Here is a 113,211-nt window from a genome sequence, read left to right as displayed (position 1 = left end):
ACCCACAGCGTGTCGGAGGTGGAGCTCGCCGACGTGCGGGGATTCCTCGAGAAGCAGCTCGAAGAGCTCCGTTCCGATTCCGCCGGCTGAGCCGCGGGTCAGTCCCCTCCGCCGCCTCCGCCACCGTCGGAGCCGCCGCCCTCGGATCCGCCGTCGGATGAGCCCCGGCCGCCGTCGCCTGCCGTGTCGCCGGCCGGGCGCCCGTCCACGGCGGCCGCTCCGCCGGCGGCGCTGTCGGGCCGGGCGTCCCCCTTGGCTCCGCTCCGTCCCGCGCCGCTGAGCGCCACCGCCAGGGCGATGCCGAACGCCAGCCCGAGGCCGACGCCGAGGGCGATGTTGCCGAGCGCCACGCCGAGCGAGGTGCCGACACCGATCCCCAGGGCGATGCCGGCGCCCCAGGCCGCCGCGTTGGGCCCGTCGGGTGCCTTCTGTTGCGTCATGCATCGACGCTATGAGGCCGGCCCGTCTCGCCGACTCCCCCACGCGACGGAGATCCAGGCCCTCGCACGAAGCACTGGTCACGCTCAGGACGGTCCGCTATGGTGGCTGACGGCCTTTGTCCCCTCGGTGAGGAACTCCCTTGAAGCTGATCGACGCGTCCGCGCTGTAATCGCGCTGCCCCGTCGACTCGACGCGCCGGCGCATCTGATTCCGCGCTGCACGTCGATCCCCCGCTTCTCACCCGGCCTCGCCATGCCCGGGCGGCTCGCGGTCCTCGGTGTCAGCGCACGACTGACACAGGAGACCTCATGCCCGCACACACCCTCACCCCCGCCGTCGTCCTCGACCGGCTCTCGTTCGCGTGGCCCGATGGCACCGCCGCCCTCAGCGACGTCAGCGGCTCGTTCGGCTCGGGCCGCACCGGCCTCGTCGGCCGCAACGGCTCCGGCAAATCGACGCTGCTGCGGCTCATCGCCGGAGAGCTCGAGCCCGGCGGCGGACACGTCGCACGCACAGCGGATGCCGCGTACCTGCCGCAGCGCCTGACGCTCGACGTCGACCGGCCCGTGGCCGATCTGCTCGGCGTCGGCGAGACGCTCCGCGCACTGCGCGCGATCGAGTCCGGTGACGCCGACCCGCGTCACTTCGACGCGGTCGGTTCGGACTGGGACGTCGAGGCGCGCGCCCATGCCGCCCTCGCCGAGGCCGGCCTCGCGCCCGACATGCTCGACCGCAGCGTCGGCCAGCTGTCGGGCGGAGAGGCAGTGCTCACCGCGATCGCCGGCATCCGGCTGCGCGGCGCGCCGATCGCGCTGCTCGACGAGCCCACCAACAACCTCGACCGGCAGGCACGCGCGCGCCTGCACGACATGGTGCGGTCCTGGCGCGGGGCGCTGGTCGTGGTCAGCCACGACACCGCGCTCCTGGAGCTCATGGACGACACCGCCGAGCTGTACGCGAACGAGCTGTCGGTCTTCGGCGGCCCGTACTCCGAGTGGCGCGCGTGGCTCGACGCCGAGCAGGGCGCCGCCCGCGACGCCGAGCGCACGGCCCGGCAGGCCGTGAAGCGCGAGAAGCGTCAGCGCATCGAGGCCGAGACGACGATCGCGCGGCGGGCCGCGATGGGCCGGAAGGCGCAGCTCGAGAAGCGCGTGCCGCCGATCGTGGCCGGCAACCTCAAGCGCGCGGCCCAGGTCTCGGCCGGCAAGCTGCGCGGCGAGAAGTCCGATCGCGAGGCATCCGCCCGCGAGGCCCTCGATGCCGCCGAGCGCCGCGTGCGCGACGACGACATCGTGAAGATCGACCTGCCCGACCCGGGCGTGCCCGCGGGCCGTCGCATCGCCACGCTGGGCGACGAGGAGCACTCGTGGATCATCCAGGGCCCCGAGCGGGTCGCGCTGATCGGCCCGAACGGCGCCGGCAAGACGACGCTGCTGGAGAAGCTGGTCGGTGTCGGCCTGCGGAACTCCACGGATTCGGGCGGGCTCGGGCACGCCGCCGCGGAGTCGGGCGAATCGACGCCGGATCCGTGGAGTTCCGCACACGCCGAACTGCACACCGACCGCGTCGGCTACCTGCCGCAGCGCGTCGACGGGCTCAACGACGCCGGGTCGGTGCTCGACAACGTGGCGCCGGCGGCGCCGAGCGTCACGATGGTCGAGCTGCGCAACCGGCTCGCCCGGTTCCTCATCCGGGGTGCGGCGGTCGAGCGGCCGGTGGCGACCCTGTCGGGCGGCGAGCGGTTCCGCGTCGCGCTCGCCCGGCTGATGCTCGCCGACCCGCCCCCGCAGCTGCTCGTGTTCGACGAGCCGACGAACAACCTCGACCTCGACACGGTCGACCAGCTCGTCGCCGCCCTCGCCGCCTACCGCGGCGCGGTCCTCGTGGTGAGCCATGACGACACGTTCCTCGAGCGCATCGGCGTGACGCTCACCCTCGAGCTCGACCGCGACGGGCGGCTGACCGAGCGGTGAGCCCCGGGCCGCGGCATCCGTCCTCATGAGAGGAGAGCGGATGCCGCGGGCCGGCGCCCGTTCGAAGCCGGGGGTCTGCACCCGTGCGGCCGCGCCTCGCGCGGGCGAGGATGGTGCCATGAACGCACTCGTCAGACCTCAGCAGGGCCGTTGGATCGCAGGCGTCTGCGCGGCCGTGGCCAACCGGTTCGGGTGGAACGTCACGCTCGTCCGCATTCTCACCGTGGCGGCCGTCCTCTTCTTCGGCCTCTCGCTCTGGATCTACGTCCTGCTCTGGCTCCTGGTGCCGTCCGAGCGCTGACCCCCTGGCGCGGGCCGGCGCCCCGGACCATGATGAACGCATGCATCGCCTGGTCCGTCCCCGGAAGGGGCGCATGATCGCCGGAGTCTGCCAGGGGGTCGCCGACCGCTTCGGCTGCAGCGTGGTGCCGATCCGGGTGCTGACGGTGGGTGCGACCGTCTTCTTCGGCGTGTCGATCCTGCTCTACCTGCTCCTGTGGATCCTCATCCCCGACGAGCGCTGAATCGCGGGTCAGGGGTTCTTCGGGGTCTTGGTGCGCCCGGGCGCGCTGCCGCTGTTGCCGGGCGCGGGCTCGGCCTCGTCCGCGGCAGCAGGCGGCGGCTCGACGGCAGTCGGCTCGGGCGCGGGCGCCGGGTCGACGACCGTCTCAGCCTCGGCCTCGGGCTCGGGAACCGTGTCGGCCGGCTCCTCCGCGACCTTGAGCACCGTGGGCGAGGGGGTCGGCGTCGGGGTGACGCGCGGCGCGGGGCGCTCCTCCGCCGCGGGAGCGGGCTGCGGCAGCAGCGGCGGCCGGTCGGCGGAGGCCGCGAAGATCGAGGTGACGACGACCACGAGCGAGAGGGCGAGCCCACCGCAGAGGGCGCCCAGGCCGAAGGTGCGCGCACGTCGCGAGCGCGACCAGGAGCGCGCGGCTGACACGGGATCCGTGCGGCGCGTGAGGGGCGTCGGAGCGTCCCACGCGCTCGACGGCGTCGACTCCATGACGGTCCTCGGCGTTGACGGCATGCGGGGGGCCCACCGAGCATACGCGACGCGTCGGCCGAGGCCCAGCCTGGCCCGATGTCGGCGATCGCGACGAAGATGGAGGGATGGGCGACGTCCTGGAGCGGTTCGGTCCTGCCACGCAGGAGTGGTTCCGCGGCGCCTTCCCCGCCCCGACCGAGGCCCAGAAAGGTGCATGGCAGGCCATCTCGGCCGGCAAGCATGCCCTCGTCGTCGCACCGACCGGATCGGGCAAGACGCTGTCGGCCTTCCTGTGGGCGATCGACCGGGTGTTCCACGACAAGGCGGCTGCCGCGGCATCCGCTCCCCCTCCCGACGGCCGGAAGAAGAAACGGGATGCCGCGGCCCCCGCGACGCGCATCCTCTACATCTCACCGCTCAAGGCCCTGGGCGTCGACGTCGAGCGCAATCTGCGTTCGCCGCTGGTGGGCATCGGGCAGTCGGCGCGACGGCTCGGTCTGACCGTTCCCGACGTCGGCGTCGGGGTGCGCTCGGGCGACACCCCCGCCGCCGACCGGCGCAAGCTGGTGCAGGCGCCGCCCGACATCCTCATCACGACCCCCGAGTCGCTGTACCTCATGCTGACGAGCCGCGCGGGCGAGACGCTGCGCGACGTGCACACCGTCATCGTCGACGAGGTGCACGCCGTCGCCGCCACCAAGCGCGGGGCGCACCTGGCGGTGAGCCTCGAGCGCCTCGATGCGCTCCGCCGCTCGTTCGCGCCCGAGGCGCCGGCCGCCCAGCGCATCGGGCTGTCGGCCACCGTCCGTCCGATCGACGAGGTGGCGCGGTTCCTCGGCGGCGCAGAACCGGTGGAGATCGTCGCCCCGCGGGCGAGCAAGGCGTTCGACATGAAGGTCGTCGTGCCGATCGGCGACATGCTCAACCCGCCGCCCGCGCCGAGCGCGTATCAGTCCGATCCCGCCGCGTGGAGCGGGACGGATGCCTCGGCCCCGGCATCCGGCGGCACCGACGAGTCCGGCGAGCCCGTCGACGAGGACTGGTTCAACGACGGTTCCGCCGGCCGCGGGTCCCGCGCCACGGGCGGCGGCGAGACCGAGATCACCGGCTCGGTGTGGCCGCACGTCGAGGAGGCGATCGTCGATCGCATCCTGCAGCAGCGGTCGACGATCGTGTTCTGCAACTCGCGACGCCTCGCGGAGCGTCTCACCGGCCGGCTCAACGAGATCTACTCCGAGCGCCTCGGACTGGACCTGCCGGACGCGAGCGTGCCGGCGGCGATGATGGCCCAGGCGGGAGCAACCGCGGGTGCCGACCCCGTGCTCGCGAAAGCGCATCACGGCTCGGTGTCGAAGGAGCAGCGTGCGCAGGTCGAGGAGGAGCTGAAGTCGGGCGCGCTGCGCTGCGTGGTGGCCACGAGCAGCCTCGAGCTCGGCATCGACATGGGCGCCGTCGACCTCGTGATCCAGGTCGAGGCGCCGCCCAGCGCCGCTTCAGGGCTGCAGCGCATCGGCCGCGCCGGGCACCAGGTCGGCGAGGTCAGCCGGGCGGCGCTGTTCCCCAAGCACCGGGGCGACGTGCTGCACACCGCCATCGTCACGGAGCGGATGCTGGCAGGCCAGATCGAGGCCATCGCCATCCCGCAGAACCCGCTCGACATCCTCGCCCAGCAGACGGTCGCCGCCGCGGCGGTCGGTCCGGTCGACGTGGAGGGCTGGTACGAGACGCTCAAGCGCAGCGCGCCGTTCCGCTCGCTGCCCCGATCGGCCTACGAGGCCACCCTCGACCTCATCGCCGGCAGGTTCCCCTCCGACGAGTTCGCGGAACTCCGGCCCCGCGTCGTGTGGGACCGCGACCTCGGGGTGCTCACGGGACGCCCGGGCGCGCAGCACATCGCCGTGACGAGCGGCGGAACGATCCCCGACCGCGGCCTGTTCGGCGTCTTCATCGCGGGGGAATCGCAGAACGCCCGCGTCGGCGAGCTCGACGAGGAGATGGTCTACGAGTCGCGCGTCAACGACGTCTTCACGCTCGGCACCACGAGCTGGCGCATCGTGGAGATCACGCACGACCGCGTGAACGTCGTGCCGGCGTTCGGACAGCCGGGCAAGGTGCCGTTCTGGCACGGCGACGGCATCGGGCGGCCGGCCGAACTGGGCGAGGCGCTCGGCAGGTTCTCGCGCGAGGTGTCGACGGCGAAGCCCGACAAGGCCGAGGCGCGGCTGCGCGAGGCCGGCCTCGACGACTACGCGCAGGACAACCTGCTCGCCTACCTGGCCGAGCAGCGCGAGGCCACCGGCACGCTTCCCACCGACCGTCAGCTCACCGTCGAACGCGGTCGCGACGAGGTCGGCGACTGGCGCGTCATCCTCCACTCCCCCTACGGCATGCAGGTGCACGCGCCGTGGGCGCTGGCGGTCAACGCCCGCATCCGCGAACGGCTGGGCGTCGACGGCTCGGCGGTCGCGAGCGACGACGGCATCATCGCCCGCATCCCCGACGCGACGGCGGAGCCGCCGGGCGCCGACCTCTTCGTCTTCGACCCCGACGAGCTCGACCAGATCGTGACCGAGGAAGTCGGCGGCTCGGCGCTGTTCGCCTCGCGGTTCCGCGAGTGCGCGGCGCGCGCCCTGCTGATGCCCCGCCGCAACCCCGGCAAGCGCACGCCGCTGTGGCAGCAGCGGCAGCGCTCGGCGCAGCTGCTCGAGGTCGCCAAGCGCTACCCGACGTTCCCGATCATCCTCGAGACGCTGCGCGAGGTGCTGCAGGACGTCTACGACGTGCCGTCGCTGCTGCGACTGATGCGGGGTATCGGCGAGCGCCGCATCCGGCTCATCGAGACCGAGCCGCCGCAGCCGTCGCCGTTCGCCCGAGACCTGCTGTTCGGCTATGTCGGCGCGTTCATGTACGAGGGCGACTCCCCGCTCGCGGAGCGTCGCGCGGCGGCGCTCTCGGTCGACCCCGCGCTGCTGTCGGAGCTGCTCGGCAAGGTCGAGATGCGCGAGCTCCTCGACCCCGAGGTCATCGCGCAGTTCGAGCGCGAAGCGCAGCGCCTCGACCCCGAGCGTCGCGCGCGCGGTCTCGAAGGGGTGGCCGATCTCCTGCGACTGCTCGGCCCGCTCGACGCCGCCGAGGTCGCGGTGCGTCTCGGGGCCGACCCCGGCTCCGACGGCGTCGGGGGCGCCCACGCGACGGAGGCGGCGGCATCCGCTCTCCTGGACGCCCTGGTCACGACGCGCCGGGCCATCCCGGTCACGATCGCCGGGGTCGCCCGCATCGCCGCCATCGAAGACGCCGGTCGCCTGCGCGACGCCCTGGGCGTGCCGCTGCCGGTGGGCATCCCCACCGCATTCCTCGAGCCGGTCGCCGACCCGCTCGGCGACCTGCTGGCCCGCCATGCCCGCACCCACGGACCTTTCCGGGCGGATGCCGCGGCCGACCGCCTCGGCATCGGCGTCGCCGTCGCGCGCCACACCCTGCAGCGGCTCGAGTCGCAGGGGCGTGTGACGAGCGGGTTCTTCCTGCCCGACACGTCGACGGCGCCGGGCAGCGACGGCGGCCGCGGCGACGAGGCGGAGTGGTGCGACACCGAGGTGCTGCGACGGCTGCGGATGCGCTCGCTCGCCGCGATCCGCGGGAGCGTCGAGCCGGTTCCGCAGCACGCGTACGCGCGGTTCCTGCCGGTGTGGCAGCACGTCAGCCGACCGCTCGAGGGGATCGACGGCGTCGCCGCGGTGGTCGAGCAGCTCGCGGGCGTGCCGATCCCGGCGAGCGCGTGGGAGTCCCTCGTGCTGCCGTCGCGGGTCGCCGACTACAGCCCCGGCATGCTCGACGAGCTGACCGCGACGGGCGAGGTCGTCTGGTCGGGGCACGGCAGCCTGCCCGGGCGTGACGGCTGGATCGCGCTGCACCCCGCCGACGCCGTCCCGCTGACGCTCGCACTGCCCGACGAGGCCGACGAGCCCGCGCCGGGCTCGCTCGATGCGCAGCTGCTCGCCGCACTCGGCGGCGGGGGCGCGTACTTCGCGGCCCAGCTGCGACAGGCCACCGGCGCCGAGAACGAGCAGTCGGTGGTCGAGGCGCTCTGGCGCCTCACGTGGGCGGGCCGCGTCACGAACGACACCTTCGCCCCGGTGCGCTCGCTCGTGTCGGGCGGCTCGCAGGCGCATCGGGTCAGTCGCCGCACACCCCGCGCCCGGCTGTATCGCGGCGCGGCGGTGCGCGCGGTCGCGGCGTCGGTGCCGGCGCGACCGCCGGCCATCGGCGGACGCTGGTCGCTGCTGCCTGCGGCCGAGGCCGATGCCGCGCTGCGCGCGACCGCCACCGCGAGCCTGCTGCTGGATCGGTACGGCGTCGTGACCCGCGGCGCGGTGCAGTCCGAGGGCGTGCCCGGCGGCTTCGCGCAGACATACCGGGTGCTCGCCGGCTTCGAAGAGGCCGGGCACTGCCGCCGGGGCTACGTGATCGAGAAGCTCGGCGCCGCGCAGTTCGCCGCTTCGGCGACCGTCGACCGCCTGCGCGAGTTCGCAGGACTCGCCGACCCTCCGCCGCTCCGGGCGGTGACCCTCGCCGCGACCGACCCCGCCAACCCCTACGGCGCCGCGCTCGCGTGGCCGGCCCTGGTGGGAGTCGGGCACCGGCCGGGACGCAAGGCCGGGGCGCTCGTCGTGCTCGTCGACGGCGCCCTCGCGCTCTACCTCGAGCGCGGCGGCAAGTCGGCGCTCGCCTTCACCGGCGACGAGGCAGTCCTCGCGGCCGCGACGAAAGGGCTCGCGACGACGGCGCGCTCGCGACGGCTCGACACCCTGACGATCGAGCAGGTGAACGGGGCGTTCGTCTACGGCACCGGGGTGGGCGGGGCCCTGCGGGATGCCGGCTTCGTCGAGTCGCCGCGCGGCCTCACGCTGCGCCGGCTCACCGCGGGCGACACCCTCCGGCAGGCGCAGGGAGCTGGTTCCGGGACGCCGGGACCGGACGGCCGCGAGGGCGCCCGTGCCTGAGGACCGGGCGGCCACGGGCAGCGACGGGCGGAGCCCGCGGGCGTCCGTGCTCGAGGATCCGGAGGACGCACGTGCCTGAGGGCGACACCGTCTTCCGCGCGGCGCGGCGCCTGAACGCCGCGCTCGCAGGCGCGACGGTCACGCGCTTCGAGCTGCGCGTGCCGCAGGCCGCGACCATCGACCTACGGGGCGAGGTCGTGCACGACGTCGTGTCGCGCGGCAAGCACCTGCTGCACCGCATCGGCACCTGGACGCTCCACACCCACCTGAAGATGGAGGGCGAGTGGCACGTCTACCGCCGCGGCGAGCGCTGGCGCGCCCCGGCGTTCCGCGCCCGCGCCGTGATCGGGGCGACGGCGCCTGACGGCACCGAGTGGGAGACGGTCGGGTTCGACCTGGCCGACATCAAGGTGGTCCCCACCGCCGACGAGGACGACCTGGTCGGCTATCTCGGGCCCGATCCGCTCTCGTCCGACTGGGATGCCGCCGAGGCCGCACGGCGCCTGTCACTCGACTCGCGCCCCGTGCACGTGGCGCTGCAGGACCAGCGCAACATCGCCGGCTTCGGCAACGAGTACGTCAACGAGATCCTGTTCGTCCGGGGCGTGCTGCCCACGACGCCCGCAACCGAGACGGATGCCGCAGCCATCGTCGATCTCGGAGCCCGGATGATCAACGCCAACCGCGATCGCTCCGGCCGCACGTTCACCGGCGACGCGCGCCCGGGGCGCTCGACGTGGGTCTATCGCCGCGAGAATCGCCCATGCCGGCGCTGCGGGTCGCTGATCCGCGGCGGCACCCTGGGTGCCGATCCGACCCGCGAGCGGATCGTGTTCTGGTGCCCGACCTGCCAGGGGTGAGCGGCGGCAGAGCACGCTTTCATCACGATGCCCGGCGGACGGAATGTCGGTCCGGCGCACAGCCGACCCCTGCGTGCCGGCGTGCCTGAGCGGAAACGCCGCGGTTTCCTCGCCGTTACACAGCGCCGGACGATCTGTCGCACCGGCGGGCCCCGGCACCCCGGATCGTCCGGTTCGGACTCGGGCGCGTTGCAGGGCACCACGACGCCATATTGAATACCTCACACCCGATAGGCGGCGCAGCGTTGCGCCGCCGGCGATCACGAGGAACCTCACGAGGTGACGATGTCCACAGGCATGGCGACCGCAGCACAAGCGAAGGCGGAGCATGTTCCCACCGGCAGCGAAGGCGCGCGCGGGGCCGTCGTCCTGTCGGGCATCACGAAGTACTACGGCGAGCAGCCGGCCGTCGACGATCTCTCGCTGGAGATCCAGCCGGGCGAGTTCATCTCGCTGCTCGGCCCCTCGGGCTGCGGCAAGACCACGACCCTGCGCATGATCGCGGGATTCGAGCAGCCGGACGCCGGCGACATCCTCATCTCAGGGCGTCCCGTGCGAGGCGTGCCGCCGTACAAGCGCGACGTGAACACGGTCTTCCAGGCGTACGCGCTGTTCCCCCACCTCTCGGTGGCCGAGAACGTCGCGTACGGCCTGCAGCAGCGCCGCACGCCGAAGGCGGAAGTCCGCGAGCGGGTGACGCAGGCGCTGGACCTCGTGCAGATGCGCAGCTTCGGCGACCGCAAGCCCACGCAGCTCTCGGGCGGCCAGCAGCAGCGCATCGCGCTGGCCCGCGCGCTCGTCAACCGCCCGGCCGTCCTGCTGCTCGACGAGCCGCTCGGAGCGCTCGACCGGCAGCTGCGCGAAGAGATGCAGCTCGAGCTCAAGCTGCTGCAGTCGCGGCTGGGCATCACGTTCGTCTTCGTCACGCACGACCAGGGTGAAGCTCTCTCGATGAGCGACCGCATCGCCATCATGCGCGCCGGCCGCATCGACCAGCTCGCCGACGCCGACACCGTGTATGCGCGGCCGGCCTCGGCGTACGTGGCCGCCTTCGTCGGGCAGCAGAACTTCTTCCGCGGGCCGACGGCCGAAGCGGGTGCCGCCATCACGTCGCCGCACGCGCTCGTGCGCGGCGCGGCGCCGGTGCTCACCGGGACGAATCTGGGCGAGGCCGCCGTGCGACCCGAGTTCATCCGCATCGAGAAGTCCGGCACCGCCGAGGGCGCTCTTCCCGAGGCGAACGCGGTCCAAGGGGAGCTCATCGGCGTCTCGCACCTCGGCGACACGATGCAGTACCTGGTGCGCCTCGGCCAGGATCAGAGCCTCATCGTGCGCCGGCCCACGCCCGACGCGCCGCCGCTCGCGGTCGGCGACCGCGTCACGTGCACGTGGACCGCGCAGCACGTCCTGCTCTTCCCTGCCGACGACGCCGCCCAGCAGGGCGGATACACCGCACCGCCGACCGCCTGACCTGCCCGACCCGACCCGCCCGAACCCGACGCACCACTCGGTGCCACGGCATCCGCACCCCGGCTGCCGGGCCCGACCGACCCAGGAGTACCCGATGACTCAGCCTCGCAACCCGCTCCGCATCCTCGCCCCGCAGGGCTCGACGCCCGCCATCGTGCGCGAGCTGTCGCGCCGGCGCTTCCTGAGCTTGGCCGCCCTCGCGGGCGGGGCCACCGTGCTCGCGGCGTGCGCACCCGGCGGCAGCGGCTCGCCGGCGCCGCAGGCGACCGGCGGAGAGCTGGAGAGCGACCTCTCGGTGTACACCTGGGGCGATTACGACTCCCCCGACGTGGTCTCGGGCTTCACCTCGGAGGAGGGCACGAAGGTGACGCTCGACTCGTACTCGTCGAACGAGGAGCTCATCGCGAAGCTCATCGCCGCGAAGGGCACCTCCGGGTACGACATCGTCGTCCCGACCGGGGTCTTCATCCCGCAGATGATCGAGAACGGCCTGCTCACGAAGTTCAACAAGGAGCTGCTGCCGAACATGTCGAACATGGATCCGGCGTTCCTCGGCCGTGCGTGGGACCCCTCGAACGACTACTCGGTCTGCAAGGCGTGGGGCACGACCGGCTTCGTCTACGACAAGAACGTCATCACCCGCGAGCTCACCACGTGGGCGGATTTCTTCGACGCGGCCCAGAACGAGGCCAGCGGCAAGACCGCCATGTCGGACGACCCGGCCGGCATCATCGGCGCCTACTTCTGGGCCAACGACATGGACTGGAACACCGAGGACCCCGACGAGCTCGAGGCGTGCCGCGCGTTCCTCGTCGAGCAGATCGCCCCGCACGTCTCGGCCTTCGACTCCTACCCGGGCACCAACGCGATCCCGCAGGGCACGCAGGTGCTCATGCAGTCGTGGAACGGCGACGCGCGTCTGGGCCTCATGGAATCCAGCGAGCCCGAGCGGTGGCAGTGGGTGCTCCCCGGCCCGCAGACCGAGCTGTGGATGGACAACTGGGCGATCGCCGCCGGGGCCCCGCACCCCGAGGCCGCACACGCGTTCATCAACTACTCGATGACGCCCGAGAACCTGGCGCTGAACCTCGACTACATCGGCTACAACGTCGGCGGCAAGGACATGCAGGCGGCGGCCGAGGAAAGCGGCCTCGAGCTCTCGGACATGATCTTCTTCACCCCGGAGCAGCTCGAGACGATGCACGAGCAGGAGCTCAACGACTCGCAGACCACGCGTGTGGAGATCTACAACGAGATGAAGGCCGCCGCCGGTGCGTAGCCGGTCGGCGGGGGCCGCGCTCGCCGTACCGGCGTGGGCGTGGCTCCTGGTCTTCTTCGTCGCACCGGTCGCGATGGTGGTGTGGTTCAGCTTCGGGTACAAGCCCGGCATCTTCGGCACCCACGCCAACGACATCCTCTCGTTCGACCGGTACGTCGAGGCGGTCTCGCCGACCTTCTTCGCGACGTTCGCCAACACCCTCTGGGTGGGCATCATCGGCACGGTGCTGTGCTTCGTCATCGGCGCGCCGGTGGCGTACTGGATGGCCTTCAAGGTCAAGCCCCAGCGTCGCGGGCTGCTGATCGCGCTCGTGCTCGTGCCGTTCTGGACCAATTTCCTCGTCCGAACGATCGGCTGGCAGGTGATCCTCGCGCCCGAGGGCTGGCTGTCGGCGCTGCTGCAGGGCATCGGCGTGCTCGACGGGCCGCTCGAGCTGCTGTACACGCGCACCGCGGTCATCATCGGCGTCGTCTACAACTACCTGCCGCTCATGATCCTGCCGCTGTTCGTCGCGTTCGACCGCGTCGGTCCGGCTCTGCGCGAGGCGTCGAAAGACCTCGGCGCGGGCAAGCTCACGACCTTCTTCCGCGTGACGCTGCCGCTGTCGCAGCCCGGCATCGTCGCGGGCGTGCTGCTGGTGTTCATCCCCCTGATGGGCGACTACATCACCGCGACGGTGCTGGGCGGCGCGAAGGGCAACATGGTCGGTCAGCTCGTCGCGAGCCAGTTCCAGACCGCGCAGAACTGGGCGCTCGGATCCGCGATGGCGGTGCTGCTCATGCTCGTCATCATGCTGACGATCGGAGTCGCCGCGGTGATCCTGTGGGCGGTCGCCCTGCCGTTCCGCTCGCGGAACCGACTCGTGCTCGGGCCTGCACCGGCGACGGCGAAGACGGATGCCGCCCCCGCGGCGATCCTGGAGGTGACGACATGACCGTGCAGACCCTGACCGAGACGCTCCTGCAGGCGCAGGAGCGCGAGGCACGACCCGGAGGTGCGCCCCGCCGGCGCGCGCGGCGCTCGTGGTCGGACGTCGCGTTCGGCGTATGGGGCGTCCTGGTGATGCTCTTCCTGTTCCTGCCGATCATCGTCATCGTCATCTACTCCTTCAACACCGGCCGCCTGCTGGTCTCGTGGGACGGCTTCGGATTCGATGCGTTCGGCACGATCCTCGCCAAGCCCGCCATCCAGAGCGCGGTGCGGGTCTCGCTCATCACCGCACTCATCGCCGCCGTCATCGCGACGGTGCTCGGCACGCTCGCCGGGATCGCGATGGCACGGCATCCGGGCAAGTGGGTGTGGTGGTTCCTGGGGCTTCTGCTGCTGGTCTCCGTCACGCCCGAGATCGTCGACGCCGTGGCGCTGCTGCCCTGGATGGTCTTCCTCGGGCAGGACCTCGGCATCTCCGTCTTCAACGACGGCATCGTGCGCCTGTCGGTCGGCTCGTCGCTGTTCGCGACCGCGGTGGTGTCGTACATCGTGCGCGCACGGCTCGTGGGGCAGGACGCGCACCTGGAAGAGGCATCCGCTGATCTCTATGCGAAGCCCTTCACGACGTTCCGTCGCGTCACGCTGGCGCTGGCGATGCCGGCTGTGCTCGCGGGCTTCCTGCTGGCCTTCACGCTGAGCCTCGACAACACGATCGTGGCGGCCTTCGTGCAGGTCTCGGGCACGACGCCGTGGCCGGTGTACGTGCTGAGCGCCGTGCGGTCGGGGCTGCGTCCCGAGATCGCGGCGGTGTCGACGATCATGCTGCTGCTGACCCTCGTCGCCCTCGCCCTTGTGGCGCTGGTGCTCAAGCGCGCCGGGGACTCCGCGACGCAGATCGCCCGCACGATGACCGGCGGCTGAGGAAGGAACGATGACACACGCCGACCTCGTCTTCACCGGCGGGCCCGTCTTCACGGCGAACACCGTGCGCTCCCAGGCGAGCGCCGTCGCGGTCACCGGCGGCCGCATCGTCGCGGTGGGCGGCGACCGGGTCCGGGAGCTCATCGGCCCGTCGACGGAGGTCGTCGACCTTCACGGCAGGATGCTGCTGCCGGGCTTCCAGGACGCGCACGTGCATCCGGTCTGGGGCGGGCTCGACCTGCTGCGCTGCGACCTCGCCCACCTCGCCACCGCCGCGGAGTACGCCGCGGCGATCGGCCGGTACGTCGCGGAGCATCCGGCCGAGGAGTGGATCCTCGGCGGCGGCTGGCAGATGTCGGCCTTCCCGGGCGGCACGCCGACCGCCGCAGCGCTCGACGCCGTGACCGGCGACCGGCCGGCGTTCTTCCCGAACCGCGACGGGCACGGGGCGTGGGTCAACTCCGCTGCCCTGCGCCTCGCCGGCATCGACCGCGACACGCCCGATCCCGCGGACGGACGCATCGAGCGCGGCGTCGACGGCGCGCCGTCGGGCACGCTTCACGAAGGCGCGATGGCCCTCGTCAATCGCCTGCTGCCCGAGGAGCCGCTCGAGCGCCTGACCGAGGCGCTGCTCCTCGGCCAGCGCTACCTGCACTCCTTCGGCATCACCGCCTGGCAGGACGCCATCGTCGGATCGTACGGGGATGCCGGAGACCCGGGCCCCGCGTATCTCCAGGCGGCTGCGGACGGCACCCTCACCGCGCGCGTCGTCGGTGCGATCTGGTGGGACCGCACCCGCGGCCTGGAGCAGATCCCCTCGATCCTCGACCGCCGCGACCGCTATCGCGGCGGTCGCTTCGCGGCGACTTCGGTGAAGGTCATGCAGGACGGCGTCGCCGAGAACTTCACGGCGTCCATGCTCGAGCCGTACTGCGACGGCCACGGTCACTTCACCGACAACTCCGGCATCTCGTTCGTCGCCCCCGAGGTGCTGAACGAGGCGGTGCCGCTGCTGGACGCCGAGGGCTTCCAGGTCCACTTCCACGCCATCGGCGACCGCGCGGTGCGCGAGTGCCTCGACGCCGTCGAGCACGCCATCGCCCGCAACGGCCGCGCCGACAACCGCCACCACATCGCGCACATCCAGGTGGTGCACCCCGAAGACGTGCCGCGCTTCCGCCGGCTCGGCGTGGCCGCGAACATGCAGTCGCTCTGGGCGACCTACGAACCGCAGATGGTGGAGCTCACGCTGCCGTTCCTCGGCGACCCGCGGAGCGCCTGGCAGTACCCGTTCGGCGACCTGCTGCGCGCCGGCGCCGTGCTCGCGGCGGGGAGCGACTGGTCGGTCTCCACGCCCGACCCGATGGCGGCGATCCATACCGCGGTCAACCGCCGGGCCGCGCCGGGACACGAAGAGGGGGAGTACGACGCGTTCCTGCCCGAGCAGGCGATCGACCTCGCCACCTCGCTCACCGCGTACACGGCGGGCTCGGCGTGGGCGAATCACCTCGACGACGTCACCGGCACGATCGAGGCGGGCAAGCTCGCCGACCTCGTGGTGCTCGACCGCGACCCGTTCGCCGGTCCGGCCGACGAGATCGGCGCCGCACGGGCGCTGCAGACGTTCGTCGAGGGTGAGCGGGTGTACGCCGCGGACGACGCCTGACACGGTTCCGCGCCGGGCTCGGGGCGTTTCGTCTCGCTCGTTCCTCGCTCGCTCAACGACCGGCGTCCGGGGCCGTCGAAAGGCATGAAGCGAGACGAAACGCACCCGGCGCGCTCCTATGCTGTTGCGGTGACCCGACTCCTGCTCCTCATCGACATCCAGCGCGACTACTTCCCGGGTGGGCGGCATCCGCTGGTCGACCCCGATGCCGCGGCCGACGCCGCTGCGCGACTCCTCGCCGCGTTCCGCCGCACCGGTGAGCGGGTCGTGCACGTGCAGCACGTGTGGGATGCGCCGGACGCGGCGTTCTTCGCCCCGAGCACCCCGGGCGTGGAGTTCGACCCGCGCGTCGCGCCCGACGGCGAGGAGCACGTCGTCGTCAAGCACGAGCCCAACGCGTTCCTCGGAACGGGCCTGGAGGCGCTGCTGCGCGCCGCCGACGCGGACGAGATCGTCGTCGCCGGCATGATGTCGAGCATGTGCGTCGACGCCACCGTGCGCGCGGCATCCGATCTCGGCTTCTCGCTCGCGGTCGCGCAGGACGCGTGCGCGGCGCCCGACCTCGCGTACGACGGCCGCACGGTGCCGGGGGCGCAGGTGCACCTGGCGTTCATGGCGGCTCTCGACGGCACCTACGCCCGCGTCGCCGACGTCGACGCCCTGGTCGGCGAGCTCGCTCCGCGCTGACCGGCACGACGGCCCCGACAACCTGTCCGGCGCCGCCGCCAACTTCCGACACCGGCCCTCGTCGCCGCGCACGCCGCCGGGCGAGGATGGGAGCACCAAACGCATCGGAGTTGATAACCGTGGGCACGACCGTCTTCGAACGACAGCGGCCGGCAGCATCCGTCGTCGAGCACTCCCTCGCCGGAGCGGCACACTCGGTCTTCTGGCGCGACGACCTTCCCGAGAGCCTGCTGCCCGATCGCCCGGCGCTCGTCGGCACGCATCGCGCCGACCTCGTAGTCGTGGGCGGCGGCTACACCGGCCTGTGGACGGCGCTGCTCGCCGCCGAACGCGACCCTGACGCGAAGATCGTCGTGCTCGAGGCGCAGCGCGTCGGCTGGGCCGCGTCGGGCCGCAACGGCGGCTTCTGCGAGGCGAGCCTCACGCACGGGCATGAGAACGGCATGTCGCGCTGGCCGAAGGAGATGCCGACGCTCGATCGGCTCGGCCGCGAGAACCTCGATGCGATCGAGGCGTCCGAGGCGACGTACGGCATGGACTTCCAGTTCGAGCGCACTGGCCAGCTCGCGCCGGCGGTCGAACCGCACCAGGTCGAGTGGCTGCAGGAGTGGGCCGCCGAGGGCGAGGAGGGCGTGGTCTATCTGGACCAGGCCGAGGCCCAGGCATCCGTCCACTCCCCCACGTATCTCGCCGCGGTATGGGAGAAGGAAGCGTGCGGCATGGTGCACCCTGCCCGCATGGCCGCCGAACTCGCGCGCGTGTGCGAAGAGCGCGGCGTCGAGATCTTCGAGCGCTCGCACGTGACCGGGCTCGACACCAGCGGCCCCGGAGTGGTCGTGGCGACCCCCGGCGGCCGGGTCGAGGCACGCCGCGCCGCCCTCGGCACCAACGTCTTCCCGTCGCTCCTCAAGCGAAACAAGCTCATGACGGTTCCGGTGTACGACTACGTGCTCATGACCGAACCGCTCAGCGCCGACCAGCTCGCCGCCATCGGCTGGCAGGATCGTCAGGGCATCGGCGATCTGGCGAACCAGTTCCACTACTACCGGATCACGCAGGACAACCGGATCCTGTTCGGCGGCTACGACGCCGTCTACCGGTACGGCCGCCGGGTGAACCCGGCCCACGAGCACCGGCCCGAGACGTGGCAGAAGCTCGCGAGCCACTTCTTCACGACGTTCCCCCAGCTCGAGGGACTGCGCTTCACCCATCAGTGGGCGGGCGCGATCGACACCTCGACGCAGTTCACGGCGTTCTTCGGCACCGCGCGCGACCGCCGCATCGCCTACGCCGCCGGCTTCACCGGGCTCGGCGTCGGCTCGACGCGCTTCGCCGGCGAGGTGATGCTCGACCTGCTCGACGGCGTCTCGAACGAGCGGACCGAGCTCGAGATGGTGCGCAAGCGCCCGCTGCCGTTCCCGCCCGAGCCGGCTGCCGCGATCGGCATCAACGCCACCCGCTGGTCGCTCGACCGCGCCGATCACAACAAGGGCAAGCGCAACCTCCTGCTGAAGACGCTGGACGCGCTGGGCCTCGGGTTCGACTCGTGAACCCGGGAATCGTGACGGATGCCGCGGCCCTCCCTATCGCGCTCGAACCGCTGCCCGCTGAGCAGGTCCTCGAGGGGGCGCCGCGCACGGGATTCGCGGAGCTGTCGGGCGCCATCGGGGTCTGGGAGCACACTCCGGGCACGTCGACCGACGTCGAGGCGGATGAGGTGTTCGTCGTGCTCTCGGGCTCGGCCACGGTGTCGTTCGACGATCCCTCGCTCGAGCAGATCGAGCTTCGCGCAGGGTCGGTGGCCCGCCTGACGGCGGGCATGCGCACGGTGTGGACGGTGCGCGAGACGCTCCGCAAGGTCTACATCGCCGGCTGACCTCCGGGCTTCACCATCCATCACCGCGCCTGCGGCGGAACCAGAGGTCGCACGGTTTCGTGGACCCGCGCCTCGCGCCGCGACAGGGTTTCACCTCTTCGGCCTTCGACCAGTAGACGTTCATCAGCACCTCGCAGTCGCAGAATCCGCCGCCGCTTTCGAGCCGGCTCTCGAGCGCGACGGCCCGCGGCGCGAGCGCGTCGCGATACATGCGCGACAGGCGCAGGGAGCCGTCACAGGGCGCGTCGCGCACGACGCGATCGAGATAGCACGCGAGGCATTCACCGGCCCGCGGGGCGACGATCGCGGCGGCGAGGTCGCGGACGAACGATTCGGCTTGGATGTCGATGGTTGTCTCCATGGCCAGAGCATGGCGACCGCCTCCGACATCGAAGTGCTAGCATTGCCAGCATTGCGGAGGGAGTCGACGTGGGTGCCATCACCGTCCGAAATCTCGACGACGGCGTTCAGCAGCGCCTCCGGGAGCGAGCGGCCGCGCACGGCCGTTCGATGGAGGCAGAAGCACGCGCGATCCTGACGAGCGCGGTGTCGCCCAGCAGCATGATCGTCGACTGGATCGATGCGACGAGCAGCCTCGCCATCGACCTGGAGCTGCCCGAACGCAGCGTCCCCCGCGAGCTCGATCTGTCGTGATCATCCTCGACACGAACGTGCTGTCCGAACCGCTGCGCACTGACCCCGAGATCGCCGTCGTCGCATGGATGAAGACGCAGACGGATGCTGCGGTCACCGCGATCTCCGTCGCCGAACTCCTGGTCGGGGCTCGGCGGCTTCCCGCGGGGGCCCGGCGTGAGCGTCTCATCGCCGCCATCGACTCGATCCTTTCGGGAAGCCGGGTGCTGCCGTTCGACGAACGCGCCGCCCGGAAGTACGCGCGCCTGCAGGAGATCCGGCGGATCGCCGGACGCCCGCTGTCCGTGGAGGACGGGATGATCGCCGCCGTCGCCGCAGCTCACGGTGCCAGCTTGGCGACGCGCAACACGAAGGACTTCGAGGGCCTCGGTATCGACCTCCTCGACCCATGGGAGGCCGTGGACTCCTAGCCCGTCAGCGGCCGGCCGACCTCCGCACCAGCAACGCCAGGTGCAGGGCGGTCTGGGTCTCACCGTCGTCGAGGTCGGCGTTCAGCAGCTCTTCGATGAGGGCGATGCGCTGGTAGAACACCGACCGGGAGAGGTGGGATGCCCCGGCCGCCGCGGTGCGATTGCCCGGGTGGGCGAGCATGGCCTCGAGGACATCGAGGAGGTCGCCCGATCGCGAGAGGTCGTGGGCGATGAGCGGCGCGAGCATGCGTTCACCGTGCTCGAGCACGCGGTGGTCGTCGCGCAGTGCGGTCACGAGCTGCACCAGCGGCCGGTTCTCGACGCGACGCAGGCTGGGTCCCCGCCCGGCGCGGCGACGCCTGCCGCCGGCCAGGTCGACCGCTTCGTGGACCGAGGCGAGGGCGGCGTCGATCCCCTCCGCCGCGCGCCCGACCGAGACGGTGACCCGCTCCACGTCGGCGGCATCGACGAGGGAGCGCACGAATGCCAGCACGGCGGCATCGTCGAACACGGCATCGACCGGGAGCGACACCAGCATCGCGGTCGCCGGCGCCGCGACCCCGACCGGCGCCGAACCCGCCAGCGCGCGGCCGCGCAGGGCGCGGGCCGCGGCATCCGCTCGCTCCGCCGCCACCGGCGCACCCGACACGACCAGGCCATACAGCTTCGCACCCCGCAGCGGCAGGCCGGCGGCCTCGAGCCGCGCGGCGGCGCCGCCGACACCGGCGAACCGGCCGGCGAGCAGCCCGTCGACGAGGCGGCGTCGCCCGATGCGCGCCCACTCGTCGGCGTCGCCGTCGGCGAGGCGTCCGACCGCCAGGGCGATCGCACCCTGCTCGAGCACAGCGGTGCGTCCGGCGGGATGCTCGGGCCCGGGCAGGGCGATCAGGTTGCCCCAGCGGATGCCGCGTGCCTCGACCGGCACGATCAGCCAGTCGTCGCCGCCGGCCGCCATGCCGCGCTCGCGTCGCTGCTCGGACCGGCGGTGCGCGGAGCGGGAACGCAGCTCCCACTCGGTGAAGAGCTCCTCCTCCAGGGCGAGCGGGACCTCGGCGGCGACCACCTCGTAGCCGAGGTTCTCCAGCACGATGGGGGCACCGAGGGTCTGCGCGAGCTGATGCACGATGAAATCCGCCGGGGAACCGCGCAGCACGAGAGCCGTGAAGCGCTCGCGCACCTCGTCACGAGCGCGGAGCGCATCGGTCTGCCCCGTGATGATCCGGCTGTGCACCGCCTCGGTGAGGCTCACGAACTTGACCTCGCGATGCAGCACGACCAGGGCGAGGCCGCGCTGCCGCGCCGCCTCGACGACCACCGCCGGGACGTAGCGGTAGTGCGTGCCCAGCTCGAGCACGAGGCCTGACAATCCGGCGTCGGCCAGTTCGTCGACGAAGCGCCGAAGGTCTGCCGGCTCGGCCGGCCACGACGATCCCGTCGACAGGAGCAGCTCACCCCCGTCGAGGAGACGGGCGACACCCGCACTGTCGGACACGTGCATCCATCGCACCCGCGCGTCGAGCGCGTCGTCTCCCACGAGCACCTCGGGCACGCCGTGGGCGACGGCGTCGAGGGCGATCACCTCGCGCACCGTGGGGAGGGTCTCATCGGCTGTTCGATCTGCCGGACGATCCGTTTGGATCGTCCGATCTTCGCGACGGTCGGGCACCGTGGCCGCCTCTTCTTCTCTGACAGGCTGGGACCCGTCAAGCCTAGAGGATCGCCGCACGATCTGTCCGACACCGAGAGGTTACCCCATGAGCATCACCGAGATCGCCGTCGCCCCCGCGACCTCCGACGCCGAGGTGCGGGTCGTCTCGCACTGGATCGACGGGGCCGAGCGTCCCTCGAACAGCGGCCGGACCGCCCCGGTGCACAATCCCGCCACCGGGGCTGTGACCGCCCGCGTGGCGCTGGCCGATCAGGCCGAGATCGACGAGGCCATCGCGTCGGCGGAGGCCGGGTTCGCGGTGTGGAAGGACTACTCGATCGCGAAGCGGCAGACCGTGCTGTTCAACTTCCGGGAGATCCTGAATGCCCGCAAGCGGGAGCTGGCGGAGATCATCACCGCCGAGCACGGCAAGGTCGTCTCCGACGCGATGGGGGAGATCCTGCGCGGTCAGGAGGTCGTGGAGCTGGCGACCGGGTTCCCGCATCTGATCAAGGGGGCGTTCAGTGAGAACGCGTCGACGGGGATCGATGTGTACTCGCTGAAGCAGCCGCTGGGGGTCGTGGGGGTGATCAGCCCGTTCAACTTCCCGGTGATGGTGCCGTTGTGGTTCGTGCCGATCGCGATCGCCGCCGGCAACGCGGTGATCCTCAAGCCGTCGGAGAAGGACCCGTCGGCGGCGCTGTGGCTCGCGCAGGCGTGGCAGGAAGCGGGCCTGCCGGACGGGGTGTTCACGGTGCTGCAGGGCGACAAGCTGGCCGTGGACGGGCTGCTCACCTCCCCGGTGGTGCAGTCGATCAGCTTCGTCGGGTCCACCCCGATCGCGCAGTACATCTACGAGACCGCCAGCAAGCACGGCAAGCGGGTGCAGGCGCTCGGCGGCGCGAAGAACCACATGCTCGTGCTCCCCGACGCCGACCTGGACCTCGTCGCCGACCAGGCCGTCAACGCCGGGTACGGCGCCGCCGGAGAACGCTGCATGGCCATCAGCGTCGTCCTCGCCGTCGAACCCGTCGCCGACGAGCTCATCGCCAAGATCCAGGACCGCATCGGCAAGCTCAAGATCGGCAACGGGGCGGGCGTCGACGGGGTCGAGCCCGACATGGGGCCGCTGATCACCGACATCCACCGCGACAAGGTCTCCTCCTACGTCGACATCGCCGAGGCCGATGGCGCGACCATCGTCGTCGACGGCCGGAACTACACCGTCCAGGGTCACGAGGACGGGTTCTTCTTCGGCCCCACCCTGATCGACGACATCCCCACCACCTCCCGCGCGTATCAGGAGGAGATCTTCGGACCCGTCCTCTCGGTCGTCCGCGTCGCCTCCTACGACGAGGGGCTGGACCTGATCAACTCCGGTCAGTTCGGCAACGGCACCGCGATCTTCACCAACGACGGCGGCGCTGCCCGCCGGTTCCAGAAAGAGGTGCAGGTCGGCATGATCGGCATCAACGTGCCCATCCCCGTCCCCGTCGCCTACCACTCGTTCGGCGGCTGGAAGCAGTCCCTGTTCGGCGACGCGAAAGCCTACGGCGTCCACGGCTTCGACTTCTTCACCCGCGAGAAGGCCATCACCAGCCGCTGGCTCGACCCCGCCAGCCACGGCGGCATCAACCTCGGCTTCCCCCAGAACAACTGACCCCGACTCCCGGTCGTCGAGCGAGCGACGCGAGACGAAACGGGCTCGGCACCGTCCGGACCCGCGACGCGTTTCGTCTCGCTCGTTCCTCGCTCGCTCAACGACCGACACCCCGACTGGAGCTCCCCATGACCGACACGCTCGCCACTCCCGCCGTTTACACCGACCCGGCCGGCGCCCCGCGCCCGCTCCCCGACCGCGACGCCGACGCGCGCGTGCGCGCCGACGACCGCGGGCACGTTTTCCACTCGTGGAGCGCACAGGCCCTCATCGATCCGCTGCCGGTGGCGGCGGGCGAGGGTTCGACGTTCTGGGACTACGACGGCAACGCCTACCTCGACTTCAGCTCGCAGCTGGTGAACCTCAACCTCGGGCACCAGCATCCCGATCTCGTCGCGGCGATCCAGCGGCAGGCCGGGCGCCTCGCGACGATCCAGCCGTCGATGGCCAACGACGTCCGCGGCGAGCTGGCGCGGCGCATCGCCGAGGTCGCGGGCGACGGCTTCGAGAAGGTGTTCTTCACCAACGGCGGCGCCGACGCGAACGAGAACGCCGTGCGCATGGCGCGCCTCGTCACGGGCCGACGCAAGGTCCTGTCGATGTACCGCAGCTACCACGGCAACACCACGACGGCGATCTCGCTCACGGGCGATCCGCGGCGCTGGCCGAACGAGCCGGGCGACGGCTCGACGGCGAAGTTCTTCGGGCCCTACCCGTACCGCTCGGCGTTCCACTCCTCGAGCATCGAGGAGGAGACCCAGCGCGCCCTCGAGCACCTCGAGCAGACCATCATGCTCGAAGGCGCCTCGACGATCGCGGCGATCATCATCGAGACGATCGTCGGCACGAACGGCGTCCTCGTGCCGCCGCCCGGGTACCTCGCCGGTGTGCGGGCGCTGTGCGACCGGTACGGCATCGTCTACATCGCCGACGAGGTCATGGTGGGCTTCGGCCGCGTGGGCGAGTGGTTCGCGTTCCAGGCGTTCGACGTTCAGCCCGACCTCATCACTTTCGCGAAGGGCGTGAACTCCGGTTATGTGCCTCTCGGCGGCGTGGTCATCTCGGACCGCATCGCCTCGCACTTCGACACCCTCTCGTTCCCCGGCGGCCTCACCTACTCGGGACACCCGCTGGCGTGCGCGGCGGGCGTCGCCACCTTCGAGGTGTTCGAGCGCGACGGCATCCTGGAGCGCGTGCGCGACCTGGGCACGCGTGTCGTCGAGCCCCGGCTGCGCGACATCGCGTCGCGGCATCCATCCGTCGGCGACGTGCGCGGAATGGGCCTCTTCTGGGCGATCGAGCTCGTGAAGGATCGCGAGACGCGCGAGCAGCTCGTGCCGTTCAACGCCGGCGGAGCGGATGCCGCGCCCATCGCGGCCGTCGCGGCCGCCTGCAAGCGCGACGGCGTGTGGCCCTTCACGCACTTCAACCGCGTGCATGTGGCGCCGCCGCTCGTCATCGCCGAGGACGAGCTGCTGCGGGGCCTGGACGTCATCGACCGGGCGCTCGCGGCAGCGGACGAGCACGTCGCACGCTGATCCGGACGCCGGCGGCAATCCACTCTCTAACCCTGTTCCGAACATCTGGCAAGCCCCGTGCATCCAAAGGGTCCGATGCGGGGGAATGAATCTGTGAAGGACGAGGTTATTCCTGTACTCAGCGCCTTCCGGTGCTGCAGGAGGGGACTGTGGGTAAGAACTACATCGACATCGAGAACGACCAGGGCGAGACGCTGCGCTATCGCAAGCACGTGAATGGTCGCGGCCTCATCGCGCATGGCGCGAAGGTGCACCCGAGCGCCGTCGTGGAAGTGGGCGCGTATGTCGAACCGGGTGTGCAGATCGCCGCGGGCGCGCATGTGGGCCGCGGCGTCTGGGTCGAGACGGATGCCGTCATCGGCCCGGATGCCGAGATCGCCCCGCATGCGCACATCGGCCCGCGTGCCGCGATCGGCCCGCGCGCCAAGATCGGGGTGCGGACGCAGATCGGCCACGACGCGCGCGTCGCCGGAGGCTCGCTCATCGGCGACGACGAGACCGTCGGCGACGGGGAGCGCGTCGCGACCGACAGACGAGGTCTCCGGCTCGCCGCCTGATCCGCCCGATCGCTGAGCCGCCTGATCCGCCCGGTCGCTGAGCCGGTCGACCCGCGCGTCGCTCTGCCCCAGGGTGGCGGCGGCATGTCGCCGCCACCGCATAGGCTCTCGGGGTGGTCAGACGCGTCCTCATCGGCCTGCTGCTGCTCGCGATCGCGGGCGCTGCCGTCTGGTGGTTCGCCGGTCGTGGTGACGACGCGGCGCACGATGCCGTGCCTGCTCCCGACACGGCCGTCACCATGCCGGCCATCCCGGCCGGAGCCTTCGAGATGACCGTCGAGAGCGTCCACGACGGCGACACCCTGCGCGCTCGCGTCGCGGTGCCCAACGCCGTCGTCGGCGACCTCGATTCGACCCGCGTCCGCCTGCTGGGGGTCGACACCCCTGAGATCTCACCCTCGCCCGATTGCTGGGGCGAAGAGGCGACGGCGAAGCTCGCGTCGCTGACTCCTCCGGGGTCGACCATCTGGGTCGCGCCCGACGTCGAGGTGCACGATCAGTACGGCCGGACGCTGCTGTACGTCTGGACGCCCGACGGCCGCTTCGTCAACGGCGAGCTCGTCGCACAGGGCGATGCACGCGTCGAGGTCTACTCACCCAACCGCGGCCAGGAGGATCTGCTGCGCTCGCTCGAGTCGGCCGCCGCGGCCGCGTCGGCGGGTCAGTGGGGCGCGTGCGGCTGAGCGGTCACGCGAACAGGAACAGCACGAAGCCGATGAGCGGCAGCGTCCCCTGGATGAGGGCCGGCCGCAGGTACTTCATGCCCGTCGTGAGCAGCACCAGCGCCGCGGCGACCATGGAGCCCAGGCTGAACAGCACGAGGGCGAGTCCGGCCGCGTGCACCGGCGCGGCCTCGGCCCCCGCAAACATGAGCACCAGCCCGATGACCACGCCGATCGCGAGGAACAGGTTGTAGAACCCCTGGTTGTACGCCATCGGCTTCGTGGTGTCGGCGGCGGCCTGGTCGGCCACACCGAAGCGTTTCCAGATCTTCGGCTGCGTCCACTGCACGCTCTCCATCACGAAGATGTACACGTGCAGCAGCGCCGCGAGCGCCGCGAACGCCGTCGCCAGGATCGTCACCATGAGCGAACGATATCGCCCCGGCTACGCTGAACCGTATGGCGAAGGGCGGGTCGCGCGGAAACGCACGGGGGCGGGGCACGCCCGGCAAGCGGCCGGGTCCCGCGGCGAAGGCGAAGCCCGCCGCAGCGCGTCGGCCGCAGCCGTCGCCCGGCCCGTCTCCGACACCACCCGCCGAGCCGGCGATGCCGGCCTCGTTCACGCTGGGCGCGATCGCCGGCGCGACGCCCGGCAAGTGGATCGACACCTGGAACGAGCGGATGCCGCGCACCCCGCTCACGCTGGTGCCGCTGGCCTTCGCCGACGAGCGCCGCGCACTCCTCGACGGCGAGGTCGACGCCGCGATCGTGCGACTTCCCCTCGACCGGGACGGACTGCACGCGATCCCCCTCTACGACGAGCTGCCGGTCGTCGTCTGCGCGAAGGACTCGCACCTGACGGCGGCCGACGAGCTCGCCGCTTCCGACCTCGAGGGCGAGGTGCTCATCGTTCCCGCGGACGACGTGCTCGGCATCCGTTCGAGATCGTTCCCCGGGACCGCGGCGCCACGGTTCGCTCCCCCGGCCGACACGGGCGAGGCGATCGCGACCGTGGCCACAGGGGTGGGGATCGTGGTGGTGCCGATGTCGCTCGCCCGACTGCACCATCGCAAGGACGTCGACTATCGCCCGCTGCGGGATGCACCCGGCTCGACGGTCGCCCTCGCCTGGGTGGCTGACCGCACGACGCCCGCGGTCGACGCGTTCGTGGGCATCGTCCGCGGCCGCACCGCGAACTCGTCGCGCGCCTGACTGCCGCCCGGCGCGCAGCTGCGAGGGGCGCCACCCCAGTCCCCAGACGTGGCACCCCTCGCGGAATCGGCGCTGAAGACCCGCATGCCGAGCTGCGATTCCCCAAGATCGGTCTTCCGCTCGCCTTCGCCCCCCAGGTCCGGGCGGAGCGAGCCGTTCCGGGTAGGAGGAGTCGGCGGCATCCGCTCTGATACACGCGGACGCGAGAAATTCTCAGAAGCCTGCGCCGTGCACCTGGAAGGGGGCGATGATGCCGGTGCGACGGGATGCCTCGGCCAGTGCCACGGACGGCGGAACGCCCCCTGCCAGACCCTCGTGCACCGCGCCCAGCAGCTCGCAGGCGTCGTCGTCGGCCACCACCACCGGCGCGGCGATGACCGACCGGGCTCCCGCGTGCAGCCAGATGCGCGTCATTCCCACCGCCTCCTCGCCCCAGCGGACGGAGGAGCGCCCCACCTCGCATGCGGAGAGGACGACCGTGTCGGGCAGGTGCGGGATGAGATCGATGTCGTAGCCGAAGAGCGTTCCGTCGACCAGCTCGAGCCCCGAGAACATGGGGTTGTCCACGGCGTGACGACCGTGCGCGGCAAGATGCAGCACATCGACCTGGGCGGCCAGGTCTGTGACGGCGGACGCCGTCGCCTGCGCACCGCGGAGCACCTCCCGGTCGTGCCACCGAAGCGACGCCCCCGACACCTCCTCCTCCCCGCGGGGGACGCGCGGACCCACCGCGAATCCGGCTCGGCCCGGCAGCGAGCGGCCGGCTGCCTGCGACGAGACCCAGCGTGTCGCCGATGCCGCGATCGTGAATGCGCGGCCGCGCATCGCGGGGAGCATGGCCCAGGGAACACCGTTCAGCACGCCGGGGACGGTGAGGACGATCCGATCCCGCTCTGCCGCCGCCATCGGCTCGGCGAGCAGCGCGTCCGACAGGTGCGACAGGCGCTCCTCGAGCGCCTGCCCGATGACGTCGACGATCGGTCCGGACCGCACCGTGGCGGCCATGTCGAGATCGGCGCGGAGCCCCCTGAGACGAGTGCGGATCGATTCCCAGGGATGCAGCGGGACGAGCGACACGGCGTCATCGCGAACCACCAGCGCGACGATCACCGACCCCGTGAAGACATAGGCGATGAACGCCGTGTCGGGTGGCAGTGCCCGTCGGAGCGTCTCGAGGCTGATGCGCTCGTCTACATGATCGGCCCGGGTGGACGACCACTGGCGCTCCCGCGCTCGCTCGCGGATCGCGGCCGCTCGGGAGCCCGAGAGCCAGTCGCCCGACGAGTCCTCGAGTCGGAGCAGCCGGAGCTCCGCCAGCTCCTCGGCCATCGCCGGATCAGGAGGTGGGCGCAGCGGTGAGACCTGCTGACTCAGGTGCCGTGCCCGCTCGGACCATTCGAAGACCGTCTCCGCCCGACCGGATTCGACCGCCGACGACATGCCGGCGTAGATCAGCGCGCTCCCGTGCATCATCACCGACGTCTGCAGGTCGATGCTCCCCGAGGTCTGCTGCCAGCGCGAAAGCGCGTCGACGCCGCTTCGCAGGTGCCGCCGAGCCTGCGCGGGACGCCCCCGCATCTGCGCGCGCGCCGCCCGCACCTCGTCCGCGAGCAGCTGCAGCTCGAGGGGCGCTGACGAAGGCAGCCTGACGGAGGGCAGGTCGTCCCTGCCTCGGCGCACCTCGGAGCGCTGCTGGGTGAGGCGGAGGGCGGTCGCGTCCGTGCGGAATCCTGCGGCCTGCAGCTGCGTCACGACCGCGTCGATCTCATCCGCACGCGGCAGCCGGCGTGGCTGTGGCGCATCGCCACCGGAGTACTCGGTACGGCCGCCGCTGAGCAGGGCGCGCATGCGCAGCCCTTCTGCGCGCGCAGCCCAGGTGTCGTGGCCCACCCGGCGGAATCGCCGCGCGGCACCTCCCGCAACCCTGCTCGCGCGCTGCGCCGAGTGCGACAGCAGCGATCGGGCGAGTTCGAACTCGGCTTCTGCCCTCGCCTGCGGCATCCGCTGGCGACCGAAGCTGACGGCGGCCCTCTCGAGCAGCCGCTCGGCGTCGGTGGTCAGCCCGGCGTCCCGCAGGACCTGCGCGCGATCGACATCGCAGATCGCGGTGGTCACCTCCGAGACATCCGTCAGCGCGCGCCGGGCGGCCATCATCTCGCTCAACGCGGGGACGAGATCGCCGCGCAGCAGAGCGATGTACCCCAGGTTGTGCCGGATCTGAGCCTCCTCGACCCGCATGCCGTTGTGCGCGTAGACCGTCATCGCCGCCACAGCGTCATCGCCCGCGAGGTCCAGTCGCCGCCTGCTCATGTTGACCAGGCTGCGCGTCACCAGCATGCGCGCGACGACGACCGAATCGGCGTCCACGGCGCGGATCGCCTCGCTCAGCAGGCGCTGGGCGTCGTCCAGGCGGCCCGATTGCTCCGCGAGGGCCCCCAGCTGCCCGTACAGGACGGCGCGGGTCTCGCCCGAGATGCCGGCGGCATCCAGCGCGTCGCGGCAACGACGCTCAGCACCGCTGAGATCGCCGGTGCGCGCCATGATGTACGCGGACGTGCCCGCGATCCGGGCGAGCAGGTCGACGTCCTGAGTCCTCCTCGCCGCCGTGTCGAGCAGCCGCCGAGCCTCCGCATACCTGCCCCGGTTGGCCGCCTCCACACCGCGGCGATGAAGGATCTCCGCCGTGCTGGTCACCGCCTCAGTCTGGCGGATGAGCGCGTTCCATGTGTAGGCGCACCGGAGGTCAGGGCGCCATGATCCCCTCGTCCAACTCGTCCTTCAGTCCGTCGTGCACCTCGCGCAGTCTCGCTGAACGGGACGCCGCATCGGTCTGCGTCGTTGCGTCCATGAGCCCTTCGGCGATGCCGGCCGCCAGCCGGCCCGCGATGTAGGGCGCTGCGAAGGACGTGCCGCTCCACACCGCGAAACCGCTGGCGAAGTCGTCGGGGTCGAGACCCTCTCGTCGCTGCCCGTTCCGGTCGGCCCGCGAGCCCGCCTGCATCCCGCCTTGGAACTTGGGCGAGGTGCTCACGATCGACACGCCCTGTGTGAAGGTGCCGACCCAGCGTCCGACGTTGCTGAAGAGCGCCACCGAGCCGTTGGGGTTCAGCGCCCCGACGGCGACGTGCGGAGCGGCATCCTTCGGATCCTCGACGTGGAACTCCGCGTCGGGCCAGCCCCACAGCGAGGCCGGGAAGGCGGGACGGGAGGTCGAGTCGTTGCCGGCCGAGCACACGACCGCGCAGCCCAGCTCGCGGATCCGCACCAGCAGCCGGCTCAGCGTCTTGTCGAACTGCTCGTCCGCGGGTGTCTCGTGGTAGTACCCGAGCGAGATGTTCAGCGCATCGACCACGAGCCCGCCCTCGAGCGCCTCGAGGAAGTCCTGAACCGCGTCCAGGAAGTCTCCTTCCAGCACCGTTCCCATGCTGTCGGCGACCCGGATCGGCAGGAGCAGCGCATCCGGGCAGGCCTGGAGGATGACCCCGGCGACGAAAGTGCCGTGGCCCGCCGCACCGTCGAGGAATCCGTCCAGCGGCCCCGCGATGTCGCCCTTGATCTCCGGATCGCTGTCGGCGGAGACGATCCCCAAGGTCGGTGGCTTCTCGAGCATCCTGCCTTCGAACCAGTCGTGTCCGGACCAGCAGCCGGTGTCCATGAACGCGACGACCGGTCGCCTGCCGGGAATCTCACCCTCTCGTCGGGCCGGTGCCGGGCCGACGTAGTCCACGACCTGGCGACCTCCGCTCCCCGGGCGGGCGTAGCTGTCCGGACCGAAGGGGTTCGTGTGCCCGAAAGGGTTCGTGTGCCCGAACGGGTTCGTGTGCCCGAACGGGTTCGTGTGCCCGAACGGGTTGGTGTGACCGAACGGCCCGACCGACATCACATGGTCGAGTCCGACCCCCTTCAGCGTCTCCGGGTCCTTGACGACGGGAACCCGCGGCGAGGCGTCGCGGGTCTCGGCCTGAGTGTCGACGTCCTCACCCGGGTCGAGCACCAGCGCGCGCATCCGCTGCAGCAGCCGCCACGCGTCAACGGGAGGAACGGGCTGGTCATCACGCCCCGGCTGAGGGTTGGGACGGATGCGGACGCGACGCACGATCGGCGCGCGGGGCTGACTGCGGGCGAGCCTGCGCGCGACGCCGGCGGCGACCACCTCGTCGGAGGGGTCCCGATCGATGTCGACCGCCCAGCCGAACTCGCCGGCGGCCCGGTCCAGGTTGCTGCGGATCGCATCCTCGTGGCCCTCATCGGTCAGCAGGAGGTGCCCGGGGGCATACGTGGTCGGATAGGCGGTGTACGGCTCCACCGGCTCCTTGGCGGGGTCCAGCTCCACGCCGCGAGGGCGGAACGCGTCGTAGCGCCTCCGCCAGTCATCGGCACGGCCGGGGGTCACGGGGTTGCTCATCGTGTCTCCTCACACATGCGGAATCCGCGGCCCCCAGGCCGCGGGATCCGTCTTCCTACGTCGTCGTACTGCTTCAGACTTCGAACTGCGGGGTCTGGAAGTCGCGCAGCGCCCCGTCGGCGTCGCGCACCACCAGGCGGAGCCGCGCCACCCCGGGTGCGACCTCCTCGAAGGCGAACCGCCCGTGTTCGCCGGGATCAGTGGCCCACTCGCGGTCGTCCTGCACCAGCCGGATCGCGAGGGCCGCGGCATCCACCCATCCGTCCACGCGCCGGCCGCCGTCCTCGGTGGCGGTGACGTGCAGCAGCACGGTGGTCGTGCCGTCGCTGAACTGCAGCGTCGCGGTGTCGCTCTCGCCGCGCACCGCGGCGAGGCTGCCCTCGACGAGCGTGAGCAGCGCATACTCGCGCGACAGGTCCTCGACCGCGACGGCGGCGACCATCCGGTCCACCAGGTCGGCGGGCACCGGGTCGATCTCCTCCCACATGCGGCGCATTCGTGCGAAGAGCGCGGCGTCGGCCGCGAAGTCCTCAGATTCCATCGTCGTCTTCCCTCTTCCCCGCGCCCCCGAGAGCCGCGCGCAGTTTGGCGAGGCAGCGCTGGCGGGTCGGTCCGATCGATCCGATGGGCATCGCGAGGTCTTCGGCGATGCGGGCATAGTCGGGGCGATCCTCGAACGCGACGATCCGCAGCAGACGCTGGCATCGATCGTTGAGCGTCGCGACCGCACTCCACAGGCGACGATTCTCGTCGTGGTGCGCGGCGGTCTGCTCGGCGGATTCGTGGACCGGAAGGTGCGGTTCGAGCGACTCGGCCTCGGTCGCATCGGCGCGCCGATGCTGCTTGCCGACCCGCCACGCCTCGCGACGGGCGCACATCGAGAGCCATCCCGACACCGCGAGCGGGTCGTTGATGGTCTCGTGACGGCGCACGAGCGTCAGCCACGTCGTCTGCACGACGTCCTGCGCGAGCGCGTGATCGAGACCGTACGACCGGACGACGTGCCACAGCGGCGGCGACATCAGGCGCACGAGCTCGTCCATGGCGCGACTGTCACCGTCACGCCACCGCACGAAGAGCGCTGCGGCGCGCTCCCACCTCGCCGGCTCCGCGGAGTCGACGTCCCCCACCGTCTCGCCGTGCGCCGCCGTCGCGTCGCGCGGGTCCTCTGGCGGCGGGGGCCCATTCTCGGCGCCCATACGCGTCATGACGCCCATTCTGTCCACACCATGCCCGAGCGCGATAGTGCCGTGCTGATACACGCTGGCGAAGAAATCCTGCGACCGGGTCGGTGGGTTTCGCCGGACTCGCCGGGCGTGGTGCCGGACCCTAGACTGCTCGCATGACGACCGCGCCGCTGCTCTATGTCTGCGTGCGCCCGCAGCAGGGCGCGGCCGCCGCGGAGTACGAGTCGTTCCGCACCGCGATGCGGCTCGACGAGGACCGCCTCGCCCGCCATGATCTGGTGCGCGAACCGCTCCCGGCCGACGCGTTCGAGCGGTACGCCGGATTCCTCATCGGCGGCAGCCCGTTCAACACCACCGACCCCGAGTCGACCAAGACCGACACGCAGCGGCGGCTCGAGGCCGATCTCGCCCGCATCGCCGAGCGCACCGCGGCGGGCGACGGCCCGGCCGCACTGTTCACCTGTTACGGCATCGGCATCGCGACCAAGGTGCTCGGCGGGTCGGTGAGCCGGGCATTCCCCGAAGACACCGGTCCGGTGGCCGTCGAGCTGACGGCCGCCGCTGCCGGCGACCCCGTGTTCGGGGGCATCGCCCGTCGCTTCACCGCCCTCACCGCCCATAAGGAGGGCACGGATCGGCTGCCGCCCGGGGCGGTCCTCCTCGCCTCGAATGACGGATGCCCCGTCCAGGCGTACCGCGTGGGCGACCGGCTCTACGCGACCCAGTTCCACCCCGAGCCGACGGCGAAGGCGTTCACCGAGCGCATGGCCGTGTACCGCGACGACGGCTACTTCGAGTCCAGCGACTACGACGCGATCGCAGCGCGCGTGCTCGCGGCATCCGTCACCGAACCGGCCCGGCTGCTGAAGGCCTTCGCCTCGCGCTTCGCCCCGGCCTGAGTCAGGCTTCTGCGTTGCGGACGGCCGACGCCTCGCGGACGACCGTGCCGATGACCGACGCGGCGAGGATCAGAGCCGCCACTCCCAGCGCCGTGAAGCCGATGGCGGCGCTCGACGGCTCACCGGTCAGTCGTCCGACGGCGAGCCAGGAGAGTCCCCACGCCAGCGCGAGGGCGGGCGCCAGGCGCCAGTGGCTCGCCGCCCCGATGCCGAGGCCGATGACCGCCACGGCGACGAGGACGATGACGCCCCATAGGGTCGCCGAGTCCTCCCAGTCGGGGGGTCCGATCACCGTGAGCCAGGCGGTGATGTTGGCGACCGTCGCGAGCGTGACCCAGCCGAGATGCAGGCCGGTGACCCCGTCGACGAGCAGCCGGTCGGCCCAGCCGTCGGCCGGCTCGATGACGGTGCGGTGGAAGGTGACGCCGAGGAGGGCGAGCAGCACGATGATCGCGAGCACCGTGAGCGGCAGCGAGCCGAACTGGGCGGCGACCAGCCACAGCCCGTTCAGGACCATCGTGCCCGCGATGAGCCACCCGAGCACCCGCTGGCGTTCGGTGGAGCGCTGGCGCGGCAGCGCCTGCCACACGGTGTAGGCGAAGAGGCCGACGTAGATGACCGTCCAGATCGAGAATGCGGGGCTGGCCGGCGCGAGGTACGAGCCGTCCTCGTCGAGGGCGCCGTCCTGCAGGTCTTGCACGGGGGTGCCGCCGAAGAGGCCCGTGCCCACCATCGCCGCGACGATCATGAAGCAGAAAGCGCAGATGACCAGGATCTGGCGGATGAGGTCCCGTGCAGCCATGCTCACAACGTAGAGGGCGCCGGCGGCCGCGGTGACGTCATTGACAAGCGCTCCCCGGGCGGATAGGCCGCGGGTGCGGCAGCAGCGGGTGCGCGCCGCTATGCGCCCGCGGGCGGGTCGAGGAGGAGCCCGACCCGCTCCGCGAGGTACGACTCCAGCGGCACGAGCCCGCCGGTGGTGCTCCAGCGGACGAAGAGCGAGCCGTCCGCGAAGACGAGCGGACCGGATGCCTCGGCCGGTCGCGCGCTCGCGGCGCCGGTGTCGTCGGCGGCCGGCGCCGCGGGGTCGAGCACGCGCCACCCGATGTGCACGGTCTCGCCCTCCGCGAAACCGCCCCGTCGCGCCGCGGCCGCAAGTTCGGCGCGACGGCGCTGCGACTCGGCGGTGTAGCCGCGGCGGGCCTGCTGCCGGGCGCGGATGATGTCGCCGGTGGCGAGCACCGCGTCGTCGGTGAGGAGCAGCACACCGAGATGCCATGCCGAGCCTCGCCGCACGATCCGCGGTGCCCGCGCCAGGCCCAGCAGCCGCCGCGGCGCGAGGAGCTCGCCGAGCGCTTCGCGGGGCGCGGCCGCGAGGCGGGCGCGTGCGGCGTCGAACGGGTCGGGAGCGGTCACGCCATGTCGTCCTCGAGCGCGCTGCCCGCACGGACGCGCTCCCCACGCAGCGCCATTCCGAGGAGCGGGAACAGCAGCACCGACAGCATGCCCGCCGCGACCAGCACCGTCTGCTGCGTGGACGAGAGGATCCCCTCGTCGACGCCGATCCCGGTGACCGCGACGATGATCGGCAGCCCGGTGGCGCCCAGGAGCGCGATCGAGAACCGCTCCTTGCGCGACGACCCGACGGGCGCCGCCAGCATCGACGGCAGCCCGCGCACCACGAAGAGGGCCACGAGCACCACTGGGAGCAGCAGGAAGAGCGACGGATCGTCGAGGAGCGCCTGGAGGTTGAAGGTTATGCCGGTGTAGATGAAGAAGACGGGCACCAGGAAGCCGAAGGCGACGCCCTCGATCTTGCTCTCGACGGCCTCGCGGTCGGCCTCGGAGGCGTCGCGCATGATGAGACGCCAGATGATGCCGGCGGCGAACGCGCCGAGGAGCATGTCGAGGTCGAGCACGATGCTGAGCGCGATCAGCGCGCAGAGGATGAGGAAGACGACACGGACGGCGAACTGGCCGGAGGTGTGCAGGGTGGAGCTGACGAACGCGTGCATCGCCCCGCGCGGGAGCTTGAACGCCAGCCAGATCGCGAGCGCGGCAACGGCGGCGAAGGCCACGAGCACCACGGTCGCCACCCCCAGATCCCGCCCGCCGAGGAACAGCGAGATGGCGATCAGGGGCCCGAACTCGCCCACCGCGCCGATCGCGGCGACCGCCTGGCCGAACGGGGTACGCAGCTCACCGGCGTCCCGCAGCATCGGCAGCAGGGTGCCGAGCGCCGTCGAGCAGAGCGCGATGCCGATGACGACCGCGGCCTCGCCCGGAGCAAGGAGGAAGCCTGCGGCGACGCCGGCAGCGAGGCTGATGAGCCAGCCCGCGCTCGCGCGTCTGCCGAGCCGGCCCCGGAACGCCCCGAACTCGATCTCGGTGCCCGCCACGAAGAACAGCATCGCCAGCCCGAAGTCCGCGAGGGTGGAGATGAACGCCGCGGGCGCTGCCCAGCCGAGCACCGCCGGACCGATCAGGATGCCGAGCACCAGCTCGAAGACCACCACCGGGATCCGCACCCAGCGCCCGAGGGCCCGCGCCAGGAGCGGCGCCAGCACGGCCAGCAGCGGGACGAGCAGCAGCGTCACGGGATGAGTCGGTTCCACGCGATCAGACTAGCCATCCCGGCTCACCCGGATGCGACCCCGTCCAGCCACCGCAGCAGCGCGGGAAGGGCGAGGTAGGCCACCGTCCCGTGGTCGGCGAAGGGGATCTCGTGGTAGGTCACGTCGATGCCCAGCGACGACTCGTGCGCGGCGAACTCGGTCGTGTCGCTCGGCACGACGAGTTCGTCGTCGAGACCCTGGGCGAGGAAGAGGGGCGCATCGAACCCGGTCGCCCCCGCGGAGTTCTCGGCGAAGAGCGTGGCCCAGGGCTCGGTCGTCGTGGGATCACGGGTCGTGAAGTCGCCCACGAGCGGCGCGCCGATGCGGTGGAGCGCGGAGATGTTCGACAGCAGGCAGAGCTCGTTCATGCGCGGGACGATCCCCTGCGCCGCGGGGGTGAGGATGCCGTCGAGGCCGGCTTCGGGGTAGACCTCGGCGTACGCGGTGAACGCGTACGACCCGATCGTGACGCCGGAGATGTCGTCGAGGTGGGCGCTCATCAGGCCGGGCAGGTCGGCGGCGGGCGCGGCCGCGGCAACGGCCGCGAGGCTCAGCTCGGGCGCGTACTCGGCCGCCCGCTGGGCGGCGAACAGCACCGCCTGGCCGCCCTGCGAGTGGCCCCACAGCGCCAGGTCGTCGCCGGCGCGCGCTTCGGGCACCCCGCGCGCCGCCCGCGCGGCGTCGAGCACGGCGTTGCCGCCCGTGACGCCGACGAGGTACGAGTCCGTCCCCTCGGTCCCCATCCCGACGTAGTCCGTCGCGACGACCGCGTACCCCCGGTCGAGCAGGAAGCGGAGCCCCTCGATCCCAAGGAACGGGTCGAAGCCGTACGAGGGCGCGCACTCCCGCGCGGCCCCGGTCGTCGGGTGCCCCCACGACAGGATGGTGCGGCCGCCCGGCGGGGCCGGCGTGAGCGGCACGACGAGCACGCCGGTCGACACCGCGGGATCGCCGTGCACATCGGTCGTGCGGTACATGATGCGCCACGCCCGGCTCGCGAGCGGCGCGCCCAGGAGCGGATCGACTTTGACGATCGACCCGGGCTCGCCGTCGAGGCGCCGGCGGGCTGGGCGTAGAACGCGTCGATGCCCGGCCGCTCGAGCGCGTCGCCGATCAGCCGGATCTCCTCCGCGGCGACGACGCCGCCCACCACGGCGAGCGTCGCCGCCACGAAGGCGGTGACGAAGCGCAGTCGGCGGACGCGGCGCGGCGGGGTCCCCATCGGTGCGACCGTACCGCGCCGCGGCCCGCTCATGCGTGAACGGGTGCTGCCCGTTCGCTGGAGGCGCCGTCGTCCGCGGCCGTGTCGGCGGGCTCGAGCTGCTGCGCCGGCGGGGTGAGTTCGGCGCGGGTGCGCCGGTGGCCGATGAGCGCCAGCACCACCCCACCGACCAGCCACGAGCCGAGGATCAGCCACTGCGCCAGGGTCGCGGCATCCGGGAAGTACATCACCGACCGCAGCAGCGTCGCCGACGCGCCCGGCACGAAGAACTGGCCGATCGCACCCCACGGCTCTGGCAGGAACTGCGGGGGCATAGCGGCACCGGCGATGGGATTCGCGATGAACATCGTGATGACGGCGCCGACACCGATGCCCGCCGGCCCCATGACGGCGGCCAGCCCGATGATGAGCGCCGACGTCGCGCTCACCCCGAGCCCGATCACGGCGGCGTTCAGCAGCCAGTCGCCGGTGAGCATGCCGAACCACGTCTGCATCACGAGGGTGATGAGCGCGCCCGCCGCGACACCGAAGACGACGAGACCGACCAGACGCCGCACGACGCCCTGCACCAGCAGGGTGAGCAGGATGCCGCCGAGCATGCCGCCCAGCACGAGCGGGAAGACGGATGCCGCAAGCCCGGCGCCCGAGCTGTCGCCCTCGGCGAGCGGCACCACGTCGGTGACGGTCACGGTCGGGATCTCGGGGGCGGCGCCGCCACCGCCCTCGGGCAGCTGGGGCCGCACGCCCGACTGCAGGGCGCCGACGATCGCGGTGAGCTGCTCGGTGAGCGCCGCCTTCGCGGCGGTGTCGATCTGCGACTGCAGCTGCGCGGCCACGCCGCGCAGCGCCTGGGCGGCGACCGGGCTCGCGGCGCTCGCGACCAGGACCTCCGGCTGCTCGCCGAGGAGGATCGCGCCGTAGAGCTCGCGCGACTCGATCTGCGACACCGCGTCGTCTCGGGAGCCGACCTCGTGCAGGGCGAACGGCGCCGGGTCCTGCTCGGCGAGCTTCGTCTCGACGGCGGAGACGGCATCCGCGGGTCCGGAGATGCCGACGGGCAGATTCTGCGGCTGCGAGGTGGCGGCGGGCCAGACGAACGCCATCACGACGAGGGCGACGATGACCGAGCCGACGAGCCCGAGCAGTGCGGCGACGCCCCACTTGGTCGGGCGGACGATCGCGTCGGAACGCGGTCCGGAACGATGGACGCTCATGGCGACCTCCTAAAGAGAATGGTGGTTCTGTTTGCGAGGATAACAGAATAGGTATTCTCTTTCCATGCCCAAAGTGTCGGATGAGTACCGCGAGGCGCGGCGCGACGAGATCGCCCGCGCCGCCCTCCGATGCCTCGAGCGCAACGGCGTGCGCGACACGTCGATCGCCGACATCGTGGCGGAGTCGGGCCTGTCGACCGGGGCCATCTACTCGCACTTCTCGAACAAGGCCGAGCTCGCGCGGTACATCGTGGGCAGATTCCTGCTGCCCCGCATCGACGCCCTCGAGACCTCCGGTGAGCGCGGCGACGTCGTGACGCCGCGGCAGGCCCTGCGCGGCATGCTCGGAGTCTTCGAGGAGGTCGGCCTGCCGCCGAGCCTCGTGCTGCAGTTCTGGGGCGAGGCGATGGTGGAGCCCGGACTCCACGAGGAGATGCTGCGCACCGCGGGCCGTTTGCGCGCGTCGCTGGCTGCCGCCCTCGGCCCGTGGTCGCTGGAGCAGGCGGCTGACCCCACCGATGCCGAAGGCCTGGCCGCCGGCACCGCCCGCACCGTGGCGGCGCTCGCGCAGGGCTACGTCGCGAACGTCGCCGTCTTCGGCCCGCGCGACATCGACGAGTACCTCGACACCGCGGAAACGGTGCTCGCCGGCTGAGGTTCGCCGGCGGGGTCCCCGCCCGCTCCCTCGCCGACATCGTGGTTTCTCGGCGAACCACCACGTCGTCGGCGCCGAGAGCATGCTCGTTCGCCGAGACCGCACTCACTCGACGGGTCGGGGCGGCGGGGTCCGGCAGGGACCGGTGCGCCCGGGTGTGGCAGGGCCGGGCGGCGAGGCCGAGCACGTCCAGGCTGGCGGGAGCGGCGTGGGCGGTGAGGTCGCGGGTCAGACCTCGCGGGCCCGAGGGTCGGCGTGACCGGGGGCTGCGGCATCCGTCGACGACTCGGCCGAGGTGACGGGGCCGATCTCGCGCACGGCGACCGGTGCGGACTGGCCGGCGCTGCCACCCCGGATCTGGCGGTGCAGTCGCTCCATGCGCGCGTCGAGCTCGGCGGCGGTGTCGGCGGCGTCCTTCAGGCTCGCCAGCAGCTCGTCGGGCACGCGGGTGGCGTACTTGTAGTAGATCTTGTGCTCGAGGCTGGCCCAGAAGTCCATCGCGATGGTGCGGAACTGGACTTCGACGGGCACCTCGATGCGTCCGGTCGACAGGAACACCGGCACCTCGAGGATGGCGTGGAGGCTCTTGTAGCCGTTGGCCTTCGGCGAGGCGATGTAGTCCTTCACCTGGATCAGGCGCACGTCGTCCTGCGCGGTCAGAAGGTCGAAGAGCCGGTAGACGTCGGCGGTGAAGCTGCACGTGATGCGGATGCCCGCGATGTCGGTGATGCTCCGCCGGATGGACGCGAAGTCGGGATCGATGCCCTTGCGCTGCACCTTCTCGACGAGGCTGTCGGGCGACTTCACGCGGCTCGAGACGTGCTCGATCGGGTTGTAGTCGTGGGTGAGGAGGAACTCGTCGCGCAGGATCCCGATCTTGGTCTCGACCTCCTGCAGGCCGAAGCGGTACTCCATCATGAACCGCTGCAGTTCGTCGCGGAGCTCCCGGAGCTCGGTCGGCGAGACCGTGATCTCGCCTTCGTCGGACGCCGTCGCGGGCACCGATGGTGCGGGAGTCGCCATGCGCTTCACGCTATGCGCGCGGCCTACGAGAGTCCTGTGAGAGCGGATGCCGCCCCCCGGGCGCGTCCGCGGGTCGGGGTGGTGCGCCCGCCGCGCGTCGACATTGCATATTCTCGGCGAGAGCGCATGTTCTCGGCGCCGACGACGTGCGTTCTCGGCGAGAACGCACCATCTCGACGGGGGACTGGGGCAGGGCATGCGACCGACCGACCGAGACTGCCATGGGCGGCGGGACGGATGCCGCAGGCCGGGGCGCGTCGGGAGGTCAGAGGTCGTCGAGGGCTCGCTGCGCGCGCTCGGACTCCTTCGCGGCGTCGCGGGCCTTGGCGGCGGCGGCTGAGCGGTCGCGCTCGACGGCGTCGAGCTTGTCGACCGCCGCCTCCTCGTCGGCCTCGAGTGCGGCGAGGTCGCGGCGCAGATCGTCGATGCGCTCGCGGACGTGGTCGACGCGCTCCTGCGCCTTGGCGCGGCGGGCGTCGACGCGCGCGAGCTCGCGCTCGGCCTCGTTCGCGAGCCGCTCCGCCTCGCGCGCCGCCTTCTCCGCGGCCTTGCGCGCGCGGCGGTCGGCGAGGTCGTCGCGCGGCGGCGGCGCGACGACGCCCGGCAGCGAGCCGCCGACCGCGTCGGCGAGCATCTCGGGCTCGATGTCGCCCGCCTCCAGCGGCTTGACGAGCCGGGCGGTGAGCACTGCGGCGGCGGCTGCGGCATCCATCACCGCCGCGTTGATCGTCTTCTCGACATCGTCGCGTGCCGCGGCACTGACGGTGCCGCCCGCCTCTTCGGCAAGGCCGACCGCCTGCTTCGCGAGCGCCGCCACCAGCTGCCGCCGCTGGCGGCCGAGGCGCGCAAGCTCGGCTCCGTCGAGGTCGTCCTGCGCTTCGCGCAGGGCCGCAGAGAGCTCCACCGCGTCGGCGAGCTGACCGCCACCGGCCAGGAGGTTCACCGCCCAGGCCGCGACCGTCGGCTTGCGCAGCGCCTTCAGCCGCTTGGCGAGGGCGCCCCCCGACCTCTCCGCGCGGCGGTTGCGGGCCGCGGTGAACTCCGCCGGCGGCAGGGCGTACAGCTCCGCCGCGATGGCGTCGAGCTGCGCGTCGTCGGCGGCCTCCATCCGCCCATTGTCGCCCACGACCCCCGCCGTTCTCAGGACGCACGCGGCTCTGTCATCGCGGCCGCCGTCGGATGCCGTGGCCACAGGCCGCGGCATCCGGATCGATCCTGCGAACGGCACGCAGGGGCGGCGCAAGCGCCGGGGTGGCGCAGGCGCCGGGGTGGCGCAGGCGCCCGCGCCGCGGGAGACCTCGGTCGTGAGCAGCTCCGCGACGGGGCGCGGTGCGGGTCAGACGATCTCGTAGAACCGCCAGAGCCCGAACTCGGGGATCACGACACGGACGTCGCTCCAGCCGGCGGCGCGCGCGTAGCCGCGGAGCGTCGCGGGCCGCATCACGGTGCCGGTGCCCGCGCTCGGGCGGTGCGCCATGCCGTCGGGGAGGCACACGAACAGGCTGAAGCCGTACAGCAGCCGCTCGAGCTCGTTCGCGTCTTGCGCGAACTCCTCCCCGCTCGCCTCGTCCATGATCACCACCACGCCGCCGTCGCCGACCGCGGCGCGGGCCGCGGCGAGCACCTCGACGGGGTGCGGCATGTCGTGCAGGCACTCGAACGCGAAGACGCCGTCGAAGGGGCCCTGCGCGGCGACGAGTGCGGCGTCCGAGAGCAGGAACTCGACGCGGTCGGCGACGCCGGCGTCGGCGGCGTTGCGCCGCGCCATCTCGACGGAGGCCTCGTCGACGTCGAACCCGACCACGCGCAGCCCGGGGTAGGCCTGCGCGAGCGCGATCGACGACCACCCGCCCCCGGCGCCGAGGTCGGCGATGCGGGCAGCGGGGCGGCGGAGCACCTCGTCGAGGCGCTCCACACCGGCGAAGAGCGCGGGCAACTGGGCGAACCAGGGACGATTCATGTCTGCCTGGGCCTCACGGGCGTGAGCGCCCAACTGCTCCCAGCTCACACCGCCGCCGGCGCGGTAGGCCTCGAGCAGGGCGTCGAGCTGTGCCGACGAGGCCGCGGCCATCCGGGCGAGAGGCTCGAGGTACGAGAGGCTGTCGCGGTCGAGCAGCACTTCGGCCACGCCGTCGGCCAGGCGGAAGCGCCGCGCTTCGGCATCGGTTGCGTCGTCGGCGCGGAGGATGCCGCTCGCCGCCTGCTGTTCGAGCCATTCCCTCGCATAGCGGGCATCGGTCGAGGTGCGCGCGGCCAGCTCGCCGGCCGTGAGGCCGTCGGCCTGCGAAAGCGCGGCGTACCAGCCGAGCTGGGACCCGAGGTGGACGGCCATGAGGTCGAACCAGCCGAGGGCGGCTCCCATCATGCGGTCGGCGAAGGCGGCCGTCGGGTCGAGCCCCGCTGACGCCGCGTGGGCGGCGGAGGCGGGCGCGGCTCCGGCGGTCTGGTCGGTCTCGGTGGTGCGGGCAGTGTCAGCGGTCTCGGTCATCGTGGTGGACATGAGGTCTCCTTCGGGCAGCATCGCGCTGCGTCTGCCGACGAAGCTACGGATCCCGGTCCCCCGCGCGCATCGGGCGAACAGCGCAAGCCCCGAGGTGCGTCTGCATCATTCGATGCAGAAGCACGGCGCGGCCTGGCCGGGGCTCAGGTCGCGCGTCGGCCGGCGTCGTGCCACCACGCGGCCGCAGCGGTGCGCGAGCCGACGTCGAGCTTCAGGTAGACATTGGCGAGATGCCGGCTCACGGTCTTCTCGCTGATGAAGAGCTCCGCCGCGATCTCGCGGTTCGAACGACCCCGGGCGACGAGCTCGACGATCTCGGACTCCCGCGCGGTCAGCGGGCCGGTGGCCGCGCCTGGCACCGCGGCGCCGTGGACCACGACGGGTGGCGCACCGAGCCGGACGAAGAGGTCTTGCGCCTGCTCGCGAAGCTCGGCCGCGAGAGCGGCCTCGCCCTGCAGCTCATGCGCCGAGGCCAGCCAGCTGAGCACGTTCGCCTGCTCCCACGGCTGCCGCAGCCGGCGGAAGAGGTCGAGCGCCGCGTGGAGCCGGCCGATCGCGGCGCCCGCATCGCCCTCGTGCACCAGGACCATCCCGGCGGCGTGCGCCGCCCAGGCCTGGAACCCCTCGCTGCCGAAGTCGCCGGCGTCGGCCTCCAGCTCGTCGACGAGCTGCCGCGCCCAGTCGGGCCGGCCGACGGCCAGCGCGATCTCCACGCCCGGGCGGAGCAGCCGCGCGCGGCCCATGCGGTCGCGCTGTTCGAGCGAGGCGGTGATCATCGCCGCCGCCCTCGCGGCGTCGCCTTCCGCCCGCACCAGCAGGGCCTCGCCGGGAACGGGGTCGATGCCGGCCGAGCGCGCCCGTCCGTACGCCTCGCGTGCCCCCGCGGCGTCGCCGCGCAGCCGGCGGATCTCACCCACCTGATACCAGCCCTCGCCTGCCACCCAAGGGTGGTCGGAGCCCAGATCGTCGCACGCACGCTGCAGCGCCGACTCCGCGGCATCCCACTCCCCGCTCACCGACTGCAGCTCGAGTCGGTGCACGCGGCACACGCCGGCGTAGACGACGTCGTTGCCACGGGCCGCGCACCACGCCTCGGCGGCGCGGGTCCAGTCGGACATACGGCGGAAGTCGGCGAGCTCGTGACAGACGTGGATCGTCGTGCACAGCACGTCGCCCGCCCACTCGGGCTCGAGCTCGTCCGAGACGACGCACAGCATCGCCTCGTCGAGCTGCGCGAAGCCCTCGGCGGTGCGCCCCGCCCGGATGTCGTGCATGCCGGTCACCACCGCGCTGAGCGCCGAGACCGCGGGCGACCGCAGCGTCGCCGCGAGCTCCTGCATGCGGGAAACGCTGTCGGCAGGCCAGAGGGATCCGGTGCCGTCGAGGTCCATGCTCGCGGTGAGGTACACGTCGTAGGCATGGGCGCGGCCATCGGGCAGATCGGCGAGCATCCGGTGCGCGCGCCGCGCCCAGGCGGTGCCGACCGTGAGCTCGGCCCGGGTCAGTCGCACGAGCGCGATGACCAGCGCCGTCTCGGCGGCGCCCATGTCGTCGCCGTCACCCGACAGCATCCGGAACGCCGACTCGAGGTGATCCAGGCAGGCCTCCTGCCGCCCGAGCCACCACTCGCACGCCGCGAGCGCACGGACGTCGTCGCCGGTGACGGCGTGGTCGCGACGAGCCGTCGCGAAGTCGTCGCGCGCCGCGTCCCAGTCACCGGATCGATAGGCCGTCCGCGCCCGCTCGAGGACGGCGATCGTGTCCGCCATGCCGGAATCGTACCGCCGCACCCGCGCCGGGGCGCGGGTGTCCGGCCGCCGGGCGAGAGTCCGCGCCCGCGCGTCGTTCGGGATTCGGTCCCGTCGCGCCGCCACGGCGTCCCTGCAACCGGAAACCCGGCTCTCGTCGGCCCGCGACGAGTCGTGCGGACGGAACCCGGGGGGGCGGGGGGGGGCGATGCGGCTCAGGCGGAGAGGACGGATGCCGCCTGCCGGGCGGCGCCGAGCGCCACATACTCGCCGGGCTCGGGCACCTCGACGGGAAGCCCCAGCACGAGCGGCGCGATCGCGCGCACCGCCTCGGACTGGGCGCCCCCTCCGACGAGCAGCGCGCGCTGGAGTGGAACACCGAGCCCCCGGAGCGCCCCCAGGCCCGCGGCGAGGCCCGAGAGCATGCCCTCGACCGCGGCCCGCGCGAGGTTCTCGCGCGTGGTCGAGGCGAGGGTCATGCCGCTGAGCGAGGCCGTCGCGTCCGGCAGGTTCGGCGTGCGCTCGCCCTCGAAGTACGGCACCAGCGCCAGTCCTCCGGCACCGGGCTCGGCAGCCAGCGCGAGGCGCGAGAGCTCGGCGTGGTCGACGGCCAGGATGCGGCCGATCGCGTCGAGCACCCGGGCGGCGTTGAGGGTGGCGACGAGCGGGAGGAATCGGCCGGTGCAGTCCGCGAAGCCCGCGACCGTGCCCGTCGGATCGATCGTGCGCTCCTCGCTCACCGCGAAGACGGTGCCGCTCGTGCCGATCGACACGACCACGTCGCCCGGTCCGGCGCCGAGTCCGAGGGCTGCGCCCGCGTTGTCGCCGGCGCCGCCGCCGACACGCCGGCCCGCGGCATCCGTCACCCACTCGTCCGGTCCCAGCACCCGCGGCAGGACGGCGTCGTGCCCCAGTGCGGCGATGAGGAGGTCGCGGTCGTAGCCGCCGGTCTCGGGGTTCCAGTAGCCGGTGCCCGAGGCATCCGATCGATCCGTCACGAGCTCGTCGAGCACCGGCCCGCGGGGCGACTCACCCTCGGGCCCGAAGCCGCGCAGGCGCCAGGTGAGCCAGTCGTGCGGCAGCGCCACTGCGGCGACGCGCGCCGCGTTGCCGGGCTCGGCGTCGCGCAGCCAGCGCAGCTTGGTGATGGTGAAGGATGCCACGGGCACGAGTCCGGTCCGCCGCGCGAGCTCGTCGGCGCCGAACTCGGCGATGAGGTCGGCAGCCGCCTGCGCCGAGCGGGTGTCGTTCCACAGCAGGGCGTCGCGGATGACCCGGCCGTCGGCGTCGAGCGCGACCATGCCGTGCTGCTGCCCGCCGATCGCCCATGCCTGGACCGCTGCGGTGCCCGCGGCGCTGGGCTCGAGTCCGCCGGCGTCGGCGATCGCCGCCTGCAGCGCCGTCCACCACGCACCGGGGTCGACGGACGTCCCGTCGGGGTGCGCCGCGCGCCCCTGCCGGACCACCGCGCCGGTGGCGGCATCCGTCACCACGACCTTGCACGACTGCGTCGACGAGTCGACTCCCATGACGAGGCTCATCGCTCGCCCTCCTCCTCGAACTCGAACTCGACTGCGACCGCGAGAGTACAGCTGGTCGCCGAGAGGTAGGGAGGTTGCCTACCCTTCGTCCGCCAGTCGTACTCTCGCGGTCGAGATATGGATGCGGTCAGCCGCGGGCGCCGAGCAGGTGCTCGGTCGCGAGCTGCTGCAGGCGGACGAAGCCGAAGCCCTTGCCGCCGAGGTAGGCGTTCGCGTCGAAGTCCTCGTAGGCGGAGCGGTCGGCGAGGAAGTCGTCGTACGACTCGCCTTCGTTGAGCGTCGGCACCGAGAGCTCGTCGACCTTGGCCGCGGCGAGCGCCTCCTGCACCTCGGGATCGGCGCGGAAGGCCGCGGCGCGCTCCTTGAGCAGCAGGTAGGTGCGCATGTTCGCGGCCGCCGAGTCCCAGACGCCGGTCTCGTCCTCGGTGCGCGAGGGCTTGTAGTCGAAGTGACGCGGGCCGTCGTAGGCCGGCACGCCGCCCGGGCCGCCGTTCTCGAGCAGGTCGACGAGGGCGAACGCGTTGTGCAGGTCGCCGTGGCCGAACACGAGGTCCTGGTCGTACTTGATGCCGCGCTGGCCGTTGAGGTCGATGTGGAAGAGCTTGCCGTGGTACAGCGCCTGGGCGATGCCGGCGGCGAAGTTGAGGCCCGCCATCTGCTCGTGGCCGACCTCGGGGTTGAGGCCGACGAGCTCGGGGCGCTCGAGCGAGTCGATGAAGGCGATCGCGTGGCCGAGCGTCGGCAGCAGGATGTCGCCGCGCGGCTCGTTGGGCTTCGGCTCGATGGCGAAGCGGATGTCGTAGCCCTTGTCGGTGACGTAGTCGCCGAGCAGGTTCACGGCCTCGCGGTAGCGCTCGAGCGCGGCGCGGATGTCTTTGGCCGAGTCGTACTCGGCGCCCTCGCGGCCGCCCCACATGACGAACGTCTTGGCGCCGAGCTCGGCACCGAGGTCGAGCTGGCGGAGCACCTTGCGCAGCGCGAAGCGGCGCACGTCGCGGTCGTTGGACGTGAAGCCGCCGTCCTTGAACACGGGGGCGGAGAACAGGTTGGTGGTCACCATCGGCACGATGAGGCCGGTGTCGGCGAGCGCGCCCTTGAGGCGGTCGATCTGCGTCTGGCGCTCGGCGTCGGTCGACCCGAACGCGAAGAGGTCGTCGTCGTGGAACGTCAGGCCGTACGCGCCGAGCTCGGCGAGCTTCTCGACCGCGTGCACGACGTCGAGGTGGTTGCGGGTGGGGCCGCCGAACGGGTCGGTCCCGTTGTAGCCGATGGTCCAGAGGCCGAACGAGAATTTGTCGGCGCGGGTCGGGGTGGGCATGGCGCTCCTTCGCGAGAATTGTTGCTGCCGACAACGTATACCAGAACGGATGCCGCGTCCAGCACGAAACCGGACGCCCAAGCGAGCGGCACCGGACGTTCACGCCGCGGCGACACGGGATTCATCCGCACCGACTACAACAGGGAGCGGCCACACCGGGGTGCGCCGAGCGGCACGGACGGCGCTACCCGCTCGCCGGGCGGACGTCAAGCCCCGTGCACCGGATTGCCCGGGCCACCAGGATCGTTCGCAGTACGACAGGAGGCTCGCGATGGTGCTCGAAAGGCCGTCCCCGGCAGCACGGCGGAACAGTCTGCGCGCGCGGGTCATGCCCTCGCTCAAGGAGCTTCCCCCACGCCGACCCCAGCCGCCGGCACCGGACGACTCGGCCATCCGCTGGGAGCGCATCGACATCGATCGCTACGAGGTCAGGGCATGCGGCACGACCGTGGGCTTCATCGACGTCGTCGGCGCCGTGTTCGTCGTGCTCGCCGGCGCCCGCTACGACCGCGCCGTCGAGGTCCTGCAGACGCTGGACTTCACCGCAGCGGTCGACTCGATCTCACCCCTGCCGCTGCCGCGCGCGTCGGCGTGACCTCTCGTCCCGCGCCGACCGGGTTTTGAAGCGCGGAACAACAAAGTCCACTCGCGCGCCCGCATCGGGCCCTACAGTGAGACGGATGACCGAACTGTCCCCGGCCGAAGGCGTGCGCCAGCGCAACCTGGCCCGCCTGCTGCGGCTGGTGCATCTCGAGGGTCCGCTCTCGCGGGCCGCGCTCACCGAGGCGACCGGACTCAACCGCTCCACGATCGCCGACCTCGTCGCCGAACTGGTGCGCGGCGGGCTGGTGATCGAACGCGCCCCCGACCCCTCCCGCCGGGTCGGCCGCCCCTCGCCGATCGTGGCCGCCGACCCCGGCGTCGTGGCGATCGCCGTGAACCCCGAGGTCGACGCGCTCACCATCGCGGCCGTGGGCCTCGACCGCGGCATCCCCGTGCGGGAGCGCATCGAGGTCGACCACCTGCTGACCACCGACGAGACGGCACGGCTCATCGCGGATCGCATCGGACGGTGGCAGGACGACGACCTCGCCGCCGCGCGGATCGTCGGCGTGGGCCTGGCGGTGCCCGGCCTCGTGCGTGCCGCCGACGGACTCGTCCGCAACGCACCCCACCTGCGCTGGACCGATGCGCCGCTGCGCGACCTCGTCGCCGAGACGACCGGGCTGCCCACGACCGTCGGCAACGATGCCACGCTCGGGGCGATCGCCGAGCACCTGTTCGGCGCGGCCGCCGGGTTCGACGACGTCGTGTACCTCAACGGCGGCGCGAGCGGCATCGGCGGCGGCCTCATCGTGCACGGGATGCCGCTGCTCGGCGCCGGCGGCTACACCGGCGAGTTCGGGCAGAACCGCCCCGGCATCGCCGCGGCGACGGACCGCCGCGCCGACGACGGCGTGCTGGAGGACGAGGTGAGCCGGGCACGGCTGCTCGCGGCGGTCGGGCTCGTCGCGGCGGACGAGCCGGCGCTCGCGGCCGCGGTGGCGGTGGCGGGACCATCGGCCGTGGAGGAGGTGGACCGCCAGCGCCGGATCCTCTCCACCGCGCTGGCGAACGCCGTGAACGCGCTCAACCCCGGCGTGGTGGTGCTCGGCGGGTTCCTGGCGACGATCGCCGATGTCGACCTGGCGGGGTTCACCGCGCTCGTGCAGGAGCAGACCATGTCTGCCAACGCGGAGGAGCTGCAGATCCGCGTCGCCTCTCTCGCCGAGGACCGGCTCCTCATCGGCGCGGCGGAGGCGGCGTTCAGCGAGCTGCTGCGGGATCCCGCCGGCATCGCACCGGCCTGACGGCGGGCATCACGCCTGCTGACCGGAGCATGACCCGCGCGGCGGGCTGACGGTGGGCATGACCCCGGCGGCGCGGCGGGCTGACGGTGGGCATGACCCCGGCGGCGCGGCGGGCTGACGGTGGGCATCACGCCGGCGGCGCCGTCGTCTCGCGAAGGACGAGTCTCGTCGGGAGCTTCACGTGGGTGACCGTCGGTGTGATGCCGTCCATCAGGTCGAGGAGCATGCGGGCCGCCTCGGCCCCGAGCACCTGCATGGGCTGGCGCACGGTCGACAGCGCCGGGATGGCCTTGGATGCCTCGGGCACGTCGTCGAACCCGATCACCGACAGGTCGCGCGGCACCTCGAGGCCGAGCTCCGACGCGACCCGCACGATCTCGAGGGCCGAGAGGTCGTTCGCGGCGAAGACGGCGGTGGGCCGATCGGAGCGGCGGAGCATCTCGAGCGCAGCCATGCGGACGGCATCCTGACGGTAGCTCCCCGAGCCCACCAGGGCCGGGTCGACCGGGAGGCCGGCATCCGTCAGCGCCCGGCGGTAGCCGGCGTCGCGAGCGATCGATGAGCGCAGATCGGGACGTCCGGCGATGAAGCCGATCCGAGTGTGCCCCAGGTCGATGAGGCTGCGGGTCGCCTGCAGTGCGCCGCCGAAGCTGTCGCACTCGACCGTCGGCAGGTCGGCGGGCCCGGTATGCGGGTCGATCGCGACGACGGGCACATCGGCGTTCACATTGACCACCGTCGGCGTCACCATGATGGCGCCGTCGATGAGAGTGCCGCTCAGCCGCGACAGCGAGCGACGCTCCCATCCCTCCGCCGTGGAGCGCGTGCCCGAGTACGCGAGCAGGTCGTACCTCGAGTCGCTCAGCGCCTGCCCGACCCCCTTGAGGACCTCGGCACTGAACGGCTCGAAGTCGGCGACGAGCACGCCGATCACCCCCGTCGTCCGCGACCGCATGCTGCTGGCGATGAGACTCGACTCGTAGCCGAGGTCGGCGACCACCTGGAGCACGCGATCCACAGTCTCGGGCGCGACGCCGTAGCGGCCGTTGACGGCCTTCGACACCGTGGCGACGGAGACGCCGGCTGCCGCGGCGACGTCGGTGATCGTGGGTCGGCGCTTCATGATCTCGGAAGCATAACGGCTTCGAAAACGATTTTGAAAACGTTTGACACGGATTTGTTGTCTGCGCATACTTTTCATGCGGTCGGCGGACCGCGCATCGCGCGATTTCTCGCGCGGACTCAGCACCCCGGAGCAGTGGTGCTCCTCGATGAAGAGAACGGGAATCACATGAAGGGCAAGAGAATCCTCGCGGGTTCGGCAGCACTTGTCGTCGGTGCGCTGGCGCTCGCCGGCTGCAGCGCCGGCGGCGGGAGCGACAGCGGCGACGGCACGGTCGAGATGACGCTGTGGCAGAACTCCACCACCGGCCCGGGTCAGCAGTTCTGGAAGGACGCGATCGCCGCGTTCGAGGAGGAGAACCCGAACGTCACGATCAAGATGCAGTCGGTGCAGAACGAAGACATGGACGGCAAGCTGCAGACCGCCCTGAACGCGGGCGATCCGCCCGACATCTTCCTCCAGCGCGGCGGCGGCAAGATGGCCGCCATGGTCAACGCCGGCCAGCTGAAGGACCTGACCGACCTCGTCTCCGACGACGTCAAGAGCGAGATCCCGGAGGGCTCCTTCGCCGCGGAGACGTACCAGGACAAGGTGTGGGCGATGCCCCTGTCGGTGCTGCCCGGCGGGTTCTTCTACAGTCAGGATGCCTTCGACAACGCCGGGATCACGGCGAATCCCGAGAGCATCGACGAGCTCGAGGACGCCGTGGCGAGCCTCAAGGAGACCGGCATCGAGCCCATCGCGCTCGGCGCCAAGGCCGCATGGCCGGCCGCGCACTGGTACTACTTCTTCGCGCTGCGGGAGTGCAGCCCGGAGGTCATCGAGGAGACCGGCGACACGAAGGACTTCAGTGACGAGTGCTGGCTGCGCGCCGGTGAAGACCTGCAGGACTTCGCGTCGATCGACCCGTTCAACGAGGGCTTCCTGACCACCGAGCCCCAGCAGGGTGCGGGCAGCTCGGCCGGCCTGATCGCGAATCGCAAGGCGGCGATGGAGCTCATGGGAGCGTGGGACCCGGGCGTGATCGCCTCTCTGACACCCGACGAGAAGCCGCTCCCCGACCTCGCGTGGTTCCCGTTCCCGGAGATCGCGGGCGGCGAGGGTGAGCCGGGCTCGATGATGGGCGGCGTCGACGGGTACTCGTGCGCGGCCGACGCCCCGGACGAGTGCGCGGACTTCCTGAACTTCGTCGCGAGCGCCGACCAGCAGACCGCCTACTACAAGGCCTTCAACTCGCCGCCGGTCAACACCGTGGCGCAGGAGGCCGTCACCGAGCCGTACCTCCAGCAGATCCTCGAGGCGTACAACAGCGCTCCGTTCGTCTCGCAGTGGCTCGACACGGTGCTCGGTCAGAACGTCGGAAACGCCCTGAATGTGGCCGTCGTCGACATGCTCGCCGGCAACAGCGACCCGCAGAAGCTGGTCGACGCCGTCAACGCGGCGGGCAAGCAGGGCTGATCGTGTCACTCCGCGAGATGTCATCTGACGCTCGCGGCCTTGCAGAGCACGACGGGGGCGGCGTCACGCCGCCCCCGTCGGTGCCGCAGGGTCGCAGACGCCCGCGAGGCCTGGGCTGGGCGGGGCGCCTCGAGGTCGCGATCCTCGTGGGCCCGGCCCTGATCTTCTTCGTCGGCTTCGTGATCTTCCCCGTCATCATGGCGGCGTACTACGGGTTCTTCCGCTGGTCGGGATTCGGTCCCGCCACCGACTTCATCGGCCTGCAGAACTACGTCACGATCTTCACCGACCCGATCTTCCAGCAGGCGCTCGGGCACAACGCCTTCATCGTCGTCGCGTCGCTCGTGCTGCAGGGGCCGCTCGCGATCCTGCTGGCACTGCTGCTCAACCGCCGCATGCGCGGGCAGTCGGTGATCCGCGTGCTGATCTTCGTCCCTTACGTGATCGCCGAGGTGATCGTCGGCACGGGCTTCAGCCTCATGCTCGCCACGGCGGGTGCGGTGAACAGCTTCCTGGAGAAGATCGGGCTCGGCGCTCTCGCACAGGACTGGCTCTCCGACCCCGGCATCGCGATCTGGACCCTCATGGCGATCCTCACGTGGAAGTACATCGGGTTCGCGGTGATCCTCTTCCTCGCGGGCCTGCAGGGGATTCCGCAGGAGCTGTACGAGGCCGCCGCGATCGACGGCGCCTCCTACTGGCAGATCCAGCGGTCCATCACGCTCCCGCTGCTGGGCCCGACGCTTCGGATCTGGGCGTTCCTCTCGATCATCGGCGCGCTGCAGCTGTTCGATCTCGTCTACATCATCTGGGGCCAGTACGTGTCGTCGGTCGCGGGCACCAACACGATGGCGATCTACATGGTCGCCACCGGCCGCAACTCGGGCAACTTCGGGTACGGCAGCGCCGTAGCCGTCGTCATCTTCGTCATCTCGCTGGTGGTCGCGCTGATCTACCAGCGCACGATCCTGCGCCGCGACACCGCGGGTGCCATCACAGAGAGGGGTGTCAAGTGAGCGCCACGGACTCGATGAGCACCCGGACCATCATGCTCCGCGACACGACGCCGGGCCGCCGTCGCGACGTCAACAGGCTGCCGTGGGGAAGCCCGGCGGTCTACTTCATCGCCCTCGTCGTGATCGCGCTGATGCTCGGGCCGGTGCTGTACATCATCATCGGCGGCTTCCGCACGAACTCCGAGATCACCGTCGACCCGTCCGGGCTGCCGGCCAGCTGGAACCCCCAGAACTACGTCGATGTCCTGACCAGCGGCCTCTTCTGGAACGAGGTCCTGAACTCGACGATGGTCGGCCTCGCCACGACCGCCGGCGCGGTGGTGCTCGGGCTCATGGCCAGCTACGTCATCGCGCGGTACGACTTCGTCGGGCGCGGGGCGCTCTACGCGCTGTTCGCCGCGGGCCTGATGTTCCCGATCACGGTGGCGATCACGCCGCTCTACATCGTGGTGCGCAACCTCGGGCTCATGAACAGCCTGCCCGGCGTCATCCTGCCCCAGATCGCATTCGCGCTGCCGACGACGATCATCATCCTCGTCCCCTTCCTGAAGGCGATCCCCGACGAGATCCAGGAGGCCGCCTACATCGACGGATGCGGTCGCCTGTCGTTCTTCTGGCGGATGGTCCTCCCGCTCGCGGTACCCGGTGTGATCACCGTCGCCATCCTCGCCTTCATCGGAAGCTGGAACGGCTACCTGCTGCCGCTGTTCATCCTGAACGACGAGGCGCAGTTCACCCTGCCGCTCGGTGTCCAGGCGTTCTCGTCGCAGTACTCGGTCGACACGGCGAAGGTGCTCGCCTTCACGTCGCTGTCGATGCTCCCCGCGCTGGTGTTCTTCAGCCTGTTCGAGCGCCGCATCGTCGGCGGTCTGACGGGGGCGGTCAAGGGATGAGCGGCATGGAACTGCCCGCGGCGTCGGAGCGGGTGCGCTCCCTCCATGCGCGGATGACGATCGATGAGAAGCTCGCCCAGCTGGTGGGGTACTGGGTCGATCAGGGTGACGAGGTGGTCGCGCCGATGGCTGGTGAGATGGTCACCTCCACGCGGTACGAGGATGCCACCAGCCACGGCATCGGCCACCTCACACGCGTGTACGGAACCCGCCCCGTCGATCCGGTCGAGCGGGCGGCGTGGCTGTGGGCGGAGCAGCGGCGCCTTCGCGAGGACACCCGGCTCGGCATCCCGGCCATCGTGCACGAGGAGTGCCTCACGGGTCTCGCCGCCTGGAAGGCCGCGACGCTGCCGACGCCGCTCGCCTGGGGCGCCGCGTTCGACCCGGAGCTCACCGAGCGGATCGGCGCCGCCATCGGCCGCACGATGGGGACGCTCGGCATCCACCAGGGGCTGGCTCCCGTGCTCGACGTCGTGACGGACCCACGGTGGGGCCGGGTCGACGAGTGCATCGCCGAAGACCCCTACGTCGTCGGCACGATCGGCACCGCCTACGTGCGCGGCCTGCAATCGGCGGGGGTCCACGCGACGCTCAAGCACTTCGCGGGCTATTCGGCGTCGCAGGCCGGGCGCAACCACGCACCGGTGCATATGGGCGGACGACGGCTGCGCGACGTGATCCTCCCGCCGTTCGAGATGGCGGTGCGCGACGGCGGCGTGCGCTCGGTGATGAACTCGTACGCCGAGATCGACGGCGTGCCGGTGGCCTCGAATCCCGAGCTGCTGACCGGCGTGCTGCGCGAGGAGTGGGGCTTCGACGGGACCGTGGTCGCCGACTACTTCTCGGTCGCATTCCTGCACGCCCTCCACGGCGTCGCCGCCGACCTCGGCGAGGCGGCGGTGCTGGCGCTGCGGGCGGGGATCGATATCGAGCTGCCCACCGGCGACGCGTTCGTGGCGCCGCTGCGCGACCGGCTGGAGGAGCACCCGGAGGAGGTGGCGCTCGTCGACCGCGCCGTGCTGCGCGTGCTCGCGCAGAAGGAGGAGCTCGGACTGCTCGACGCCGACTTCCGGACCCCGCCGACCGCGGTCGAGCTGGACGGACCCGAGTTGCGCGCGCTCGCGCGCCGGGCCGCGGAGGAGTCGCTGGTGCTGCTCAGCAACGACGGCGTGCTGCCCCTCGCCGGCCCGCGCCGCATCGCCGTCATCGGCCCCAACGCCGGTGCGGCCGAGTCGCTCATGGGCTGCTACTCGTTCGCCAACCACGTCCTGGCGCATCACCCGGGCACCCCGCTCGGCTTCGAGATCCCGACGATCGCCGAGTCGCTGCGCAGCCGGTTCGCGAACGCCGAGTTCGTCGCCGAGCGGGGATGCGACGTCGAGGATCCCGATCCGCGCGGCATCGCCGACGCGGCCCGCGCCGCCGCCTCCGCGGAGGTCGCGGTGGTGGTGGTCGGCGATCGGGCGGGCCTGTTCGGTCGCGGAACGGTGGGTGAGGGCAACGACGTCGACGACCTCGAGCTGCCCGGTGCCCAGCGCCGGCTCGTCGAGGAGGTCGTCGCCACCGGCACGCCGACCGTCGTGGTCGTCGTCTCCGGTCGGCCGTACGCGATCGGGTGGATGCTCGAGGGGCCGTCGGCCGCCGGCGCGGTCGTGCAGGCGTTCTTCCCCGGCGAGGAGGGGGGCCCCGCGGTCGCCCGCCTGCTCGCCGGTGATGCGGAGCCGTCCGGGCGTCTGCCGGTGTCGCTTCCCCGCTCGGCGGGAGCGCAGCCGTACACGTACCTGCACCCGGTCCTCGGCGGACCGACCGAGATCACGAGCGCCGACAACACCCCCGCGCTCCCCTTCGGACACGGTCTGACGTACACGACGTTCGCGCGCGAAGAGCTGTCGGCGACGGATGCCGCCACCGACGGCTCCGTCACCGCCAGGGTCCGTCTGTCGAACGCCGGCGCGCGCGCCGGTACCGATGTGGTGCAGCTGTACGCGCGGGACGTCTTCGCGTCGGTCACCCGTCCCGTCGCGCAGCTACTCGCCTACCAGCGCGTCGCGCTCGGGCCCGGCGAGACGGCGACAGTCGAGTTCACGGTGCCCGCGTCGCGACTGGCGTTCACCGGGCGCGACGGCCGGCGCATCGTCGAGCCCGGCGCGATCGAGCTCTGGGTCGGCCCCTCGTGCGCCGAGCGTGAGACCGAGACCCGCATCGAGCTCACCGGCCCGGTGCACGCGGTCACCGCCGAGGACGCGCGCGTCGCCACCGCGACGGTCTCGATCGAGGCGCCCGCCGCCGTCTGAGGCGCCGACGCGTTTCGTCTCGCTTCGCTCGCTCAACGACCGGAGGCCTGTGCCCCGGTCGTTGAGCGAGCGAGCGCAGCGACCGGAGGCCCGGCCCCGGTCGTTGAGCGAGGGAGCGCAGCGACCGAGACGAAGCGCCCGCGACCGGCGCACGGCGGCGCGGGCGCCTCAGCTCGGCAAACGGGTGCCTGGGCTACGCGAGCTCGAGCTCCACCGTCGCGAACGAGTGCGGGGGCAGGGTCACCGACAGCACCCCGGAATCCAGCGACGTCTCCAGCGCCACCGGCGCGACGGCGTCCGGCGTGTCGGGAGTGTTGTGGGCTGCGGCATCCGTCCCCGTGAGCACGCGGGCACGACGGACCGCGGCGTCACGGCCGCGGAGGTCGACGCGCACCTCGAGCGCCGCGTCGAGCGACAGGTTCGACAGCGACACGAGCGCCGTGGCGCCGTCGCCGGCGACTGAGGCCGACACCGACAGCCCGGGCACGTCGTCGGCCACGGCGGGCGACGACAGCACGTGGGCGGCGAGCGCGGTGGCGTCGTGGTGGCCGCGGTTCATCTCGAACACGTGGTACGTCGGCGTCAGCACCATCGCGCCGTCGTCGTCGGTCAGGATCATCGCCTGCAGCACGTTGAGCGTCTGCGCGATGTTCGCCATCTTCAGGCGCCCCGCGTGCCGGTGGAACGCGTCGAAGTGCACGGCCGCCACGAGCGCGTCGCGCACGGTGTTCTGCTGGAACAGGAAGCCGGGATTGGTGCCCGGCTCGACGTTCCACCACGTGCCCCACTCGTCGAGGATGAGCCCCACCTTGCGGTCGGGGTCGTAGGAGTCCATGACGGCCTCGTGCCGGCGGATCACCCGTTCCACATCCAGCGCCTTGCGCATGGTGCCGTAGAACTCGTCCTCGGTGAACTGCGTCGCCGACTCGGTGTTGATGCCCGATCCGGCGTGCGAGTAGTAGTGGAACGACACCCCCTGGAACACCGGCGTCGGGTTCGAGCCGCAGGTGAGGCATCCGAGCGATTCCATGAGCGCGCGCGTCCAGGTGATGTCGTCGTCCGACGCGCCGGCGGCGATGCGGTACAGCTCATTGCCGCCGTGGTTGCGGCAGAAGGTGCCGTAGCGGCGCGCCTCGAGGGCGTACTGCTCGGCCGTCATGTTGCCGCCGCATCCCCACGCCTCGTTCCCGATGCCCCAGAACGGCACCCTCCACGGTTCGTCGCGCCCGTTCTCGCGGCGCAGGCGCGCCATCGGGCTGTCGCCGTCGCGGGTGAGGTACTCCACCCACTCGCTCATCTCCCGCACCGTGCCGCTGCCGACGTTGCCGTTCACGTACGCGTCGGCACCCAGCAGGTCGCACAGGTCCATGAACTCGTGCGTGCCGAAGTGGTTGTTCTCGACGACGTCGCCCCAGTGGGTGTTCACCATCGTCGGGCGGGTCTCGCGCGGGCCGATGCCGTCGCGCCAGTGGTAGTCGTCGGCGAAGCACCCGCCCGGCCAGCGGAGGTTCGGGATGCCGAGAGCCCGCAGCGCCTCGACGACGTCGGAGCGGATGCCGCGGACGTTCGGGATCGCGGAGTCCTCGCCCACCCAGAACCCGCCGTAGATGCAGCGGCCGAGGTGCTCGGCGAAGTGCCCGTAGAGGTGGCGGCTGATGACGTCACCGGGGACGTCGAGGTCGATGACGGCGCGGGCCGTGGTCACAGGTTCCTCCAGGTGGATGCGGGGGTGAGCGGGACGAGCGGGGGACGATCGACGGTGGTGCGCAGCGGCTCGCGGACGCCCGACGCCGACGAGACGGCGAGCGCGGTCATGATCTCGAGCGCGTGCAGGGCCAGTGCACCGCTGGCCCGTGCGGGCCCGGCGATGAAGTCGAGGAGCCCCACGCCGCGACTCGAGTCGAGGTAGCCCGCCGAGGGCTCGAGCGTCTGCCACTCGCCGCCGGCCGGATGCAGCTGCACATCGCCGTCGAAGTGATTCGGGTCGGGCACGAGCAGCGAGCCCTCGATGCCGTGCACCTCGATGGGGGCCGCGGTCGAGCGGACCCCGTCGAAGCTCATGGTCACCGTCGAGATCGCCCCCGATCCGTGGTGCAGGATGCCGGTGAGGTGCGTGTCGACCTCGACGCCGATGCGCTCGCCGGCCCGCGGCCCCGAGCCGATCACGCGCTCATCGCGCGAGCGGGAAGCGGCGCCCGACACGTGCGTGACAGGTCCGAGCAGCTGCACGAGCGACGAGACGTAGTACGGCCCCATGTCGAGCAGCGGCCCACCGCCCTCGCGGTAGTAGAAGTCGGGCTGCGGATGCCACGACTCGTGGCCCGCCGAGACCCACGTCGCAGACGCCGACACGGGGCGGCCGATGCGTCCCTCGTCGATCGCGGCGCGCGCGGTCTGCACACCGGTTCCGAGCACCGTGTCGGGCGCACTCCCGACGCGGACGCCCGCGGCGGTGGCGGCATCCATCACCCGCTCCGCGTCGGCGAGGGTCGCGGCGAGCGGCTTCTCGCCGTACACGTCCTTGCCGTGGGCGATGGCGCCGAGCGCGACATCGGCGTGCGCGGCGGGGATCGTCAGGTTCAGCACCGTGCCGACGCCGGGGTCGGCGAGCAGCTCGTCGGTGGTCACGGCGCGACAGCCCGGGATGGCGTCCGCGGCGGCCTGCGCCCGCGAAGCGTCCAGGTCGGCGACGGCGGCGACCCGCACGCCGGACGCGACGAGGAGGGTGTCGAGGTACTGGCGCGAGATCACGCCCAACCCGACGATGCCGATGTCGTTCACCGTGCCGCGCGTCATCGCGCTGCCCAGAGGAGGCCGCGCTCGATGATGGTGCGGACGTTGTCGTCCTGGAGCACGTCGAGGCTGTGGCCAGGTGTCGAGACGAAGACGCGCCCCTGCCCCCAGTCGCGCGTCCACACCGCCGGCGAGACGATCGGGCGGTGCCACGGGTGGTACGGCTGGACGGGGTGGGTGGTGGTCGCCAGCACGTCGATGAGGTCGTCGTGCAGCACCCAGTACTGCTCGGTGCGCAGCGCGAAGTCGCCGAGGCCCGCGGTGATGTCGTGCGCGCGGCCGAGCTCGGTGATCTCGACGGTGTAGTCGAGGTAGTTGTCGGTCTGGTCGCCGTGCACCTCGTCGGGGTGCTTGGAGGGGTGGGTCGCGAACTGCCCTCCCACGAGCTGGAGGTAGTCCGAGCTGGCGCGGAACGAGTCGGCGATGCCGCCGTGCCAGCCCGCCAGCCCGGTGCCGGCGGCGACCGCCTCGCGCAGGCCGCGGACGGCCTCGTGAGAGGCCCGCGACATCGTCACGCACTGCACGACGAGGTCGGTGGCGGCCATCCGGTCGGCGTCGGCGTAGACCTCCGGGTCGTCCTCGACCGTGACGTCGAAGCCGCTGTCGCGGAGGAACGGAAGGAAGAGGTCGGTCGCCTCGATCGGATGGTGGCCGTCCCATCCGCCGCGGACGACGAGGGCGGTGCGGGTCATGAGGAGATCCCTTCGGGGTCGGCGGCGGCTGCTGCCACCGGCGTGAAGATGCTGTCGTGCGCGGCGCTCTGCTCGACGGCGGCGAGCACGCGCTGTACCTGCAGCGCGTCGGCGAAGCTCGGCGACGGCGGGATCTCTCCCGCGACGGCGCGCACGAAGTCGACGGCCTGGTGCGTGAAGAGGTGTTCGTAGCCCAGTCCGTGGCCGGCCGGCCACCACGCTCCGGCATACGGATGCCGCGCCTCGGTGACCTGCACCCGCCGGAAGCCCTGCGCGGCATCGGCGGCGGCGTCGTACACCTCGAGCTCGTTCATGCGCTCGAAGTCGAAGGCGATCGAGCCGCGGTCGCCGTTGATCTCGATGCGGTTCGCGTTGCGCCGGCCCGTGGCCATGCGGGTCGCCTCGAAGACGCCGAGCGCGCCGCCGGCGAAGCGTGCGGTGAAGGCGGCGGCGTCGTCGACGCTCACGGGCAGCCGGTCGGACGTGTCGGCCGCGACGCCGCCGAGCCCCTCGACCGCCGAGCGCCGGGGCCGCGACGTGACGAAGGTGCGGACCGTCGCGGAGACCGCCGCGATGTCCTGCCCGGTCAGCCACTGCGCGGTGTCGATGCTGTGCGCTCCGATGTCGCCGAGCGCGCCGGATCCCGCCCGGTCGCGGTCGAGCCGCCAGGTGTGCGGCGAGTCCGGATCGCTCAGCCAGTCCTGCAGATACTGGGCCCGCACGTGGCGGATCTCCCCCACACGTCCGTCGGCGATGAGCTCGCGCGCAAGAGCCAGCGCCGGCGTGCGCCGGTAGCTGAATCCGCACATCGCGATTCCGGACGCGCGGGACGCGGCATCCGTCATCTCCTGCGCCTGGGCGACCGTGTTCGCCAGCGGCTTCTCGCACAGGACGTGCTTGCCGGCGGCGAGCGCCGCGAGCGCGATCTCGGCGTGCGTGTCGCCCGGCGTGCAGATGTCGACCGCGTCGATGTCGTCGCGCGAGATCGCCTCGCGCCAGTCGACGGAGTGCTCGTTCCAGCCCCAGCGGGCCGCGGACTCGGCCGTGGCGTCGGGGCGGCGGCCGACCAGCAGCGCGGGCTCGGGAGCCAGCGGCAGGTCGAAGAACCGGGGAGCCGTGCGCCACGCCTGCGTGTGCATGCGGCCCATGAAGCCGGTGCCGATCAGCGCGATCCGCAGCGGCGATGTCGTCGTCGTCATCGTGGTGGCCCTTTCCGCCAGAGACGATGCCATCGCCCTCGGCACGGGTCGAGGATGTTGCGCAAAACCTCGCCGTCGTCGACAGTGAGGTGTGCGCGATTCCGGGAACACCCCCGCCGGCGACCTGCCGGAGGGGGCTGTGTCGGCGCTGAGGCCCGGGCCGGCGCCGGGCCCGAGCGCCAGGCCGGGGTGGGCGCCCGAGCCGGCCCTGCCCGCCGAGCTGCCCGCGAGCGCCGCGCGCGTGACGCTCGGCGCCGTCGCCGCGGCGGCGCAGGTCAGTGTGGCGACCGCGTCCCGGGCGCTCAGCGGCCGCGGGGATCTGTCGGCGACGACGCGTCGCCGAGTGCTCGCCGTGGCGCGCACCCTCGGATACACACGCGATCCCGCCGTCGGAGGTCGCCCGCCCGGCTCGGCGCGGCTCATCGACCTCGTGCTCGGCTGGTACCACAACGCGTACTCGGACGAGGTGACGGCGGGCGCCCGCAGCGCCGCGGCGGCGGCTGGCTACGACCTCGTTCTCACGGAGGAGCGCGACACCCCCGACGACGACTGGCCGATGCGCATCCGCCGGCGCGGGTCGGCCGGGGTGGTGCTGGGGCTGATCTCGCCGACGGCATCGCAGCTGGCGGCGCTCGACGACGCTGCGATCCCGGTCGTGCTCATGGACCCGCAGGCCGAGACCTCGCGCGGGCTCACGAGCGTGCGCTCGACCGATCACGAGGGCGGCGTCGCCGCGGCGATGCACCTCACGGCGCGTGGCGCGACGCGGTTCGCGATCATGCTGGGCTCACCGCCGTACCGCTACGGCCGGGCCCGCAACGCCGGGTTCCGCGAGGGGCTGCGGCTCGCCCGCCCGGGCGCCGAGCTCGTCGCGCTGCAGGCCGACTGGGGTGCGGCAGCCGCCCGCGAGGCCGCGGTGCCGCTGCTGCGCGGTCTCGGCGAGGGTGAGCGGCTCGGGGTGTTCGCGTGCTCGGACGAGATGGCGGCCGGCGTGTACGCGGCCGCGATCGCCACTGGGCGCCGCATCCCCGACGATGTGCTCGTCGTCGGGTTCGACGACCTCCGCGGGGCGCGCTGGCTGACGCCGCCCCTCACGACGGTGCGCCAGCCCATCCGCGAGATGGCGGCCGCCGCCGTGACGGCACTGGCCGATGCCGCCGCCGGGGCCGCGCTCCCGCCCTCGCCGATCGTGCTCCCGACCACCCTCATCGAGCGCGGCTCGACCTGACCCGGGGCCCCACCTCCCCCTGCTCCCCCGTCACGAAACACCGGATCACTCGACACTTCGCGACAGGCGAGCGGAGGGACGACGGATGCCGCGAAGCCCGGTGCGCCGGACGGTCCGGTGCCCGCGGCATCCGAACCGGACGAAACGTCGCAACCGCCCGCGCGGGCGGCGCGAGTAGCGTGGGAGCACGTCCGACGGAAGGCCTTTCATGTCCACCACCGCGCAATCCGTGACCCAGCGCCCCGCTCGCAGCGACGCCGAGCTGCAGCAGATGGCCAAGGACCACCTCTGGATGCACTTCGCCCGCCAGTCGGTGATGACCGAGGGTCCGGGCGTCCCGATCATCGTCAAGGGCGAGGGCCACCACATCTGGGACTCGCAGGGCAAGCAGTACATCGACGGGCTCGCCGGCCTGTTCGTCGTCGCCGCCGGCCATGGGCGCCGGCGCCTGGCCGAGGTGGCCGCCAAGCAGGCGGAAGAGCTCGCCTTCTTCCCGATCTGGTCGTACGCGCACCCGGCCGCGATCGAGCTCGCCGATCGTCTGGCCGACTACGCGCCCGGCGACCTCAACAAGGTCTTCTTCTCGACCGGCGGCGGCGAGGCCGTCGAGACCGCCTTCAAGCTGGCGAAGTACTACTGGAAGATCCAGGGCAAGCCGACCAAGCATAAGGTCATCTCGCGCTCGGTGGCCTACCACGGCACGCCGCAGGGCGCGCTCGCGATCACCGGCATCCCCGCGATGAAGTCGATGTTCGAGCCCGTGACCCCGGGCGGCTTCCGCGTGCCCAACACCAACTTCTACCGCGCGGGCGACATGGGCGCGCCGACCGGCAGCGTCGAGGAGTTCGGCGTGTGGGCGGCCGACCGCATCGAGGAGATGATCCAGTTCGAGGGTCCTGACACGGTGGCCGCCGTCTTCCTCGAGCCGGTGCAGAACTCCGGCGGCTGCTTCCCGCCTCCTCCCGGGTACTTCCAGCGGGTGCGCGAGATCTGCGACAAGTACGACGTGCTGCTCGTGTCGGATGAGGTCATCTGCGCCTTCGGCCGCATCGGCCACATGTTCGCCTGCGACGCATACGGCTACGTGCCCGACATGATCACGTGCGCGAAGGCGATGACCAGCGGCTACTCCCCCATCGGTGCCACCATCGTGAGCGACCGCATCTATGAGCCCTTCGCCACGGGCGACCGCGCGTTCTACCACGGGTACACCTTCGGCGGTCACCCGGTGTCGGCGGCGGTCGCACTGGAGAACCTCGACATCTTCGAGGAGGAGGGCCTCAACGAGCGGGTGCGCGAGTACTCGCCGGTCTTCCGGTCGACGCTCGAGAAGCTCACCGACCTGCCGATCGTCGGCGACGTCCGCGGCGACGGCTACTTCTTCGGCATCGAGCTCGTGAAAGACAAGGCGACGAAGGAGACGTTCGACGACGACGAGTCCGAGCGTCTGCTGCGCGGCTTCCTGTCGAAGGCGCTGTTCGACGCCGGCCTCTACTGCCGCGCCGACGACCGGGGCGACCCCGTCATCCAGCTCGCCCCGCCGCTCACGATCGGGCCGAAGGAGTTCGACGAGATCGAGCAGATCCTCCGCAGCGTCCTGACCGAGGCGTGGTCGAGACTCTGAACCCCGCAACCGCGGGCCCAGGGGTTATGGTGGGCGCGTGGGCACCATCTACTACGGCGGCAGCGCGATGCCGATCCACATCGAGGACCGCGCGCTCGCGCACCTGAAGGTCGTCATCGCGACCAAGCTGCGTCGTGACGAGAGCTTCACGGTGTCGTGGAAGCACCCCGACGACCAGCCGCGGGGGCGCAGCACGATCTGGCTGCACCCGTCCATTCCGCTGCGCTTCGTCTTCGACGACCCCGAGCCGGCCGAACTCAGCCGCGACTGGATCGAGGAGCTCGCCAACTCCGCGAGCTCGACCGGCGGCATCATGCTCGTCGCCGAGCACTTCGACACCGGGCCGGTTCCGACCGCCGCCGGTGTCGGGGCTGGCGAGGGCGATGGTCGCGACGTCACGCTCGGCAACGTCGACGTCGAGAGCCTCGACGTCGAGCGCCTCACCGTCGCCGGCACCGAAGTGAGCCCCGACGACATCGGCTCGTCCTGACGGTCAGATCTCGGCGGGCTCGCGCTCGTCGGCGTCGGGCTCGGGGACGATGGTCAGCCCGTTCGGTCCGCTCGCGGCGAGCATGAGCTCCTCGACCCATCGACGGTTGATGCGCGGGAGACGGCTGCCGAAGAAGTGGAACTGGATCGGCACGGCGGGATGGATCCAGAAGCTGCGTCGACCGCTGCCGTCGCCGATCTCGATGTCGAACATGAAGGGTTCGGACCGGCGCAGCTTGTTCATGATGACGATGCGCAGATGAGCCAGCGTGCGATCCTCGATGTCCACCGAGTTGGCGTTGGTGTCGTAGATGAACCTGCCCATGGCAGGAGCATAATCGGGGCGTCACCTGGGGGCGAAGGCCGCAGCGAAGAGTGCTCGCGCGCGGCGTGCCGCGGCCGCACGATGCGCCGGCTGCGCGCGTGCCAGCTCGGTCGCCAGCATCCCCGCCGCCATCGTGACATCGTCCGCTTCGAGGTGGGCGCCGACGCGGCCCGCCTGGCGATCGCGTGCGACCAGACGCTCGACGAGGGCGTGGAACCGGGCGCCCAGGGTGGCGATGCGCGCGTCGGAGAGGTCGGCGGTGATGAGCTCGATGAGGGCGGTCGAGACCACCGCCTGGTCCACGACGCGGTCGAGCAGGTCGTCGACGGTGCGGTCGGGCTCTGACGTGTAGTCCTCGAGCTCGCGCACGTTGTCTTCGAAGACGGCGACCGCGAGCGCGGTGCGGTCGGGGAAGTGGCGGTAGAGACTGCCCTGCCCGACGCCGGCGCGTTTGGCGACCGCGCTGAACGGCGCGGTGAGGCCGCCTTCGGCGTAGACCTCGCGGGCGGCGGCGATGAGCGCACGCCGGTTGTCGGCGGCAGCAGCGGGCCCGCGATTCGGGCGGGGGTTCGCACGGGGGGATGCGGTGCTCGGCACGGGTGTAGCCTAATACCGGACACAGATGTCCGGTAGGAGCTGCCCGAAGCAACCCCCTCGTTCCCGGACCCGCTGCCCCGCGCCACCCGGCGCGCACTGCCGCATCGCACGAAGAAAGGGACACCCATGAGCACCACCACTCCCCTCACCGGGGCATCCACCATCCAGAGCTGGCTCGACGACCCCGCCGGCGGTGCGGCGCTGCGCGGGCTCCTCGCTCAGGGCGGGCAGAGCGCCGACGCGCTCTCACCCATCGCGGGCCTGCCGATCAGCAACCTCGTCGCCATGAGCGGCGGCGCCTTCCCGCAGGCGGCGCTCGATGCGCTGGTCGCGCAGGTGAACCCCGACGGCGTCCCCACCGAGACGGATGCCGCTGCCGCCGCTGCTGCGGCGACTCCGGCCTCCGAGTGGGCCGAGAAGATCACCGCCGGCCGCTTCACCGGCCAGACCGTCATCGTGACCGGCGCCGGCTCGGGCATCGGACGCGCCACCGCGTCGCGCGTCGCCCGGGAAGGCGGCCGCGTCATCGCGGTCGACGTCAGCCAGGACCGGCTCGACGAGTTCGTCGCGGCGCACGACGGCGCCGACGTCGTGGCCCTGACAGCCGACATCACCGACGACGCCGGGGTCGCCCGCATCGTCGAGGCGGCCGGCGAGCGGATCCACGGCCTCGCCAACATCGCCGGGATCATGGACGACATGACGCCGGTCGGCGACGTCACCGACGAGGTCTGGGACCGTGTCTTCCGCGTGAACGTGACCGGAACCATGAAGCTCATGCGCGCCGTCATCCCGGCCATGCTCGCGCAGGGCGGCGGCTCGATCGTCAACACCTCGTCCGAGGCATCCCTCCGCGGCTCCGCCGCCGGCGCCGCCTACACGGCGTCCAAGCACGCGGTCGTCGGACTGACGAAGTCCAGCGCGTTCATGTACGGCCCGAGCGGCATCCGCGTGAACGCGGTGGCGCCCGGCGCGGTGATCACCAACATCGAGGCGAAGTTCAACTCGCCGCTCGGCGCCGACCGCGTGCGCACCGGCATGGCGGTCATGGTCCCGCCGGTCACCCCGGATCGCCTGGCCGCGTCGATCACCTTCCTGCTGAGCGACGACGGCGTGAACGTCAACGGGCAGAACCTCGCGAGCGACGGCGGCTGGTCGGCTGCCTGATCCGTGGCGGATGGACGGATGCCGCGCCCCGGCCGCCTGCGCCGGGGCACGGCATCCGTCATTCCGTTCTAGAAGGGCCAGATGAGCGGGACGTAGAAGACCGCGAGGGCGAGGAAGAACAGCACGAGCGGCAGTCCGAGCTTCCAGTAGTCGCCGAAACGGTAGCCGCCCGGCTCCATCACCATGAGGTTCGCGGGCGTCGCGATCGGCGTGAGGAACGCGGCCGCCCCCGCCACCGTGAGCGCCATCATGAAGGGCTGCACCGACAGGCTGAGCGCCTGCGAGACCGAGATCGCGATGGGCGCCACGATGAGCACCGTCGCGGTGTTGCTGATGAGCTGACCGAGCACGACGGTGAGTCCGCACAGGGCGAGCAGGGCGACATGCGGTCCCGCGTCACCCAGCACCGACAGCATCCCCTCCGCGACGAGGTCGGCCGTTCCGGTGGCGATGAAGGCCGTCGACAGCGGGATCATCCCGGCGATGAGCACGACCGTGGTCCACGAGATCGAGTGGTACGCCTGGGTCACGGTGACGGTGCGGGTCAGCACCAGTGCGCACGCGGCGAGGAGGGCCGCGACCGCCGGCGGCACCAGGCCGGTGGCGAGGAGCACGATCATCGCGAGCAGGATGCCGATCGCCCGCTTGGCTCCGCGTCCGAGCGGAACCGAGCGCCGCAGCTGCGCCGGATCGTCGACCACGAGCACGCCGGGGTCGCTCGCACGTCGCGAGAGGTCGTCCCACGTGCCCTGCAGCAGCAGCGCGTCGCCGGCCTGCACCTCGAACTCGATCCCCTTCAGCTGCTCGTCGCCGCGGCGGGCGCCCAGCACGACGAGATCGCCGTCCGGCGTCGTCATGCCGGCGCACACGCGCGCTCCGATCAACGGCGAGCGCGGTGCGACCACCACCTCGGTGACACCGGTGTTCGGGCCGAGGATCGTGGCGGTGTCGAGCGTCAGCGCGTACTGCTGCCGCAGCAGCCGTGCGTGCCGTACGAGGTCGATGGGCATGAGCGCGCCCTTGCGCTCGGGCACGAGCCGGCCGCCGACGAGCAGGATCGCGATCGTGCCGAGCACGACGGGCACGCCCACCAGCGCGAACTCGAAGTACCCGAACTCGCGGCCGCCCGCGTTCGCGGCGAACTCCGACACCAGGATGTTGACAGGCGTGCCCGTGAGCAGCAGGAGCGATCCGGCCGAGGCGGCGAAGGCCAGCGGCAGCAGCAGCTTCGACGACGCGATGCCGGCACGCGCGGCCACCACGACCACGAGCGGCAGCAGGGCGGCCACGGCGCCGTTGATGCTGATGAGCGCCGTCAGCCCCGCCACGAGCAGCGCGACCACGACCACGAGCGTGGAGCGCTTCGTGCCCGCCCGCCCGATCACCCGCTGCCCCGCCCACGCGGTGACACCCGTGGCGTCGAGCGACTCACTCACCACGAACAGCGCGGCGATGAACAGCACCGTCGGATCGCCGAACCCGGCCAGTGCCTCGGGCAGCGTCAACACTCCGGTGAAGAAGAGGGCGAGCGCGACGCCGATCGCGACGACGCCGATCGGCACGCGGTTGCTCACGAATGCGACGACCGCGAGCACCAGGATGACGAGCGTTGCGGCGACGGGGTCCACGCGCCCAGCGTAGCCACCGCCCTGCGCCCGGCGGTGCCCGCCGGTGTGGCCGCAGCGCGCTGCGACAGGTCAACCTCGCCATGTCAGGGGCGATCTGCGCCTCAGGCTCCTGCGCAAGCCCGGTTGACCTGTGGACGCGGGGGGACGGATGCCGCGGCCCGGGGCCGGGGCGGAGCAGCGACCTCCGCAGCGCCACGGGTTGCGACGCGGGCCGGTCCGCCCACCCGGGCCGGCTGGCGGGGAGCTTGAACAGGAGAACAGCGCCACGACAGGAGGGAGATCGGACTTCGGCACCTGCACAAGCCCGGTTGACCTGCGGAAGCGGAAGGACGGATGCCGCGGCCCTGCCCGGCCCCGCCCACCCCGGCCGGGCGGTCAGCCGCGCAGGTTCGCGAGGCCGGCGACGTCGTACGCGAGCTCCACGGCCTCGAAGATCGCGGCGTCGATCGTGCGGGGCGCGAACGCGTCGCCGATCATCACGACGCGGGGGACGGATGCCGCAGCCCCCGCGCCCGCGGAGACCGCAGAGGTCTCGCCGGCCGTGGCGCCGGCAACCGGCGCCGTGCGCAGCGCGGCGGTCGAGGCATCCATCACCGTCGTCAAGCCCGGCACCCCGACGGACGCACGCGGTTCGACCGCCACCACGGCGTCGACCCCCTCGAGCGTCGCCGGCTCGCCGGTCAGCGAGTCGCGCACGACGACCTCACCCCCGCCGACACGCTCGACACGCGCGCTCGTGCGACGGCGGAATCCGCGGTGCGCGCCGAGCCGTTCGAGCAGCAGCGGCCGGTCGTATCCGGCGCCGATGTGCGGGAACACCGTCTCGAACGGCGTCACGAGCTCGAGCTCGTCCAGGTGCGGCAGCAGGGTGAGCACGATGCCCGCCGCGTACGCCGTGCCGTCGGCGTCGACGACCGCGATGCGGCGCCCCAGCGAGGAGGGGGCGGATGCCGCGGCGAATGCGTCGACCGTGCCCTCGGTCGGGAAGCCGCCGGCGTAGGCCCCGCCGAGCGCGAGCGAGGTGCCCGCCGGGGCGGTCGCACCGGTCGCCACGACGACGCCGTCGGCGTGCTCCGCGCGGACCAGCGCCTCGGTCGCCTCGACCCCGAGCCGCACGTCGACGCCCGCGACAGCGAGGTCGCGCACGAGGTCGTCGACCAGCAGCCCGACGCTCTCGCGGCCGGGCACGCGACGCGCCAGGCGCAGCTGGCCGCCCAGCTCGTCCGCCTTCTCGATCAGGGTCACGCCGTGGCCGTCCGAGGCCAGTTCCACCGCGGCCCGCATGCCCGCCGGTCCCCCTCCGACGACAACCCACCGTTGCGGGGCTACCGCGCGGGCGCGCTCGCCGCGCTCGAGCTCACGCCCCGCGAGGGGATTGACCGTGCACGACATCGCAAGGCCGCGGCTGCCGCGGCCGAGGCATCCCTGGTTCAAACGGATGCAGTGACGGATGCCGCTTCCCGCGGCGTCCGCGGCCTCCCGCCCGATGAGCTTGCGGCCGAGATCCGGGTCGGCGATCTGCGCACGCGTGAGGGCCACCATGTCGGCGATGCCGTCGCGCACCACCTCCTCGGCCTGCTCCACCGACAGCGCCGCGCCGACGCCGAAGACGGGGACATCGGGATCCGCCGTCTTGACCGCCGCGACGTCGTCGCGCAGCCACGCGTACGGCATCGGCGACGACGGGAAGACGTAGTGCACGTTGTGGTACCCGCCGGCGGCGAGGTCGAGGAAGTCGATGCGGGCCTCGCCGCGCAGCCGGGCGATGATCTCGCGCATGCCGGCGCCGTCGATGCCGTCGGGGTGGAACTCGTTCGCGACGATGCGGATGCCGACCGTGAAGTCGTCGCCCACCCGCGAGCGGACCGCGCGCAGCACCTCGCGCGGGAACCGGGTGCGCCCCTCGAGATCGCCGCCGTATCCGTCGGTGCGGGCGTTGTAGAGGGGCGAGAGGAACTGGTGCAGCAGGTACCCGTGCGCCATGTGGATCTCGACGCCGTCGAACCCGCCATCGCGGGCATGCGCGGCCGACAGCGCCCACCCCTCGACGAGGGCGGCGATGTCGGCGGCGTCCATCTCGCGTGTCGCGTGCGCGGTCGACGGTGAGAGTATGCGCGACGGGGCATACACCGCCCGCGGCCCGTCGGGCCCGTCGGGCTGCGCCTGCGCACCGTGGTGGTTCAGCTGCACGAAGATCCTCGCGCCGGCGTCATGCACGGCATCGGTCATCGCGCGGGCGGCCGCGACGCCCTCCGGGCGGTACGCGTCCTCGAAGCCCCGGATCGACCCGGTCGGGTGCACGAAGTGGTTGCCCGCGACGAACAGCCCGCAGCCGCCCTCGGCGCGGCGCACGTAGTAGGCGGTCTCACGCTCGGACTCCACACGGTCGGAGTATTGCTTCGAGTGCGCGGTCTGCATGACGCGGTTGGGCACGGTGACGGCGCCGATCCGCAGCGGCTCCGCGAGGACGGATGGACGGATGCCGGAGCTCGCGGTCATGCCTCCGAGCCTACGACTCGAGCGCCCCGCGCCGACCTGCCCCGGCCCCGGCCTCCGGTCGTTGAGCGAGCGAGGCGAAACGCCCCGCCGCCCCGGGCTCGCCACCGGGGGCCTCAACAGGCAAACAGCACGACGACAGGAGACGAATCGGACTTCGCCTCCTGCAGAAGCCCGGTTCACCTGTGGAAACCGGATGCCGCAGCCCCGGCCCGGCGCCCGGTGCCCGCCGCCCGCCTGCCCCGGCCTCCGGTCGTTGAGCGAGCGAGGCGAAACGCCCCGCCGCCCCGGGCTCGCCACCGGGGGCCTCAACAGGCAAACAGCCCGACGACAGGAGACGAATCGGACTTCGCCTCCTGCAGAAGCCCGGTTCACCTGTGGAAACCGGATGCCGCAGCCCCGACCCGGCGCCCGGTGCCCGCCGCCCGCCTGCCCCGGCCTCCGGTCGTTGAGCGAGCGAGGAACGAGCGAGACGAAACGCCCCGCCCGCCCGGGGTCGCCACCGGGGAGCTTCAACAGGTAAACAGCGCCACGACAGGAGAGGAATCGGACTTCGCCTCCTGCAGAAGCCCGGTTCACCTGTGGAAACCGGGATGCCGCAGCCCCAACCCGGCGCCCGGCACCCGGCGCCCGGTGCCCACCAAGCCCGGCGCCCGGTGCCCGCCGCCCGCCCGCCCGCCCGCCCGCCCCGCGCCCTCAGCCTCCGGTCGTTGAGCGAGCGAGGAACGAGCGAGACGAAACGCCCCGCCCGCCCGGGGTCGCCACCTGGGAGCTTCAACAGGTAAACAGCGCCACTACAGGAGAGGAGTCGGACTTCGCCTCCTGCAGAAGCCCGGTTCACCTGTGGAAACCGGGATGCCGCAGCCCCAACCCGGCGCCCGGCACCCGGCGCCCGGTGCCCACCAAGCCCGGCGCCCGGTGCCCGCCGCCCGCCCGCCCGCCCGCCCGCCCCGCGCCCTCAGCCTCCGGTCGTTGAGCGAGCGAGGAACGAGCGAGACGAAACGCCCCGCACCCGGCGGCTGCGTCGGTGTCGGCGCCGGCGCGGCTACCCGCGGCAGGCCCGCCGACCCGCCACATCGAGGCCGATCAGAGTCCGGTCAGGGCGTGGTCGAGGTCGGCGATGAGGTCGACGACGGATTCGATGCCGACCGAGAGCCGCACCACCTCCGGCGGGACAGCGAGCTCGGTGCCCCGGACGGACGCGTGGGTCATCTCGTCGGGGTAGTTCATGAGCGACTCCACGCCGCCGAGCGACTCGGCGAGCTGGAACAGGCGCGTCGACTCGGCGAACCGGCGGGCGGCCGCGGCATCCGCCAGCGCCACCGAGACGATCCCGCCGAACCCGCTCATCTGCGCGGCCGCCAGCTCGTGACCCGGGTGCGCCGCGAGCCCGGGGTAGTAGACGCGCGCCACCGCGGCGTGGGCGTCGAGGAACTCGGCCACCGCCTGCGCGTTCTCGCTGTGCCGCTGCATGCGGAGGGCGAGCGTCTTGATGCCGCGCGTGGTCAGCCACGCGTCGAGCGGGCCCGACACCGCGCCCACCGCGAACTGCAGGAACTTCGCCTCGCCGTACAGCGCGTCGTCGTTCAGCACGAGGGCGCCGCCGACGACGTCGGAGTGGCCGCCCAGGTACTTGGTGGTCGAGTGCACCACGACGTCCGCGCCGAGCGCGAGCGGCTGCTGCAGCGCGGGTGACGCGAAGGTGTTGTCGACCACGACGAGCGCACCGGCCTCGTGCCCCAGGCGGGCGAGACCGGCGATGTCGGTGATGCGCAGCAGCGGATTGCTCGGCGTCTCCACCCACAGCACGCGCGCGGGCCGCTCCGCGAGCGCGGCACGCACCGCGTCGAGGTCGCTCATGTCGACCACACGCACGCCCACGCCCCAGGCTCCGAGCACGCGGGCGATGAGGCGGTACGTGCCGCCGTACACGTCGTTGCCGAGCAGCACCTCGTCGCCGGGCTTCAGCGCGGCGCGCAGGAGCGCATCTTCGGCGGCGAGACCCGACGCGAACGACAGCGCGTGGGCGCCGCCCTCGAGGGCCGCGAGCTGCGTCTCGAGCGCGGTGCGAGTGGGATTGCCGCTGCGTCCGTACTCGTACCCCTCGCGGAGCCCGCCGATGCCGTCCTGCGCGTACGTCGTCGAGAAGTGCACCGGGGGGATGACGGCGCCGGTGGTGGGGTCGAACGGCTGGCCGGCGTGCACCGCGCGGGTCTCGAAACCGGCGTGGCTCGTGGGCTCGGTCATTCGGATACTCCTTCGTCAGTGGTTCCGGATGCCGCGGCGCCGGGTCCTGCGCCGGGTGCGGGCGCCTCGTCTCCGCGGCTCGACTCGCCGGCTCGCTCGGCGACGGCGTTCTTCTCCCCCTCGACGACCTGGGGCACCGGCGCCTGCGCCGGATCCGTGACGTCGAAGCCGTGCTCGCGCATCCATCCGTCGTCGTAGAACCGGTGGAGGTAGCCACGGCCGTGATCGGGCAGCAGCACCACGACCACGGCGTCGGCGGGAAGATCGCGCGCCGTGCGCAGCGCAGCGACGACGGCCATGCCGCTCGAGCCGCCCACGAGGAGCCCTTCCTCCCGGGCGAGGCGGCGGGCCATCGCGAAGCTCTCGGCGTCGGGGATGCGGTGGATCTCGTCGGGCACAGAGGGGTCGTAGCTCCCGGGCCAGAAGTCCTCGCCCACGCCCTCGACCAGGTAGCCGTGCACCGGACCGCCGGAGTAGATCGATCCCTCCGGGTCGGCGCCGACCACACGGACCCGCCCGCCCGATGCCTCGTGCAGGTACCGCCCGGTGCCGCTGATCGTGCCGCCCGTGCCGATTCCGGCGACGAAGTGCGTCACGCGCCCGTCGGTGTCGCGCCAGATCTCGGGGCCGGTCGTCTCGTAGTGGCTGAGCGGGCCGTTGGGGTTCGCGAACTGATCGGGCTTGAACGCGCCCGGGATCTCGCGCACCAGCCGGTCCGACACGCTGTAGTACGACCGGGGATCGTCGGGTTCCACGCTCGTGTCGGTGACGACGACTTCGGCGCCATACGCACGCAGCACGTCGACCTTCGCCCCGGCGAACTTGTCGGGCACGACGAAGATCATCCGGTACCCGCGCTCGAGCGCGACGAGCGCGAGGCCGACGCCGGTGTTGCCGCTGGTCGGCTCGACGATGGTGCCGCCGGGCTTCAGAAGCCCGTCACGCTCCGCCTGGTCGATGATGCGTCGGGCGATACGGTCCTTGGCGGATCCGCCGGGGTTGAAGTACTCGACCTTCGCGAGCACCGTGGCGGCGAGGCCGTCGGTGACGCGGTTCAGCTGGACGAGGGGGGTGTTGCCGACGAGGTCGGCCACGCTCTGGGCGTAACGCACGATGAGTCCTGTGATGTTGCCACGCCGAAGCGCGGAGAGTTGTCGGGGGTCGCGGAGGTCTGCGTGAAGCGTGGCTTCAACAGCAGGGGCGACAACACCGACAGGTCAACACGGGCGCAAGTCTAAGCGCTTCCCGGTGACGGCGTCGAGCCTTCGTCGCGGAACGGATGCCGGCGCCCCGGCTCAGGCGGCCACTCGCGCCGACCGCGCATCCTGCGCCAGGCACGGCGGGCAGGCGTTGCGGGCGTCGATCAGCGTCCGTTCGAGCACGGCTACGGTCGTCGCCCCGCCGCGGATCGCGAGTGCGGCGAAACGCGGCATCCGCAGCGACTCGTACAGCAGCGGCAGCCGCAGGCCGAAGAACCGCTCGAGCTCGTCGACGCCGACGACCGGTGGCAGCACCCGCGTGAGCTCGTGCACGACGTCGGGTGCGGCATCCGCTCGCAGCATCCACGCCCGGCGACGCAGCTGGCGACGGAACTCGGCCTCGGGCACGAACCACCGGCTGCCGAGGCGGTAGCCCGGGAGGTCGCCTTGCACGAGGCGTCGCGTCAGGGTGGCCGGAGTGAGGCCCGCCAGCCGCGCGGCCGCCCCCACGCTGAGGAACGGCGAGGCGCCGCCGCCGCGGCGGGCGAGGGGTGCGTCGATGTTCACACCCTGCAAGACGCGCCTACGGCGATTTCCTGACGCGAGACGTGAGATTCGCTGCGGGTGCCGTGCCGCGCCGCTGCGACCCCGGCATTCGGCAAGTCACGCGCCGGCCGGCGCCGGCCGGCCAGCGGGACGGGCCAGGCACACCCGCCTCCGCGACGCGTCGGTCTGCGCGCCCGGCTGCCCACCGCGGATCTGCCCCGCCCGCGGGTGCGTTACGCGCCGGTGTGCGCGCCGGGCTGCCCGGTGGATCTGCCGTCCGCTACGCGTCGGTGTGCGCGCCTCGCTGCCGCCGGCTCGACGGCCCGGCTGCGCCCGGCTCGGGCACGACGGCGACGATGGGGAGGTGCTCGCTCAGACAGGCACCACGTCCAGCGAGGGCGCCGGACCCACGGCGGCGAGCCGGCCGCGCGAGCGCGACCACTGACTCCATGAGCCGGGGTACACGACGACGTCGATGCCGGCGAGCGCTCCGGCGAGCGCCGTGTGGGTCGCGGCGATGCCCGAGCCGCAGTAGGCCGCCACGGCGACGCCGTCGGCGGCCCCGGCCGCGGCGAACTGCGCGCGGATCTCGTCGGGCGAGCGGAACTTCCCGGCCTCGAGGTGGACGGTGGTCGGCAGGTTCACCGCACCGGGGATGTGCCCGCCGACGGGATCGAGCGGCTCGGAGTCGCCGCGGTACCGCTCGGGCGCGCGCACGTCGAGCAGCAGACCGTGGTCGGGCCACTCCTCGACGCCGTCGATGTCGGCGATGCCCTCCGTGATCTCGTCGAGCACGACATCGCCCGGCGGCCGGGGCAGCACGTCCCCCGTCTCGAGCGGCAGCCGCTCGGCGAGCCAGCCGCGCAGTCCTCCGTCGAGCACGCGCACGTCGCGGACGCCCGAGCGCGTGAGCACCCACCACGCGCGTGCCGCGGCGACCGAGTGGACGTCGTCGTACGCCACGACGGTATCGCCGTCGCGGATGCCCCAGCGGCGCGCGGCGGCCTGGAGCTGCGCGCGGGGAGGCAGCGGATGCCGCCCCTCACGCGGGTCGTCGCGGCGGGCCAGCTCGTGCTCGAGGTCGACGTACACCGCCCCCGGCAGATGGCCGTCGAGATAGTCGGGGCGACCCTCCGGCCGGTCGAGGCGCCACCGCACGTCGAGAAGGCGCGGTGGACGGCCGTCCCGGATGAGGCCGGCGAGCTCCGTGGGCGAGATGAGTGGGGAAGGCATGGGGTCATGCTGGCCGCGCGACGAGCGGGCGGGGAGGGAACGACGACACACACCGCGACACGGCGACACGCGGCGTCACACGGGGTCACGTGACGCGGCGCGAGGACCACGCGGATCGCGCGATGGCGCTTCGCCGTGAACACCCTACGATCGGGCCAGGACCCCACGAAGAGGAGATTCGGATGCCGCGACCCGCACCCGCTCGCCACCCCCGGGCACGCCGCATGCCGAGACTGGCGCGCGCGGTCGCCGGCGTCACGATCGTGCTCGGGGCGGCACTGCTCGGCGGCTGCGCCGACGGGTCCATCGCGATTCCGACGGCGCTGCCGACCGCCCTGCCGACGTCGCTTCCGAGCGGCTTGCCCACCGCGCTCCCCACCGGACTGCCGACCGCGCTCCCCACAGGACTGCCGACCCGGCCCGCGCCAGAGCCGACCGCCGAGCCGGAACCGACCTCGGCACCCGAGCCCGAGCCCGAGCCGACCGCAGCACCCGAACCCGAGCCCGAGCCGACGTCGGTGCCCGAGCCAGAGCCGACGTCGGCGCCCGAGCCGGAGCCGGAACCGACCGCCGCGCCCCAGCCCGAGCCCGAACGCACAGAGGTTCCTGTGGCGACTCCGACGGCGACCGTCACTCCGACCCCGACCGCCGAGCCGAGCGACACCCCGACGCCGTCACCCACGGTCACCGCCGACGCCGCCGACGCAGAGTCCGCCGCCTCGTCGTGGGTGCCCTGGGTGGTGGGGATCGGCATCGTCGTCGCGGGCGCGGTGACGTACCTCGTGGTCCGTCGTCCCCGCCCGAAGTCGCCTCCGCCCGCGGCCTGATCGAGCCCGAGGCCGTCCACCGCCCCGAGGCGTTTCGTCTCGGTCGCCGGCGCTCCCTCGCGCAACGACCGGAACCACGCCGCGCCCATCCGGGCGTTGAGCGAGCGCAGCGAGACGAAACGCACCACACCTGCACTCAACCGCCGGGACGTTTCGTCTCGGTCGCCTGCACTCCCTCGCTCAACGACTGGAACCCGCGTTCGCCCGAGGGATCGGCTGGTCAGCCGCGAAGCGCCAGGGCGAAGGGGAGCACGGCGGTGGCGCCGGCGCGGCGGAGTTCGCGGGCGGCGACGGTCAGCGTCCAGCCGCTGTCGACGCGGTCGTCGACCAGCAGCACCGGGCCCGGCGGCACGTCGAGACCCGCGGCCGAGAAGCGGCCCCACACCCCCGCCACCCGGAAGGCGCTGTTGCCGCCCGGCTGGCCCGTCGGGCCGCCGTCGACGAGGTCGAGGGTGCCGAGGAACGGCAGCCGCCCGATGCCCGCGATGCCGCGAGCCAGTGAGTCCACGAGCTGCGGCTTCGTGCGCGACGGCATCGCGGCGACGGCGACCGGGCGCTCGTCCCACCCCCACTCGGCCAGCACGCGCACGCACCCCGACAGCACGTTGGCGCTCAGGGGCGCGTCGGGGGCACCGGCGGCGAAGAGCTCGCGCAGGGTGCCGCCCCAGCCGAGGTCGGTCAGGCGTGCGAGCGCCCGCCCCTCACCCGCCTGCTCGTCGGCCGGGATCCGCCCCTTCACGGCGACGCCCAGGCGGTCGGCACCCGTCGGCCACTGGCGCCGGGGCTCGATCGGCACGCCGACGCGGTCGAGGGCGGCGGTGGCGGCATCCGTCGCGGTGTCGGCGATGGCGGTCGGGAACCACGCGCCCGCGCAGTTGTCGCATCGGCCGCAGGGCGCCGCGGTGTCGTCGTCGAGCGAGCGCTGCAGGAACTCCATGCGGCAGCCCGTCGACTCTTCGTACTCGATCATGTGCTGCTGCTCGGCCACCCGCTCGGCGGCGATGCGCCGGTAGCGGTCCTCGTCGTACGCCCACGGCTCGCCGGTCGACACCCACCCGCCGCGTACGCGCGCGACCGCGCCGTCGACGTCGAGCACCTTCAGCAGCAGCTCGAGCGGAGTGCGGCGGATGTCGACGATCGCCTCGAGCGCCGGCGTCGACAGCGGCCCAGCCGCTTCGGCAAGCGCCGCGAGCACCCGCTCCGCGCGCGCACGGTCGGGCATCGAGGCCGTGGCGAAGTAGTGCCAGATGTCGCGGTCTTCGGCGCCGGGGAGCAGCAGCACGTCGGCGGAGTCGGTGGCACGACCGGCGCGCCCGACCTGCTGGTAGTACGACACCGGCGACGACGGCGCACCGAGGTGCACGACGAAGCCGAGGTCGGGCTTGTCGAACCCCATGCCCAGGGCGCTGGTCGCCACGAGCGCCTTGACTCCGTTCGCCTTGAGGAGCGCCTCGGACTCCTCACGCTCGTCGGTGTCGGTCTGCCCGGTGTACGCGCGCACCTCGTACCCGCGCTCGCGCAGCAGTCGCGCGGTGTCGTGCGCGGCCGCGACGGTGAGGGTGTAGATGATGCCCGACCCGGGCAGATCCCCGAGATGACTGAGCAGCCATGCCAGCCGGCTCGGGGCGTTGGGCAGGCGGAGCACGCCCAGGCGCAGCGAGGCGCGCGCGAGCGGTCCGCGGATCGTGAGGACACCGGATGCCGCGGCCCCTGCATCCAGCTGCTCCGCGACATCGGCGACCACTCGACTGTTGGCGGTCGCGGTGGTCGCGAGCACCGGCACGCCGGCCGGCATCCGCCCGATGAGGTCGCGAAGGCGCCGGTAGTCGGGGCGGAAGTCGTGGCCCCAGTCGCTGATGCAGTGCGCCTCGTCGACGACGAGGAGTCCGATGCGCGCGACCAGCTGCGGCAGCTGCTCGTCTCGGAACGACGGATTGTTGAGACGCTCGGGCGAGACGAGCAGCACATCCACCTCATCGCGGTCGAGCTGCGCGAGCACGTCGCCCCACTCGTGGGCGTTCGTCGAGTCGATCTTGACGGCGCGCACGCCCGCCCGCGCCGCCGCCGCGATCTGGTCGCGCATCAGCGCGAGGAGCGGCGAGACCAGCACGGTCGGCCCCGCTCCGCGCCGCCGCAGCAGGAGGGTGGCCACGAAGTAGACCGCGGACTTTCCCCACCCGGTGCGCTGCACGACGAGCGCCCGCCGGCGATCGTCGACGAGCGCCTCGATCGCCTCGAACTGCCCCTCGTGGAAGTCGGCGTCGTCGCGACCGACGAGCGTGCGCAGCACCTCGAGGGCCTCGGTGCGGGTGGCGGTCGTCGCTGTCACGCCTTCCACCCTGCCTCATACCCCGGACACCCGTCCCGCCGCAGGCCATCGGTCCCGTGTCGTCGTCGCCCCGGCAGGTGAACCGGGCCTCTGCAGGAGCTCGAGGGGGCTCCCCCTCCTGCGGAAGCGCTGTTCGCCTGCGGAAGCGCGCGCGGAGATGCGCGGGGCTTCCCGCCGCAGGCCGTCGGTCCCGTGTCGTCGTCGCCCCGGCAGGTGAACCGGGCCTCTGCAGGAGCTCGAGGGGGCTCCCTCTCCTGCGGAAGCGCTGTTCGCCTGCGCAAGCGCGCGCGGAGATGCGCGGGGCTTCCCGCCGCAGGCCGTCGGCCCCGTGTCCCCACCGCCCAGGCAGGTGAACCGGGCGTCTGCAGGAGCTCGAGGGAGCTCCCTCTCCTGCGGAAGCGCTGTTCGCCTGCCGAAGCGCGCCGAAGAGCGCCAGAAGCCCCACCGCCCGGACAGCTGTGCGTGCTGTCGGTGTCGGCGCGAGGCGCGGCATCCGTCCCGACGCCCCGGCAGGTGAACCGGGCGTCTGCAGGAGCTCGAGGGAGCTCCCTCTCCTGCGGAAGCGCTGTTCGCCTGCCGAAGCACGCGGAGGAGCGCGGGGCTTCCCGCCGCAGGTCGTCGGCTCCGTGTCCTCAACGCCCGGGCAGGGGAACCGGGCCTCTACAGGAGCTCGCGGGGGCTTCCTCTCCTGCGCAGGCGCTGTTCGCCTGCCGAAGCGCGCCGAGGAGCGCCGGAAGCCCCGCCGCCCGGACAGCTGGGCGTGATGTCGGTGTCGGCGCGGGGCGCGGCATCCGTCCCGACGCCCCGGCAGGTGAACCGGGCCTCTACAGGAGCTCGCGGGGGCTTCCTCTCCTGCGTAGGCGTTGTTCGCCTGCCGAAGCGCGCCGAGGAGCGCCGGAAGCCCCGCCGCCCGGACAGCTGTGCGTGCTGTCGGTGTCGGCGCGGGGCGCGGCATCCGTCCCGACGCCCCGGCAGGTGAACCGGGCCTCTACAGGAGCTCGCGGAGGCTTCCCCTCCTACGGAAGCGCTGTTCGCCTGCCGAAGCACGCGGAAGAGCGCGGGGCTTCCCGCCGCAGGCCGTCGGGCGTGATGTCGGTGTGAGCGCGGGGCGCGGCATCCGTCCCAACGCCCCGGCAGGTGAACCGGGCCTCTACAGGAGCTCGCGGGGGCTTTCACTCCTGCGCAAGCGCTGTTCGCCGGCGGAAGCGCGCGCGGAGATGCGCGGGGCTTCCCGCCGCAGGCCGTCGGGCGTGATGTCGGTGTCGGCGCGGGGCGCGGCATCCGTCCCAACGCCCCGGCAGGTGAACCGGGCCTCTACAGGAGGTTGCGGGGGCTTCGCCTCCTGCGGAAGCGCTGTTCGCCTGCCGAAGCGCGCGGGGCCCCGCCGCGCGGACTCTGCTACCGTGAGGCCCGACGGGAGGGGGTGCGCGTGGTCGAGACGATCGTCGTGCTGCTGCGTCTCGCGGCCGACGTCATCGCCGCCGCCCTGCGTCCCTCGGCCGAGGCCCTCGCCGCCGGCCGATCGCTGCTCGAGCTCGCCCCGGCGATGCCCGCCGTCGATGCCGGCGCCCTCGTCCTCGCGCTCACCGTGGTGGCGACGCTGGCGGTCCTCGCCGTCGCCCTCGCGATCCTGCTGTCACCCGCCCACGCGGTCGCGACGACGACCCACCCGCGACGGGCGATCCGTGACGCGACGCGGCTGACCGCCTCGCACCCCGACGCTCCGGGCCACTCACGCCCCCGAGCTCCCGGTTCCGCGGCCCTGGCCGCGTAGCCCACCGCGCTCCCCCGCTCCCGGGGCCGAGTCCGCCGGTGCCCTCGTGGCCGCACGCCACGAACCGCATCGGACGAACGGACACCCATGGACCTCTTCACCTTTCCCCCCATCGCCGCCCTGCTCGACGGGGCCTACACCTTCCTGTTGTGGCTGGCCGCCCTGCTCGAGCCTGTCGCCGGATCCGCGGCGGCCGCGGCATCCGTCATCCTCCTCACCGTGCTGGTGCGCGTCGCGCTCGTGCCCGTCGGTGTCGCTCAGGCCAAGGCGGAGCAGATGCGCAGCCGCCTCGCACCCCGCCTGCGCGAGCTGCAGCGACGTCACCGCCGCGACCCCGAGCGGCTGCAGAGCGAGACGATGAAGCTCTACGCCGACGAGAACGCCTCGCCGCTGGCGGGGTGCCTGCCGATGCTCGCGCAGGCTCCCGTGGTGGGGATCGTGTACGCGCTCTTCCTGCACACCTCCATCGCCGGCCACGCCAACACGCTGCTGACCGAGCAGCTGCTGGGCGTTCCGCTCGGCGCGAGCCTCGTCGGCGCGATCGCCGGCGGCACCGCGACGGCCGCGACGTGGGGCGTCTTCGCCGGCGTGCTGGTGCTGATCGTCGTGGTCGCCGAGCTGACACGCCGCGCGTTCCGGCTGCCCGTGGATCGATCAGCGGATGCCTCGTCCCTCGCCGGTGCGGGCGTGGCACGCCTGGCCGGGGCGCTGCAGTTCACCACCGCCGTGGTCGCCGTGTTCGTACCGCTGGCGGCCGCGCTCTACCTCGCGGTGACGGTGGCGTGGACCTTCGCGCAACGGCTGCTGCTCCGGCGGCGGTATCCGCTCGCGCCGACGTGACCGGCGGGCCCGACAAGGCGCAGGCGAGCCGCGTTCCAAGGATTGACGCAGGATCCGCCGACCGCGTTGTGGACGCCCGTCGCGGAGCCATATCCTGACCGCACATGGCTGGGGATTCCATGCCTGGGGAATGGTCACGACAACCGCTCACCCAAGGAATGGCAGGCTCATGAACCCTCAGTCCGCATCGTCGGCCGCGCCCGCGGCGCCGCCGCACTCCGACGAACGCACCCGCTCGCACCACCACCGCCGCCGCATGCTGCTGGCCGTTCTCGCCGGCGGGCTCGTGCTCGGCGTCGGAACCGCCGTCACGCTCGCCGTGTGGAACGACTCCGAGTTCGCGACGGGCACGTTCTCGTCAGGGCAGTTCGACCTGCAGGGCAGCGTCGACGGCACGGCTTTCACGAGCGACCCGGCCGCGCCCGGCAAGACGCTGGCCTTCGAGCTCGACGCCGACGCGCTCTCGCCCGGCGCCGTGGTCTATGCCCCGTTCGCCGTGCAGCTGTCGAGCGACTCGGATTACGAGGCATCCGTCACCCTCGGCGAGGAGATCGCCGGCGCGATCGGCGAGAGCCTCACGTACTCGCTGTATCAGGAGGCCGCCTTCGGCGACACGTGCTCCGCTGACGCGCCGCCGGCGGGCACGGCGCTCATCAGCAACCGCGCCGCCTCGGCGGCCGGGACCGTCGCCGCGTTCGACCTCACCGCGGCAGCGACACCGGTGAACCTGTGCTTCGTGGTGACGGCCGGCGCCGTGCCGCAGGGCGCGGCCGGCACCGTCACCTGGCAGTTCGCGGGGACCTCGGGCGATCCCCTTCCCTGATGAGCGGCTTCGCCCAGACCCGGCGCGCCACGCGCGAGCGGGATGACGACCGCCGGCGGCGGCGCGCGCGTCGCGTGCGCGTGCTGCTGGCAGCCGGACTCGTGCTCGGCATCGGCACCGCCGTGACGCTGGCCGCGTGGACCGACACCGAGAACGCGACCGGCAGCTTCGGCGCGAGCGTGTTCGGCACCGAGTCGCAGAGCGCGGGCTCGCCGACCTACGCGAGCAACACCGCCGCCCCGGGGGCGTCGCTGACGTTCGCCGCGACCGCGATGTCGCCCGGCACGTCGTTCTACGCGTGGCTCAACGTGCGGACCACGTCGGCGTCGACCGTCGGCGGCACGGTGAGCCTCACGGGTGCGGCGCCGACCGGCACGCTGGCGCCCGCACTGGAGTATCGCGCCGTGCGCCTCTCGGGACCGGCGCCCGGCGTCGCCTGCAGCGCGGCGGCGTTCACGGGCTCACCCGTGTTCGTCGCGGGAGGCGCTTCCTCGTACCTGCCGGTCACGCAGGTGCCCAGCACTCCCGTGGCGAGCACCATCGGCGCGGCGGGAGCGCAGCTCGGCTTCTGCTTCGAGGTGCGCATCGCCGCGGGTGCGGCGAACACGTTCCAGGGTACGACCGGCCAGGTCACCTGGACCTTCGCGAGCACGTCGGCGAGCTGAGCGGCAGAGGGAGGGCGACATGGCGCGGCGGCGGCGATCGGCGTGGGCGACGGCGGGGGATGCCGCGCTCACCGTCGCCGCCGTGCTCGGCGCCGTCTGCATCGTGCTGGCGATCGCCGCCGCGGTCTTCGACGTGCGCATCGTGCTGTTCCGCACCGGCTCGATGTCGCCGACGATCCCCGCGGGTTCCGCGGCGATCGTGCACGCCGTCCCCGCCGGCGACATCGCGGTCGGCGACGTCATCATGGTGGACCGCCCGGGCGACCTGCCCGTGACCCACCGCGTCGTCGGCATCGAATCGGTGCCCGGTGCGCGCGAGGCGCGGCGGCTCACCATGCGCGGCGACGCGAACGCGGTCGACGACCCGCTGCCGTACACGGTGACCGAGGCGCGGCGCGTCGTGCTGTCGGTTCCCGGCGTCGCGCCGGTGCTCGGGTCGCTCGGCAGCCCGTGGGTGCTGGGCTCGATCACGGTGGCGGCGACGGTGCACATCGTCGCGGTGTTCTGGCCTCGCCGCGAGCGCCCGACGTCGGAGGGCGCGCGCGATGGGTCGGCCGAGACTGGTGTCGTGGCCGGTGTCGAGGTGGACGGCCCGGTGCCGGTTTCGGCGCCGGTTGCGGCATCCGCTCGTCGAAAGACCGGTGGGACGGCGCTGGTCGTCGGTCTCCTCGCCGCCGGGGTCGCGGCGGGGTCACCGACGCCTGCCCGCGCCGCGTCGGACGAGACGGTCATCCAGGGCGCGGTGATCCGGCTCGTCTCGATCGAGGAGCCGGCGATGCAGCAGCTCACGCCGGGCGCAACCGCCGTCTGGCAGGTGGGTGTGATGGCGGATGCCGCCTCCCCTGGCACGCTCACCGTCACGCTGTCGGGCGCGGCCGCTGCTCCGACCGCCCTGCGTTACGAGGTGCGGGGCTGCTCCGAGCGGTGGACGGGTGACATGTGCCCGACGCCGGACCCGCTCGTCGAGGACTCCCCTGTGCCGACCACCGGCGACCCGGTGCTGCTGCAGACGATGCCCGACGACGAGCAGCTCTGGCTTCGCATCGCGGTGATGCTCCCATCGGATGCCGACCCCGTCGTCTCTCCGGTGCAGCTGACCGTGCGCGCCACGGGGGTCGGCGACGACGTCACCACCGGTGCCGGAGGTGGCTTGGCTGCCACGGGAGGCGGCGCGCGGTGGGGGCTGCCCGCCGCGGGGATCGTCGCACTCGCGGTCGGCGCGGGACTCGTTCTGCGGCTGCGGAGGCGGCCGTGAGGGTGCGCGGCCGGCGCCTCGGCGCGTGTGCGCTGGTGGTCGCGGGGATGCTGTGCATCGCGTCGGTCCCGCCGGTGAAGACGGAGGCCGCGTGGTCGGATGCCGAGATCGGCACGGGCGCCGGCCTCGTGGCGGGTGCCGTCTCCGTGCCGACGGGGCTGCAGTGCTCGGCCGCCGTGGGGCTGCTCGGACCGGTGACCTTCACGTGGACGGCGCCGGCGGGTGGGCTCGCTCGGGACTCGTACCGATGGACGGTGACCGGCGGACTCGCCGGAACCGGCACACTCCCCACTACGGCCACCAGTGTGTCGCTGACCAGTCCCACGTTGGGCCTCGGCACGGGAACGTTCCGTCTCTATGCGGTGGGGCCCGGCGGCTGGGAGGCGTCCCCTGTCTCGGGCACCATCACCTTCGTCCTCGGCGTGGCGTCGGTCTGCACCGTCCCCTGACGCATGCCAAAAGTACGATCGCAGGATGCTGTCACCGACATCCGGCGCCGTGGAGCCCGGCATCTACCAGCACTTCAAAGGCGCGCGCTACGAAGTGATCGGCACCGGGCGGCACAGCGAGACCGAGGAGCACATGGTGTTCTATCGCAAGCTCTACGACGACTACAGCTTCTGGGTGCGCCCCCTCGACATGTTCGTGGAGTCCGTCAGCCGCGAGGGATACGAGGGCCCGCGGTTCGTCAGAATCGCCTGACGACGGGATGGGATGCCGCGCCCCCGTGGTTCCGTTGAGGGCCTGCAGCCCGTCGGGCGGCAGGATGGAGAGGTGCCGTCGACCTTCACGCTCGTCACTGACACGGCGGTCTCCGCTCACAGACTGTTCGACATCTCGCTCGACATCGACGCCCATGTCTCGTCGATGTCTCAGTCAGGAGAGCGTGCGGTCGCCGGCATCACGTCGGGCCGGATCGGTCTCGGGGAGACGGTCACCTGGCGCGCTCGGCACTTCGGCATCTGGTGGACCATGACCTCGCAGATCACGTCGCTCGATGAACCGACCCGGTTCGTCGATCAGCAGGTTCGCGGCCCGTTCAAGACCTTCATCCATGAGCACCGCTTCGAGCAGCTCGCGCACGCCGCTCGCATGACCGACACCATCACGGTCGCGTCGCCGGCTTTCGGGTCGCTGGCCGAGAGGCTCGTGCTCGTTCCGTACCTTCGCCGACTCATCGCCAGACGCAACGCACAACTTCTCGACGCCCTCCACTGAGTCTGATCTTCACGGGGGACGAGGACGGCGACTGACCCCGTCGCAGTCGATGCGTTCGTCGCGATGCAGGTCGGGCGCTTCGCATCGGACGCGCGACTCGTAGGCTTCGTTCATGCCGTCGGATGTCGAAGCCGCCTACTCCAACCGAGCTGCTGAGTACGTCGAGAAGATCGGCTCGGTGACGGCCGCTCATCCCTCCGACCGGCAGCTCATCGCCTCCTGGGCGGCGCAGGTGACGGGGCCCCTGCTCGACGCGGGGTGCGGCCCTGGGCAGTGGACCGCCTACCTGGCGGAGCAAGGCAACGATGCGCGCGGCATCGACCAGGTTCCCGAGTTCATCGATCACGCGCGGAGAACTCACCCCTCCGTCGGCTTCGAGCTGGGGAGTTTCGATCGGCTTCCCGATGCAACCGGGAGCGTGGGCGGAATCCTGGCCTGGTATTCGCTGATCCACCATGAGCCGGCCACCGTTCGCGCCACCCTGAAGGAGTTCGCTCGGGTGCTCCGCCCGGGCGGCGGCCTGCTGACGGGATTCTTCATCGGTCCCGCCGTGGAGCCGTTCGACCACACCGTGGTCACCGGCTACCGCTGGCCACCCGAAGCGCTCGGAGACGAGCTGCGGGCCGCCGGCTTCGAGGTCGTCGAGACCCACACCAGAACCGGACGCGACCCGAAGCCCCGGCCGCACGGAGCGATCATCGCCGAGCTCACGTCGCCATGGTCGACGACGGCCGGACGCGCGGACGCGCCACCCTCGACGGGGTCGAGCACTCGGCCGTGAGCCGACCACGGCGTGAAGCGCGCAGCCGTTGGACATTCCAGGAGACCGCAGCTCGTCAGGTCGGCCCGAGCACGAAAGGCTACGGTGAGCGGGTGGATGCCGCCTGCCAGACCTGCGAGCCTGCACTCGTCCGCACCGCCGGCCGGCCGCCGCACGATATCGATATCGTTCGAACGATCGATGCGCTGAAGCTCCGAGTAGACAGTGGCAGCATGCGGTACGTGCGCGGGGACGTGCCCCTGGAAGACATGCTCGCGCTCGCCCGGTCCGACCTGAAGTACACGATCGTGAGCTACCTCGAATGCGACGAATGCGGTCGGACGTGGTTCTGGGGCCTATGCATCCGCGGCGCCCCGATCTACGAATCCGTCGAAGCCGATGCGCCGGCAGGGCACTCGTGGAGTGCGGTTCCCGCCAGGGAACGCTGGGCCTAGCCGACGCTCGTCGGGATCGCATCGCCACCGCACCGCTTGCCGAGCCCGCTGTCCGAGCGGAGCCGCGCCCGGCTCGCTGGGAGGATGGATGCGTGCTCCAGTCGCTCGATCTGCCCACGGAACTATCGCTCCGCACCGGAACGGTCGTGATACGGCGTGCCGACAAGCGTGACATCCGTGCGTTGATGCGGTTGCTCGCAGACGATGCGATCAGCGCGACACGGGGAGACGTGGGTGCCGACGCAGACGAGGAAGCGTACGCATCCGGTCTTGCGCGAATCATCGACGACCGCGCGAATGACCTCGTCGTCGCCATCGACTCGCACGATCGCGTGATCGCGATGCTCCAGCTGACGGCGATCCCCGGCGTGGCGCGCCGCGGCAGCACCCGACTCCTCGTCGAGGCCGTACGGGTGAAAGCCGACCAGCGCTCCGCGGGCCTGGGAAGCACCCTCATGCGATGGGTCATGGAGGTGGCCGCGCCCGCGTGCGGTGCGGATCTCGTCCAGCTCACCTCTGATCGTCAGCGCACCGATGCCCACCGCTTCTACCTCCGGCTCGGCTTCGTCGACTCTCATGTGGGTTTCAAGTACGACGTCCCGCGGTGATCGCAGTCTGAAGGGGCCGCGCGGCATGCGCCTCCGGCAAGCCGCGGGCGCACTCTCCGAACAGCGTCACGGTGCGCGGGTCAACGGAGACGGGCGAGATCAGCGCGACTGTTGTTCGCGTTCCACCAGGGCGATGAGACTCGCCAGGTCGGCGGCGAGCACGTCGTCGAGCCCCGCCAACTCTGCGGCCAGCTCCTCCGCTCGTGGTCCCTCGATCTGCGCGTGCAGGTCGAGCCGGCTCCCGGTGTCTTCGCTGTGCGACTCGTGGCGGACCGTCAGAGTTCCTCCGTCGAGGAACACGGTGTCCTGGAAGGCCAGCCCGGGAACGAGATCGCTGACCATCATCGGGGTCTCGTCGCCGTCGCGTGTCTTCATCACACCGTGGACGCCGGCACGCAGAGGTCCGTCGAGCCGGATGTACTCCATGCCGGGAGCCCACTCGGGGTGGGTCGCAACATCGCACCAGCGGGCGTGGAAGTACTCGGGGGCGGCCCACGACCTCGCGGTGATCACTGGGAATTTCATCATGGTGCGGACACACCCTCGATCTCTCGGCTGACTCGATGGCCCGTTCCGACTTCGCCGCCGGGCTCGAGCGCTGATTATGTCATCGAGGTGCGACATCAGCGCGGCACGCGGAGGCGTTGCCGCCGTCCCGGCGTCGGGCTACGGTGAAGAGGTTCGCCCTCGCCACCCCATTCGGGAGGGTTTGTCATGGTCGACTTCACGCACCGTTCCGCACGCGCAAGCGTCGCGCTCGCCCTTGCAGGGGTGCTGATCGCCGCCACGGCGGTGGCAGCCCCCGCCTCGGGGGTCGAGGTCACCGCACAGGCCGGGCGTCCGGCTCCGCCCAACCCCTCCACGTCGACCGGATACGGCGGTGCCGTGGCATCCGTCGACGCCGAAGCGAGCGCCGCCGGCCTCGAGGTGCTGCGCAAGGGAGGCAATGCCGCCGACGCCGCCGTCGCGACCGCGGCGGCGCTCGGTGTCACCGAGCCCTACAGCGCCGGGATCGGTGGCGGCGGGTACTTCGTCTACTTCGACGCCGGCACGGGCGAGGTCACGACGCTCGATGGGCGCGAGACGGCGCCCGCAGCGATGACCGAGACCTCGTTCATCAACCCGGCCACCGGCACGCCCTATCCCTTCGCCGACGCCGTCTCTTCGGGGCTGTCGGTCGGCACGCCGGGCACCCTGGCCACCTGGGATGTCGCGCTCGAGCGGTTCGGCACGACGTCGCTGCGGGATGCGCTCAAGCCCGCCATCCTGCTCGCGACCCGCGGCTTCCAAGTCGACGAGACGTTCCGGCAGCAGACCGCCGCGAACGAGGCGCGGTTCCGTCAATTCCCCGACACGGCCGAACTGTTCCTTCCGAACGGTGAACTGCCCGTGGTCGGATCGACGTTCAAGAACCCGGACCTGGCTCGCACGTTGCGCGAGATCTCACTGCGCGGAACGGACGTTTTCTACGACGGCCCCCTCGCCGATGAGATCGCGGCGGTCGTCAAGGCCCCGATCACGACGCCGGACCACACGCTTCCGGCCATGCCCGGCCTTCTGACCGCGGCCGACATCGCGGACTACTCGGTGATCGAACAGGCGCCGACCCGCATCGAGTACCACGGGCTCGACGTCTACGGCATGGCGCCGTCGTCGTCGGGTGGCACGACGGTCGGAGAATCACTCAACATCCTCGAGAACTTCGAGCTCTCGCCCGGCGACATGCCTCAGAGCCTCCACCTCTACCTCGAGGCGACCGCGCACGCGTTCGCCGACCGCGGCGCGTACGTCGGCGATCCCGCGTTCGTCGACGTGCCGACCGAGACTCTGCTCAGCCAGGAGTTCGCCGACGCACGCGCGTGCGTGATCGACCCGGACGCCGCGTCGGCGAAGCCCGTGCCGCCCGCGCCTCTCACGGCAGCCGGCTGCGATGCGCTGCCGGCTGCAGACGCGCCGGACACCGAGAACATCTCGACGACGCACCTCTCGGTCGTCGACCAGTGGGGCAATGCCGTCGCCTACACGCTCACCATCGAGCAGACCGGCGGCTCGGGCATGACGGTGCCGGATCGCGGCTTTCTCCTCAACAACGAGCTCACCGACTTCAACTTCGCACCGGCGAGCCCGACGATCCCGGATCCCAACCTCCCCGCGCCGGGCAAGCGCCCGCGCTCGTCGATGTCGCCCACGATCGTGCTCGACGACGGCGACGTGCGCTACGTCGTCGGCTCGCCCGGCGGCTCGATGATCATCACGACGGTCACCCAGGTGCTCATCAACCGCATCGATCTCGGGATGACGCTGCCCGAGGCGGTCGCCGCGCCCCGCGCCTCGCAGCGGAACACGGCGTCCGTCGCGGCTGAGCCCGCCTTCATCAGCGCCTACGGACCGCCGCTGGAGGCGTTCGGGCATGTGTTCTCGACGACCGCCGAGATCGGCGCCGTCGCCGCCATCGAGGTGGGGGACGACGGACTCATGACCGCCGTCGCCGAGCCGGTGCGCCGCGGCGGTGGCACGGGGCTGGTGGTCAAGCCCGCGAAGTGATCCGTCGGGGTCGCCCGTTGCTCGCGCGGTTCGCCCGAATCGCTGGGCGGAAACGGATGCCGCGCCCCGGCGTCCGGATGCTCGCCGCCTAGCCTGCGCCTCACAGGAGGACAAGCCCTGGCACTGGCGTGCGGCCCGGCGCATGATGTCATGCATGAGCGTCACGAATCCCCGCGACGAGTACGAGGCGCTCGTATATGCCACCGAGCGACTGGCGCACCACTTCCCATCGATCCCGGAAGACGAGATCCTCCAGCTGGTCGCCGCGGAACTCGCAGCTTTCGACCACGCGAAGGTCCGCACCTACGTGCCCGTCCTTGTCGAGGGCACGGTGCTGCGCCGGCTGCGACGGCTGACCCTCGAACGCTCCGCCCACGACCTCATCGCGTGAGCTGATCCCGCTCACCCGCCCGGATCAGTCGATGATCCACCACTTATGCTGTCCCGGCCCGATCCTCGTCTGACCGCTGCGGTTCAGCGCGTGGCCGCTCCGCCTGCCGCGCGACGGAACCGCGTCGCGAGGCGCTCGAACGCCCGCTCCAGCTCCCGCCCTTCGAGCACTTCGACGTCGGCGCCGAGCTGAGCCAGCCACAGCGCCAGGCCGTCCGGATCGTCGGAGCCGAGCTCGACGCGACAGGTCGAGTCGTCGACCGCTTCGATGTCGACCGGGATGACGAGCTTCGCGGCCACCTCCCCCGCGGGAGCGTGCACCAGCACGCGAGCACGATAGCTCCACCCCGCCTCGATGATTCGCCTCACGACGTGCTGGACGACGGCGTCCTCCGGGATCACGCGGGGGCGGAACCGCACACCCGTCGGCGCGCGCGGAACCATGCGGTCGACGCGGAACACCCGCCAGTCCTCGCGGTCGAGGTCCCACGCGAACAGGTACCAGAACGGCCCCCAGCTCACCAGTCGCTGCGGCTCGGCATGGCGGGCCTCTTCCGTGCCGCCGGGCTTGGTGTAGCCGAACCGGAGCCTCTCGTGGCCCCGGATCGCCGACGCCGCCGCACCGAGCGCCGAGAGGTCGAGAGCGGGCTCCGTTCCCGGCACCACGCTCGTCGTCTCGCGGATCGCCGCGACTCGTCGCCGCAGATGGGCGGGCATCACCTGCTCGAGTTTGGCGAGCGCGATGAGAGAGGTCTCCTGGATGCCGAGCCTCCAGGTGGCGACCGCGCCCAATCCCACCGCGACCGCCACCGCCTCGTCGTCATCCAGCAGCAGCGGCGGCATCGCCGTGCCGGCCGCCAGCCGGTAACCGCCGGCGACGCCGGGGCGCGCATCGACCGGATAGCCCAGCGACCGCAGCCTGCCGATGTCGGCGCGCACGGTTCTCGTGCTCACGCCGAGCCGGGCGGCGAGGTCGTCGCTCGTCCAGTCGCGCTTGACCTGCAGCAGCGACAGCAACTCGAGCAGGCGGGCGGAGGTTTCCAGCACGATGTCGATGATTCCAGCAATCGCGGAAGCTCATCTGCCGCAATAGCCGGGAACGTCGGTGTCATGAATACGCCCGAAGCGCTCATCCCCTTCCGCATCGACATCCCCCAGGCCGACATCGACGACCTGCACCACCGTCTGGCCCGCAGCCGCTGGCCTTTCACCGTGCCCGGCCGTGACGACCGCAGCGACTTCAGCCGCGGCATCCCTGTTCCCTATCTGAAGGAGCTCGCCGCGTACTGGCGCGACGGATTCGACTGGCGGGCGCAGGAGGCGAAGCTCAATCAGCACGAACAGTTCACGACCGTCGTCGACGGCCAGACCTTTCACGTCGTGCACGTGCGCTCGGCGAACCCGTCCGCCACGCCGCTGCTGCTGCACCACGGGTGGCCGGGGTCGTTCGTGGAGTATCAGCGGCTCATCCCGCTGCTGACCGAGGAGTTTCATCTGGTGATCCCGGCGCCGCCCGGTTTCGGATTCTCCGCGCCGCTGTCGTCGACCGGCTGGGAGGTCACGCGTACCGCCGAGGCCTACGGGAAGATCATGACGCGCCTCGGCTACGCGCGGTTCGCGGCGCACGGGACCGATCTCGGCACGGGCATCATGGGTCGCCTGGCCGCGGCGCACCCGAACCGGGTCATCGGGACCCACTACGGCAGCGAGCGCCGCGTGGTGGGGCTCGTCGGAACGCTGTTCCCCGTCCCCGACGGTCTCTCAGCAGAGGAGCTCGCGCAGCTCGACGCGATGCGCGCCGAGGCGGCGAGCGATCGCGGCTATCTCGAGATGCAGAACCACCGTCCCGACACGATCGGCGCGGCGCTGACCGATTCGCCCGTCGGTCAGCTCGCATGGATCGTCGAGAAGTTCCACGCGCGGAACGAGGGCTCTCCGACGCCGACCGATGCGGTCGACCGCGACCAGCTGCTCACGAACGTCAGCCTCTACTGGTTCACACGCAGTGGCGAGTCCAGCGCGCAGCTGTACTACGAGTCCGAGCACGCGCCGCGAGATATGGCCTTCGCCGCGGTGCCGACGGGTTGGGCGGTGTTCGACGCGCACCCGCTCGTGCGCCGCACGATGGATCCGTGGAATGCCGCGGTCCACTGGAGCGATTTCGCCGAGGGCGGCCACTTCCCCGCCATGGAGGAGCCGGAGCTGCTCGCCGGCGACCTCCGCGCGTTCTTCCGCAGCTTGGACTGAGTACCGCTCGGGTGCCGGCGGAGCGGCGGCTCGGCCGGCACCCGCGACGCGTCAGTCGGCAGGACGGCCTCGAGCGGTCGACCGACGGCGCGGGTTGCGGCATCCGACAAGCCTGGCCCGCGATTGTTGCTCGAGGGAGGCTCCCCCGTGGCCGGGCTGTAACCCGGCCGAGCGTAGCGTCGAAGACACCCCTCGGGGCTCGTCCGACATCTCAGTGAAGGGAGGACGAGATGCACACGACCGATCTGATCATCGGTGAGTACGTTCATCGCCTGCCGAGGAGCGCCGACGAAGACGCTCTCCTGGCGGAGTTGACGGATGCCGTTCAGGCGGGCGGTGGCGTCGTCATGCTTCCCACCCACCAGGCCCATTCCCGCGTCGCGGTGCTCATCAGCCCCGGCGTGCCGGTGTTCATCGAACGCACCCTCATCCCCGACGAACAGGACGACGCGGAGACGGCGGGCAGCGTCGAAGTGGCGGAGTGGGCCGACCTATAGATCTGAGCGTCCACTCGACACACGCACGGCCCGGCGATCTCCGCCTCACGACGGAGGCGGGCGGAGCCTCGCCCGGCATAGCGTCAGCGCTATGACCGACACGGCTTTCACTCTCGGAGACGACGTCTTCACCCCGCAGGCCCGCGGCATCGTCATCGACGTCCGGCCCACACCCTCCGGCAAATGGGTCTTCGGCGTCGAAGACCGCGATGGCGCGGTGGGCTACTTCACCAGCCAGGCACTGCGCCGCGCACATCCCTGACGCCGACCGATCCGGGCCGACCTGATGCGACCGCGGCCCCGATGCGCTCAGCATCGCTCTCCGACCGTTCGCCCCGCCGCCCGACGGGGCGCTGCGGCGCCCTTGTCGAGAGCCGCCGCCGGTCGCACAATGTCAGCACCGACGCGAGGAGCCCGGCATGCCGAAGGAGAACGACCCGACGGCCGACGTCCGCACCACGACGCCGCACGTGGTCAGGCCGCTCACGCCCGAGACTTTCCCGGCGTGGCTGGCGCTCGCGCAGAAGCACAACGGGGTGTGGGGCGGGTGCTATTGCTCGTACTTCCACGGCGACACCGAGCGCACCGTCAAGAGCGAGTACGACCGGGCGACCTTCAAACAGCGGCTCGTCGAGGAGGGCGTCGCGCACGCGGCACTCGTGTTCGACGGCGACGAGGCGATCGCGTGGTGCGAGTACGGGAGCCCCGCCGAACTGCCGGGGATCTACCACCGCACGCAGTACGACGCCGGCGAGACCAACCCGGCGCCGTGGCGCATCACGTGCTTCTTCGTCGACCGTGACCATCGACGCTCCGGCGTCGCGCGTGAGGCGCTCGACGGCGCGCTCGCGCTGATCGCGGAGGCCGGCGGCGGCGAGGTGGTGTCGTTCCCCAACGAGCTCGAGCCGGGCAAGAGGACGTCGGCGTCGTTCCTCCACAACGGCACCCGCGCGATGTTCGAGAAGGCCGGCTTCGCGTTCGAGCGTCACATCGGCAAGAGCAAGACCGTGATGCGGATCACCGTCGCGCCCGCCGGCGGGCTCAGCGGGGCGACTGCTCCCATCGGTCGCGGGTGAGGAACGCGAGCTGACCGACCTTTCCGCTCGGCAGCTCGACGTGCGGCCCGAGCTCGAACCCGAAGAGGCATGCGCGTGCCACGGCCCGGTCGTTGCCCACGTCCGGCTCGATCACGATGCGCTGCGCGGCCGGCTGCGAGAACACGAAGGCGCTGAGCACCTGGGCCACCCGGGTCGTGAAGCCCGCGACGGGGGCGCCGCGGTCACCGAGGAGGAAGTGGATGCCGACATCTCCGGGCTGTGCGGCGTACACCTCGCCGAGGGGGTCGTGCTCGGGCTCGTAGGTCTGGAGCAGAACGATGGGAAGCCCCTCCCTCCGGACTACGAACGCATGGTGCGTGTCGAGGCCGTCGACATACGCGTACAGCTCGCTGAGCTCCTGGCGCGTGAGGTCGCCGAGACCCCAGAACCGGGCCGTCGGCGCGGTCACCCAGCGGTGGATCACATCGAGGTCGGCCACGGGGTCGAGCACCGAGATCTCGATGCGGCCGAGCATCGGGTCGGCGGCGACCTGCACGACCGCGCCGGCGGGACCGCTCACGAGGCGGGCTGTGGTCGTGGTGGTCATACGAGTCCTGCCGGGTGGTCGGGGCGCAGACGTGCCCAGTCGGTCACGACGCGCTGCGGCCGCACGTCGGCCCACGAGGCGAGCTGATCGGCGAAGTGCGGCGAGTCGGGGTCGCCGGCCGCGCCGAACGGCACGCTCCACAGGCTGTTCTCGCGGTCGGCGAGGTCCCAGGCCCATCGCGCCACAGATCCGCGCCACGCCCGGTCGGTCACGCCGGGAGTCGACCCGGTGCAGCGCACCGTGTCGCCGTCGCCCCACAGCGGCACGTCGAGATCGGCGACGGGAGCGTCGGCCCCCGCGACATCGGCGAGCACGTGCAGCGGCAGCAGGCGATGGGTCGCGCCCCACTCCCCCGCGCTCGCGGCGTCATCGAGGGCGGCCTCTGCCACCGCCGCCACATCGGCCGCCAGGGCGGGATGGGCGAGCAGACGGGTCAGCGCGGCGGCCACCTGGGCGGTGACGCCGAGCCACGGCTCGAAGACCGCGCCGAATCCGTGCGGCTCATGCAGTGGCCGCAGCACCGGGAGCGCGGCGACCCGGCGCACGAGGGCCCCACGCCACGCCGCGAAGACGCCCGCCGCCGAGGATGCGGCATCCATTCGTCCGTCCCAGGCCAGGAGCGCGTCACGCGCCGCCGCCGCGGGCGCCGGCAGCGGACCGCTCGGCAGGAAGGGCAGCAGCGCGGCGACCGAGCCGCCGGCGGTGTCGCCCCAGACGGGACGGAACTCGTCGACGGAGCGCGGGCGCAGCGTCGCGAGCAGCGCGCCGATCCGGTCGGCGCGGTGCGACGGCGCGTACGCCCAGCCGAGGTCGATGTCGGCGGAGGCGGGCCGCTCATTGGCGTCGACCCTGACGTCGTCCACGATGACCGCGTGCGCGGGCGCTCGGTCGCTCGCCGGTTTCGCCGACTCGGCCGGCAGGGGCAGTCGGCGCTCGGGGCGCGGGCGGTCGGGCACGACGCCCACCGTCGCCGACAGCACGGTGCCCTCGCGGTCGGCGGCCAGCACGCGGTTGACGGGGTCGACCCAGCTGCCGAACGCAGCCACGACGTCGGCGGCCGTGCGTGCGCGCAGGAGCTCGAGGAGGGCAGCGGTCCCGAGGTCGCCGTTCGCCCGGGCCGGCATGCGGATGCTCCAGCCGATCAGCTCGTCGCCGTCGGGCCGGAGGTCGGTGACGACCGTGCCGCGCGTGGTCTCGATCGCCTCGACCTCGACCGGATCGCCGCCGCGCACCCCGATCGTCGACCGCTCGACGTCGGCCCTGCGCCACCCGTCGGGGCCGAGAGCCTCGTATCCGTCGGGCAGCGGCCGCAGCCGTTCGCGGAACACGTCCACGCTGTGCGCGATGGCGTTGGTCACGCCCCACGCGGCGGGCCCGGCGTGGCCGAAGTGCGGCACACCCGGCACGCCGGGGAACGCCAGCCCCACGACGTCGAACTCGTCGCACGCGAGCCGCACCTGCTGGTAGACGCCGGGCAGCTCGAACATGCGGTGCGGATCGCCGGCGAGGAGCGGCAGGCCGCTCGCCGTGCGGCTGCCGTGCAGCGCCCACCCGTTGCTGCCGGAGGTCGGCAGGGTCTCGTCGATCCCGCCGTACCCCGCGAGCACGTCGACCCACGGGTCGCCCATCGTCGTGGCGACGTGCTGGCGCCACAGCAGCAGCGGGAAGGTGGAGAACAGCGCGTGGGCCACGTGCAGCACGCCGAGCGGATCGTGATCGGCCCACGGCTCCCGCGGCCGGGTGTCGCCGAAGATCGCGTCGAGCGTGCGGAACTCGACCGCCTCGTGCCCCACCGACGACATGCCCCGGCGGACCCCCGCGGCGTAGCGGGTCACGAAGGCGCGGGTCTCGGCATCCGCTCCCGCCAGCGCCCGCCGCGCGGTGTCGTCGAGGCGCGCCCGCCGCGCGAAGACGTCCCACCCCGCGCCCGCCTCGCCGATCAGCTCCGACAGCCGTCCGGCCGCGCGCAGGCGGTCGACCTCGATCTGCCACCCGCGGTCACGGGCCGTGACCTCTCCCTGCGCCTCGGCGAGGTCCCCGGCATCCGTCGCGCGGATGTGGGGGATGCCGAGGTCGTCGCGATAGACGTCCGCCATGCCGTCAGACTCCCACAGGCTCCGGCAGTGCGGCGACGTCGGCCCGGGAGCGCGCGACCGGGTTCGGCAGCGTGCCCGCGTACAGCAGCGACGCCGACTGGTCGGCGAGGTCGACCATCTGCAGCGTGTTGCGCAGCTGCAGACGGTTGAGGCACGAGTGCGCGAACGCCTCGGCGCGCAGGTCGACCCGCGAGTCGAGGGACGGATGCTGCGCCGCGTGCTCGTCGATGATCTCGGCCGCGATGCGCCAGAACACGGTCTCGGGCAGGGTGCCGTCGGTGTGCAGGATCGCGGCGAGGTGGCGCAGCACGCCGTCGAAGACGTCGGTGAAGACGGCGAGCGCCTTCTCTTCGTCGTCGACCGGCGACACGATGCGGCGGACGTCGTCGGGCACGGCGCGGTCGGCGAGAACGGCGACCTCTTCGCCGATGTCCTTCATGAACACCCCCGCCGGCACGTGTCCGTCGAGGATGAGGATGAGGTTCTCGCCGTGGGGCATGAACGCGAGGTCGTGCGCCAGCAGGCAGTGCACGAGCGGACGCAGGTACACACGGAGCAGCGCGCGCACCCACACGTCGGCCGGGATCCCTGACGCCCGCACGAGCGCCGTCGCGTACGAGCGTCCGTCGGGGTCACGGTGCAGGAGCGAGGCGAGCGTCGCCAGCCGCTCGCCCGGCGCGATGAGCGGTACGGGGCTCTCGCGCCACAGCGCCGCGAGCATCTTGCGGTGCGCGGACGGCGCCGGCGTGCGGTGGTACGCGTCGCCGGTGTATCCGATCGACGCGCGCTCGCGCAGCACCCGGAAGCCAGCGTCCCGCAGCACCGGGTCGGCGGCGACGAGGCCTGCCACCCAGTCGTTGATGGCGGGCGTCACTCGCATGTACGCCGGCGACAGGCCCCGCAGGAACCCCATGTTCTGCACGGCCAGCGCCGTCTTGACGTAGTGGCGGCCGGGGTGCGTCGCGTTGAACATCGTGCGCACCGACTGCTGTGCGCGGTACTGGTCGTCGCTCTCGCCGATCAGCACGAGGTCGCGGCGGGCGATGTCGGGCGCGAACGTGATCGCGATCCGGTTCTCCCACTGCCAGGGGTGCACCGGCAGCAGGTGATAGGCGGCAGGGTCCTCGCCCAGCTGGGTCAGCCGCTCCGCGAACCGTGCCCGCTCGGCGGGCGAGAGCTCGCCGGAGAGGAGGGATGCCTCGTCCAGGCCCGCGCCGAGCGCCAGGTGCGACAGCGACCGCCGTGCGGCGACCCACACGAGGCGGAACGGGCGGCCCGCCTCGGGCGCGTAGGCGGCATGGGCCGAGACGCCGAAGCCGATGCGCCCGTTGTTGGCGACGAACCCAGGATGCCCCTCCGTCATGGCGGACTCGATGGCCTGGAAGTCGGCCGTGAGCAGCTCGTCGGCCGACGGTCCGCCCTGGGCGATCTTGAACGCGGCGCTCGCGAGCGTCGAGGCGATCTCTTCGAGATAGACGGGCAGCAGCTGGTCGGAGAGGCCGAGCACCGGCTGCAGCTCGGCGATGAACGCCTGCGCGTCGAGGTCGGCGGGCTCGCCGGCGACGAGACGGCAGAGGCTCGGCTCGTCGACGACCCAGTGCTCGAGCGCGGTTCGGACCGCTTCGAACCGGTACTCGACGTCGGCATCGGGCACGACGACGCGCCAGCCGCCGGCGAACGGCTCGGGCGCGAGCAGGCGCTCGTGACTGAACTCGGCGATCGCCTTGGCGACGAGGTGGCGCTGTGCGACGGCGAGGTGCGCGGGAGAGAGGTGGGCGGCGGGGGCGATCATGCGAGGGTCCCTGTTCCTGCGAGTGGAGTTCCGACGAGTGCGTGCCGGGCGGCGGCGAGTTCGGAGCGGTGGTGGTCGTCGCGCGTGCACACCGACAGCACCGCGGTCTTGATGTGATCGCCCTCGTCTAGCGAGACGTAGCGCACCTCGGTGAAGCCGGCGCGCAGGTTCTTGCGGCGGATGCGGTCGTTGCGGGCATCCGGCTCGACCACCACGCGCTCGGCGCCGAGCTCGTCGAAGCACCACGCCATGACGGCGGCGAACACCGCGTCGGTCAGGCCGTGACGCGGCTCGCCTTCGGGCGGGGCGATGAGCACGTGCATGCCCAGATCGCCCGGAAGGGGATCGTGGATGCCGCGCAGCAGCACCTGCGCCGGGTCGTACGTCTCGGCGAAGAACGTGGGGGCGCCGTCCACGCTGCCCAGCCACCCGCGCTGGTGCGGGTCGGCGGCGATGCGCTCGAGGTAGGCGCGCACGGCGTCGACATCGAGTGCGGACATGCCCCAGAACGCGGCATGGGGATCGGCGAGCCAGCGCTGCAGCACGGCCGCGTCGCGCGCCGGGTCGGCGGGTGCGATCGCGACCGACGGGGCGCCCGGCGTCACCGGGTCACCCCGACCGCTGTCGCCGTCTCGCGCACCTCGGACGGCACGCCGAAGTCCTGGAACGCGATGCGGCGCTCGATCGCATAGACCTCACGGCCCGTGATCGACGCCAGGATCGACGAGTTGCGCCACGCCCCGAATCCGAGGTCGGGTGCCGTCAGGCCGTGCGTGTGCTCCTCGCCGTTCTGCACGAACACCCGCCCGCGGCCCCCGTCGACGCTGTAGTCGCGGGCCACCGCGAGACGGCCGAGCACGTCGTGGTCGAGGCGATCCGTGATCGGCGCCAGGAAGGGCGGCGTCTGCGCCGCATAGCCGGTCGCGAGCACGAGCGACGCCGTCTCGCGCACGTGCTCCCGATCGAGCTGAGCGTGGCGCAGCTGCAGGCGGTAGCGGCATCCGTCCCACTCGGCGGCCGTCACCTCGGTGTCGGTGAGGAGCGTCGTCGGCACGGGGCCCTCGGCGCTCAGCCGGTAGAGGGTGTCGTAGATGTCGTCGATGAGGTCGGCCGAGATGCCCTTGTAGAGGCTCCGCTGCTCGCGCCCCAGGTGCTGACGGATGCCGATCGGCAGCGCGTGGAAGTGGTCGGTGTACTCCGGGGAGGTCATCTCGAGGGTGAGCTTGGTGTACTCCATGGGGAAGAATCGCGGCGAGCGCGTGATCCAGTCCAGCCGGTAGCCGCCGTCGCGCGCGCCCTCGAGCAGGTCGCGGTAGATCTCCGCCGCCGACTGACCGCTGCCGACCACCGTGATCGAGCCGGACGCCCGCAGCGCGTCGCGATGGCCGACGTATTCGGAGCTGTGGATCACCGGGCCGTCGAGCCCGCGCAGCGCGGCCGGGATGACCGGCTGCGTGCCGACGCCGAGCACGACGTGGCGGGCGCGCAGCTCGCTCTGCTCGCCGGTGTCGGTGCGCATCGCCCGCACGACGTAGACGTCGTCGGCGGCGTCGTGCTCGACGGCGATCACCTCGTGGTTCCAGCGCAGATTCGGCAGCTGCTCGGCGGCCCACCGGCAGTACGCGTCGTACTCGGCGCGCAGGGCGTAGAAGCTCTCGCGGATGTAGAAGGGGTACAGCCGGCCGGTCTGCTTCAGCCAGTTCACGAATGAGAACGGCGACGTCGGGTCGGCCATCGTGACGAGGTCGGCGAGGAACGGCACCTGGATGGTCGCCCCCTCGATCATCATGCCGTGGTGCCAGCGGAACCCGTCGGCGCGATCGAGGAAGACCGCGTCGAGTCCGATCGGCGCAGCCAGGCACGCGAGCCCGAGGTTGAACGGGCCGATGCCGACGCCGACGAGGTCGTGGACGCGCGCGCTCATGCCGGCACCTCCGCCGCGGCGAGGGCCTCGTCGAACTCCGGCGCGATGCCGGCGAGGGTGGTGGCGGCATCCTTCACCATCGCGAGGATCCGACGGACGTCGTCGAGCGTCGTCGCGGGATTGAGCAGGGTCAGCTTCAGGCAGGGCCGGCCCTCGATCACCGTCTTGGCGACGAGCGCGCGGCCCGACTCGAACAGCACCCTCCGCACGCCCGCCACGAGGGCGTCCTGGGTCGCGTCGCCGGCGCCGGCGGGTCGCACCCGGAACAGCACCGTGCTGAGCTGGGTGCGCCCGACGAGTTCGAGCTCGGGGTCGGCGGCGATCTCGTCGCCGACCGTTGCCGCGAGGTCGATGACCGTGTCGAACAGCTCGCCGATGCGGTCGGCACCCAGCGCCCGCAGCGTGACCCACAGCTTGAGCGCGTCGAAGCGGCGCGTGGTCTGCAGCGACACGTCGACCTGGTTCGGCTCGTCGTTCTCGAGCGGGTTGAGGTAGTCCGCATGCCATGCGCCGGCGGCCAGGTCGCGCGGTTCGCGCACGAGGATCGCGCTCGACGACACCGGCTGGAAGAAGGTCTTGTGGAAGTCGACGGTCACCGACCGCGCCCGCTCGACCCCGTCGAGCAGGTGGCGGCGGCGCGGCGACACGAGCAGTCCGCCGCCGTAGGCCGCATCCACGTGCAGCCAGACGGCGTGCGCGTCGCAGACGTCCGCGATCTCGGCGACCGGGTCGATCACGCCCCGGTCGGTGGTGCCGGCGGTGGCGACCACTGCCATCGGAAGACGGCCGGATGCCGCCGCCTCGCGCATCGCGACCGCCAGGGCGGCGGCATCCATCCGTCCTGCGCCGTCGTCGGCGACCTCGACGACCGCGTCGTCGGCCAGGCCGAGGAGCAGCGCCGACTTGCCGACGCTGAAGTGGCTCGACGCCGTCGCGAAGACCACGAGGCGGGCGAGCGCCCGCGGGCGCGCCAGGTCGGTCGCCGTGAGCGCGGCCTCGCGCGCCAGCAGCAGGGCGTGGAGGTTCGACTGCGTGCCGCCCGAGGTGAACACGCCGCTGCCGCCGGCGAAGCCGGCGCGATCGGCGGCCCAGGCGATCAGCCGGCGCTCCATGAGCGTGCCGACCGCGGACTGGTCGTACGTGTCGACGGAGGTGTTGACCGCCGCGAGCACCGTCTCGGCGGCCACGGCGGGCAGGGCGACCGGGCAGTTCAGGTGCGCCGCGTACGCCGGGTGGTGGAACCACACCGCGTGCTCGAGGAACAGCTCGTCGATCTCGCGGATGGCCGAGGTCGACCCGACACCGGGGCCGTCCAGCGCCACGCCGTCGACGAGGGACTGGAGTTCGCTGCGAGACGCCCCCGAGAACGGCTGCGTGGTCGATGCGAAGCGGTCGGCGACGCGCGACGAGGTGTGCGAGATGAGGGAGCGGTAGGTGTCGGCGCTGGAATTCGTGAGCAGATCGAGCACGGCGGTCGACTCCTTAGGTGAGGTTTGCCTACCCTAACTAAGACGATCCGAGACCGTGTGTCAATGCGCGGCCGTAACAGTGGCCGGTCAGCCCGCGTGAGAGAGCACGCGGACCGCCGAGTTCGGTGCGGCCTCCGGGACGGTTCCGCCCAGCTCGACGACGATCGGGCGGTGATCGAGCAGCTCCTCGCGCGTGTACTGCGCGTACGACATCACGATGACGACGTCGCCGGTGTGCACGAGCCGCGCCGCCGCACCGTTGATCTGCATGACGCCCGAGCCGCGCTCGCCGGCGATCGTGTAGGTCTCGAACCGCGCCCCGTTGTTCACGTCGACGACGTGCACCTGCTCGTTCTCGAGGATGTCGGCGAGCTCCAGCAGGTCTTCGTCGATCGTGATCGACCCGACGTAGTTGAGGTCGCTCCCCGTCACCGTGGCGCGGTGCAGTTTGGACTTGAGCATGGTTCGAAGCACTGCGACCGTCCTTGTGCGATTTGATGGACTGCATCCAAGAATACGGGAGGGAGTCAGTCCTCCCGCGCGTGCAGCAGGCCGCTGAGCGCGCCGAGCGCGGCACCCGCGAGCGTGTCGGCCACGCGCTCCGTCGCCACGGCGACCGAGTCGACCTCGCCCGTCGCCGCGCCCGTGAGCAGCAGCACGAGCGGCGTGATGAAGACGAGGGCGAGCGCGTAGTTGCGCACCACCACCAGCTCGATCGCGAACTGCAGCACGCCGAGCAGCAGTGCGAGCCACAGCACCGAGAGGGGCAGCGGCGCAAGCAGCAGGTACACCGCGGCGCCGAGGATCGTGCCGATCATGCGGTGCAGCCCGCGGGTGAACGCGGCCCGGCGGTCGGCCGCCACACCGACGACCGCGACCGCAGCCCCCACGATCCAGTACGCACGGTCGGGGTCGAGCAGCAGGCCGATCCCGATGCCGATCACGGCCACGAGGGCGACGCGGGCGACGAGTATCCGCGCCCCGGGACTCCACGCCGGCCCCGGGAGCACTTCCCGCAACGGCCGAGACGCCACGCGACGCCGGCTCGGCAGCACGAGGGGCGCGAGCGACACGACGGAGGCGAACAGGATGCCGGCGGCCACCGCGGCGACGTGGGTCGCGGCATCCCCTCCCGAAGCGACGATGTGCGACGACAGGCCGTAGACCAGCACGACGAACAGCGGCCCGGGCGGACCCACCGAGAAGCCGAACATCGCGACGGAGGCCACGATCGCCACGACAGCGAGCCCGGCCAGGGTGGCGACCGGCGACGGCCCGGCGAGCCCACCGAGTGCCGCCGCCGCCAGCAGCGCCCCCGCCACGAACGGCACCACGCGCAGGCGCTCGATCACCGGCAGGTGCGTGGCGTACAGCGCCACGAAGGCGCCGGTCGCCGCCTGGAAGCCGAGCTCGGGGCGACCCATGAGCGCCATCGCCGCGATCGGCACCGCCATCGCGATCGCCGCACGCAGCCCGATCGGCCACCGCGGCGCCGGCGCCGGCCCGAGGCGGAAGAGGCTCGAGACCGCGTGTCGCAGGTCGGCGGCGAACCTGCGGCCGGCGCTCCGGTGCGGCATGCGCCCTCCTTCCCCCTCCATCCTCTCCCGAAGCGCGGTGGCGCGACGCCGGGCGACGGCGCGCGATGATGGACGGGTGCGCAGCCTCACCACCCTCACCGACGACGGCGCCGCGTTCGTCGCCGACTACCACCTCGCGACACTGTCGACGATGGCGCGGGACGGCGGCATCCACGTGGTCGCGGTGGGCTTCACGGTCGACGGCGGAGTGGTGCGCATCATCACGTCGGACGGCAGCCAGAAGGTCCGCAACGTCGAACGCGATCCGCGCGCGACGGTCGCCCAGGTCGCCGGGCCGCGCTGGCTGAGCGTCGCCGGCCACGCCACGGTCGAGCGCGACCCCGCGGCCGTCGCCCACGCGGTCGCCCTGTACGCGCAGCGCTACCGGCAGCCGCGGGTCAACCCGCGCCGCGTCGTCATCCGCATCGACCCGGTCACGGTCATGGGCTCGGCGGGTCTCTTCCGCTCCGAGTGACGTAGACGGATGCCGCAGCCCGCGGCCCGCGGCCGCGCCGGCCCGATCAGTCGGCCGGCCCGGCCAGCAGCTGATCGAGCAGGGCGAGCGCGGCATCCTGCGGCGCGTCGGCGTCGAGCAGCCACTGGGTCTGCAGACCGTCGGATGCCGCGATCACCAGCGCGGCGACGGCCACGGGGTCGACGTCGGCCCGGATCCGCCCGGTGGCCTGATTGTGCCGCACGCGCGCGGCGAGCTCGGCGCGCACGCGCGCGAAGCGCTCGGTTGCGAACTCCCGCGCCGCGGGGTGCCCCTCTTCGAGCGCCGACGCCACGAGGGTCGAATACAGCTGCACGAGCCCCTGCACCTCGTGATTGGCGTCGCTCCACCGGCGCAGCAGCTCGGTCGGCGTGACGTCGAGCGGCGTGGGTTCGCGGTCGTCGCCGCGGGCCTCGGACTCGCGGTACACCGCGACGAGAAGCTCCTCGAGCGATCCGAAGTAGTGCTTGAGCGCGGCGTGCGTGACCCCGACCTCTTCGGCGATCGCACGCAGGCTCGTGCGATCCGAGCCGCGCCGGGCGAACACCTCGATGGCCCGGTCGAGGATCTCCTGGCGGCGGGCGACGCCCTTCGCGTACGACCCGCGCAGGGCGGGCTGCTGCTCCTCGACCGGCATGAGGTTCATCGTAGCGAATAAAAACCTCCACATGGAGGTTTTCGTGGTAGCGTTCTCGCGTCGACGGCGATCCGCCCGCCGACGCCACCCCCGACACCGTCGTCGCAGGCGACGCAGACACATCGAAGGAGCGCGACCGATGCCGGTCCAGACATCCATCCAGCTGTTCACCGTCAAGGACGCGCTCGAGGCCGACCTCGACAGCACGCTCGCCGAGCTCGCCGCGCGCGGGTTCACCGCCGCCGAGCCGTACGACTTCGTGCGCCGCGCCGAGCCGCTCGCCGCCGCCCTGAAGGCCAACGGCATCGCCGCGCCCACCGGTCACGCGTTCCTGGCGTCGACGTCGTTCGTCAACCCCGACGGCACGACGACCTCGCGCCCGGTCCCCGCCCCCGAAGAGGTCTTCGACGCCGCCGACATCCTCGGCATGACGACGGTCATCGAGCCCTACACCGACCCCGCCCTCTGGCAGAACCGGGAGCACATCGCCGACATCGCCCGGCAGCTCAACGCGGCGGCTGAGATCGGCGCCGCGCGCGGCATCCGCGTCGGCTACCACAACCACGCGCACGAACTGGAGGCGACGTTCGACGGCAAGACGGGCCTCGAGGTCTTCGCCGAGCAGCTCGACCCGCGCGTCGTGCTCGAGGTCGACCTGTACTGGGTCGCCCGCGCCGGCGTCGACTCGCCGACTCTCCTCCGCACGCTCGGCGACCGCGTGATCGCCGTGCACGTCAAGGACGGCACGCTCGACCCCGAGACGGTCAAGGCCTACCCGCCGGCCGACCAGGTGCCGGCCGGCCAGGGCGCCGTGCCCCTCGCAGAGGCGCTGGCTGCGGCATCCGCTCTCGAAGTCGCCATCGTCGAGTTCGACCACTTCGACGGCGACCTGTTCGACGCGGTCGAGCAGAGCCGCGTGTTCTTGGACGGCACCCTCGCCGAGACGGCGGCCGTCTGATGGCGGGCGCTCCCGTCGGCGTCGGCCTCATCGGCGCCGGGAACATCAGCGACCAGTACCTGACGCACCTGACGAGTTTCCCCGACGTCAAGGTGCTCGCGATCGGCGACCTGCTCGAAGACCGCGCCAAGGCGCAGGCCGACAAGTACGGCGTGCCGCGTGGTGGCGGCGTCGACCTGGTGCTGAACGACCCCGACATCGACATCGTCGTGAACCTCACGATTCCGGCGGTGCACGTCGAGGTCTCGGAGGCGATCATCGCCGCCGGAAAGCACGTCTGGACCGAGAAGCCGCTCGGCATCGACCGGGAGGAGTCGCAGCGACTGCTGCAGAAGGCGGATGCCGCGGGCCTGCGCGTCGGCGTCGCGCCCGACACCGTGCTCGGCCCGGGTGTGCAGACGGCGAAGCGCGCGATCGCTCGCGGCGACATCGGCCGCCCGCTGTTCGCGACGACGACGTTCCAGTGGCAGGGACCGGAGCTCTGGCACCCCAACCCGGCGTTCCTGTACGCCAAGGGCGCCGGCCCGCTGCTCGACATGGGCCCGTACTACGTCTCGACGCTCCTGCACGTGTTCGGTCCCGTCGCGTCGGTCGCCGCCCTCGGCCTCCAGGGCGTTCCCACCCGCACGGTGAAGTCCGGAGAGCTCGCCGGCCAGGAGTTCCCGGTCGAGATCCCCTCGACGCTGTCGGTGCTCATGGACTTCGAGCAGGGCGGCCAGGCGCAGAGCCTCTACAGCACCGACTCGCCGCTGCTGCGCCACGGCATCGTCGAGATCAACGGCACCGAGGGCACCATCGTGATCCCCGACCCGAACACGTTCGGCGGCGACATCACGATCACCCGCCCGCTCACCGATGTCGCGGTGCGCGAGCAGGAGCTCGTCCAGGTGCCGCAGGAGGGCGTGCTCGCCGGCCGCGGTCTGGGTCTGCTCGACATGGCCCGGTCGATCCGCGAGGGCCGCCCCCACGTCGCCACCGGCGAGTTCGGCTACCACGTGCTCGACACGCTGCTCTCGATCGAGGAGGCCGCGGCCTCGCGCAGCTTCGTCGAGGTGCAGAGCACGCTCGGCGAGGTCGGTTCGCTGGCGGCCGACTTCGACCCGCTGGCCGCCACGCTCTGACCCGAGCCCGGTTCACTCGAAGGCCCCCTGCCGCGCGGCAGGGGGCCTTCGTGCGTCCGGGGTGCAGGCGTTTCGTCTCGCTCCGCTCGCTCAACGACCGATTTCGGCACGGCACAACGTCGTCCGCGGTGCAGGCGTTTCGTCTCGCTCCGCTCGCTCAACGACCGGACGGGGCGGCTGCCCGGTCGTTGAGCGAGGAGCGCAGCGACGAGACGAAACGCGGCGCTGATGACGGATGCCTCGGCCCGCGGCATCCGTCCTCACCCGGTCCGTCGAGATCGGATGCTCTCGCCGAGAGCCACGCAAACCGCTGACATGCGTTCTCGGCGAGGCTCTCGCCGCTCGCGCACGGCGGGTGTGCTCAGCGGCCGAAGAAGTCGCCGAGGCCCGGGATCTCGAAGTTCGACAGCTGCTCGCCGAAGCCCGTCACTGTGTCGCCGGCGCCCGCGACGACGTCGCCCACGCCGCCGAGGTCGACGCCTCCCGCCAGCCCTTCGAGGTCGACGCCACCCGCGATCGCGTCGAGATCGACGCCGCCGGCGATGGCATCGAAGTCGATGCCCGAGGCGACGGCGTTCGCGAGCAGGGGAGCGGCCACCGCGCTGACAACGGCACCGCCGGCGACGGCGCCGAGCAGACCCCCGGCGCCCACGAGCGCGGCGCTGCGGCCCATTCCGCTCCCCGACCGGCCGCGCGAGCCGCGACCGATGCGGGCGAGGAGCCCCGCCATCGCGCCCGGACGTGCGGCCTCGGTACGTGCGGCCGCGCGCGCCAGGTCGGGCGCGTCGGCCGAGCGCGGCTGCTCGGCGGGACGCAGCTCGGCGCGCATCCCGGCCTGCACCTGCGCCCGCTGCTCTGGCGTGAGCCGTGCGAACGCCTCGCGGTGGATGGCCTCGACCTGGTGCGGGTCGGACGTCTGCAGCAGGTACTCGTAGCGGGCGATCGCCGCCCGGTCGGCGGCGCTCGGTGCGCCAGCGGCCGTGCCGGCGGGCGGCGGGGTCATCCCCACCCCGGAAACGGGGGCCGGAGCACCGGGCGCCGAGTACCCCGGACCACCGGGCGCCGAGTACCCCTGCGCACCCGGGTACGACTGCCCGCCGGGGTACTGCGGCTGTGCGCCGGGGTACGACTGGTGCCCCGGGTACTGCTGCTGTGCGCCGGGGTGCTGCTGTGCGCCGGGGTACTGCTGCTGTGCGCCGGGGTACTGCTGCTGTGCGCCGGGGTACTGCTGCTGTGCGCTGGGGTGAGACTGGTGCCCCGGGTAGGCCTGGCCACCGGGCTGCGGTCCGGACTGACCGGGGTTCGCCGCGGGGCGCGTGTCACCCGTCACCGCTGCTGCGGCATCGCGCACCATGTCGCGCCAGTCGCGGCTGCCCCCGCGCGACGACGATGACGACGATGAGTTCGAGGAGTCGAGGGCCTTGGCGGCGAGGCCGAAGAGGCGGTTGAGCGAGCTCATGGGAATCCTTCCGGTCGGAGACATGGCGTGACGAAGATCAGCCAAGGTCTCCTCCACCCCGAGCGGGGCCGGCAGCCCGGGATCCGGCGATGGATCCGTAGTGACGAGCGTGCCGCGGGCGGGAGTACTCCCCTTGTGCGACCCAGCCTAGGGGGAGCCGGAGGAGGATCGTTGCCGCCTCGGCGATCTCATCGGCGGCTCTCAGCGGATTGATCAGATCCGGATGCCGCCACGCCGCGCGCTCGGATCAACGCCGCCCGGCCGGCTCCCTCACGTCGTAGGGCCGCAGGCGTCCGCACATCCCGAAGCGCCGCTCGCCCGCCGGCTCGGCGGCCCGGTATACCGCCGCGTCTTCCAGGTGGGCGAACTCGCCCCGGCTCAGCGCCCGGGCGACGTCGAGGCTGCGGGCGGCCTGCGCCGCCGGCCCCTGCTCCACGATGTCGGTCCACGACGACGCACGGTGCTCGATGATCGCCGCCGCGGCGGCCTGGAACTCCCGCAGCGGCCCGAAGTCGCCGGCGTCGACCGCCTTTCGGATGCTGAGGTAGCCCTCGACCGCGAGGTTGCGACGCCGGGCCGCGGCATCCGCTCTCTCGTTCTCCGAGCCGGCGGGAAGCGTCGCCGCCGCCGCGTACCGCCCGGGGTCGGCGACGATGTCGGCCGGAAATGTCATCACGGCGTCGCCCGCCTCGGGAAGACCGGCGTTGCTCATGAGCACCAGGACGCGCAGATCGCCGTGGTTCACCGCGCGATGGATCGTGCCCGGCGTGAACCAGACCACGCTCCCCTCGGCGAGCGCGATCTCGCTCGCGCCGTGCGCGTCGACCGTGTGCAGCGCGCCGCGCCCGCCGATCACGACGTAGCACTCTGTCGAGGCGAGGTGCAGGTGCGGGCTCCCGCCGCGCAGGCCGTCCGGCGCGACGTCGTCGTAGACGTCGAGCAGCGACACGGACGTGCCGCCGGGGAACGAGATCGCTGGCGCGGGCATGGAATCACCTCTCGCAGCAGTGTCGCACGCCCCGCGTCGTGCGGCGCGAAACGCCGGCGGCCACCCCGGAAGAGCGGTGTCAACCCTGTTCCGCGGCATCCGCTCCCCCGCCAGACTGAGGGCACGACCGCGGGGGGCGCGATCGCCGCGAACGGAGGCCAGACCGTGCAGCCGACCTTCGGGATCGAGGAGGAGTTCGTGCTCCTCGACCCCCGCAGCCTCACCGCGGTGGACCGGGCACCCGCGGCGATCGCCGCGCTGCGCGGCGAGGTGACCGGTGTCGTGGGCAAGGAGTTCTTCCCCTCGCAGGTCGAGTACGCCTCCCCGGTGTTCACCACGGCCGCCGAGGCCCTCGAGGCGCTCATCGGGTTCCGGCGCCGCCTGGCCCGCTGGGCCGACGACGCCGGCCTCATCGCGGCGGCGACGGGCACGCCGTTCCGCACCCGCGCCCACGCCGACATCAGCCCCGACGACCGCTACGCCCACATCGCCGGTGACATCGCCGGGGTGCTTCCCGACCATCAGATCAACGGCATGCACGTGCACGTCGGGATCCCCGACCGGGAGTCGGGCGTCCGTGCCTCCAACGCCCTCCGGGTCTGGCTGCCGCTGCTGCTCGCGCTCTCGTCGAACTCGCCCTTCTGGCACGGCGTCGACACCGGCTTCGACAGCTGGCGCGCGATCCACAGCCGCCGCTGGACGACCTATGGCGTGCCGCCGGTGTTCGCCGACGCGGCCGAGCACGACGCCACGCTCCGGGCGCTGCGCGGCATCGGCGCCACGTCCGATCCCGGCACCATCAACTGGAATGCCCGCCTCTCGGCGCACTACCCCACCATCGAGGTGCGGATCTTCGACACCCCCCTCGATCCGCGCACGAGCGTCGCCCTCGCGGTCATCACGCGGGCGCTCGTCGCGAGTGAGACGCCCGGGTCTGCGGGCGGAGCGATCGATGTGACGGATGCCGCGCTCTGGCACGCCGCGCGCTACGGCGTCGGCGAGACGCTGGTCGACCCGTCCACGGGTGAGCTGGTGCCGGCAGGGCACGCCGTCGGGGTGCTCGTCGAGGCGGTGCGGCCTCGGCTCGCCGACGCCCTCGAGCGAGAACTGGTCGACGAGCTCCGCGAACGGATCACGCGCGAGGGGTCAGGCGCGCGGCGGCAGCGGAGCGCATTCGGCGCCGGCCGGCGCGCCCTCGGCGAGCTCTACCGCCGCGAGATCGCCCCCGGCTGACAGCGACGCGACGGCGATCCGACGACGCCCCGTTCCGCCGGGCGGGACGGCACGGCTCAGCGGGCGCGGAGCTGCTCCAGCTCGGCGCGCGCGGCCTCGACCGCCTCGTCGGTCGCCGCGTACCCGTGCTCGGCGCCGGGGAAGACCCCGCCGCGCACCTCGCTCGCGTATGCGGCGACACCCGTGACCATGTCGGCGCCGATGGTCGCGTAGCGCTTCACGAATGCCGCCGTCCGGCCTTCGGTGATGCCCAGCAGGTCGTGGATCACGAGCACCTGGCCGTCGGCAGAACCCGCGCCGATGCCGATCACCGGGATGTCGAGCGCCGGCAGCACCACGGCGGCGACGTCGGCGGGCACCGCCTCGATGACGAGCACGCTCGCGCCGGCGTCCTGCACGGCGAGCGCCTCGCGCACGAGCCGGGCCGCCGACTCGGCGGTGCGCCCCTGAGCGCGGAGCCCGCCGAGGGCGACCGCCGTCTGCGGCGTCAGCCCGACATGCGCGACGACGGGAATGCCGGCCTCGGCGATCGCCCGGATGCGGCTGAGCCGCGCCTCGCCACCGCCTTCGAGCTTCACCGCGTCGGCCCCCGCCTCTTTGACGAACCGCACCGCGGTGGCCACGGCCTGCTCGTCCGAGACCTCCGTCGACCCGAACGGCAGGTCGCACACCAAGAACGCCGTGCGCACGCCGCGGCGCACCGCTCCCGACAGCACCAGCATCTCGTCGACGGTCACCGCGACGGTCGAGTCGTGGCCGAGCACCACCTGGGCGCCCGAGTCGCCGACGAGCACCATGTCGACACCGGCCTGCTCGGCCGTCCGGGCGGTCGGGTAGTCGTACGCCGTCACCATGACGATGGGCTCGCGGGCCGCCTTCATCTCGGCCAGCCGCTGCAGCGTCACCTTCGCGGGCATCATCCGCCTCCTGCCTGGGTGTCGGCGCGACCCTGCGCGGTCGCGACGACGGTGTTGTCGATGAGTCGCGTGCTTCCCACGCGCGCCGCGATCGCCACGAGCACCGGCCGGTCGACGACGCCGACGGGCGCGAACGTCTCGGGGTCGACGAACGCCACGTACTCGGGACGGATGCCGGATGCCTCGAGCACGGCGTCCGCTCGGGCGCGCAGCGCCTGGGGATCCGAGATGCCGGCGGCTGCGGCATCCGTCACCGCCTGCAGGGCACGGGGGATCGCCAGCGCGCGCGTGCGCTCGCCGGGCGAGAGCCGCGTGTTGCGGCTGGAACGGGCCAGCCCGTCGGCGTCGCGCGAGGTGGGGCACACCACGAGCGCCACCGGAATGCCGAGGTCGGCGACGAGCCGCCGGATCACCGCGACCTGCTGCGCGTCCTTCGCGCCGAAGTAGGCGGCGTCCGGGAGGGCTGCCAGGAGGAGCTTGGTGACCACGGTCGCGACGCCGTCGAAGTGCGCGCGACCGCGCTCGGCGCCCTCGAGCGTCTCAGCGACCGGCCCGGTGACGCTGACGGTCGTCGCGAAGCCGGCCGGGTACACCTCGGCGGCGTCGGGGGCGAACACGATGTCGACGCCCTCCTGCTCGGCGAGCGCCAGGTCGGCGGCCTCAGTGCGCGGGTAGGCGGCGAGGTCGGCCTGCTCGGTGAACTGGGCCGGGTTGATGAAGATCGAGGCGACCACGGTGTCGTCGGCGGCACGCGCGGCGCGCAGCAGGGTGGTGTGACCCTCGTGGAGCGCACCCATGGTGGGGACCAGTCCGATGCGGCCGGCGCGGCGGTCGCGCAGGGCGTCGCGCAGGTCGCCGACCGTCCGGACGACGATCACGACGCCGCCTCCGAGCGCGTCGAGGCCGCGAGGTCGCGGGTCGCCGTCACGAGAGCGTCGAAGAGTTCAAGCCGACCCGGCAGGCGCTCGGCCACCGCCGCTCGCTGCCGGGTCACGGTGACCTCGTCGCCGCGGGCGATCGGACCGGTGAGCGCGGCGGCGCCGTGGCGCTCCCAGTTCTCGGCGGTCGCGCGCACGAGCGGCGCGAACGCGTGGGGCGGGACGCCCGCGGTGGCGCCCAGCTCCGCGGCGAAGGCCTCCAGCGTCACGAGGAAGTTCGACGCGATCGATGCGGCGGCGTGATACGCGGGCCGGTCGGCGTCGGCCACCTCGAACGGTTCCATGCCGAGCGCGCCCGCGAGCGCCTGGGCGACGGCGAGCGCGCGCGGCGTGGCGCCCGCCACAGCCGCCGGCACACCCGCGAACGAGGTGTCGCCGACGACGGTCGTGAGCGGGTGGATGCCGAAGGCCTCGTGCGGTGCGAGCGGCTCGAGGGTCGTCGCACCGGAGAGATGGCCCACCAGCGCCCCGGCCGAGAGGGCGCGGGCGGCGGTCGCGATCTCGGCATCCGGAACCGCCAGCAGCACCACGCCGGCACCGGCGGCTGTCGCACCGCGGCCGAGCGGTCCGTCGACGTGCACGCCCGCCGCGGAGAGCGCCGCGGCCATGGCCCGGCCCATGCGACCCGCGCCGACGATCGCGACGGGGCCGGGAATCCCCGCCGGGATGTCTCCCGACGGGCCGGCGGGCGTGCGCGCGTGATCAGGGCGGCGGTCCGGCATCGTCGTCGTCTCCCGTCCTGCACGCGGTGAAAATGAACCTCGTCGAAAATACCGCGTCCGGCTGGGAGGGCTCGACCGCCGCCCGCCGCCGGGCGCGGAGCTAGCGGCCTGCAGAACTCCACAGATCGGGGCGAGGACCGGCCCGATCTGCAGCAAACCCGGCAGACGGCCACCGGAATTGTGGAGTACGGTAGAAGCAGGCCGCTCGGGTCCGGGTCCGGCTGGGAGGGCTTGACCGCCGCCGGTCGCCGGGCGCCGCCGGGCGGAGCTAGCGGCCTGCAGAACTCCACAGATCAGGGCGAGGACCCGCCCGATCTGCGGCAAACCCGGCAGACGGCTACCGGAATTGTGGAGTACGGCAGAAGCAGGCCGCTCGGGTCCGGGTCCGGCTGGGAGGGCTTGACCGCCGCCGGCCGCCGGGCGCCGCCGGGCGGAGCTAGCGGCCTGCCGAACTCCACAGATCGGGGCGAGGACCGGCCCGATCTGCAGCAAACCCGGCAGACGGCCACCGGAATTGTGGAGTACGGCAGAAGCAGGCCGCTCGGGTCCGCGTCCGTGTGTGAGGGCTTGACCGCCGCCCGCCGCGCGCGACGCAGCCCCCGGCCTGCCGGCCGGGGGCTGCGTCGAAGGGGTCACGCCTTCTGCGGCACCTGGTACGCGATGTGGACGCGCGAGATGTCGCCGTCGAAGGCGAACGGCATCTTGTCGAAGTACGCCCGCGACACGGCACCGCCATAGGCGCGGCCGATGTCGAGGCAGTCGTTCGCCGAGAACAGCAGGGGCGCGCTGACGGGCACCACGCCCGAGCCCACCTCGTCGCCGTTCACGCGCAGCGTGACGTTGAGCGGCCCGGCCGGCCGCGGTTCGACGTAGTGCGTCTCGATCTCGATGGTGATCTTGCCCGCCGGGATCGCCGCCGCGGAGGCGATCTTGGTGCGCTGCACGAGGAAGAGGTTGTACTCGTAGTTCAGCACGCCGTCGGCGAAGAAGGCGGTGAGGCCGCCGCCGGCGCCGCCGAGCTTGTACAGCACGCCGTTGGCCTTCTCGGGGATCGTCGCCTCGATGGTCACCACGTTGGGCTTGTTGCCGAGCGCCGGAGCGCAGAACTCGGGCACGCGGACGGTGTTGCCGTCCATCTCCCACTGCGTGTACGGCACC

General features: G+C 72.2%; 105 protein-coding genes and 1 pseudogene (2 of these 106 running past the window's edge). 55 read left to right on the top strand and 51 right to left on the bottom strand.

The window, feature by feature from the left end; genetic code table 11:
• Nucleotides 1–90, top strand: the end of a protein-coding gene (locus R8Z57_RS13595; protein WP_318354323.1) for an alpha/beta hydrolase. 582 nt of this gene lie to the left of the window's left edge; the window shows 90 of its 672 coding nt (coding positions 583–672); its start codon lies beyond the left edge, outside the window; the stop codon is at nt 88–90.
• 8 nt (nt 91–98) lie between these two features.
• Here R8Z57_RS13595 and R8Z57_RS13590 read toward each other — a convergent pair whose 3' ends face one another.
• On the bottom strand, nt 99–440 hold the full coding sequence (locus R8Z57_RS13590; protein ID WP_318354322.1) for a hypothetical protein: 342 nt from the start codon (nt 438–440) through the stop codon (nt 99–101).
• A 309-nt stretch (nt 441–749) separates the two neighbouring features.
• Between R8Z57_RS13590 and R8Z57_RS13585 the strand changes: the two genes are divergently transcribed.
• The 3 genes from R8Z57_RS13585 to R8Z57_RS13575 all read left to right on the top strand — a co-directional run bounded on the left by R8Z57_RS13585 (nt 750) and on the right by R8Z57_RS13575 (nt 2,938).
• Nucleotides 750–2,414, top strand: a complete 1,665-nt coding sequence (locus tag R8Z57_RS13585) for an ABC-F family ATP-binding cassette domain-containing protein (RefSeq protein WP_318354321.1) — start codon at nt 750–752, stop codon at nt 2,412–2,414.
• A 118-nt stretch (nt 2,415–2,532) separates the two neighbouring features.
• Nucleotides 2,533–2,715 (top strand): PspC domain-containing protein, encoded by a 183-nt coding sequence (locus R8Z57_RS13580; RefSeq protein ID WP_203581747.1) that lies wholly within the window; start codon nt 2,533–2,535, stop codon nt 2,713–2,715.
• Nucleotides 2,716–2,755: 40 nt separating this feature from the next.
• On the top strand, nt 2,756–2,938 hold the full coding sequence (locus R8Z57_RS13575) for a PspC domain-containing protein (RefSeq protein WP_318354320.1): 183 nt from the start codon (nt 2,756–2,758) through the stop codon (nt 2,936–2,938).
• Between the two features lie 8 nt (nt 2,939–2,946).
• On the opposite strand, the gene R8Z57_RS13570 is transcribed toward R8Z57_RS13575, so the two are convergent.
• Nucleotides 2,947–3,417 carry a hypothetical protein gene (locus R8Z57_RS13570; RefSeq protein ID WP_318354319.1) on the bottom strand — a complete coding sequence of 157 codons (471 nt, stop codon included), beginning with the start codon at nt 3,415–3,417 and terminating at the stop codon, nt 2,947–2,949.
• Nucleotides 3,418–3,524: 107 nt separating this feature from the next.
• On the opposite strand from R8Z57_RS13570, the gene R8Z57_RS13565 reads away from it, so the two are divergent.
• From R8Z57_RS13565 to R8Z57_RS13520, 10 genes are all read left to right on the top strand, one after another.
• Entirely contained in the window at nt 3,525–8,399 is a 4,875-nt protein-coding gene (locus tag R8Z57_RS13565; protein WP_318354318.1) for a DEAD/DEAH box helicase, read from the top strand.
• 71 nt (nt 8,400–8,470) lie between these two features.
• Nucleotides 8,471–9,259, top strand: coding sequence for a DNA-formamidopyrimidine glycosylase family protein (locus tag R8Z57_RS13560; RefSeq protein ID WP_318354317.1), 789 nt, complete (start codon nt 8,471–8,473; stop codon nt 9,257–9,259).
• Between the two features lie 285 nt (nt 9,260–9,544).
• Complete coding sequence (locus tag R8Z57_RS13555) at nt 9,545–10,729, top strand: ABC transporter ATP-binding protein (RefSeq protein ID WP_318354497.1); 1,185 nt, start codon at nt 9,545–9,547, stop codon at nt 10,727–10,729.
• 94 nt (nt 10,730–10,823) lie between these two features.
• Complete coding sequence (locus R8Z57_RS13550) at nt 10,824–12,008, top strand: extracellular solute-binding protein (RefSeq protein ID WP_318354316.1); 1,185 nt, start codon at nt 10,824–10,826, stop codon at nt 12,006–12,008.
• Nucleotides 12,001–12,942 carry an ABC transporter permease gene (locus tag R8Z57_RS13545; RefSeq protein ID WP_318354315.1) on the top strand — a complete coding sequence of 314 codons (942 nt, stop codon included), beginning with the start codon at nt 12,001–12,003 and terminating at the stop codon, nt 12,940–12,942. Before R8Z57_RS13550 ends, R8Z57_RS13545 begins: the two co-directional genes overlap by 8 nt.
• On the top strand, nt 12,939–13,859 hold the full coding sequence (locus R8Z57_RS13540) for an ABC transporter permease (protein ID WP_318354314.1): 921 nt from the start codon (nt 12,939–12,941) through the stop codon (nt 13,857–13,859). Before R8Z57_RS13545 ends, R8Z57_RS13540 begins: the two co-directional genes overlap by 4 nt.
• 10 nt (nt 13,860–13,869) lie before the next feature.
• Nucleotides 13,870–15,525 (top strand): amidohydrolase, encoded by a 1,656-nt coding sequence (locus R8Z57_RS13535; RefSeq protein WP_318354313.1) that lies wholly within the window; start codon nt 13,870–13,872, stop codon nt 15,523–15,525.
• 129 nt (nt 15,526–15,654) lie between these two features.
• Nucleotides 15,655–16,212: a cysteine hydrolase family protein gene (locus tag R8Z57_RS13530; protein ID WP_318354312.1), complete on the top strand. Its 558-nt coding sequence runs from the start codon at nt 15,655–15,657 to the stop codon at nt 16,210–16,212.
• A 119-nt stretch (nt 16,213–16,331) separates the two neighbouring features.
• A complete protein-coding gene (locus R8Z57_RS13525) occupies nt 16,332–17,762 on the top strand; it encodes an FAD-dependent oxidoreductase (RefSeq protein WP_318354311.1) in 1,431 nt (476 codons plus the stop codon).
• On the top strand, nt 17,759–18,088 hold the full coding sequence (locus tag R8Z57_RS13520; protein WP_318354310.1) for a cupin domain-containing protein: 330 nt from the start codon (nt 17,759–17,761) through the stop codon (nt 18,086–18,088). Before R8Z57_RS13525 ends, R8Z57_RS13520 begins: the two co-directional genes overlap by 4 nt.
• 10 nt (nt 18,089–18,098) lie before the next feature.
• Here the strand turns inward: R8Z57_RS13520 and R8Z57_RS13515 are convergent, their stop codons facing one another.
• The gene (locus R8Z57_RS13515; RefSeq protein WP_318354309.1) at nt 18,099–18,449 is read right to left on the bottom strand and encodes a DUF2695 domain-containing protein; all 351 of its coding nucleotides are present in this window, start codon (nt 18,447–18,449) and stop codon (nt 18,099–18,101) included.
• A 68-nt stretch (nt 18,450–18,517) separates the two neighbouring features.
• On the opposite strand from R8Z57_RS13515, the gene R8Z57_RS13510 reads away from it, so the two are divergent.
• Complete coding sequence (locus R8Z57_RS13510; RefSeq protein ID WP_318354308.1) at nt 18,518–18,742, top strand: FitA-like ribbon-helix-helix domain-containing protein; 225 nt, start codon at nt 18,518–18,520, stop codon at nt 18,740–18,742.
• Nucleotides 18,739–19,152, top strand: coding sequence for a type II toxin-antitoxin system VapC family toxin (locus R8Z57_RS13505; protein WP_318354307.1), 414 nt, complete (start codon nt 18,739–18,741; stop codon nt 19,150–19,152). Before R8Z57_RS13510 ends, R8Z57_RS13505 begins: the two co-directional genes overlap by 4 nt.
• A 4-nt stretch (nt 19,153–19,156) precedes the next feature.
• Here R8Z57_RS13505 and R8Z57_RS13500 read toward each other — a convergent pair whose 3' ends face one another.
• Nucleotides 19,157–20,740, bottom strand: a complete 1,584-nt coding sequence (locus R8Z57_RS13500; RefSeq protein WP_318354306.1) for a PucR family transcriptional regulator — start codon at nt 20,738–20,740, stop codon at nt 19,157–19,159.
• Between the two features lie 166 nt (nt 20,741–20,906).
• On the opposite strand from R8Z57_RS13500, the gene R8Z57_RS13495 reads away from it, so the two are divergent.
• The 4 genes from R8Z57_RS13495 (at nt 20,907) to R8Z57_RS13480 (ending at nt 25,238) form a co-directional block, all read left to right on the top strand.
• On the top strand, nt 20,907–22,460 hold the full coding sequence (locus R8Z57_RS13495) for a CoA-acylating methylmalonate-semialdehyde dehydrogenase (protein ID WP_318354305.1): 1,554 nt from the start codon (nt 20,907–20,909) through the stop codon (nt 22,458–22,460).
• 128 nt (nt 22,461–22,588) lie between these two features.
• Nucleotides 22,589–23,998 carry an aspartate aminotransferase family protein gene (locus tag R8Z57_RS13490; protein WP_318354304.1) on the top strand — a complete coding sequence of 470 codons (1,410 nt, stop codon included), beginning with the start codon at nt 22,589–22,591 and terminating at the stop codon, nt 23,996–23,998.
• A gap of 149 nt (nt 23,999–24,147) precedes the next feature.
• Nucleotides 24,148–24,555, top strand: coding sequence for a transferase (locus tag R8Z57_RS13485; RefSeq protein ID WP_318354303.1), 408 nt, complete (start codon nt 24,148–24,150; stop codon nt 24,553–24,555).
• Between the two features lie 113 nt (nt 24,556–24,668).
• On the top strand, nt 24,669–25,238 hold the full coding sequence (locus R8Z57_RS13480) for a thermonuclease family protein (RefSeq protein ID WP_318354302.1): 570 nt from the start codon (nt 24,669–24,671) through the stop codon (nt 25,236–25,238).
• Between the two features lie 4 nt (nt 25,239–25,242).
• On the opposite strand, the gene R8Z57_RS13475 is transcribed toward R8Z57_RS13480, so the two are convergent.
• Entirely contained in the window at nt 25,243–25,641 is a 399-nt protein-coding gene (locus R8Z57_RS13475; RefSeq protein ID WP_318354301.1) for a DUF1304 domain-containing protein, read from the bottom strand.
• A 182-nt stretch (nt 25,642–25,823) separates the two neighbouring features.
• Between R8Z57_RS13475 and R8Z57_RS13470 the strand changes: the two genes are divergently transcribed.
• A complete protein-coding gene (locus tag R8Z57_RS13470; protein ID WP_318354300.1) occupies nt 25,824–26,429 on the top strand; it encodes a LysR family substrate-binding domain-containing protein in 606 nt (201 codons plus the stop codon).
• Nucleotides 26,430–26,642: 213 nt separating this feature from the next.
• On the opposite strand, the gene R8Z57_RS13465 is transcribed toward R8Z57_RS13470, so the two are convergent.
• From R8Z57_RS13465 to R8Z57_RS13450, 4 genes are all read right to left on the bottom strand, one after another.
• Complete coding sequence (locus R8Z57_RS13465; RefSeq protein ID WP_318354299.1) at nt 26,643–29,123, bottom strand: CHAT domain-containing protein; 2,481 nt, start codon at nt 29,121–29,123, stop codon at nt 26,643–26,645.
• Nucleotides 29,124–29,172: 49 nt separating this feature from the next.
• Nucleotides 29,173–30,834 (bottom strand): S8/S53 family peptidase, encoded by a 1,662-nt coding sequence (locus R8Z57_RS13460; protein ID WP_318354298.1) that lies wholly within the window; start codon nt 30,832–30,834, stop codon nt 29,173–29,175.
• 73 nt (nt 30,835–30,907) lie between these two features.
• Nucleotides 30,908–31,375 (bottom strand): hypothetical protein, encoded by a 468-nt coding sequence (locus tag R8Z57_RS13455; RefSeq protein WP_318354297.1) that lies wholly within the window; start codon nt 31,373–31,375, stop codon nt 30,908–30,910.
• The gene (locus R8Z57_RS13450) at nt 31,365–32,042 is read right to left on the bottom strand and encodes a sigma-70 family RNA polymerase sigma factor (protein WP_318354296.1); all 678 of its coding nucleotides are present in this window, start codon (nt 32,040–32,042) and stop codon (nt 31,365–31,367) included. Before R8Z57_RS13450 ends, R8Z57_RS13455 begins: the two co-directional genes overlap by 11 nt.
• A gap of 134 nt (nt 32,043–32,176) precedes the next feature.
• On the opposite strand from R8Z57_RS13450, the gene R8Z57_RS13445 reads away from it, so the two are divergent.
• Nucleotides 32,177–32,920: a glutamine amidotransferase-related protein gene (locus tag R8Z57_RS13445; protein ID WP_318354295.1), complete on the top strand. Its 744-nt coding sequence runs from the start codon at nt 32,177–32,179 to the stop codon at nt 32,918–32,920.
• A gap of 1 nt (nt 32,921) precedes the next feature.
• Here R8Z57_RS13445 and R8Z57_RS13440 read toward each other — a convergent pair whose 3' ends face one another.
• The 5 genes from R8Z57_RS13440 to R8Z57_RS13420 all read right to left on the bottom strand — a co-directional run bounded on the left by R8Z57_RS13440 (nt 32,922) and on the right by R8Z57_RS13420 (nt 37,971).
• Nucleotides 32,922–33,722 (bottom strand): tryptophan-rich sensory protein, encoded by an 801-nt coding sequence (locus R8Z57_RS13440; RefSeq protein WP_318354294.1) that lies wholly within the window; start codon nt 33,720–33,722, stop codon nt 32,922–32,924.
• Between the two features lie 98 nt (nt 33,723–33,820).
• Entirely contained in the window at nt 33,821–34,336 is a 516-nt protein-coding gene (locus R8Z57_RS13435; protein ID WP_318354293.1) for a glutaminase, read from the bottom strand.
• Nucleotides 34,333–35,535: a cation:proton antiporter gene (locus tag R8Z57_RS13430; protein ID WP_318354292.1), complete on the bottom strand. Its 1,203-nt coding sequence runs from the start codon at nt 35,533–35,535 to the stop codon at nt 34,333–34,335. The genes R8Z57_RS13435 and R8Z57_RS13430 overlap by 4 nt, the downstream gene beginning before the upstream one ends.
• Nucleotides 35,536–35,558: 23 nt before the next feature.
• The gene (locus tag R8Z57_RS13425) at nt 35,559–36,512 is read right to left on the bottom strand and encodes a lipase family protein (protein WP_318354291.1); all 954 of its coding nucleotides are present in this window, start codon (nt 36,510–36,512) and stop codon (nt 35,559–35,561) included.
• Between the two features lie 274 nt (nt 36,513–36,786).
• On the bottom strand, nt 36,787–37,971 hold the full coding sequence (locus R8Z57_RS13420; protein ID WP_318354290.1) for a hypothetical protein: 1,185 nt from the start codon (nt 37,969–37,971) through the stop codon (nt 36,787–36,789).
• A 64-nt stretch (nt 37,972–38,035) separates the two neighbouring features.
• Here R8Z57_RS13420 and R8Z57_RS13415 point away from each other — a divergent pair, with 64 nt between their 5' ends.
• The gene (locus R8Z57_RS13415) at nt 38,036–38,626 is read left to right on the top strand and encodes a TetR/AcrR family transcriptional regulator (protein ID WP_318354289.1); all 591 of its coding nucleotides are present in this window, start codon (nt 38,036–38,038) and stop codon (nt 38,624–38,626) included.
• 228 nt (nt 38,627–38,854) lie between these two features.
• Here the strand turns inward: R8Z57_RS13415 and R8Z57_RS13410 are convergent, their stop codons facing one another.
• The 6 genes from R8Z57_RS13410 to xylA all read right to left on the bottom strand — a co-directional run bounded on the left by R8Z57_RS13410 (nt 38,855) and on the right by xylA (nt 46,756).
• On the bottom strand, nt 38,855–39,649 hold the full coding sequence (locus R8Z57_RS13410; RefSeq protein ID WP_318354288.1) for a GTP pyrophosphokinase family protein: 795 nt from the start codon (nt 39,647–39,649) through the stop codon (nt 38,855–38,857).
• A gap of 265 nt (nt 39,650–39,914) precedes the next feature.
• Nucleotides 39,915–40,757: a transposase gene (locus R8Z57_RS13405; protein WP_318354287.1), complete on the bottom strand. Its 843-nt coding sequence runs from the start codon at nt 40,755–40,757 to the stop codon at nt 39,915–39,917.
• A gap of 228 nt (nt 40,758–40,985) precedes the next feature.
• The gene (locus R8Z57_RS13400) at nt 40,986–42,149 is read right to left on the bottom strand and encodes a methyltransferase domain-containing protein (protein ID WP_318354286.1); all 1,164 of its coding nucleotides are present in this window, start codon (nt 42,147–42,149) and stop codon (nt 40,986–40,988) included.
• A gap of 143 nt (nt 42,150–42,292) precedes the next feature.
• Nucleotides 42,293–43,918, bottom strand: coding sequence for a LuxR C-terminal-related transcriptional regulator (locus tag R8Z57_RS13395; protein WP_318354285.1), 1,626 nt, complete (start codon nt 43,916–43,918; stop codon nt 42,293–42,295).
• 194 nt (nt 43,919–44,112) lie between these two features.
• Nucleotides 44,113–45,438 carry a xylulokinase gene (locus R8Z57_RS13390; protein ID WP_318354284.1) on the bottom strand — a complete coding sequence of 442 codons (1,326 nt, stop codon included), beginning with the start codon at nt 45,436–45,438 and terminating at the stop codon, nt 44,113–44,115.
• A gap of 127 nt (nt 45,439–45,565) precedes the next feature.
• Nucleotides 45,566–46,756, bottom strand: a complete 1,191-nt coding sequence (gene xylA, locus R8Z57_RS13385; protein WP_318354283.1) for a xylose isomerase — start codon at nt 46,754–46,756, stop codon at nt 45,566–45,568.
• Nucleotides 46,757–47,084: 328 nt separating this feature from the next.
• Here xylA and R8Z57_RS13380 point away from each other — a divergent pair, with 328 nt between their 5' ends.
• Complete coding sequence (locus tag R8Z57_RS13380; RefSeq protein ID WP_318354282.1) at nt 47,085–47,351, top strand: hypothetical protein; 267 nt, start codon at nt 47,085–47,087, stop codon at nt 47,349–47,351.
• An 85-nt stretch (nt 47,352–47,436) separates the two neighbouring features.
• Nucleotides 47,437–48,606 (top strand): ROK family transcriptional regulator, encoded by a 1,170-nt coding sequence (locus tag R8Z57_RS13375; protein WP_318354281.1) that lies wholly within the window; start codon nt 47,437–47,439, stop codon nt 48,604–48,606.
• 127 nt (nt 48,607–48,733) lie between these two features.
• On the opposite strand, the gene R8Z57_RS13370 is transcribed toward R8Z57_RS13375, so the two are convergent.
• Nucleotides 48,734–49,729 (bottom strand): LacI family DNA-binding transcriptional regulator, encoded by a 996-nt coding sequence (locus R8Z57_RS13370; RefSeq protein ID WP_318354280.1) that lies wholly within the window; start codon nt 49,727–49,729, stop codon nt 48,734–48,736.
• A 168-nt stretch (nt 49,730–49,897) separates the two neighbouring features.
• Here R8Z57_RS13370 and R8Z57_RS13365 point away from each other — a divergent pair, with 168 nt between their 5' ends.
• The 4 genes from R8Z57_RS13365 to R8Z57_RS13350 are packed head-to-tail and all read left to right on the top strand — an operon-like array spanning nt 49,898 to nt 55,390.
• Complete coding sequence (locus R8Z57_RS13365; protein WP_318354279.1) at nt 49,898–51,187, top strand: ABC transporter substrate-binding protein; 1,290 nt, start codon at nt 49,898–49,900, stop codon at nt 51,185–51,187.
• A 17-nt stretch (nt 51,188–51,204) separates the two neighbouring features.
• Nucleotides 51,205–52,203, top strand: coding sequence for a sugar ABC transporter permease (locus tag R8Z57_RS13360; RefSeq protein ID WP_318354278.1), 999 nt, complete (start codon nt 51,205–51,207; stop codon nt 52,201–52,203).
• Between the two features lie 32 nt (nt 52,204–52,235).
• Nucleotides 52,236–53,096: a carbohydrate ABC transporter permease gene (locus tag R8Z57_RS13355; RefSeq protein ID WP_318354496.1), complete on the top strand. Its 861-nt coding sequence runs from the start codon at nt 52,236–52,238 to the stop codon at nt 53,094–53,096.
• Between the two features lie 5 nt (nt 53,097–53,101).
• The gene (locus R8Z57_RS13350; RefSeq protein WP_318354277.1) at nt 53,102–55,390 is read left to right on the top strand and encodes a beta-glucosidase family protein; all 2,289 of its coding nucleotides are present in this window, start codon (nt 53,102–53,104) and stop codon (nt 55,388–55,390) included.
• Between the two features lie 193 nt (nt 55,391–55,583).
• Here the strand turns inward: R8Z57_RS13350 and R8Z57_RS13345 are convergent, their stop codons facing one another.
• From R8Z57_RS13345 to R8Z57_RS13330, 4 genes are read right to left on the bottom strand one after another with little or no spacing between them, the layout of a single operon-like run.
• Complete coding sequence (locus tag R8Z57_RS13345) at nt 55,584–57,095, bottom strand: alpha-N-arabinofuranosidase (RefSeq protein ID WP_318354276.1); 1,512 nt, start codon at nt 57,093–57,095, stop codon at nt 55,584–55,586.
• Complete coding sequence (locus R8Z57_RS13340; RefSeq protein WP_318354275.1) at nt 57,092–58,186, bottom strand: Gfo/Idh/MocA family oxidoreductase; 1,095 nt, start codon at nt 58,184–58,186, stop codon at nt 57,092–57,094. The genes R8Z57_RS13345 and R8Z57_RS13340 overlap by 4 nt, the downstream gene beginning before the upstream one ends.
• On the bottom strand, nt 58,183–58,875 hold the full coding sequence (locus tag R8Z57_RS13335; RefSeq protein WP_318354274.1) for a ThuA domain-containing protein: 693 nt from the start codon (nt 58,873–58,875) through the stop codon (nt 58,183–58,185). The genes R8Z57_RS13340 and R8Z57_RS13335 overlap by 4 nt, the downstream gene beginning before the upstream one ends.
• A complete protein-coding gene (locus tag R8Z57_RS13330; protein ID WP_318354273.1) occupies nt 58,872–60,074 on the bottom strand; it encodes a Gfo/Idh/MocA family oxidoreductase in 1,203 nt (400 codons plus the stop codon). The genes R8Z57_RS13335 and R8Z57_RS13330 overlap by 4 nt, the downstream gene beginning before the upstream one ends.
• 91 nt (nt 60,075–60,165) lie before the next feature.
• Between R8Z57_RS13330 and R8Z57_RS13325 the strand changes: the two genes are divergently transcribed.
• The 3 genes and pseudogenes from R8Z57_RS13325 to R8Z57_RS13315 form a co-directional block, all read left to right on the top strand.
• A complete protein-coding gene (locus R8Z57_RS13325; RefSeq protein WP_318354272.1) occupies nt 60,166–61,302 on the top strand; it encodes a LacI family DNA-binding transcriptional regulator in 1,137 nt (378 codons plus the stop codon).
• A gap of 208 nt (nt 61,303–61,510) precedes the next feature.
• Nucleotides 61,511–62,926, top strand: coding sequence for an aspartate aminotransferase family protein (locus R8Z57_RS13320; protein ID WP_318354271.1), 1,416 nt, complete (start codon nt 61,511–61,513; stop codon nt 62,924–62,926).
• 37 nt (nt 62,927–62,963) lie between these two features.
• A pseudogene (locus R8Z57_RS13315) lies at nt 62,964–63,266 on the top strand (hypothetical protein); the annotation flags it as partial.
• Between the two features lie 153 nt (nt 63,267–63,419).
• Here R8Z57_RS13315 and R8Z57_RS13310 read toward each other — a convergent pair.
• Both R8Z57_RS13310 and R8Z57_RS13305 read right to left on the bottom strand, forming a co-directional pair.
• A complete protein-coding gene (locus tag R8Z57_RS13310; RefSeq protein ID WP_318354270.1) occupies nt 63,420–63,740 on the bottom strand; it encodes an ATP-dependent DNA ligase in 321 nt (106 codons plus the stop codon).
• 21 nt (nt 63,741–63,761) lie between these two features.
• A complete protein-coding gene (locus tag R8Z57_RS13305) occupies nt 63,762–64,337 on the bottom strand; it encodes a helix-turn-helix domain-containing protein (RefSeq protein WP_318354269.1) in 576 nt (191 codons plus the stop codon).
• Between the two features lie 126 nt (nt 64,338–64,463).
• On the opposite strand from R8Z57_RS13305, the gene R8Z57_RS13300 reads away from it, so the two are divergent.
• A complete protein-coding gene (locus R8Z57_RS13300) occupies nt 64,464–65,504 on the top strand; it encodes an SDR family NAD(P)-dependent oxidoreductase (protein WP_318354268.1) in 1,041 nt (346 codons plus the stop codon).
• 68 nt (nt 65,505–65,572) lie between these two features.
• On the opposite strand, the gene R8Z57_RS13295 is transcribed toward R8Z57_RS13300, so the two are convergent.
• From R8Z57_RS13295 to R8Z57_RS13270, 6 genes are all read right to left on the bottom strand, one after another.
• A complete protein-coding gene (locus R8Z57_RS13295) occupies nt 65,573–67,132 on the bottom strand; it encodes an SLC13 family permease (protein ID WP_318354267.1) in 1,560 nt (519 codons plus the stop codon).
• A 375-nt stretch (nt 67,133–67,507) separates the two neighbouring features.
• Nucleotides 67,508–69,631, bottom strand: coding sequence for an NAD(P)-binding protein (locus tag R8Z57_RS13290; RefSeq protein WP_318354266.1), 2,124 nt, complete (start codon nt 69,629–69,631; stop codon nt 67,508–67,510).
• Between the two features lie 1,083 nt (nt 69,632–70,714).
• Nucleotides 70,715–71,875, bottom strand: a complete 1,161-nt coding sequence (locus R8Z57_RS13285; RefSeq protein WP_318354265.1) for a cystathionine gamma-synthase — start codon at nt 71,873–71,875, stop codon at nt 70,715–70,717.
• Entirely contained in the window at nt 71,872–72,987 is a 1,116-nt protein-coding gene (locus R8Z57_RS13280; protein WP_318354264.1) for a pyridoxal-phosphate dependent enzyme, read from the bottom strand. The genes R8Z57_RS13285 and R8Z57_RS13280 overlap by 4 nt, the downstream gene beginning before the upstream one ends.
• A 183-nt stretch (nt 72,988–73,170) precedes the next feature.
• The gene (locus R8Z57_RS13275) at nt 73,171–73,641 is read right to left on the bottom strand and encodes a helix-turn-helix domain-containing protein (protein WP_318354263.1); all 471 of its coding nucleotides are present in this window, start codon (nt 73,639–73,641) and stop codon (nt 73,171–73,173) included.
• Nucleotides 73,642–73,992: 351 nt separating this feature from the next.
• On the bottom strand, nt 73,993–74,853 hold the full coding sequence (locus R8Z57_RS13270) for a sulfurtransferase (protein WP_318354262.1): 861 nt from the start codon (nt 74,851–74,853) through the stop codon (nt 73,993–73,995).
• A 182-nt stretch (nt 74,854–75,035) separates the two neighbouring features.
• Between R8Z57_RS13270 and R8Z57_RS13265 the strand changes: the two genes are divergently transcribed.
• Nucleotides 75,036–75,680, top strand: coding sequence for a PT domain-containing protein (locus R8Z57_RS13265; RefSeq protein WP_318354261.1), 645 nt, complete (start codon nt 75,036–75,038; stop codon nt 75,678–75,680).
• Nucleotides 75,681–75,900: 220 nt separating this feature from the next.
• Here the strand turns inward: R8Z57_RS13265 and R8Z57_RS13260 are convergent, their stop codons facing one another.
• Nucleotides 75,901–78,009 carry a RecQ family ATP-dependent DNA helicase gene (locus tag R8Z57_RS13260; RefSeq protein WP_318354260.1) on the bottom strand — a complete coding sequence of 703 codons (2,109 nt, stop codon included), beginning with the start codon at nt 78,007–78,009 and terminating at the stop codon, nt 75,901–75,903.
• 1,429 nt (nt 78,010–79,438) lie between these two features.
• On the opposite strand from R8Z57_RS13260, the gene R8Z57_RS13255 reads away from it, so the two are divergent.
• The 11 genes from R8Z57_RS13255 (at nt 79,439) to R8Z57_RS13205 (ending at nt 86,407) form a co-directional block, all read left to right on the top strand.
• Nucleotides 79,439–79,783, top strand: coding sequence for a DUF6412 domain-containing protein (locus R8Z57_RS13255; protein ID WP_318354259.1), 345 nt, complete (start codon nt 79,439–79,441; stop codon nt 79,781–79,783).
• Nucleotides 79,784–79,870: 87 nt separating this feature from the next.
• Nucleotides 79,871–80,623 carry a YidC/Oxa1 family membrane protein insertase gene (locus tag R8Z57_RS13250; protein ID WP_318354258.1) on the top strand — a complete coding sequence of 251 codons (753 nt, stop codon included), beginning with the start codon at nt 79,871–79,873 and terminating at the stop codon, nt 80,621–80,623.
• Between the two features lie 169 nt (nt 80,624–80,792).
• Entirely contained in the window at nt 80,793–81,446 is a 654-nt protein-coding gene (locus tag R8Z57_RS13245) for a SipW-dependent-type signal peptide-containing protein (protein ID WP_318354257.1), read from the top strand.
• On the top strand, nt 81,446–82,111 hold the full coding sequence (locus tag R8Z57_RS13240) for a SipW-dependent-type signal peptide-containing protein (RefSeq protein WP_318354256.1): 666 nt from the start codon (nt 81,446–81,448) through the stop codon (nt 82,109–82,111). Before R8Z57_RS13245 ends, R8Z57_RS13240 begins: the two co-directional genes overlap by 1 nt.
• Nucleotides 82,112–82,130: 19 nt before the next feature.
• Nucleotides 82,131–83,366 carry a S26 family signal peptidase gene (locus R8Z57_RS13235; RefSeq protein ID WP_318354255.1) on the top strand — a complete coding sequence of 412 codons (1,236 nt, stop codon included), beginning with the start codon at nt 82,131–82,133 and terminating at the stop codon, nt 83,364–83,366.
• Nucleotides 83,363–83,815 (top strand): hypothetical protein, encoded by a 453-nt coding sequence (locus tag R8Z57_RS13230; RefSeq protein ID WP_318354254.1) that lies wholly within the window; start codon nt 83,363–83,365, stop codon nt 83,813–83,815. The genes R8Z57_RS13235 and R8Z57_RS13230 overlap by 4 nt, the downstream gene beginning before the upstream one ends.
• A gap of 25 nt (nt 83,816–83,840) precedes the next feature.
• Complete coding sequence (locus R8Z57_RS13225) at nt 83,841–84,068, top strand: DUF1653 domain-containing protein (RefSeq protein WP_318354253.1); 228 nt, start codon at nt 83,841–83,843, stop codon at nt 84,066–84,068.
• 72 nt (nt 84,069–84,140) lie between these two features.
• Nucleotides 84,141–84,584: an SRPBCC family protein gene (locus R8Z57_RS13220; protein WP_318354252.1), complete on the top strand. Its 444-nt coding sequence runs from the start codon at nt 84,141–84,143 to the stop codon at nt 84,582–84,584.
• Between the two features lie 112 nt (nt 84,585–84,696).
• Nucleotides 84,697–85,365, top strand: a complete 669-nt coding sequence (locus R8Z57_RS13215) for a class I SAM-dependent methyltransferase (protein WP_318354251.1) — start codon at nt 84,697–84,699, stop codon at nt 85,363–85,365.
• A complete protein-coding gene (locus R8Z57_RS13210) occupies nt 85,302–85,799 on the top strand; it encodes a hypothetical protein (protein WP_318354508.1) in 498 nt (165 codons plus the stop codon). Before R8Z57_RS13215 ends, R8Z57_RS13210 begins: the two co-directional genes overlap by 64 nt.
• Nucleotides 85,800–86,029: 230 nt before the next feature.
• The gene (locus R8Z57_RS13205; RefSeq protein ID WP_318354250.1) at nt 86,030–86,407 is read left to right on the top strand and encodes a GNAT family N-acetyltransferase; all 378 of its coding nucleotides are present in this window, start codon (nt 86,030–86,032) and stop codon (nt 86,405–86,407) included.
• Nucleotides 86,408–86,506: 99 nt separating this feature from the next.
• On the opposite strand, the gene R8Z57_RS13200 is transcribed toward R8Z57_RS13205, so the two are convergent.
• On the bottom strand, nt 86,507–86,920 hold the full coding sequence (locus tag R8Z57_RS13200) for a hypothetical protein (protein ID WP_318354249.1): 414 nt from the start codon (nt 86,918–86,920) through the stop codon (nt 86,507–86,509).
• 201 nt (nt 86,921–87,121) lie between these two features.
• On the opposite strand from R8Z57_RS13200, the gene ggt reads away from it, so the two are divergent.
• Both ggt and R8Z57_RS13190 read left to right on the top strand, forming a co-directional pair.
• Nucleotides 87,122–88,951 (top strand): gamma-glutamyltransferase, encoded by a 1,830-nt coding sequence (gene ggt / locus R8Z57_RS13195; RefSeq protein WP_318354248.1) that lies wholly within the window; start codon nt 87,122–87,124, stop codon nt 88,949–88,951.
• Between the two features lie 154 nt (nt 88,952–89,105).
• Complete coding sequence (locus R8Z57_RS13190; RefSeq protein ID WP_318354247.1) at nt 89,106–89,342, top strand: three-helix bundle dimerization domain-containing protein; 237 nt, start codon at nt 89,106–89,108, stop codon at nt 89,340–89,342.
• Nucleotides 89,343–89,425: 83 nt separating this feature from the next.
• Here R8Z57_RS13190 and R8Z57_RS13185 read toward each other — a convergent pair whose 3' ends face one another.
• On the bottom strand, nt 89,426–90,388 hold the full coding sequence (locus tag R8Z57_RS13185; protein WP_318354246.1) for a helix-turn-helix transcriptional regulator: 963 nt from the start codon (nt 90,386–90,388) through the stop codon (nt 89,426–89,428).
• Between the two features lie 63 nt (nt 90,389–90,451).
• Between R8Z57_RS13185 and R8Z57_RS13180 the strand changes: the two genes are divergently transcribed.
• The 4 genes from R8Z57_RS13180 to R8Z57_RS13165 all read left to right on the top strand — a co-directional run bounded on the left by R8Z57_RS13180 (nt 90,452) and on the right by R8Z57_RS13165 (nt 93,161).
• Complete coding sequence (locus tag R8Z57_RS13180) at nt 90,452–91,588, top strand: epoxide hydrolase family protein (RefSeq protein WP_318354245.1); 1,137 nt, start codon at nt 90,452–90,454, stop codon at nt 91,586–91,588.
• A 230-nt stretch (nt 91,589–91,818) separates the two neighbouring features.
• A complete protein-coding gene (locus R8Z57_RS13175) occupies nt 91,819–92,085 on the top strand; it encodes a hypothetical protein (protein ID WP_318354244.1) in 267 nt (88 codons plus the stop codon).
• 91 nt (nt 92,086–92,176) lie between these two features.
• A complete protein-coding gene (locus tag R8Z57_RS13170; RefSeq protein WP_318354243.1) occupies nt 92,177–92,347 on the top strand; it encodes a hypothetical protein in 171 nt (56 codons plus the stop codon).
• 157 nt (nt 92,348–92,504) lie between these two features.
• The gene (locus R8Z57_RS13165; RefSeq protein ID WP_318354242.1) at nt 92,505–93,161 is read left to right on the top strand and encodes a GNAT family N-acetyltransferase; all 657 of its coding nucleotides are present in this window, start codon (nt 92,505–92,507) and stop codon (nt 93,159–93,161) included.
• On the opposite strand, the gene R8Z57_RS13160 is transcribed toward R8Z57_RS13165, so the two are convergent.
• From R8Z57_RS13160 to R8Z57_RS13125, 8 genes are all read right to left on the bottom strand, one after another.
• On the bottom strand, nt 93,127–93,729 hold the full coding sequence (locus tag R8Z57_RS13160; protein WP_318354241.1) for a GNAT family N-acetyltransferase: 603 nt from the start codon (nt 93,727–93,729) through the stop codon (nt 93,127–93,129). The genes R8Z57_RS13165 and R8Z57_RS13160 overlap by 35 nt on opposite strands.
• The gene (locus tag R8Z57_RS13155; RefSeq protein WP_318354240.1) at nt 93,726–95,825 is read right to left on the bottom strand and encodes a penicillin acylase family protein; all 2,100 of its coding nucleotides are present in this window, start codon (nt 95,823–95,825) and stop codon (nt 93,726–93,728) included. Before R8Z57_RS13155 ends, R8Z57_RS13160 begins: the two co-directional genes overlap by 4 nt.
• Before the next feature lie 4 nt (nt 95,826–95,829).
• Entirely contained in the window at nt 95,830–97,617 is a 1,788-nt protein-coding gene (locus tag R8Z57_RS13150) for an IucA/IucC family protein (protein ID WP_318354239.1), read from the bottom strand.
• Nucleotides 97,614–98,222 carry a GNAT family N-acetyltransferase gene (locus R8Z57_RS13145; protein ID WP_318354238.1) on the bottom strand — a complete coding sequence of 203 codons (609 nt, stop codon included), beginning with the start codon at nt 98,220–98,222 and terminating at the stop codon, nt 97,614–97,616. The genes R8Z57_RS13150 and R8Z57_RS13145 overlap by 4 nt, the downstream gene beginning before the upstream one ends.
• Nucleotides 98,219–99,541 carry a lysine N(6)-hydroxylase/L-ornithine N(5)-oxygenase family protein gene (locus tag R8Z57_RS13140; RefSeq protein WP_318354237.1) on the bottom strand — a complete coding sequence of 441 codons (1,323 nt, stop codon included), beginning with the start codon at nt 99,539–99,541 and terminating at the stop codon, nt 98,219–98,221. The genes R8Z57_RS13145 and R8Z57_RS13140 overlap by 4 nt, the downstream gene beginning before the upstream one ends.
• The gene (locus R8Z57_RS13135; protein ID WP_318354236.1) at nt 99,538–101,010 is read right to left on the bottom strand and encodes a pyridoxal phosphate-dependent decarboxylase family protein; all 1,473 of its coding nucleotides are present in this window, start codon (nt 101,008–101,010) and stop codon (nt 99,538–99,540) included. The genes R8Z57_RS13140 and R8Z57_RS13135 overlap by 4 nt, the downstream gene beginning before the upstream one ends.
• Nucleotides 101,011–101,097: 87 nt before the next feature.
• Nucleotides 101,098–101,484, bottom strand: coding sequence for an aspartate 1-decarboxylase (gene panD / locus R8Z57_RS13130; protein ID WP_318354235.1), 387 nt, complete (start codon nt 101,482–101,484; stop codon nt 101,098–101,100).
• Between the two features lie 53 nt (nt 101,485–101,537).
• Nucleotides 101,538–102,587 (bottom strand): FUSC family protein, encoded by a 1,050-nt coding sequence (locus R8Z57_RS13125; RefSeq protein WP_318354234.1) that lies wholly within the window; start codon nt 102,585–102,587, stop codon nt 101,538–101,540.
• A gap of 76 nt (nt 102,588–102,663) precedes the next feature.
• Here R8Z57_RS13125 and R8Z57_RS13120 point away from each other — a divergent pair, with 76 nt between their 5' ends.
• A complete protein-coding gene (locus R8Z57_RS13120; protein ID WP_318354233.1) occupies nt 102,664–103,062 on the top strand; it encodes a PPOX class F420-dependent oxidoreductase in 399 nt (132 codons plus the stop codon).
• Nucleotides 103,063–103,108: 46 nt separating this feature from the next.
• Here the strand turns inward: R8Z57_RS13120 and R8Z57_RS13115 are convergent, their stop codons facing one another.
• Nucleotides 103,109–103,717, bottom strand: a complete 609-nt coding sequence (locus R8Z57_RS13115) for a helix-turn-helix domain-containing protein (protein ID WP_318354232.1) — start codon at nt 103,715–103,717, stop codon at nt 103,109–103,111.
• Nucleotides 103,718–103,856: 139 nt separating this feature from the next.
• Between R8Z57_RS13115 and R8Z57_RS13110 the strand changes: the two genes are divergently transcribed.
• Nucleotides 103,857–104,675, top strand: a complete 819-nt coding sequence (locus R8Z57_RS13110; protein ID WP_318354231.1) for a sugar phosphate isomerase/epimerase — start codon at nt 103,857–103,859, stop codon at nt 104,673–104,675.
• On the top strand, nt 104,675–105,796 hold the full coding sequence (locus R8Z57_RS13105) for a Gfo/Idh/MocA family oxidoreductase (RefSeq protein WP_318354230.1): 1,122 nt from the start codon (nt 104,675–104,677) through the stop codon (nt 105,794–105,796). The genes R8Z57_RS13110 and R8Z57_RS13105 overlap by 1 nt, the downstream gene beginning before the upstream one ends.
• Before the next feature lie 361 nt (nt 105,797–106,157).
• Here the strand turns inward: R8Z57_RS13105 and R8Z57_RS13100 are convergent, their stop codons facing one another.
• Together R8Z57_RS13100 and R8Z57_RS13095 are read right to left on the bottom strand one after the other, a co-directional pair.
• Nucleotides 106,158–107,255, bottom strand: a complete 1,098-nt coding sequence (locus tag R8Z57_RS13100) for a hypothetical protein (protein ID WP_318354229.1) — start codon at nt 107,253–107,255, stop codon at nt 106,158–106,160.
• 247 nt (nt 107,256–107,502) lie between these two features.
• Complete coding sequence (locus tag R8Z57_RS13095; protein ID WP_318354228.1) at nt 107,503–108,243, bottom strand: cupin domain-containing protein; 741 nt, start codon at nt 108,241–108,243, stop codon at nt 107,503–107,505.
• 165 nt (nt 108,244–108,408) lie between these two features.
• Here R8Z57_RS13095 and R8Z57_RS13090 point away from each other — a divergent pair, with 165 nt between their 5' ends.
• On the top strand, nt 108,409–109,476 hold the full coding sequence (locus R8Z57_RS13090; RefSeq protein ID WP_318354227.1) for a YbdK family carboxylate-amine ligase: 1,068 nt from the start codon (nt 108,409–108,411) through the stop codon (nt 109,474–109,476).
• A gap of 56 nt (nt 109,477–109,532) precedes the next feature.
• Here the strand turns inward: R8Z57_RS13090 and panB are convergent, their stop codons facing one another.
• The 4 genes from panB to R8Z57_RS13070 form a co-directional block, all read right to left on the bottom strand.
• Nucleotides 109,533–110,393 (bottom strand): 3-methyl-2-oxobutanoate hydroxymethyltransferase, encoded by an 861-nt coding sequence (panB, locus tag R8Z57_RS13085; RefSeq protein ID WP_318354226.1) that lies wholly within the window; start codon nt 110,391–110,393, stop codon nt 109,533–109,535.
• Entirely contained in the window at nt 110,393–111,271 is an 879-nt protein-coding gene (panC, locus tag R8Z57_RS13080; protein ID WP_318354225.1) for a pantoate--beta-alanine ligase, read from the bottom strand. The genes panB and panC overlap by 1 nt, the downstream gene beginning before the upstream one ends.
• Nucleotides 111,268–112,053, bottom strand: coding sequence for a DUF2520 domain-containing protein (locus tag R8Z57_RS13075; protein WP_318354224.1), 786 nt, complete (start codon nt 112,051–112,053; stop codon nt 111,268–111,270). The genes panC and R8Z57_RS13075 overlap by 4 nt, the downstream gene beginning before the upstream one ends.
• 632 nt (nt 112,054–112,685) lie before the next feature.
• On the bottom strand, nt 112,686–113,211 hold the final stretch of the coding sequence (locus tag R8Z57_RS13070; RefSeq protein WP_318354223.1) for an arylsulfatase. 1,829 nt of this gene lie beyond the right edge of the window; the window shows 526 of its 2,355 coding nt (coding positions 1,830–2,355); its start codon lies off the right edge, out of view; its stop codon occupies nt 112,686–112,688.

Origin of the sequence: Microbacterium sp. M3, from assembly GCF_033548675.1 — a bacterium.
Classification (GTDB): domain Bacteria; phylum Actinomycetota; class Actinomycetes; order Actinomycetales; family Microbacteriaceae; genus Microbacterium; species Microbacterium arthrosphaerae.
This window is presented reverse-complemented; position numbering and strand designations above follow the sequence as displayed.

Bases quoted from the DNA above. Each gene is read 5' to 3' on its own strand.
- R8Z57_RS13590 (WP_318354322.1), bottom strand. From the start codon at position 440: ATGACGCAACAGAAGGCACCCGACGGGCCCAACGCGGCGGCCTGGGGC.
- R8Z57_RS13585 (WP_318354321.1), top strand. From the start codon at position 750: ATGCCCGCACACACCCTCACCCCCGCCGTCGTCCTCGACCGGCTCTCG.
- R8Z57_RS13580 (WP_203581747.1), top strand. From the start codon at position 2,533: ATGAACGCACTCGTCAGACCTCAGCAGGGCCGTTGGATCGCAGGCGTC.
- R8Z57_RS13575 (WP_318354320.1), top strand. From the start codon at position 2,756: ATGCATCGCCTGGTCCGTCCCCGGAAGGGGCGCATGATCGCCGGAGTC.
- R8Z57_RS13570 (WP_318354319.1), bottom strand. From the start codon at position 3,417: ATGGAGTCGACGCCGTCGAGCGCGTGGGACGCTCCGACGCCCCTCACG.
- R8Z57_RS13565 (WP_318354318.1), top strand. From the start codon at position 3,525: ATGGGCGACGTCCTGGAGCGGTTCGGTCCTGCCACGCAGGAGTGGTTC.
- R8Z57_RS13555 (WP_318354497.1), top strand. From the start codon at position 9,545: ATGTCCACAGGCATGGCGACCGCAGCACAAGCGAAGGCGGAGCATGTT.
- R8Z57_RS13550 (WP_318354316.1), top strand. From the start codon at position 10,824: ATGACTCAGCCTCGCAACCCGCTCCGCATCCTCGCCCCGCAGGGCTCG.
- R8Z57_RS13540 (WP_318354314.1), top strand. From the start codon at position 12,939: ATGACCGTGCAGACCCTGACCGAGACGCTCCTGCAGGCGCAGGAGCGC.
- R8Z57_RS13535 (WP_318354313.1), top strand. From the start codon at position 13,870: ATGACACACGCCGACCTCGTCTTCACCGGCGGGCCCGTCTTCACGGCG.
- R8Z57_RS13515 (WP_318354309.1), bottom strand. From the start codon at position 18,449: ATGGAGACAACCATCGACATCCAAGCCGAATCGTTCGTCCGCGACCTC.
- R8Z57_RS13495 (WP_318354305.1), top strand. From the start codon at position 20,907: ATGAGCATCACCGAGATCGCCGTCGCCCCCGCGACCTCCGACGCCGAG.
- R8Z57_RS13490 (WP_318354304.1), top strand. From the start codon at position 22,589: ATGACCGACACGCTCGCCACTCCCGCCGTTTACACCGACCCGGCCGGC.
- R8Z57_RS13475 (WP_318354301.1), bottom strand. From the start codon at position 25,641: ATGGTGACGATCCTGGCGACGGCGTTCGCGGCGCTCGCGGCGCTGCTG.
- R8Z57_RS13470 (WP_318354300.1), top strand. From the start codon at position 25,824: ATGCCGGCCTCGTTCACGCTGGGCGCGATCGCCGGCGCGACGCCCGGC.
- R8Z57_RS13460 (WP_318354298.1), bottom strand. From the start codon at position 30,834: ATGAGCAACCCCGTGACCCCCGGCCGTGCCGATGACTGGCGGAGGCGC.
- R8Z57_RS13455 (WP_318354297.1), bottom strand. From the start codon at position 31,375: ATGGAATCTGAGGACTTCGCGGCCGACGCCGCGCTCTTCGCACGAATG.
- R8Z57_RS13450 (WP_318354296.1), bottom strand. From the start codon at position 32,042: ATGACGCGTATGGGCGCCGAGAATGGGCCCCCGCCGCCAGAGGACCCG.
- R8Z57_RS13445 (WP_318354295.1), top strand. From the start codon at position 32,177: ATGACGACCGCGCCGCTGCTCTATGTCTGCGTGCGCCCGCAGCAGGGC.
- R8Z57_RS13440 (WP_318354294.1), bottom strand. From the start codon at position 33,722: ATGGCTGCACGGGACCTCATCCGCCAGATCCTGGTCATCTGCGCTTTC.
- R8Z57_RS13425 (WP_318354291.1), bottom strand. From the start codon at position 36,512: ATGTACCGCACGACCGATGTGCACGGCGATCCCGCGGTGTCGACCGGC.
- R8Z57_RS13420 (WP_318354290.1), bottom strand. From the start codon at position 37,971: ATGAGCGTCCATCGTTCCGGACCGCGTTCCGACGCGATCGTCCGCCCG.
- R8Z57_RS13415 (WP_318354289.1), top strand. From the start codon at position 38,036: ATGCCCAAAGTGTCGGATGAGTACCGCGAGGCGCGGCGCGACGAGATC.
- R8Z57_RS13410 (WP_318354288.1), bottom strand. From the start codon at position 39,649: ATGGCGACTCCCGCACCATCGGTGCCCGCGACGGCGTCCGACGAAGGC.
- R8Z57_RS13405 (WP_318354287.1), bottom strand. From the start codon at position 40,757: ATGGAGGCCGCCGACGACGCGCAGCTCGACGCCATCGCGGCGGAGCTG.
- R8Z57_RS13400 (WP_318354286.1), bottom strand. From the start codon at position 42,149: ATGTCCACCACGATGACCGAGACCGCTGACACTGCCCGCACCACCGAG.
- R8Z57_RS13395 (WP_318354285.1), bottom strand. From the start codon at position 43,918: ATGGCGGACACGATCGCCGTCCTCGAGCGGGCGCGGACGGCCTATCGA.
- R8Z57_RS13390 (WP_318354284.1), bottom strand. From the start codon at position 45,438: ATGAGCCTCGTCATGGGAGTCGACTCGTCGACGCAGTCGTGCAAGGTC.
- xylA (WP_318354283.1), bottom strand. From the start codon at position 46,756: ATGCCCACCCCGACCCGCGCCGACAAATTCTCGTTCGGCCTCTGGACC.
- R8Z57_RS13380 (WP_318354282.1), top strand. From the start codon at position 47,085: ATGCCCTCGCTCAAGGAGCTTCCCCCACGCCGACCCCAGCCGCCGGCA.
- R8Z57_RS13375 (WP_318354281.1), top strand. From the start codon at position 47,437: ATGACCGAACTGTCCCCGGCCGAAGGCGTGCGCCAGCGCAACCTGGCC.
- R8Z57_RS13370 (WP_318354280.1), bottom strand. From the start codon at position 49,729: ATGAAGCGCCGACCCACGATCACCGACGTCGCCGCGGCAGCCGGCGTC.
- R8Z57_RS13365 (WP_318354279.1), top strand. From the start codon at position 49,898: ATGAAGGGCAAGAGAATCCTCGCGGGTTCGGCAGCACTTGTCGTCGGT.
- R8Z57_RS13360 (WP_318354278.1), top strand. From the start codon at position 51,205: ATGTCATCTGACGCTCGCGGCCTTGCAGAGCACGACGGGGGCGGCGTC.
- R8Z57_RS13355 (WP_318354496.1), top strand. From the start codon at position 52,236: ATGCTCCGCGACACGACGCCGGGCCGCCGTCGCGACGTCAACAGGCTG.
- R8Z57_RS13350 (WP_318354277.1), top strand. From the start codon at position 53,102: ATGGAACTGCCCGCGGCGTCGGAGCGGGTGCGCTCCCTCCATGCGCGG.
- R8Z57_RS13340 (WP_318354275.1), bottom strand. From the start codon at position 58,186: ATGACGCGCGGCACGGTGAACGACATCGGCATCGTCGGGTTGGGCGTG.
- R8Z57_RS13335 (WP_318354274.1), bottom strand. From the start codon at position 58,875: ATGACCCGCACCGCCCTCGTCGTCCGCGGCGGATGGGACGGCCACCAT.
- R8Z57_RS13330 (WP_318354273.1), bottom strand. From the start codon at position 60,074: ATGACGACGACGACATCGCCGCTGCGGATCGCGCTGATCGGCACCGGC.
- R8Z57_RS13320 (WP_318354271.1), top strand. From the start codon at position 61,511: ATGTCCACCACCGCGCAATCCGTGACCCAGCGCCCCGCTCGCAGCGAC.
- R8Z57_RS13310 (WP_318354270.1), bottom strand. From the start codon at position 63,740: ATGGGCAGGTTCATCTACGACACCAACGCCAACTCGGTGGACATCGAG.
- R8Z57_RS13300 (WP_318354268.1), top strand. From the start codon at position 64,464: ATGAGCACCACCACTCCCCTCACCGGGGCATCCACCATCCAGAGCTGG.
- R8Z57_RS13290 (WP_318354266.1), bottom strand. From the start codon at position 69,631: ATGACCGCGAGCTCCGGCATCCGTCCATCCGTCCTCGCGGAGCCGCTG.
- R8Z57_RS13285 (WP_318354265.1), bottom strand. From the start codon at position 71,875: ATGACCGAGCCCACGAGCCACGCCGGTTTCGAGACCCGCGCGGTGCAC.
- R8Z57_RS13270 (WP_318354262.1), bottom strand. From the start codon at position 74,853: ATGCCTTCCCCACTCATCTCGCCCACGGAGCTCGCCGGCCTCATCCGG.
- R8Z57_RS13265 (WP_318354261.1), top strand. From the start codon at position 75,036: ATGCCGCGACCCGCACCCGCTCGCCACCCCCGGGCACGCCGCATGCCG.
- R8Z57_RS13250 (WP_318354258.1), top strand. From the start codon at position 79,871: ATGGACCTCTTCACCTTTCCCCCCATCGCCGCCCTGCTCGACGGGGCC.
- R8Z57_RS13245 (WP_318354257.1), top strand. From the start codon at position 80,793: ATGAACCCTCAGTCCGCATCGTCGGCCGCGCCCGCGGCGCCGCCGCAC.
- R8Z57_RS13240 (WP_318354256.1), top strand. From the start codon at position 81,446: ATGAGCGGCTTCGCCCAGACCCGGCGCGCCACGCGCGAGCGGGATGAC.
- R8Z57_RS13235 (WP_318354255.1), top strand. From the start codon at position 82,131: ATGGCGCGGCGGCGGCGATCGGCGTGGGCGACGGCGGGGGATGCCGCG.
- R8Z57_RS13225 (WP_318354253.1), top strand. From the start codon at position 83,841: ATGCTGTCACCGACATCCGGCGCCGTGGAGCCCGGCATCTACCAGCAC.
- R8Z57_RS13215 (WP_318354251.1), top strand. From the start codon at position 84,697: ATGCCGTCGGATGTCGAAGCCGCCTACTCCAACCGAGCTGCTGAGTAC.
- R8Z57_RS13210 (WP_318354508.1), top strand. From the start codon at position 85,302: ATGGTCGACGACGGCCGGACGCGCGGACGCGCCACCCTCGACGGGGTC.
- ggt (WP_318354248.1), top strand. From the start codon at position 87,122: ATGGTCGACTTCACGCACCGTTCCGCACGCGCAAGCGTCGCGCTCGCC.
- R8Z57_RS13190 (WP_318354247.1), top strand. From the start codon at position 89,106: ATGAGCGTCACGAATCCCCGCGACGAGTACGAGGCGCTCGTATATGCC.
- R8Z57_RS13180 (WP_318354245.1), top strand. From the start codon at position 90,452: ATGAATACGCCCGAAGCGCTCATCCCCTTCCGCATCGACATCCCCCAG.
- R8Z57_RS13175 (WP_318354244.1), top strand. From the start codon at position 91,819: ATGCACACGACCGATCTGATCATCGGTGAGTACGTTCATCGCCTGCCG.
- R8Z57_RS13170 (WP_318354243.1), top strand. From the start codon at position 92,177: ATGACCGACACGGCTTTCACTCTCGGAGACGACGTCTTCACCCCGCAG.
- R8Z57_RS13165 (WP_318354242.1), top strand. From the start codon at position 92,505: ATGCCGAAGGAGAACGACCCGACGGCCGACGTCCGCACCACGACGCCG.
- R8Z57_RS13160 (WP_318354241.1), bottom strand. From the start codon at position 93,729: ATGACCACCACGACCACAGCCCGCCTCGTGAGCGGTCCCGCCGGCGCG.
- R8Z57_RS13155 (WP_318354240.1), bottom strand. From the start codon at position 95,825: ATGGCGGACGTCTATCGCGACGACCTCGGCATCCCCCACATCCGCGCG.
- R8Z57_RS13150 (WP_318354239.1), bottom strand. From the start codon at position 97,617: ATGATCGCCCCCGCCGCCCACCTCTCTCCCGCGCACCTCGCCGTCGCA.
- R8Z57_RS13140 (WP_318354237.1), bottom strand. From the start codon at position 99,541: ATGAGCGCGCGCGTCCACGACCTCGTCGGCGTCGGCATCGGCCCGTTC.
- R8Z57_RS13125 (WP_318354234.1), bottom strand. From the start codon at position 102,587: ATGCCGCACCGGAGCGCCGGCCGCAGGTTCGCCGCCGACCTGCGACAC.
- R8Z57_RS13115 (WP_318354232.1), bottom strand. From the start codon at position 103,717: ATGCCGGTCGAGGAGCAGCAGCCCGCCCTGCGCGGGTCGTACGCGAAG.
- R8Z57_RS13110 (WP_318354231.1), top strand. From the start codon at position 103,857: ATGCCGGTCCAGACATCCATCCAGCTGTTCACCGTCAAGGACGCGCTC.
- R8Z57_RS13105 (WP_318354230.1), top strand. From the start codon at position 104,675: ATGGCGGGCGCTCCCGTCGGCGTCGGCCTCATCGGCGCCGGGAACATC.
- R8Z57_RS13100 (WP_318354229.1), bottom strand. From the start codon at position 107,255: ATGAGCTCGCTCAACCGCCTCTTCGGCCTCGCCGCCAAGGCCCTCGAC.
- R8Z57_RS13095 (WP_318354228.1), bottom strand. From the start codon at position 108,243: ATGCCCGCGCCAGCGATCTCGTTCCCCGGCGGCACGTCCGTGTCGCTG.
- panB (WP_318354226.1), bottom strand. From the start codon at position 110,393: ATGCCCGCGAAGGTGACGCTGCAGCGGCTGGCCGAGATGAAGGCGGCC.
- R8Z57_RS13075 (WP_318354224.1), bottom strand. From the start codon at position 112,053: ATGCCGGACCGCCGCCCTGATCACGCGCGCACGCCCGCCGGCCCGTCG.